At 29.9% G+C, this 88284-nt stretch carries 108 protein-coding genes, 1 tRNA gene and 1 pseudogene (1 of these 110 cut by a window edge); 43 read left to right on the top strand and 67 right to left on the bottom strand.

The features are described 5' to 3' along the window. The 10 genes from EU95_RS0108700 to hisA all read right to left on the bottom strand — a co-directional run. A partial coding sequence (locus tag EU95_RS0108700) for a UDP-3-O-(3-hydroxymyristoyl)glucosamine N-acyltransferase (RefSeq protein WP_032521537.1) occupies nucleotides 1–703 on the bottom strand: 703 nt, incomplete at its 3' end. Nucleotides 704–722: 19 nt separating this feature from the next. Beyond that, nucleotides 723–1805, bottom strand: a complete 1083-nt coding sequence (proB, locus tag EU95_RS07305; protein ID WP_032521536.1) for a glutamate 5-kinase — start codon at nucleotides 1803–1805, stop codon at nucleotides 723–725. Beyond that, the gene (locus EU95_RS07310) at nucleotides 1802–2296 is read right to left on the bottom strand and encodes a YqeG family HAD IIIA-type phosphatase (RefSeq protein WP_032521535.1); all 495 of its coding nucleotides are present in this window, start codon (nucleotides 2294–2296) and stop codon (nucleotides 1802–1804) included. The genes proB and EU95_RS07310 overlap by 4 nt, the downstream gene beginning before the upstream one ends. Before the next feature lie 5 nt (nucleotides 2297–2301). Beyond that, nucleotides 2302–2838 (bottom strand): DUF3727 domain-containing protein, encoded by a 537-nt coding sequence (locus EU95_RS07315; RefSeq protein ID WP_032521533.1) that lies wholly within the window; start codon nucleotides 2836–2838, stop codon nucleotides 2302–2304. Between the two features lie 26 nt (nucleotides 2839–2864). Continuing rightward, nucleotides 2865–3326: a Holliday junction resolvase RuvX gene (gene ruvX / locus EU95_RS07320; protein WP_032521532.1), complete on the bottom strand. Its 462-nt coding sequence runs from the start codon at nucleotides 3324–3326 to the stop codon at nucleotides 2865–2867. Beyond that, nucleotides 3323–4378, bottom strand: coding sequence for a hypothetical protein (locus tag EU95_RS07325; RefSeq protein ID WP_032521531.1), 1056 nt, complete (start codon nucleotides 4376–4378; stop codon nucleotides 3323–3325). Before EU95_RS07325 ends, ruvX begins: the two co-directional genes overlap by 4 nt. Beyond that, a complete protein-coding gene (locus EU95_RS07330) occupies nucleotides 4375–5544 on the bottom strand; it encodes a hypothetical protein (protein ID WP_032521530.1) in 1170 nt (389 codons plus the stop codon). The genes EU95_RS07325 and EU95_RS07330 overlap by 4 nt, the downstream gene beginning before the upstream one ends. A gap of 3 nt (nucleotides 5545–5547) precedes the next feature. Continuing rightward, a complete protein-coding gene (locus EU95_RS07335) occupies nucleotides 5548–6102 on the bottom strand; it encodes a thylakoid membrane photosystem I accumulation factor (protein ID WP_032521528.1) in 555 nt (184 codons plus the stop codon). A 14-nt stretch (nucleotides 6103–6116) separates the two neighbouring features. After that, nucleotides 6117–7733 (bottom strand): DUF3685 domain-containing protein, encoded by a 1617-nt coding sequence (locus tag EU95_RS07340; protein WP_032521526.1) that lies wholly within the window; start codon nucleotides 7731–7733, stop codon nucleotides 6117–6119. Nucleotides 7734–7811: 78 nt separating this feature from the next. Then, nucleotides 7812–8579, bottom strand: a complete 768-nt coding sequence (hisA, locus tag EU95_RS07345; protein WP_032521525.1) for a 1-(5-phosphoribosyl)-5-[(5-phosphoribosylamino)methylideneamino]imidazole-4-carboxamide isomerase — start codon at nucleotides 8577–8579, stop codon at nucleotides 7812–7814. Between the two features lie 92 nt (nucleotides 8580–8671). On the opposite strand from hisA, the gene EU95_RS07350 reads away from it, so the two are divergent. Next, nucleotides 8672–9592 (top strand): NAD-dependent epimerase/dehydratase family protein, encoded by a 921-nt coding sequence (locus EU95_RS07350; RefSeq protein WP_032521524.1) that lies wholly within the window; start codon nucleotides 8672–8674, stop codon nucleotides 9590–9592. Here the strand turns inward: EU95_RS07350 and pgsA are convergent. Further along, complete coding sequence (gene pgsA, locus EU95_RS07355) at nucleotides 9566–10105, bottom strand: CDP-diacylglycerol--glycerol-3-phosphate 3-phosphatidyltransferase (RefSeq protein WP_032521541.1); 540 nt, start codon at nucleotides 10103–10105, stop codon at nucleotides 9566–9568. The genes EU95_RS07350 and pgsA overlap by 27 nt on opposite strands. Nucleotides 10106–10288: 183 nt before the next feature. On the opposite strand from pgsA, the gene EU95_RS07360 reads away from it, so the two are divergent. Next, nucleotides 10289–10900, top strand: coding sequence for a PCC domain-containing protein (locus EU95_RS07360; protein WP_032521523.1), 612 nt, complete (start codon nucleotides 10289–10291; stop codon nucleotides 10898–10900). A gap of 10 nt (nucleotides 10901–10910) precedes the next feature. Here the strand turns inward: EU95_RS07360 and EU95_RS07365 are convergent, their stop codons facing one another. From EU95_RS07365 to nth, 3 genes are read right to left on the bottom strand one after another with little or no spacing between them, the layout of a single operon-like run. Beyond that, complete coding sequence (locus EU95_RS07365) at nucleotides 10911–11099, bottom strand: hypothetical protein (RefSeq protein ID WP_025923092.1); 189 nt, start codon at nucleotides 11097–11099, stop codon at nucleotides 10911–10913. 26 nt (nucleotides 11100–11125) lie between these two features. Further along, nucleotides 11126–11785, bottom strand: coding sequence for an SDR family oxidoreductase (locus EU95_RS07370; RefSeq protein ID WP_032521522.1), 660 nt, complete (start codon nucleotides 11783–11785; stop codon nucleotides 11126–11128). A 35-nt stretch (nucleotides 11786–11820) separates the two neighbouring features. Next, nucleotides 11821–12474 (bottom strand): endonuclease III, encoded by a 654-nt coding sequence (gene nth / locus EU95_RS07375; RefSeq protein WP_032521521.1) that lies wholly within the window; start codon nucleotides 12472–12474, stop codon nucleotides 11821–11823. A 95-nt stretch (nucleotides 12475–12569) separates the two neighbouring features. Between nth and EU95_RS07380 the strand changes: the two genes are divergently transcribed. Both EU95_RS07380 and EU95_RS07385 read left to right on the top strand, forming a co-directional pair. Continuing rightward, entirely contained in the window at nucleotides 12570–13628 is a 1059-nt protein-coding gene (locus tag EU95_RS07380; RefSeq protein ID WP_032521520.1) for an ABC transporter ATP-binding protein, read from the top strand. A 242-nt stretch (nucleotides 13629–13870) separates the two neighbouring features. Continuing rightward, entirely contained in the window at nucleotides 13871–14425 is a 555-nt protein-coding gene (locus EU95_RS07385) for a ferritin (protein ID WP_032521519.1), read from the top strand. Here EU95_RS07385 and EU95_RS0108695 read toward each other — a convergent pair. The 6 genes from EU95_RS0108695 to EU95_RS07410 all read right to left on the bottom strand — a co-directional run bounded on the left by EU95_RS0108695 (nucleotide 14411) and on the right by EU95_RS07410 (nucleotide 18197). Continuing rightward, a complete protein-coding gene (locus tag EU95_RS0108695; protein ID WP_032521518.1) occupies nucleotides 14411–14701 on the bottom strand; it encodes a hypothetical protein in 291 nt (96 codons plus the stop codon). The genes EU95_RS07385 and EU95_RS0108695 overlap by 15 nt on opposite strands. Before the next feature lie 4 nt (nucleotides 14702–14705). Continuing rightward, complete coding sequence (locus tag EU95_RS07390) at nucleotides 14706–15293, bottom strand: Crp/Fnr family transcriptional regulator (protein WP_032521517.1); 588 nt, start codon at nucleotides 15291–15293, stop codon at nucleotides 14706–14708. Nucleotides 15294–15444: 151 nt separating this feature from the next. Then, on the bottom strand, nucleotides 15445–15624 hold the full coding sequence (locus EU95_RS09720; protein ID WP_193742427.1) for a hypothetical protein: 180 nt from the start codon (nucleotides 15622–15624) through the stop codon (nucleotides 15445–15447). 5 nt (nucleotides 15625–15629) lie between these two features. Beyond that, a complete protein-coding gene (locus EU95_RS07400) occupies nucleotides 15630–16418 on the bottom strand; it encodes an ABC transporter ATP-binding protein (protein ID WP_032521514.1) in 789 nt (262 codons plus the stop codon). 104 nt (nucleotides 16419–16522) lie between these two features. After that, nucleotides 16523–17845: a Rieske 2Fe-2S domain-containing protein gene (locus EU95_RS07405; protein WP_032521513.1), complete on the bottom strand. Its 1323-nt coding sequence runs from the start codon at nucleotides 17843–17845 to the stop codon at nucleotides 16523–16525. A 157-nt stretch (nucleotides 17846–18002) separates the two neighbouring features. After that, nucleotides 18003–18197, bottom strand: coding sequence for a hypothetical protein (locus EU95_RS07410; RefSeq protein WP_025931807.1), 195 nt, complete (start codon nucleotides 18195–18197; stop codon nucleotides 18003–18005). A gap of 360 nt (nucleotides 18198–18557) precedes the next feature. On the opposite strand from EU95_RS07410, the gene EU95_RS07415 reads away from it, so the two are divergent. After that, a complete protein-coding gene (locus EU95_RS07415) occupies nucleotides 18558–18899 on the top strand; it encodes a hypothetical protein (RefSeq protein WP_032521512.1) in 342 nt (113 codons plus the stop codon). Between the two features lie 23 nt (nucleotides 18900–18922). Here the strand turns inward: EU95_RS07415 and EU95_RS07420 are convergent, their stop codons facing one another. The 3 genes from EU95_RS07420 to EU95_RS09715 form a co-directional block, all read right to left on the bottom strand. Next, complete coding sequence (locus EU95_RS07420; protein ID WP_032521511.1) at nucleotides 18923–19105, bottom strand: hypothetical protein; 183 nt, start codon at nucleotides 19103–19105, stop codon at nucleotides 18923–18925. Between the two features lie 333 nt (nucleotides 19106–19438). Further along, the gene (locus EU95_RS07425; RefSeq protein WP_012007619.1) at nucleotides 19439–19735 is read right to left on the bottom strand and encodes a hypothetical protein; all 297 of its coding nucleotides are present in this window, start codon (nucleotides 19733–19735) and stop codon (nucleotides 19439–19441) included. Nucleotides 19736–19829: 94 nt separating this feature from the next. Next, nucleotides 19830–19979 carry a hypothetical protein gene (locus EU95_RS09715; RefSeq protein ID WP_193742426.1) on the bottom strand — a complete coding sequence of 50 codons (150 nt, stop codon included), beginning with the start codon at nucleotides 19977–19979 and terminating at the stop codon, nucleotides 19830–19832. Between the two features lie 77 nt (nucleotides 19980–20056). Here EU95_RS09715 and EU95_RS07430 point away from each other — a divergent pair, with 77 nt between their 5' ends. The 4 genes from EU95_RS07430 to EU95_RS0108690 all read left to right on the top strand — a co-directional run bounded on the left by EU95_RS07430 (nucleotide 20057) and on the right by EU95_RS0108690 (nucleotide 21905). Then, nucleotides 20057–20458: a hypothetical protein gene (locus tag EU95_RS07430; protein ID WP_032521510.1), complete on the top strand. Its 402-nt coding sequence runs from the start codon at nucleotides 20057–20059 to the stop codon at nucleotides 20456–20458. A 122-nt stretch (nucleotides 20459–20580) separates the two neighbouring features. Then, a complete protein-coding gene (locus tag EU95_RS07435) occupies nucleotides 20581–20895 on the top strand; it encodes a hypothetical protein (RefSeq protein ID WP_025968001.1) in 315 nt (104 codons plus the stop codon). 400 nt (nucleotides 20896–21295) lie between these two features. Continuing rightward, a complete protein-coding gene (locus EU95_RS09710) occupies nucleotides 21296–21469 on the top strand; it encodes a hypothetical protein (RefSeq protein ID WP_193742425.1) in 174 nt (57 codons plus the stop codon). Nucleotides 21470–21725: 256 nt separating this feature from the next. Then, nucleotides 21726–21905: a hypothetical protein gene (locus tag EU95_RS0108690; RefSeq protein ID WP_032521509.1), complete on the top strand. Its 180-nt coding sequence runs from the start codon at nucleotides 21726–21728 to the stop codon at nucleotides 21903–21905. A gap of 32 nt (nucleotides 21906–21937) precedes the next feature. Here EU95_RS0108690 and urtE read toward each other — a convergent pair whose 3' ends face one another. The 8 genes from urtE to ureE form a co-directional block, all read right to left on the bottom strand. Further along, complete coding sequence (urtE, locus tag EU95_RS07440) at nucleotides 21938–22648, bottom strand: urea ABC transporter ATP-binding subunit UrtE (protein WP_025894429.1); 711 nt, start codon at nucleotides 22646–22648, stop codon at nucleotides 21938–21940. Between the two features lie 2 nt (nucleotides 22649–22650). Continuing rightward, nucleotides 22651–23400, bottom strand: a complete 750-nt coding sequence (urtD, locus tag EU95_RS07445) for an urea ABC transporter ATP-binding protein UrtD (RefSeq protein ID WP_032521508.1) — start codon at nucleotides 23398–23400, stop codon at nucleotides 22651–22653. After that, nucleotides 23393–24523, bottom strand: a complete 1131-nt coding sequence (gene urtC, locus EU95_RS07450; RefSeq protein ID WP_032521507.1) for an urea ABC transporter permease subunit UrtC — start codon at nucleotides 24521–24523, stop codon at nucleotides 23393–23395. The genes urtD and urtC overlap by 8 nt, the downstream gene beginning before the upstream one ends. Beyond that, nucleotides 24523–25677 (bottom strand): ABC transporter permease subunit, encoded by a 1155-nt coding sequence (locus tag EU95_RS07455; protein ID WP_032521506.1) that lies wholly within the window; start codon nucleotides 25675–25677, stop codon nucleotides 24523–24525. Before EU95_RS07455 ends, urtC begins: the two co-directional genes overlap by 1 nt. 83 nt (nucleotides 25678–25760) lie before the next feature. Further along, nucleotides 25761–27038: an urea ABC transporter substrate-binding protein gene (gene urtA / locus EU95_RS07460; protein WP_032521505.1), complete on the bottom strand. Its 1278-nt coding sequence runs from the start codon at nucleotides 27036–27038 to the stop codon at nucleotides 25761–25763. Between the two features lie 110 nt (nucleotides 27039–27148). After that, nucleotides 27149–27778, bottom strand: a complete 630-nt coding sequence (gene ureG, locus EU95_RS07465; RefSeq protein ID WP_032521504.1) for an urease accessory protein UreG — start codon at nucleotides 27776–27778, stop codon at nucleotides 27149–27151. 3 nt (nucleotides 27779–27781) lie between these two features. Continuing rightward, the gene (locus EU95_RS07470) at nucleotides 27782–28468 is read right to left on the bottom strand and encodes an urease accessory protein UreF (protein WP_032521503.1); all 687 of its coding nucleotides are present in this window, start codon (nucleotides 28466–28468) and stop codon (nucleotides 27782–27784) included. Then, on the bottom strand, nucleotides 28461–28910 hold the full coding sequence (gene ureE / locus EU95_RS07475; RefSeq protein ID WP_032521502.1) for an urease accessory protein UreE: 450 nt from the start codon (nucleotides 28908–28910) through the stop codon (nucleotides 28461–28463). Before ureE ends, EU95_RS07470 begins: the two co-directional genes overlap by 8 nt. 48 nt (nucleotides 28911–28958) lie before the next feature. Between ureE and EU95_RS07480 the strand changes: the two genes are divergently transcribed. Genes EU95_RS07480 through ureC form a run of 4 tightly spaced genes read left to right on the top strand, consistent with a single transcriptional unit; the run spans nucleotide 28959 to nucleotide 32251 of the window. Then, entirely contained in the window at nucleotides 28959–29861 is a 903-nt protein-coding gene (locus tag EU95_RS07480; RefSeq protein WP_032521501.1) for an urease accessory protein UreD, read from the top strand. 50 nt (nucleotides 29862–29911) lie between these two features. Next, nucleotides 29912–30214 (top strand): urease subunit gamma, encoded by a 303-nt coding sequence (locus EU95_RS07485; protein ID WP_032521500.1) that lies wholly within the window; start codon nucleotides 29912–29914, stop codon nucleotides 30212–30214. 2 nt (nucleotides 30215–30216) lie between these two features. Further along, nucleotides 30217–30537 (top strand): urease subunit beta, encoded by a 321-nt coding sequence (locus tag EU95_RS07490; protein WP_032521499.1) that lies wholly within the window; start codon nucleotides 30217–30219, stop codon nucleotides 30535–30537. Between the two features lie 4 nt (nucleotides 30538–30541). Further along, nucleotides 30542–32251, top strand: coding sequence for an urease subunit alpha (ureC, locus tag EU95_RS07495; protein WP_032521498.1), 1710 nt, complete (start codon nucleotides 30542–30544; stop codon nucleotides 32249–32251). Here the strand turns inward: ureC and EU95_RS07500 are convergent. Further along, the gene (locus EU95_RS07500) at nucleotides 32248–33474 is read right to left on the bottom strand and encodes a glycosyl transferase (RefSeq protein ID WP_032521497.1); all 1227 of its coding nucleotides are present in this window, start codon (nucleotides 33472–33474) and stop codon (nucleotides 32248–32250) included. The genes ureC and EU95_RS07500 overlap by 4 nt on opposite strands. A gap of 50 nt (nucleotides 33475–33524) precedes the next feature. Between EU95_RS07500 and EU95_RS07505 the strand changes: the two genes are divergently transcribed. The 5 genes from EU95_RS07505 to EU95_RS10195 all read left to right on the top strand — a co-directional run bounded on the left by EU95_RS07505 (nucleotide 33525) and on the right by EU95_RS10195 (nucleotide 37566). Further along, entirely contained in the window at nucleotides 33525–35285 is a 1761-nt protein-coding gene (locus EU95_RS07505) for a sugar phosphorylase (RefSeq protein ID WP_032521496.1), read from the top strand. A 2-nt stretch (nucleotides 35286–35287) separates the two neighbouring features. Continuing rightward, nucleotides 35288–36085, top strand: a complete 798-nt coding sequence (yedP, locus tag EU95_RS07510; RefSeq protein WP_032521495.1) for a mannosyl-3-phosphoglycerate phosphatase-related protein YedP — start codon at nucleotides 35288–35290, stop codon at nucleotides 36083–36085. Nucleotides 36086–36089: 4 nt separating this feature from the next. Next, on the top strand, nucleotides 36090–37043 hold the full coding sequence (locus tag EU95_RS07515; protein WP_032521494.1) for a kinase: 954 nt from the start codon (nucleotides 36090–36092) through the stop codon (nucleotides 37041–37043). Nucleotides 37044–37124: 81 nt separating this feature from the next. Then, entirely contained in the window at nucleotides 37125–37352 is a 228-nt protein-coding gene (locus EU95_RS07520) for a DUF1830 domain-containing protein (RefSeq protein WP_032521492.1), read from the top strand. Between the two features lie 85 nt (nucleotides 37353–37437). Beyond that, a complete protein-coding gene (locus EU95_RS10195; RefSeq protein WP_275040472.1) occupies nucleotides 37438–37566 on the top strand; it encodes a hypothetical protein in 129 nt (42 codons plus the stop codon). Between the two features lie 203 nt (nucleotides 37567–37769). Here EU95_RS10195 and EU95_RS10320 read toward each other — a convergent pair. Beyond that, nucleotides 37770–38040: pseudogene (locus EU95_RS10320) on the bottom strand (hypothetical protein). A 79-nt stretch (nucleotides 38041–38119) separates the two neighbouring features. Here EU95_RS10320 and EU95_RS07525 point away from each other — a divergent pair. Beyond that, nucleotides 38120–38917, top strand: coding sequence for an undecaprenyl-diphosphate phosphatase (locus tag EU95_RS07525; protein ID WP_032521491.1), 798 nt, complete (start codon nucleotides 38120–38122; stop codon nucleotides 38915–38917). 56 nt (nucleotides 38918–38973) lie between these two features. Beyond that, the gene (locus tag EU95_RS09705) at nucleotides 38974–39126 is read left to right on the top strand and encodes a hypothetical protein (protein ID WP_193742424.1); all 153 of its coding nucleotides are present in this window, start codon (nucleotides 38974–38976) and stop codon (nucleotides 39124–39126) included. Here EU95_RS09705 and EU95_RS07530 read toward each other — a convergent pair. The 3 genes from EU95_RS07530 to EU95_RS07540 all read right to left on the bottom strand — a co-directional run bounded on the left by EU95_RS07530 (nucleotide 39127) and on the right by EU95_RS07540 (nucleotide 41741). After that, nucleotides 39127–39200: transfer RNA gene (locus tag EU95_RS07530), tRNA-Pro, on the bottom strand. A 34-nt stretch (nucleotides 39201–39234) separates the two neighbouring features. After that, nucleotides 39235–39957, bottom strand: coding sequence for a peptide-methionine (S)-S-oxide reductase MsrA (gene msrA, locus EU95_RS07535; protein WP_032521490.1), 723 nt, complete (start codon nucleotides 39955–39957; stop codon nucleotides 39235–39237). Nucleotides 39958–39995: 38 nt separating this feature from the next. Then, nucleotides 39996–41741 (bottom strand): ABC transporter ATP-binding protein, encoded by a 1746-nt coding sequence (locus tag EU95_RS07540; protein WP_032521489.1) that lies wholly within the window; start codon nucleotides 41739–41741, stop codon nucleotides 39996–39998. A gap of 80 nt (nucleotides 41742–41821) precedes the next feature. Here EU95_RS07540 and EU95_RS07545 point away from each other — a divergent pair, with 80 nt between their 5' ends. The 9 genes from EU95_RS07545 (at nucleotide 41822) to EU95_RS07580 (ending at nucleotide 51585) form a co-directional block, all read left to right on the top strand. Beyond that, nucleotides 41822–42118, top strand: a complete 297-nt coding sequence (locus EU95_RS07545; RefSeq protein ID WP_032521488.1) for a DUF3288 family protein — start codon at nucleotides 41822–41824, stop codon at nucleotides 42116–42118. A gap of 33 nt (nucleotides 42119–42151) precedes the next feature. Further along, on the top strand, nucleotides 42152–43186 hold the full coding sequence (gene trpD, locus EU95_RS07550; protein ID WP_032521487.1) for an anthranilate phosphoribosyltransferase: 1035 nt from the start codon (nucleotides 42152–42154) through the stop codon (nucleotides 43184–43186). A gap of 13 nt (nucleotides 43187–43199) precedes the next feature. Further along, nucleotides 43200–44339 carry a glutamine-hydrolyzing carbamoyl-phosphate synthase small subunit gene (gene carA / locus EU95_RS07555; RefSeq protein ID WP_032521486.1) on the top strand — a complete coding sequence of 380 codons (1140 nt, stop codon included), beginning with the start codon at nucleotides 43200–43202 and terminating at the stop codon, nucleotides 44337–44339. 64 nt (nucleotides 44340–44403) lie between these two features. Further along, a complete protein-coding gene (locus tag EU95_RS09380; protein WP_072014826.1) occupies nucleotides 44404–44769 on the top strand; it encodes an STAS domain-containing protein in 366 nt (121 codons plus the stop codon). After that, nucleotides 44766–45164, top strand: coding sequence for a ribonuclease III domain-containing protein (locus tag EU95_RS07560; protein ID WP_032521485.1), 399 nt, complete (start codon nucleotides 44766–44768; stop codon nucleotides 45162–45164). The genes EU95_RS09380 and EU95_RS07560 overlap by 4 nt, the downstream gene beginning before the upstream one ends. A 4-nt stretch (nucleotides 45165–45168) precedes the next feature. After that, a complete protein-coding gene (rlmB, locus tag EU95_RS07565; protein ID WP_032521484.1) occupies nucleotides 45169–46173 on the top strand; it encodes a 23S rRNA (guanosine(2251)-2'-O)-methyltransferase RlmB in 1005 nt (334 codons plus the stop codon). 146 nt (nucleotides 46174–46319) lie between these two features. Continuing rightward, the gene (locus EU95_RS07570; protein WP_032521483.1) at nucleotides 46320–46535 is read left to right on the top strand and encodes a DUF1816 domain-containing protein; all 216 of its coding nucleotides are present in this window, start codon (nucleotides 46320–46322) and stop codon (nucleotides 46533–46535) included. A gap of 18 nt (nucleotides 46536–46553) precedes the next feature. Beyond that, nucleotides 46554–48002, top strand: coding sequence for an Asp-tRNA(Asn)/Glu-tRNA(Gln) amidotransferase subunit GatA (gene gatA, locus EU95_RS07575; protein ID WP_032521482.1), 1449 nt, complete (start codon nucleotides 46554–46556; stop codon nucleotides 48000–48002). A gap of 85 nt (nucleotides 48003–48087) precedes the next feature. Beyond that, nucleotides 48088–51585, top strand: coding sequence for a DNA polymerase III subunit alpha (locus EU95_RS07580; protein ID WP_032521480.1), 3498 nt, complete (start codon nucleotides 48088–48090; stop codon nucleotides 51583–51585). Between the two features lies 1 nt (nucleotide 51586). Here EU95_RS07580 and EU95_RS07585 read toward each other — a convergent pair whose 3' ends face one another. Genes EU95_RS07585 through EU95_RS07605 form a run of 5 tightly spaced genes read right to left on the bottom strand, consistent with a single transcriptional unit; the run spans nucleotide 51587 to nucleotide 54291 of the window. Then, nucleotides 51587–52036: a PAM68 family protein gene (locus EU95_RS07585; protein ID WP_032521479.1), complete on the bottom strand. Its 450-nt coding sequence runs from the start codon at nucleotides 52034–52036 to the stop codon at nucleotides 51587–51589. A 9-nt stretch (nucleotides 52037–52045) separates the two neighbouring features. After that, complete coding sequence (rpsO, locus tag EU95_RS07590) at nucleotides 52046–52315, bottom strand: 30S ribosomal protein S15 (protein WP_032521478.1); 270 nt, start codon at nucleotides 52313–52315, stop codon at nucleotides 52046–52048. 32 nt (nucleotides 52316–52347) lie between these two features. Continuing rightward, a complete protein-coding gene (gene ruvA / locus EU95_RS07595; protein WP_032521477.1) occupies nucleotides 52348–53025 on the bottom strand; it encodes a Holliday junction branch migration protein RuvA in 678 nt (225 codons plus the stop codon). Then, a complete protein-coding gene (locus EU95_RS07600) occupies nucleotides 53026–53376 on the bottom strand; it encodes a hypothetical protein (protein ID WP_032521476.1) in 351 nt (116 codons plus the stop codon). A 24-nt stretch (nucleotides 53377–53400) separates the two neighbouring features. Continuing rightward, nucleotides 53401–54291, bottom strand: coding sequence for a DMT family transporter (locus tag EU95_RS07605; RefSeq protein WP_032521475.1), 891 nt, complete (start codon nucleotides 54289–54291; stop codon nucleotides 53401–53403). Nucleotides 54292–54385: 94 nt separating this feature from the next. Between EU95_RS07605 and dnaG the strand changes: the two genes are divergently transcribed. Then, nucleotides 54386–56419 (top strand): DNA primase, encoded by a 2034-nt coding sequence (gene dnaG, locus EU95_RS07610; protein WP_032521474.1) that lies wholly within the window; start codon nucleotides 54386–54388, stop codon nucleotides 56417–56419. Nucleotides 56420–56435: 16 nt separating this feature from the next. Here the strand turns inward: dnaG and EU95_RS07615 are convergent, their stop codons facing one another. The 5 genes from EU95_RS07615 to EU95_RS07635 all read right to left on the bottom strand — a co-directional run bounded on the left by EU95_RS07615 (nucleotide 56436) and on the right by EU95_RS07635 (nucleotide 59443). Then, nucleotides 56436–56903, bottom strand: coding sequence for a hypothetical protein (locus EU95_RS07615; RefSeq protein WP_032521473.1), 468 nt, complete (start codon nucleotides 56901–56903; stop codon nucleotides 56436–56438). 10 nt (nucleotides 56904–56913) lie between these two features. Then, nucleotides 56914–58200, bottom strand: coding sequence for a Y-family DNA polymerase (locus tag EU95_RS07620; RefSeq protein WP_032521472.1), 1287 nt, complete (start codon nucleotides 58198–58200; stop codon nucleotides 56914–56916). Continuing rightward, nucleotides 58197–58613 (bottom strand): LexA family protein, encoded by a 417-nt coding sequence (locus EU95_RS07625; RefSeq protein WP_025945928.1) that lies wholly within the window; start codon nucleotides 58611–58613, stop codon nucleotides 58197–58199. The genes EU95_RS07620 and EU95_RS07625 overlap by 4 nt, the downstream gene beginning before the upstream one ends. A 100-nt stretch (nucleotides 58614–58713) precedes the next feature. Next, complete coding sequence (locus EU95_RS07630; protein ID WP_032521471.1) at nucleotides 58714–59130, bottom strand: 23S rRNA (pseudouridine(1915)-N(3))-methyltransferase RlmH; 417 nt, start codon at nucleotides 59128–59130, stop codon at nucleotides 58714–58716. Between the two features lie 19 nt (nucleotides 59131–59149). Next, nucleotides 59150–59443, bottom strand: a complete 294-nt coding sequence (locus EU95_RS07635; protein WP_032521470.1) for a hypothetical protein — start codon at nucleotides 59441–59443, stop codon at nucleotides 59150–59152. Nucleotides 59444–59499: 56 nt separating this feature from the next. Between EU95_RS07635 and rsmA the strand changes: the two genes are divergently transcribed. The 6 genes from rsmA (at nucleotide 59500) to secF (ending at nucleotide 65170) form a co-directional block, all read left to right on the top strand. Further along, nucleotides 59500–60324 (top strand): 16S rRNA (adenine(1518)-N(6)/adenine(1519)-N(6))-dimethyltransferase RsmA, encoded by an 825-nt coding sequence (rsmA, locus tag EU95_RS07640; RefSeq protein WP_032521469.1) that lies wholly within the window; start codon nucleotides 59500–59502, stop codon nucleotides 60322–60324. A 12-nt stretch (nucleotides 60325–60336) separates the two neighbouring features. Continuing rightward, a complete protein-coding gene (gene ispE, locus EU95_RS07645; protein ID WP_032521468.1) occupies nucleotides 60337–61272 on the top strand; it encodes a 4-(cytidine 5'-diphospho)-2-C-methyl-D-erythritol kinase in 936 nt (311 codons plus the stop codon). A gap of 22 nt (nucleotides 61273–61294) precedes the next feature. Beyond that, on the top strand, nucleotides 61295–61597 hold the full coding sequence (locus EU95_RS07650) for a DUF3082 domain-containing protein (RefSeq protein WP_032521467.1): 303 nt from the start codon (nucleotides 61295–61297) through the stop codon (nucleotides 61595–61597). 180 nt (nucleotides 61598–61777) lie between these two features. Then, nucleotides 61778–62761: a pyruvate dehydrogenase complex E1 component subunit beta gene (locus EU95_RS07655; protein WP_032521466.1), complete on the top strand. Its 984-nt coding sequence runs from the start codon at nucleotides 61778–61780 to the stop codon at nucleotides 62759–62761. A 3-nt stretch (nucleotides 62762–62764) separates the two neighbouring features. Further along, nucleotides 62765–64234, top strand: coding sequence for a protein translocase subunit SecD (secD, locus tag EU95_RS07660; RefSeq protein WP_032521465.1), 1470 nt, complete (start codon nucleotides 62765–62767; stop codon nucleotides 64232–64234). 21 nt (nucleotides 64235–64255) lie between these two features. Further along, nucleotides 64256–65170, top strand: a complete 915-nt coding sequence (secF, locus tag EU95_RS07665; RefSeq protein WP_032521464.1) for a protein translocase subunit SecF — start codon at nucleotides 64256–64258, stop codon at nucleotides 65168–65170. Between the two features lie 204 nt (nucleotides 65171–65374). Here the strand turns inward: secF and EU95_RS07675 are convergent, their stop codons facing one another. Genes EU95_RS07675 through mnmH form a run of 3 tightly spaced genes read right to left on the bottom strand, consistent with a single transcriptional unit; the run spans nucleotide 65375 to nucleotide 67886 of the window. Continuing rightward, nucleotides 65375–66418, bottom strand: coding sequence for an AI-2E family transporter (locus EU95_RS07675; RefSeq protein WP_032521462.1), 1044 nt, complete (start codon nucleotides 66416–66418; stop codon nucleotides 65375–65377). 13 nt (nucleotides 66419–66431) lie between these two features. Continuing rightward, nucleotides 66432–66785 carry a photosystem II reaction center protein Psb28 gene (gene psb28 / locus EU95_RS07680; RefSeq protein WP_032521461.1) on the bottom strand — a complete coding sequence of 118 codons (354 nt, stop codon included), beginning with the start codon at nucleotides 66783–66785 and terminating at the stop codon, nucleotides 66432–66434. Nucleotides 66786–66845: 60 nt separating this feature from the next. After that, nucleotides 66846–67886 carry a tRNA 2-selenouridine(34) synthase MnmH gene (mnmH, locus tag EU95_RS07685; protein WP_032521460.1) on the bottom strand — a complete coding sequence of 347 codons (1041 nt, stop codon included), beginning with the start codon at nucleotides 67884–67886 and terminating at the stop codon, nucleotides 66846–66848. A gap of 35 nt (nucleotides 67887–67921) precedes the next feature. Between mnmH and EU95_RS07690 the strand changes: the two genes are divergently transcribed. Next, nucleotides 67922–68641 (top strand): GUN4 domain-containing protein, encoded by a 720-nt coding sequence (locus EU95_RS07690; RefSeq protein WP_032521459.1) that lies wholly within the window; start codon nucleotides 67922–67924, stop codon nucleotides 68639–68641. Nucleotides 68642–68689: 48 nt separating this feature from the next. Next, nucleotides 68690–69124 carry an ATP-binding protein gene (locus EU95_RS07695; protein WP_032521458.1) on the top strand — a complete coding sequence of 145 codons (435 nt, stop codon included), beginning with the start codon at nucleotides 68690–68692 and terminating at the stop codon, nucleotides 69122–69124. Here EU95_RS07695 and EU95_RS07700 read toward each other — a convergent pair. The 3 genes from EU95_RS07700 to glnA all read right to left on the bottom strand — a co-directional run bounded on the left by EU95_RS07700 (nucleotide 69103) and on the right by glnA (nucleotide 71958). Further along, entirely contained in the window at nucleotides 69103–69366 is a 264-nt protein-coding gene (locus EU95_RS07700; RefSeq protein WP_032521457.1) for a DUF6439 family protein, read from the bottom strand. The genes EU95_RS07695 and EU95_RS07700 overlap by 22 nt on opposite strands. A 12-nt stretch (nucleotides 69367–69378) precedes the next feature. Further along, on the bottom strand, nucleotides 69379–70434 hold the full coding sequence (locus tag EU95_RS07705; protein WP_032521456.1) for a class I SAM-dependent methyltransferase: 1056 nt from the start codon (nucleotides 70432–70434) through the stop codon (nucleotides 69379–69381). A 102-nt stretch (nucleotides 70435–70536) separates the two neighbouring features. Beyond that, nucleotides 70537–71958 (bottom strand): type I glutamate--ammonia ligase, encoded by a 1422-nt coding sequence (gene glnA / locus EU95_RS07710; RefSeq protein ID WP_032521455.1) that lies wholly within the window; start codon nucleotides 71956–71958, stop codon nucleotides 70537–70539. A gap of 214 nt (nucleotides 71959–72172) precedes the next feature. Here glnA and EU95_RS07715 point away from each other — a divergent pair, with 214 nt between their 5' ends. Beyond that, nucleotides 72173–73357 (top strand): pyridoxal-phosphate-dependent aminotransferase family protein, encoded by a 1185-nt coding sequence (locus EU95_RS07715; RefSeq protein WP_032521454.1) that lies wholly within the window; start codon nucleotides 72173–72175, stop codon nucleotides 73355–73357. Here EU95_RS07715 and EU95_RS07720 read toward each other — a convergent pair. Next, nucleotides 73332–73847: a nucleoside deaminase gene (locus tag EU95_RS07720; protein WP_032521453.1), complete on the bottom strand. Its 516-nt coding sequence runs from the start codon at nucleotides 73845–73847 to the stop codon at nucleotides 73332–73334. The two genes, EU95_RS07715 and EU95_RS07720, sit on opposite strands and share 26 nt — an antisense overlap. Before the next feature lie 43 nt (nucleotides 73848–73890). Here EU95_RS07720 and EU95_RS07725 point away from each other — a divergent pair, with 43 nt between their 5' ends. Then, nucleotides 73891–75276 (top strand): pyridoxal phosphate-dependent decarboxylase family protein, encoded by a 1386-nt coding sequence (locus tag EU95_RS07725; protein WP_032521452.1) that lies wholly within the window; start codon nucleotides 73891–73893, stop codon nucleotides 75274–75276. Nucleotides 75277–75285: 9 nt separating this feature from the next. After that, nucleotides 75286–75417, top strand: coding sequence for a hypothetical protein (locus EU95_RS10190; protein ID WP_275040471.1), 132 nt, complete (start codon nucleotides 75286–75288; stop codon nucleotides 75415–75417). Here the strand turns inward: EU95_RS10190 and EU95_RS07730 are convergent. From EU95_RS07730 to pyk, 5 genes are read right to left on the bottom strand one after another with little or no spacing between them, the layout of a single operon-like run. Then, the gene (locus EU95_RS07730) at nucleotides 75410–76909 is read right to left on the bottom strand and encodes a GTP-binding protein (protein ID WP_032521451.1); all 1500 of its coding nucleotides are present in this window, start codon (nucleotides 76907–76909) and stop codon (nucleotides 75410–75412) included. The genes EU95_RS10190 and EU95_RS07730 overlap by 8 nt on opposite strands. A gap of 1 nt (nucleotide 76910) precedes the next feature. Next, nucleotides 76911–77369, bottom strand: a complete 459-nt coding sequence (gene lspA, locus EU95_RS07735) for a signal peptidase II (protein ID WP_032521450.1) — start codon at nucleotides 77367–77369, stop codon at nucleotides 76911–76913. Then, a complete protein-coding gene (locus EU95_RS07740; protein WP_032521449.1) occupies nucleotides 77369–77938 on the bottom strand; it encodes a biotin transporter BioY in 570 nt (189 codons plus the stop codon). The genes lspA and EU95_RS07740 overlap by 1 nt, the downstream gene beginning before the upstream one ends. A gap of 15 nt (nucleotides 77939–77953) precedes the next feature. Continuing rightward, entirely contained in the window at nucleotides 77954–79186 is a 1233-nt protein-coding gene (locus EU95_RS07745; RefSeq protein WP_032521448.1) for an ABC transporter permease, read from the bottom strand. Next, a complete protein-coding gene (pyk, locus tag EU95_RS07750; protein ID WP_032521447.1) occupies nucleotides 79179–80969 on the bottom strand; it encodes a pyruvate kinase in 1791 nt (596 codons plus the stop codon). The genes EU95_RS07745 and pyk overlap by 8 nt, the downstream gene beginning before the upstream one ends. A gap of 61 nt (nucleotides 80970–81030) precedes the next feature. Between pyk and EU95_RS07755 the strand changes: the two genes are divergently transcribed. Next, a complete protein-coding gene (locus EU95_RS07755) occupies nucleotides 81031–81360 on the top strand; it encodes a nucleoside triphosphate pyrophosphohydrolase family protein (RefSeq protein WP_032521446.1) in 330 nt (109 codons plus the stop codon). A 2-nt stretch (nucleotides 81361–81362) separates the two neighbouring features. On the opposite strand, the gene EU95_RS07760 is transcribed toward EU95_RS07755, so the two are convergent. The 3 genes from EU95_RS07760 to ilvA form a co-directional block, all read right to left on the bottom strand. Further along, entirely contained in the window at nucleotides 81363–81641 is a 279-nt protein-coding gene (locus EU95_RS07760; protein ID WP_032521445.1) for a YggT family protein, read from the bottom strand. Between the two features lie 38 nt (nucleotides 81642–81679). Then, nucleotides 81680–82177, bottom strand: coding sequence for an SMC-Scp complex subunit ScpB (gene scpB, locus EU95_RS07765; protein WP_032521444.1), 498 nt, complete (start codon nucleotides 82175–82177; stop codon nucleotides 81680–81682). Between the two features lie 76 nt (nucleotides 82178–82253). Beyond that, on the bottom strand, nucleotides 82254–83795 hold the full coding sequence (gene ilvA, locus EU95_RS07770) for a threonine ammonia-lyase, biosynthetic (RefSeq protein WP_032521443.1): 1542 nt from the start codon (nucleotides 83793–83795) through the stop codon (nucleotides 82254–82256). Between the two features lie 116 nt (nucleotides 83796–83911). Between ilvA and dxs the strand changes: the two genes are divergently transcribed. Further along, entirely contained in the window at nucleotides 83912–85801 is a 1890-nt protein-coding gene (dxs, locus tag EU95_RS07775) for a 1-deoxy-D-xylulose-5-phosphate synthase (protein ID WP_032521442.1), read from the top strand. Nucleotides 85802–85818: 17 nt separating this feature from the next. Here dxs and psaK read toward each other — a convergent pair whose 3' ends face one another. The 6 genes from psaK to htpG all read right to left on the bottom strand — a co-directional run. Beyond that, nucleotides 85819–86082, bottom strand: a complete 264-nt coding sequence (gene psaK / locus EU95_RS07780; protein WP_032521440.1) for a photosystem I reaction center subunit PsaK — start codon at nucleotides 86080–86082, stop codon at nucleotides 85819–85821. Nucleotides 86083–86147: 65 nt separating this feature from the next. After that, on the bottom strand, nucleotides 86148–86483 hold the full coding sequence (locus EU95_RS07785) for a DUF3593 domain-containing protein (RefSeq protein ID WP_032521439.1): 336 nt from the start codon (nucleotides 86481–86483) through the stop codon (nucleotides 86148–86150). After that, nucleotides 86476–86778: a DUF2499 domain-containing protein gene (locus EU95_RS0108685; RefSeq protein ID WP_032521438.1), complete on the bottom strand. Its 303-nt coding sequence runs from the start codon at nucleotides 86776–86778 to the stop codon at nucleotides 86476–86478. The genes EU95_RS07785 and EU95_RS0108685 overlap by 8 nt, the downstream gene beginning before the upstream one ends. A gap of 3 nt (nucleotides 86779–86781) precedes the next feature. Further along, the gene (locus EU95_RS07790) at nucleotides 86782–87315 is read right to left on the bottom strand and encodes a peroxiredoxin (protein WP_032521437.1); all 534 of its coding nucleotides are present in this window, start codon (nucleotides 87313–87315) and stop codon (nucleotides 86782–86784) included. A 5-nt stretch (nucleotides 87316–87320) separates the two neighbouring features. After that, nucleotides 87321–87557, bottom strand: coding sequence for a 50S ribosomal protein L28 (gene rpmB / locus EU95_RS07795; RefSeq protein WP_032521436.1), 237 nt, complete (start codon nucleotides 87555–87557; stop codon nucleotides 87321–87323). 40 nt (nucleotides 87558–87597) lie between these two features. Next, on the bottom strand, nucleotides 87598–88284 hold the end of the coding sequence (gene htpG / locus EU95_RS07800) for a molecular chaperone HtpG (RefSeq protein ID WP_032521435.1). The gene runs 1218 nt beyond the window's last position; 687 of the gene's 1905 nt are visible here — the last part of the coding sequence; its start codon lies off the right edge, out of view; its stop codon occupies nucleotides 87598–87600.

The raw sequence follows: 88284 nt of genomic DNA, 5'->3' as shown, positions 1-88284 counted from the left end.
CAATAAAAGTAAATCCAACTGCGGGTCTATCAATACAACAATTCGTTCCAATTTCTACAAAACTCATTATTTTTACACCACCTTTTTGAGGCATCTTTAACCATTTGCCATTTTTAGGAATAAAACCAAATCCCTCTGATCCGATAACAGAATTTGAATTAATTACACAATTATTTTTTAAAGTGGTATTTTCGTAAATAACACAATTTGGATGAATTATATTATTATTTCCTATTTGTACATTACCTAAAATTGATGATCCAGGAAGAATATGATTATTGTTACCTATTACAGTATTTTCTCCAATATAGACATTAGGTCCAATATGACAATCTGCTCCAATTATTGCCGTTTTATCTATAACCGCTGAAGCGTGAATTCCTGGTTTGAAATTGATAGTTTTATATAAACAATCCAATACTTCTGCAAATGCAATTCTTGGATTTTTAACGATTATGTTCGATATGTTGAGTTCCTTTAGGGAACAAACGATTTCATCGTTGTTAGTAGTTATTATTGCTGATGCTTTAGTTTGATCTAATTTTTCTTTAAGAATATTATTTTCTTCTAAAAAAGATATTTGATGTTTAACTGCATCAACTAATGACGCAGCCTCTTCTATATATATATCTTCAAAAATATTGGCACTAATAAAATTTGAATTTCCTTTTTTTATTAGATTAACTAAATCACTTAAAAGCATTTTTCATTTTTAATTTTTACTAAGAGAGAGCAAGAACATCTCTGTGCACGACAATTATCGAGGAGTAAGTATTTTCTTTATTATTTAAGATACTTCTTAATTTGTCGCTACTTATTGATACTAAACCTTTTGCAACTTCTTTATCATTTGTATTTACGATTTTAACTGCCTGATTAATCGTAAAGTTTCCTTCTACATTTTTAACACCAACCGCTAAAAGTGAGGCACCTTTTTTTTTAATTGCAAAAGAAGCTCCATCATCTAAAGTAATTTTCCCTACTGTTTGAATTGCATGAGAAAGCCAACTTTTTTTGTTTCCTATAGGTTTTTCTACTGGATAAAATAGAGTTCCAATTTTATTTTCATTAAAAATTTCACTTAAGTTTTTATTGTTAGTTCCATCAACCAGTTGGACTTCAACTCCTCCTTTTGTTGCTATTTCTGCAGAAATTAATTTTGTAGATATTCCCCCTGTTCCCCATTCATTTTTTGAGTTTTGGATGTTTTTATCTTTAATTTCTTTTAATTCACTATTATGAACTTCTTTAATAGGTAGCGCATCTTTATTATTACGTGGATCTTTTGAGTATAGATTTTCAATATCGGTTAATAAAATAAGTTTGTTAGCATTTATAGCTAAGGCAACTAAAGCAGATAGGGTATCATTATCTCCATATTTAAGCTCTTCATTTGCTACGGTATCATTTTCATTTACTATTGGAATAACATTCAAATCGATTAATTTTTTTAAAGTTTTAGAAGCGTTATTAAAGGATTCTCGTGAATTGAAATCAGCTTTAGTTATTAAAATTTGAGCAATATTATGACCTAATTTATTAAATACTTTATCGTATAAGGCCATTAAATTAACTTGACCTACCGCTGCAGTAGCTTGAAGGGTACTTAGATCATTTGGTCTCGTTTTAATATTTAATTTTTGGCAACCTAATCCAACGGCACCACTAGTTACTAAGATTAATTTGTTTCCTTTTGAGAGAAAACTTGTAAAGGATCTAGAAAGGGTTTCAATAACTTCTTCTGTAGATGTTTCCTCTGTTCCTCTTAAAATACTAGTACCAATTTTTATAACCCAAGTTTTCATTTTATAAAATGAGAAATTAATTTTTCTATTGTCAAAGTTAAATTAAATTTTATAGGCAAGCCATCTCTATTTAATCGCTTAACTAATATTGTTTTTATATTACATCTATTGCCAACAATAATATCTGTAAAAATTCTGTCGCCAATAATGGCTATATTTTTTGACTCTCTGCCAATTTCTTTGATAGCAGACAAAGTTACTTTTTTTCTTGGTTTCGATGCATTGTGTCTATATCTTAAATTTAATTCTTTCGCTATTTTTGCGATTCTTTTATTTGATGGATTATTACTTATTAAATATAAGGAGAAAAGTTTTTTAGATTCTATGATCCAATTCTTTACAGCTTTTGGGACTATATTTGATTTTCTATTTACTAGAGTCCCATCTACGTCAAGCAATAATGAATTAATTCCTTTTTTTTGCAACTCAGATTGAGAAATCATATATATTGGTAAATTTGAATCCCAATTGACTTTTAGGATAGATCTCATTTATTTTAAGAGCTACTTTTTTCAAGCTCAGTTTCAATCAAAGGTTGAATTTTATCGAACTCATCATCTTCAACTAATAAGGCACCTTTTTCTTTTAATTTACCCACAATAAAAAAAGGATCTAAAGGAATATATAAGCCATATTCTTGGTCAAAAAGATTAAAATTAACAAGCAATTCATAACTCTCACTATCATCATCAACGTAATCTTCTTCTAATTCATCGTAAATTGGTTCTTCAAGTTCTCCTGATACTGTTAATGTAACGGCTGATCTAATAAGTCTCAAATCATGTTCTTGTAGAACTGCTTCAGCATTTTTTAGTATTTGTTCATTTTTATCTATTTTCTCAATTAATTCAGGTTCATCTTTTTCATTTATCTTAAAAAGACTTACTGGGGTATCAACTGGAGTTAATAAAGCATATTCTTGGCCTTCAACACTTACTAATTGTTCAAGATAACAAAATAGCTCGTTTCCATTTGAGTCATTTAATAAAAGAGTCTGTGCATCATAATTATCATTTGAGTTTGCTTCTTTCATTTAAAAATTATCTATACTTTTTAATATTAATATTTTATCTGAAGTTTACCAGCTATTTCTTCTAATTCAGGACCCTCTTCGATCCATTGTTCAAGTATTATTTTTGCTGAAAAACTATCAATCAATCCAGATTTATCTTTTTTTATTCCAAATCTATCTGAAGATTCCCAAGTTGAACAATGTTCGTTGACGTAAGAGAATGGAAGCTTTAATTCATTTGAAAGTAATTGACCGTAATTTTTACAGTCAATAGCTTGAGTGGTCATCTGACCTTTATCATCAAGTGGAATCCCCACAATAAACCCAGTCAGATTAAATGTATTTATATAATTTCTAATGATTTTAATCTCTTGATTATTTTTAAATCGTTTTACTGCTGGAAGTATATTTGATGTTATGCAGAGGGGATCACAATAAGCTAATCCAATTCTTTTGGTACCTATATCCAAACTCAAAATTGCCTTTGGTTTGGGTTTACAAAATTTCACTTTGTTTTTAATGGAAAAGGAGATGGATATGGATTACCTTGTGGACTTAATTTTTCAAAGATTGATTCCAAAGATTTATTTATTATATTTACTTGTTTGGCTTCATTCTTAACTATTGTGTTCCTGATAAGAATTATCTCTTGATTTTTTTCTTTGAGATTACATTCTTCGAGAAAAAGATTTAATTGAGAATTTTCTTTATAGGTTTTTAAATATGAAAAAGGTGATTTTTTAAAAAATCTTTTTATAAATTCTTTTAAAATAGAGTTGAATCTCTTATCCCAATATCTACTAATAGTTAAAGTATAAATTTCTTCGTTTTGATAATTTATATCTTTTAAAATTGTACATAAAACTGAATTTTCATATATTAAGGCACCACTTTTAGAGTTATTTCTTTTAAGAATGTCATCTTGATCAAAATCTAAAATATTTCTTACTAAGGGAGATTGATTTGATCTTATGAAATTCACTATTTTTAATATATTTTGTTTATTAACGTTTTGGAATTCATTAATTAATTTATAGACATTGGTATTTTGCTTTATGGATTTATTTAGATCAGAGCCATCCCAGTGGATTATCTCACCTAAAGGTTGAAAACCTAATTCTCTTGAGGTTGATATGAGGTCAACATTATTTATATCAGCGTTAATTATCCAACTTGAAGTTTTGATGTCTTTAATTGAGATAGATTTTTTTATCAATCCTAAAGTTAATTGTTTATCTGTTAAGGAACTATTGTTGTTAATCAACTTGGGCTTAGATATTTTTAAGCAAGTCTCTTTTTTGTTTAAAGGGAAAATATTCAAATAACCAATAATTTCGTTTCCATATATAGCAATTATGCATTTATTTTTATTTTTCTTGAGATTATTTAAAAAAATTTTCAAGTCATCAAAGGTATTTATAATTGCCATCTTTAAAAACCAATTATTCAATTCCTTATTTTTAATATCTATTAAAAGGTTAATGTGCCTTATATGGAGTTCTTCAAAAGTTACTTCCATTCCTTTTTTAGATTTAAAAGAATAAGAGGTATCTTTTTTCATTTACTTTTTTCTCTTATTAACACTATAGGGGTTTTTTCATCTCCATTGCCAGCTGGATTAGAAATTAAGTTTTTTTTGAGTATTTTATTTACTGTTTTATTTGTACTAGCTAAGACTTTCACACCTCCAAGATCATTAACATCGACTACAGCAACATCTATATTTAGATGGTTCGAGACCTCTTTACAAAATAAATCCGCATTGAGAGGACCCATAACTATACTTTTGTCGTAAGGTGTAACTGTACCGCTTATATCATCAATGAGGGATGATTCTGAACCAGTTAGCCTATAAAACATACCCTTTAAACCAACTAATTTGAAGATAAATCCAATAAATAACGCAAAGGTTATTCTTGTGACTCCAATTTTATTTATTAATAATTGCATGCCGCATGCTGTTGCGAGACTGCTTGTAGGGTGAAAAAAATAACATAAAGCTTTCGAAAATAAACTACATTTTAAATTTTGAGGGGAAATATATCTATTTTGCATAATCGCTAGTGGACTCTCACCGATTGTTAAAATATCATTTTTTTCTACAATTCCTTTACAATATTCAATCACAGTATTTACTGGGTTATCAAAGCAACCAAGTAAATCAGTTTGAATAGATAAAGCTTTATATTGATTATTTAAAGGAATTTCAAAAACTTCTTTCGTTCTTTGTTTTTGACCATCTAAATTAATTAACAAACAATCCTTATTATTTAAAACACCAAAATGTCCATAGCTCTCCCAAAATACTTTTAACCATAGATATTTTATTTTTTTTCTAAAATTATTATTGCTAAACTTATATATGATTCTTACAGATAATTCCGAATTTGACTTGATAATTGTTGTTGGCCAATAATTATTTAAATTCTTATTTTTATTATTATCGATTATATAAATATCTTCTTGATAGTCTAAATTTTGGCAATATTCGTTACCTTTACTCTTGAAAAAATCTAATTCAAAATTTATATTTGATACCATCGTCTCTTTTGTTTTACTTGTATTAGATATTTTTAAATCAATAATTAGTTCGTTTAGACCATCTTTTTTTTTGATTGTGTAATTTACAGGTTTCAGATTTAACTTTGATTTGGGCGAGTTTTTAATATATAAATCTGAAAGAATTAAAAAAATTAAAAGTAACAATAGGATATTAATTAATATCATTTTTTATAATTTATTTTTGTTTATATCTTTTTTTTCAGAAATGATACTGTTGTATTCATTAAAACTTTCTAGAGAAAATTCCGTATCATTTATATCAATTCCTTTTAACTCTCCTATAACTTTGTTTAGTTCATCGATATTTATCATTCCATTTTGATCATATTTAACTTCACCATCACTATTTAAAATAATGGTTTGTGGAATTAATCCGTTCCAATAATAATTAGGTTCATTTCTAAGATCAGACTTTTCTTTATCTTGTAATTCATCTGTAGTTAGAGCAATGATATCTATATTATTTCTCCATATTAAATCTAAACCAGATATTATCGGCGCCATAGCTTTACTATCTGAGCTATCGTCAAGATAAAAAAATAAAACTGAGACTCTTTTATTTTTTAATGATTCCTGAAGTGTTGTCTGGGGAGGAACTATAGCCCCATTACCTGCATATATAGGAAAAATGTTGCCATCGTAACTATCTGAATCTCTAGAGGCATTTGCTTTATATGGACTTAAGAAAATTAATGCTATTAGGATCCATTGAATTATTTTCATTAAAGTTTAAAAACTTACTTAGAACTTGATCTTCCTAATCCTTGAAGGATTCCTTTCCCCACTAGACCGATAGCTTTGCCAACAACCTTTGTAAGGAAAGTTACGAAAAGATCACCGATATATTTTACAGCAATTTCTAACTGCGGTGCTACGGCATCTCTTATCTCAACTAAGAATGTAACTTGTTTTTGTAGCCATTCTAGATTCTCTAATTCTTTCTCCCTATTTTCATTTTTAAAGTAACGGGTAAACTTTTTATCGATAATATCGATATATTCTCGTTTACTCTCATACAAGTAGATAGGCATATAAATATAGTCATGCCATCGATTGTAATTATTAATATTATTTCTAAATCTTTCAAAGTTTCTTGTTGATTGTAATTCGGGATTTATAAGTACAGTTCTTAATTCAGGCCAAGAAGAACAAATATTAAAGATTTCAGAAGATAATAAATTACAGTTCCTTATTGTCCAATTTGAAATTATATTTTCAAGGATCAAAAACGATTCTGTTTCATATAGAGGGAGTAATTTTCCATCATAGTCAAGAGCTTCATTTTTAATAATTGGCTCAATAAACATTATTGATTCATGTGCTTCTCTATCTATCTCTTCACAACTTACCTCATTATAAATATAATCATTTATTGAAATAGATTCGCTTCCTTTTTTTAATCTAAAATAGCTGTCTGTGATATTTGAAATTGTATTAACTTTAAGCTCTTTTATAAGAGAATTTAAATCATCTTTAAAATCTTTCTCTTTATAATTTTCCTTAATATTTTTTACTAAATTATCTAATTCATCTAACATTTTGCAAATTAGTCGTGAAATAAATTCTTTTTTTATCCCAGAGAGAATTATGGATGAATTATTAAATTCAACCTGTAAGTTAGTTGAGCTATACCTTTCTTTTAATCTATCTAAAATTAAATTCCATATTTCTGAAGTGTTTTTATCTTTTATGAATACAGTGTTTTTATTTTCAAGATTAATTTTATTTTCAGTGTAAACTGCCTCTGTATAAAGTTCTAATGAATTTCCCCATAAGAAAATTAGAAAAGATTTGGCTGTAATAAGTTCTCTTAATCTTCCTTTTAAAATGAATTTATAAAAATCTGGTGTTGAATCAGAATTGACATATTTGAATATATAATTAATTTCAGAATCTATTTGTTTAAGACCTGAAGTTAGTATTTTTTGACTAAAAGAGAGAGGCTTATATTTGTTTAATTGAACTCGGGTATTATTTTCAATATCAAATACCCTTCCTCCATTTAAAATGGTATCAATAGATTCAAGAACTTTTTCTGCACTGGGATTTAAAAGAAAACCTTCCGCATTTAAAGCTGGAGGTGTATTTGCTTCATAAACAAGTTCTCCAGAAAGAATTATAAGAAACTTTGACTCATTATATCTTTCTCTTAATTTTAATAATTCTAACCTTATAAGATCTTCTGATTGGAAATTAAGAACATTCCATATAATTAAATCCGGAGTTTTATCACTTTGCCCATTATTAAAATTAATTTCTAAATTTTGGTCTAGTGATGTTAACTTAAGCGACAAAGATTCTGCTATTAAGCTTGGAGCAATAATCAATATCGATTTTTTTGTAATTAATTCCAAGACTAGATTTCTTATCTCTTATACAAAATTAACTAACAATTACTGCAAATACCAGCCTTAAATCAATTTTATACTCTTTTAAGCGTAGTAATTTCTTTTTAAATCAAAGTCATTTAATCTCTCTGATGACAATACATTATTTGCTTCGTTTATTGTGAATTTATTTTCATACAGAGCTTTACCTACAATTACTCCAAAGAGTCCAGAATTTTCAAATTTTACTAACGATAATAAATCAGAAATTGAACCAACACCTCCTGAGGCTATTACTGGAATATCTGTAATTTCAAGTATGTTATTTATGAATCCTTCATTTGTTCCCTCTAACGTCCCATCTGTATTTATATCTGTAACAATAAAACTAGCGATCTTAAATGAAGAAAACTCCTTTACTAAATCTGTGGCTAGAATATTAGAATGCTCAAGCCACCCCCTTGTACTAACTTTTCCATCTTTTGCATCTATCCCAACAATTATCCTTCCAGGAAATTTATTTGATAAGTCTTTAACTAATTCTTTATTTTCTATTGCAGAGGTCCCCATGATAACTTTCTCAATACCATAAGAAAATAATTGTTCTATTCTTTCTTGAGACCTTATTCCCCCACCTATTTGGATAGGAATATTAACTGTTTTTGCAATCTTTTTTATTGATTTATCGTTTATTGGGGATCCAGTTTTAGCAGCATCCAAATCAACTATATGTATATATTTTGCTCCTTCGCTTTCCCAAAATTTAGCCTGCTCGTGAGGCTCTTTTGTGAAGTCTTTTCTTTTATTAAAGTCTCCCTTAAAAAGCCTTACACACTTACCATTCATTAAATCAATTGCAGGTATTAGTTCCATAGAATCATCCTTTTCATTAATTACTTCTTAGTAGTACTATTCAGTATGTAATTCTATTTAAGATTACTACTTTAGTTAAATATTTTTTTAATATGAAAATTCTTGTAATGGGCGGCACTAGATTTGTTGGCAAGTCTTTAGTTGGAAAATTAATAAGTCAAAATCATAATATTGATATTTTTACGAGAGGGAACAAATCCAATCCTGAAAAAACAAATTTAATTAAAGGTGATAGGAATAAATTAGAAAGTATAGTTAAGCTAAGAAATGAAAAGTATGATGTTGTCTATGATATTTCTGGACGAGAGTTATCACAAACGAAACTTCTTATAGAAAATTTAAATAACTCTTTTAAGAGATATATATATGTCAGTTCTGCAGGAGTTTATAAAGACAATTGCGAACTGCCCCTATCTGAAAATGAACCTATAGATCCAGAAAGTCGGCATAAAGGAAAATTTGAGACAGAAAATTGGTTGATAAAAAACAAGATTCCCTTTACAAGTTTTAGACCTACTTATATTTATGGTCCAGGAAATTATAATAAGATTGAAAATTGGTTTTTTGAGAGATTATTTACCAATAAATCCATCCCAATCCCCGGTGACGGATCTCTAATTACTCAGCTAGGCCATGTTTCTGATCTAACTGATGTACTGATTAGGTGCATAAATTTTGAAAATTCTAAAAATAATATTTACAATTGTTCTGGTGAAAAAGGAGTTACGATTAAGGGGTTAATTTATTTCTGTGCAGAAGTTCTTGGATTAAACCAAAATGAGGTTTCTTTAAAAACATTTGATTATCAAAAATTAGATCCAAAATCTCGAAAGGGATTTCCAATTAGATTAAATCATTATCAGACTGATATTTCTAAGATTAAACGTGATTTAGAGTGGGCGCCATCTTTTGATTTACTTAATGGTTTAAAGGATAGTTTTATGAATGATTTTAATTATAAAAAAAGTGAGTGCTTTGATGAAAACTCAGATAAGATTCTTTTTAATTCTTAAATAGCCTAATAAAGTCACAAAAGTTAGGATGAAACCTAACCAATAAAAGATTAAAGCCAAATTATTCAATAAGCTTATTTTTAATGGTGAAAAGAAGGTCATAACTGAAATAAAAAAGAAGAATGTTTTAAATTTCCCTAATTTAGATGCTGGTAAACCGTCTTTTGCTGAATTCCTCAGGCTAGAGATGATTAATTCTCTAAATAAAATTAGTGCCAAAGACCAAAAAGGTATTAAATTATTTTTGCAAAGGAAGATCAAAGGAATTAAATAGAATACTTTATCGCTTAATGGATCAAGGACAGCTCCTAATCTGGTTTTAAGATTAAATTTCCTTGCAATTAGCCCGTCAAGATAATCAGTTAAACCTCCAATAATAATCAATATAAAAACATAAAAAGGCCAATTTATTTCTAAAAAAAGTATTAATGGAAATACAAGAAAAAGGCGAGATATCGATAATATGTTGGGAATATTCAATGCTAAATTTTTAAGATTTATTCTTAATAACAAATTATTTTTTGTATATAAAAAATATATTACACTCTCAGCAAGCTTAAATTTCAGAAAGATTTTCAAATGGTTTTTAATGCTTGATTCTAAAATTCAATTTAAATCTGAATCATAAAGATTATAAACTCAACTTCTCTTTATGATTGATGATGTTTTATATTACAAAATTATTAACTATATCTTATGCAGCCACATAGCCTAAAGCTATCTCCAGAATCTGATTTGATAAATTCAATTAAAGAATATTCTTTATCGAATAATTTATACGGGTATGTTTCTGGAGTGGTTGGTAATCTTAGAACAGTTTGTATTCAATGCCCAGGAAATCAAGAGATAAATAAATTTGAGGGAAATTTAGAGATAGTTTCTTTAAATGGTCATTTTAATAAAGGTGATGTTCATTTACATTTGAGTTTTGCAGATGAGGGCTGTAATGTCTTTGGCGGGCATCTTGAAGAGGGATGTATTGTAAAAAAAGGAACTGATATATTATTGTTTTCTTTTGAACAAAAAATTATTAATATCTCAAGTAATGATTTATCAAAAAATGAATCACGTGTAAAAGCGTATATTTTGAAAGATTGTCCTTGGTCTAAAAGAGCAATTAGGTTGCTTAATTCTCTATCTATCCCTCATGAAGTTAATTTAATAGATAATGATGAGAGCTTTCAAAAAATAATGGCTCAAAGTAGCCATAATACTTTTCCTCAAATATTTTTGGATAATAAATTTTTTGGAGGATATGATGAACTTTCAGAACAAGCAAAATTCGATAACTTAATTTCATTTAAGTAATCTAAATTTTTTAACTATCGCGATTAGTAAGTTTTTCAGCAACTAATTCTTCCTCTAACTGCTTTATTAACCTTGATACAAGACTTTGAAATTCTGGTTGACAGCCTTTAAATGCAGCTTTATGTCTTATTGGCTCATTTCTAGTTCTTAAGTCAGTAAGCATTAATTGTAATGCATCAATTTTTGGGTTTATTTTCATTGTTTTATTTTATATATTTACACCTTTTAAATCATTTGCATAGCTTTTTTAAAAGATATCTTTTTATTTTCTTTCGAACTTGTTACTTCGATTAATTTATTTATGGATTCTTTGTTTTTTAAAGAATCAATACAACATTGTGCTACTAATCTTCTTGGTATTGATCCATTAATTTGAGTATCTTCCTTTGAATAATTTATATTTTCTGATTTAATATCCTCATTTTCCTTTAATCCCCCAGGTCTAATAATAGTCCATTCGAAATTTGAATTTCGTAGAAAATTTTCGCCTATTTTCTTCCAAATAAGAATTAAACCAAACAAGTTTAATGGGTGAAATAACTTTCCACTACAAAGAGAACTGACTAGAATAATTCTCTTAATACCAACTCTTTTGCAACTCTCTAATTGTCTGTATACCCCTAATGCATCAACCTTTGCAGGACCTGTTAAATCTAATGATGCTCTCGCACCAGTAGCAATTACCAAAGCATCAATATCATTAAAAGCTTTATCAAGTTCTTTTTTATTATCTAATGAAACTCTAATTGTTTCTAAACTTTCTAGATCTTCTGAAACTTTTGAATTTTTTCTAATAATTTGCCTAACTTTATATCCTCTCTTAACTGCCTCTTCAGAAATTCTATAACCTGTTTTCCCCGATGCACCAGTAATTGCTATTTTCATGATTTAAAAACTAACTCTATCATTATATTAATTCTCTAAGGTTTTTTACATATAAATTTCTTTTTTCTTTTGGGGTAAAGAGTACGACATAAGTAACATTTTGTTCCATCACAGCCTCTTGCCGTGCAGTATTCTCTGCCATAAAAGATTATTTGCAAATGTAAGTTATTCCAATCATTAACAGGAAATATTCTTTTTAGGTCTTTTTCTGTTTGAACTACGCTATCTCCATTTGATAGACCCCATCTTTGAGACAACCTGTGTATGTGAGTATCAACTGGGAATGAGGGGATTTGAAAAACTTGTGACATTACAACGGATGCTGTTTTATGACCTACCCCTGGAAGGGATTCAAGCTTCTCAAAAGAATCTGGGACGATACCATTATGCTTCTCAATCAATAGTTTAGATAAGTTATAGATGTTCTTTGATTTTTGATTAGATAGGCCTAAAAATTTTATGTATTCGTAAATGCCTTTAATACCTAGCTTCATCATCTTTTCTGGATTATCTGCAACCTTAAATAAGCTTTTTGTTAATTCATTGACTTTCTTATCTGTTGATTGAGCACTTAAAACAACGGCAACTAGAAGTGTATATGCATTTGTATGATCAAGGGGTATCGGAGGCGATGGATATAGCTTTTTGAGTTCCCTACGTATTATTTCCGCTCTTTCAGACTTTCTCATTAAATTTAATAATAGATTGGTGTATAAAATTATACAGGAGGTATTTTAGGCTAATATTTTCTGCTAATTTAATAAACTTAAATAAGAAGAATCTAGTGAAAAATGATGCATTAATAATTGATGATCTGCATCATAAATATGATAAGCGAGATTATTCAAATTGGATATTAAACAAAATTAATCTGAAGATTGAAAATGGCGAATTGTTAGGGTTGCTTGGTCCTTCTGGTTGCGGAAAAACTACTCTTTTAAGATTAATCGCAGGGTTTGAATATCCCTCTAAAGGGACTATTTCTCTAAATGATAAGGAAATTTCAAGTAGAAAAAAAATTCTTAGCCCTGAGAAAAGAAATATTGGAATGGTTTTTCAAGACTATGCACTTTTCCCTCACTTAAATGTTTTGGAAAATGTAATGTTTGGTTTGAGAAACAAAAAAGATAGATCTAGAGTTGATTATTTACTAAATGTTGTTGGTCTTGATAGTTTTGTTAGAAGGTACCCACATGAATTGTCTGGAGGCCAGAAACAAAGACTAGCAATTGCGAGAGCACTTGCGCCAGGTACAAATTTTATGTTATTAGATGAACCTTTTTGTAGTCTTGATATGCATGTCAAACTAAAATTGAGAAGTGAACTCCCTAATATCTTAAAAAGCTTTAATGCAAGTGGATTGATGGTTACTCATGATCCGGAAGAAGCTATGTCAATTTGCGATAAAGTTGCCGTTATGAATGAAGGGAAAATTCATCAAATTGATACACCAATTAACATCCTAAATAATCCGAAGTCCATATTTGTTAGTAGTTTTATTTTGGGTAATAATATTATTAATCTCAAAAAAAATGGTAATTCATATATTTCTTGTTTAGGTGAAATAAATAGTTCAGGGCTTTTGAAAAATACAAACATCAAAAGTATGTCAATTTCGCCTAAATTTATTTCAATTCAAAGATCAGAATATGGTGCTGCAGTTGTTATGTCCAAAGAATTTCTTGGAGAATTTCTTATATATAAAGTAACTATTAATGGAAACATATTAAAAGTAAGAACTGATATTAATAATCTTCTAAATAATGGTGATAAATGTTCTCTTTCTATTAATAAAAATAGTTATTATTTCTTATTTCCTGGTGCATATAAGGTGTATATATAGATTTTTTTTATAGACAATTACACTTCCTTCCCTTCCAATTAGAGCATTTTTTCTTTTTACATTTCTTTTTTTTATTTTTATATATTTTATTAGTTAATAGCAGTTCATAAAAACTGTATTCTAGATTCATTTATAGTATTGCGATTGATTTTCATTATCATATTATTTAATTTAAATTAAAGTATTAATTAATTACTAATTTATACAAAATGTTGTATTATTTGTTTAGTTTCCTTTGAACTATGAATGAAAATAATCTAAATATTAAGAAATTAATTAATTATGGCCCATCTGGAAGAGCTGTTGCACAGCCAATGGACAATAGTTTATTGGATAATATTTTTGAACATTTAACAATGGAAAGATATGCCAATATTCAATATTTTTCTATATACCTCTGGTTTCAAGAGAGGGATTTAAACGGTTTTGCCTCTCATTTTCTAAGTGAATCAAAAGGTGAAATGGAACATGCTCAAAAATTTGCAGATTACTTAATAGCAAGAGGACAAAGCGTTAAGTTAGATGAACTTCCCGCACCTATTCAAACATGGGATTCAATTGAGGATTTAATTTCTTATTCTTTCAACATGGAGGCTGACTTAACTTCTTCCCTACAACAACTTTATTCTATTTCAGAAAGAATTTCAGATACAAGAACTAACGTTTTTTTAGACCCAATTGTAGAAGCTCAAACCAAATCAGAGGATGAATTTGCAAACATACTTGGCAAAGTTAAGTTTGCGTCTAATCAACCTTCAGCAATATTATTGATTGATAGTGAATTAAAGAAAAAATAAATTTCTTTCGAATTTATTTTCATTCAATGTCCTTTCGGTAATTTCAACAAGTAAATTAGAAAAGTTGATTTTCTCATTATTTTTTTTATTTAAGAGCTCAGCTATTTTGTAAATCTCATTAACTCTTTTAAAAATATTTTTATTTTCAGAAAATAATCTTTCTTTCAATGCTTTATTGTTAGTAGTTTTAAACGATTGCCTTATATTTCTGAGTCTATTAGACAAGAAATCAACTTCCATTAACAAGTTGTTAGTAAGTGATTGTGATTCCTTCATATCTTTATAGCGGAGATGTTTCAATAAATGAAGGCGCAACACTGACTGTTTGGGTACCAATAGGAGCTATTAGTAACTCAGATGATCTTAATTTAGAAATTAATCTTGTTGATGTTACACGAGTAGAACCAATTAACTCACCAATCCTCTCGTGAGTTAACCTAAAAGGTAATTCGCACCATTGACCACATCTTCTGCCTAAACGGTTTACTAGTATTGAAAACAACGCTTGCAATCTCTGCTCTGCATTTCCTAAGTGTCTAATCCTAAGAAGTTGCAATGTCCATTCGTTTACTGCATCGAAACCAATATTCTCATCAATATTTACATTGCTATGAAAAGATAAATCTGTTAAAGCTTCAACACAGACACCTTCACTACATAGAAGGTCCGTTCTTAATTGGTCACCTGATTGTAAAAATGCAAGTGTCATCCCTTCTGTTTCTTCACATGGGCAGTAAACTCTAGCAATTCCACTTTCAACTTCTAGGCATGTACCTTTTGGTCTTGACGAAGGGTCTATTAAAACGGATTGTCCAGTTATTATCCTTACTGTCTTTGTCGGAGATTCTCCATAAGTATGGAAATTCATTAATTTAAATTTGATAATGAGAATTATTATCAATTATGCAATATAGAAACTGTTATTGCAATAGATTCTCATTATCATCATAAAATTTGAAGTTTTTCTTTACATAGTTTTTTATGAATATAATTTAAATAGAAATGTTGAAATTTTTAATTTAGATGAGCGTAAATAGAGTTTGTATTAATTGTGGAAGTTCTTCATTCGTCTCAGATCGATCTTTAGGTGGCAAGATTGTATGCTCTAAATGTGGATCTTCTTCATTTAAAAATAAATCATATTCATTTTTAAAAAGTAAAAAATTAGTATTTCTTGCTATTGCGATAGCTATTTTCATAATTATTATTTAGATAATCTGTTTATATTCCAGATTCCATTATTGTTAGTTACCTCTACTTGAATACCATATAACTTATTAAGATTTTCACTATTTATCACTTTATTTTGATCTCCATCAGCAATTATTTTGCCATCTTTTAGCATTATGACTCTGTCATAAATTTTTGTAATCGTTGAAATATCATGGGTTACGCATAAAATTTTAATATTTAATTTTGATAATTCATTAACTTTATCAACTACAAAAAACTTTGATTTATAATCTAAATTTGCAATTGGTTCATCTAGGATTAAGATTTCCGGTTTTTTGATTAATGCCCTTGCAATGAGGCAAATTTGTTTTTCGCCATCTGATAAATAGGAAAAATTCTTTTTAGATAAATTAGATATATTCATTTTCTTCATGATTCTTTTCACCTTAAATGAATCTCTTTCAGATTTATTTTGTACGTAACAATATCTTCCATATAGTCCACTTAAAATTAAATCAAAAACTTGTAAATTTGGATTTATTCTGTTTTTTATGTCATTATTTACGGTACTTATTTTTTTTCTTAGTTCCCATAAATTTATAAGTTCTTTGTCAAATATCTTCAGGTTCGATTCATTTGCTACTACTGGGTATATGTTTCTATTAATTATTTCAATTAAGGATGATTTACCTGAACCATTTGGTCCAATTAATATTACATTTTCTGAATACGCTATCTTTAAATTTAAATCTTTAATTACTCTAAAGCCATTTTTAAAACAATTTATATTTTTTGCGTCAAACCAAAATTTATTAAACACTAAAACTTATTACTCCAAAATATAATTAACTGAATAGAGCTTAAGATAAATATAAAAAGATAAAGCCAATTCAACCATGAAGGTCTATTTACTTTCTTCATGAATTATATAATTAAGATAAAAAATATAAGAGGAGCAGCAAATCTTACAAATGTTTTTCTAATAATATCTATATTATTTGCAATTTCTAACTTCTTTATCTCAGGAGGATATTTCAAAATCACTTTGTCATAAACATCAAGATTTTGGATTTTGTTAATATTTTTCCATGGTTCATCTTTATCCTCAGACTTCTTATACCATTTCCAAAAATAATTTATTATCCTATCCTCTCCCAATAATTTTATTTCATCCTTATTTATAAATCCCATATCATGATTATATGTTTGTGTTTTTAAAATCATATAATCCTCATCGAATATCTTATAAAAAATCTTTCTTTGAGTCTCTTTAAATAATAAGAGATTATTAAGTAGTTTATTTTGTAGAAATTTCCTATAGTGTCTTACTATTACTCTTGCTTTGTTATTTCCTAGAGGAATATGATCTAAAACTTGTAAATATCTTGATGATGAAGGATCACCTTTGTAAATTAATATTCTTCCTGGAGGTATGAATTTTATTCGGATAAATTCTTTTGTAGGGTCATTCTTATAGTAATAAATACTTTCAACGTATTTTGGATCAATACTAATTTTCTGGTTAAAACTAACTAGTACGTTTTTATTCACATCTTTATCAGGTATTGTATCGCCATGAACCCAAAAGATATGAAGGATATCTAGGTGATTTTCAATAATCCTTGACCAATCACATTTGAAGTCAACTAATACCTCCTCAAAGACATAATCATTATGTGAAAACCCATTTTCATATAATTCGTAGTTACTTATAGGTGCATCTTCACTTATATTATTTAAATCAGTCTCAGATTTTTTAGAAAAATGTACAAAAATATATCCATTTTTTTCTGAGGTTTTGTATTGAGATAAATGAATTCTTTTAGCGTAGTTATCGTAGTTATTATCAACTATGTGGCTACAAGTTATTCTGTCGAGATTCTGGCAACTTCCCCCAGATGAAAACTTAGCTCCATGATATGGGCAGGTTATTACTCCATCTGATAATGTGCCTCCCAAAAAGGAGGCACCTCTATGTGGGCAAATATTTTTAATACACCTAACGTTTTTATTTTCATCTCGATAAAGAACCAGGGGTTCATCATAGAGAGAAAAATAATATAGCTTATTTTTTTTTAATTCTTTTGAGGGACAAATTGCGTACCAACCAAATAAACCTATATTTAATTCTTTTTGATTTTCTCTAATATCAAACGAGTCAATTTTTAATACCGTTCCTTTTTTAAATGGCTTAAGAACGGTATTAAAGTCTTTTGATTTAAAAAAATTAATTTGTCTGTTTTCCATAAATTAATTTCTTTTTTAATTGACTGTTTATCTTTCGGAACTATAACCCAAGTAAATAATCAATTTCTTATAAAAAGAAAATTCTCTATTATTTGTAGCAATAATTATATAGTTATTGAAAAATTTTGATTCTCTGTCGTATCTGTGTATCTTTATTTTATGTTTTTTGTATCTTTTGGGATTCTTTTAAATTTTTTATGTAATCAATAGCATCATCAATATTTTTGTGGAAATTGCATTGACCCAAATAACAACCTATAAATCTTAAGAATTTTCTCTTACCACCACTTATTTCATATCTATGAATTGTTCCGCCATCTATAGGAGCATAAATAAGTTCTGGAAGTGCCATATTAATTTTTTATTTAATACTTAATTAGACATTAATTCATGTTTAAATACATTTCCATAGCTCAAAACATATATTTAATAAAAAATTTACTTATTTTTGGATAATTATTTATTGAATACCAAAATATTATTTGTTATCTATTAATTATTGATAATGATTTTTTGCTATGCAAAAAGCATTTAGGCGTTTTTTAAAAAAACTACCAAAAAAAATTCAAACTATAAAATACTCATTTAGAGAGTTTTTATCTTCCAAAATATGAAATAGTTGTTTTGGTTTAAAAATTTTTATATTTTTAATAAAACATAGTCGGCAGAGTTAAATTCTAAACTATATTAAATTTGCAATTTATGAAATATTATGATCAAAAGAGTTTTTACGATATTTATTTTAACTTTGCTTCTTCTATTTACTAGTCCAGTTTACTCATTAGATACTTCTTCTAAAACTCTTGAAAAGTATACTAAAAAAATATCTAACAAGTTTACTAGAACTTATTGCAACACTACTAAATTTGGTATTTCTTATGAAGGAGCTTTGGCATTTGCTATTGGGGAAACTAATAAGGAATTTAAAAATAATAAACTCAATAAGTTAATAGATTATTCTCTTCTAAAAAATTCAATAGTTAATGATTTAGAAAATAATTGCCAGGTTTATGATTTTGCTATTAGCAATTTAGAGAATTTAAAATTTAACTAGAAAAAATGAAAATTGTTAAAGTCTTATTTTTTACCTATCCAATCATTGGGTTTCTCCATCATCCATTCGAAAACTCCCTTAGCATCAAGGTTTTTAGATGCATAAATAAATAAAATTGGAAATATTAAAATTACTGCGCCGATAATTGCTAACTCTATTTTACCGATCCCCATCTCAGTTACTGTTAAGGCAAAAGAATTAAACATTATTTTTATTGAATTAAAATTAGTATCTACATAATTTACAAAAAATTTTTGTTCTTTAACTTCTTTATAAAAAATCTTAATTGTTTATAGTGAATTATTTGTATAAAGTACCTATTTTATTGATCCAAACTTTTTAATAACTTAAATAATATACTTCTGTTATGTGGTTATGAATCATGAGATTATTATTTTCACACCTATTTTTACAGTATTAATTGGATTTATAGTTTTTACAATTTTAAAAAAAAGAAAGAGGTCAGCTAAAAGTATTTATAAATTAATAGATGATTTAGAAAAAAAATATATATATTAATCTTTTTTGTAGAAAAAAAATTAATCAAATTCTATACCAACTTCTTCTTTTAAGTCTCTTTCCAAATCTGGAAGATGAGGTTCAACCCAATGATCTTTGTTGTCAATACCAGCTGCATTTACATAATTCATGATGTGTTGATCAACTTGCTTATAAAGATCATGCAAATTTAAATCCATACGAATATCATGTGCAATCTCAGAGACTTGTTTTTCTGTTAGACAATGATCCGGATGAAGTAAATCACAACACGGAATTCTCTTCTCAATCAATTCATTTAGATTGATTTTTATTTCGTAATCTTGATGAACAGTCATTGATTTTTATATCTATATTCTAATTTTAATAATGTTTAAGGTTTTGTAAATCTTTAGTCAAGAAACAAAGTTCTTTAATATCTATTCAGTAATTTCAAATAAATAGATCTTCCAAATCTTTATACAAATCATCATTCTCTTTTTGGTTTTCTATAGAGTCATGGTGTTCTAGTGAAAGTTCTCTTTTTGAGGTATAGAAAAGATATCCAAGGGCTCCTAAGAGTAAGGTCGTTGGTAAAATCATTAGTATTATAATTGACTTATAATGAATATAGTGCAACACTTATTACAGTCAAGTGCTGAACCTTAATTAATTTTTATATGCCTACCAAGAAAAAAAGAGTTGGTTTTATTCCTCGAGAAGATGTTTTGATGTTAATTGATAAATTGAGCATAGAGAACAATTTAAGTAATTCAAAAATTATAAGTATTTTGGTGGAAGAAGCACTTTCTATAAGAGGTATTTTTAATAAAAAGAAAGGCAAAGCAACTCAATCATATCAGCTAAATAACAATAATTCACAAAACTTATCTGGTAATTCAGGTGACTCTATAGATAATCCCAAATTCTCAATTGATAATAAATTAGGGAATCATTTTATTACTAGTAAATCAACCCATTTAAATGAGGCAAATCAGGAGGTTTTTGACTTGCAAACATATAAAAAATTTTTATCATTCCTTAAATTTCAAGAAATGATGGATAAGTATAAAACTTATTAAAGTATTGCAAAGTGCTGTACTGTGCGTTAAATTTTATTTGTATTTATAGGGTATTTACTTATTAAAATTATTCACCATTTCATAAAAACAAATTTCAATTAATCTTTAAGGTATTCATTCGTATGAATTCATCTCTCCCAGTTTTATCAGTAAATCTCCTTCCTCCAGACAAGTTATATTGTAATTTTAGCTATTGGAGTTCTTTGTTCTCTCAGGACATGCAAATTTTATGGGATAGAGCGCATGGAGTGCCTTTAGAAAAACTGCCAAAAGGGGTTTCTGATATGATTTTTCCGTATTTATTGCTTGCACTCTCAGACTATAAGACTTCGCAAATAAATAAAATGAATGGAATAGGATTAGACAATCTACTAAGCCTTTGGTTTGATAAGTACTTATTAAATAAAAATGGTTACTTCGAGTTAATTAAAAAATAATATTTAAAATAAACATAAATAGCAAATTTGATTGCTATGAAAAATTTATCGCGTTTAAAAATCTTTTAAGTGATCCTTTTCGAATTAGCACATCAATAGTCTTTCTATAAATTAAATTGTTTGGTGATTAACTATAAAAAATTTTTTTTTTGTATATCTGTGCGTCGTGGTTTTGTTAACGCTAATCAGGAGAGATATAAAATTAAGAAAAGTAAGTTAAATGAAATTCAATTAAAAAAACCTAAGCTTGATATAAATCTTTTGTTTAGCTTGTTTAAATTTATTATTTAATTTTTTAGTCTTTATTCATTAATTTTCAAAAAAATTTAAAAATTAATATATAAATTTGGTTGACTTTTATTGTTAATGCGAAGATAATAGCAAAAATAAATTTTTAATTGTGAATCTTTTTTCAGATACTTTTGATGATTTTGTTGATGATTTACTCTCATCCGATGTTAATTTGTTGAAAGGGGAACTTGATTTTTTGCTCATACAACATTTATTTAATTCTATTGATTTGAAGAGCATTAATAAAACTGAAATTGATGATAACGAATCATTAGCTGCTTAATTTTATGAAATTTTTTTATGAAAAGTTTTGGGTTCCAGTTTTTGGTTATATTTTATCAAAATTTGTTTTTTTAATAGAAGGTAAAAAGCAAGATTCAAAAAATAGAAAAAAAATAGATTAATTACTTTTGTTTTAATAAAGTATTTTTAAATACATAATTTAAGTCAATATATTTTGATAACAACAAAAGTTGTGCTTTAAATTTATGGATATATGCATTGTTGAAATATATATAATTACCTTTTAGGAAATTAAAATGAGTAAAAATAATATGTTGAAACCATATACAGTGCATTACCGTGATTTTCAAAATATAAGATTAGAAAATTGTTTTTATGCTTTTGACGCTTACGAGGCTAGAACACTGGCAATGGAATTTAATAAGTATATTAATGAACATCCAAACAGCATAGACCTTATAAGATGCGAAAAATGAATAAAAGTTTTTAGTAATCTAAAATAATTTATTTAAACACTTAAGAACTTATCTATAACTGCTTGACTCAACTCACTAGTATTTCCGCTAGCAACAATACCGCCGCGTTGCATGGCATAATATCTATTGGCTTGTCTTACAAAATGTAAGTGTTGTTCAACTAATAAAACTCCAATTCCTGTATCTCTAATTATCTGATTAATTGCATTTTCAATATCTAAAACTATATTCGGTTGAATACCTTCCGTTGGTTCATCAAGTAATAGAAGTTGAGGTTTGCCTAGCAATGCTCTTGCAATAGCTAATTGCTGTTGTTGTCCTCCACTAAGATCTCCTCCTTTCCTTTGAAGAAAATCTTTGAGGATTGGGAAGAGATCGTAAATAAATGGATCTATTTTCTTGTTCTTAGATAATCCACCCGGTAGAGACTCCATTCCAAGCATAAGATTCTCTTCTACTGATAGATATGGAATAATTTCTCTCCCTTGAGGGACATAAGCCATGCCTTTTCTAGCCCTCTGATGAGGTGCTTTTCTATTGATATTTTCACCAATCAAATAAATATCGCCTTTTTTTTGTTTTAACAAGCCAATTAGTGATTTCAATAAAGTTGTTTTGCCAACTCCATTTCTACCAATCAAACAAACCATTTCTCCTGATTTAACATTTAAATCTACATCTCTAAGAATGTGACTCTCGCCATAATAAGTATTTAACGATTTTATTTCCAGTAAATTTTCCATAACTAGTCCTCAGGTCTTCCTAAATAAACATCAATAACTTTTTTGTCTTTTTGTATGGTTTCCATCGTTCCCTCACATAATACTGTTCCTTGATTTAATACTGAAACATTACTATCAAGTCTTCTTATAAATTCCATATCGTGATCTATTACCACTACGGTATTTTCACCTGATAAAGATTTTAATAAATCAGCTGTAAGATCAGTTTCTTCATCAGTTAAACCAGCAACAGGTTCATCTACTAACATTAAATCCGGCTTCTGTCCTACCAACATGGCTATCTCTAGCCATTGTTTTTGACCATGTGATAAAGATCCAGCTTTAGAATCAACTTTTTGACCTAAATTAACAATCTTCATAAGACGTTCAATCTCATTAAGCTGCTCATCCTTTATACTTTTATTTATAAGGTTTAGGGGACTTTTAGGAGTCGTCACCGATATTTCAAGATTTTCTTTAACTGTTAGATTTTCAAAGATTCTTGGACTTTGGAACTTTCTTCCAACTCCAAGTCTGGCTATTTTATGTTCCTTTCTACCTACTAAAGATTTACCTTTGAAAATCACTTCACCTTTTGTTGGCCTAACCTTTCCAGTTATTACATCAAGAAATGTTGTTTTACCTGCGCCGTTGGGTCCTATTACAGCTCTTAATTCTCCTTTCCTTAAATTTAAATTAAGTTTGTTGAGAGCTAAAAAACCCTCGAAACTAACAGTGATATCTATCAAATTTAGAAGATTTTTATTATTCATTATTCCCCTCCTTATTGTTAACTTCTAAGCTTGGATAGGTTTCAATCTTCCTTTTTAAACCAAATCTTTGAAGTAGATTTCTAGGGCCATCACCTTGAAGCCATCCTAAAACACCTTCAGGCAATGCTGTGACGACTAAGATAAATAACCCCCCTTGAATGAACATCCAGCTAGCAGGTAAAGCTTCACTAACTAGACTTTTTGCATAGTTTATGAAAACTGCTCCTAATATTGCTCCTAACAAAGTCCCTCTTCCTCCGACTGCAACCCAGATAACCATTTCTATAGAAAACGGAACAGTCATAAATTGAGGGGATACTATTCCAGATTGAACGGTGTATAAAGCTCCTGAAATTCCGGCGAGTCCACCAGCGATAGAAAATATTATTGTTTTAAATATCACTGGGTTATATCCTGTAAACCTAACTCTCGGTTCATCATCTCGTATTCCTATAAGAATATTTCCAAATCTTCCCTTAACAACCCACTTTGCAAAAAACCATGCGGCTATTACTAGTATGGCGGTTAGCCAAAAAAAGATTCTTTGCATGGACTCAGAACCTACCATCTGTCCAAAAAATTGGGTTACATCTGTTTTTAGTCCATTTGTTCCATTTATAAGTTTTTGTTGACCATTAAAAAAATTAAAGAAAACAAGGAGAGAGGCTTGAGTGAGTATAGAAAAATATACACCTTTGATTCTATTTCTGAAAACAAGAAATCCAATTAAACCTGCAACCAATGCAGGAATTATCCAAATAGCGAAGAATGTGAAAACTGGCGATCTAAATGGTTCCCAGAAAAAAGGTAACTTTTCAACACCATATAAAGCAAAAAATTCAGGAATATTATTTGGAAATTCAGAAGAACTGTTTATTTGTAAATACATAGCTGCGCAATATCCACCAAGTGCAAAAAATATACCTTGTCCAAGACTTAATAAACCTGTATAGCCCCAGATAAGATCAACTCCGAGTGCAACTATTGATAATGATAAGTATCTACCGAGAAGATTTAATCTAAATACAGGTAGTATAGTTGGTGCCGCGATAATAAGAGCTATTAATATTACCCAAAATGACAATACTATTTTTTTATTGAATTTTATTTTACTTAAGGACATTAGTTTTCAACCATCCTTCCTTTTTGAGGAAATAAACCTGTAGGTTTAAATTGTAAAAATATAACAATAAGTGCAAATATCATTACTCTTGCCATACTTGTTGTTGCAAAAAAGTTGATTGTGTTTGATAAAGGTAAAGGCATATCTGGCCATATTGATAAGAGCCTTCCAGCTCCAATTAAATCAGTCATTATTCCTATTCCAAATGAAGCAAGTACTGTTCCTAATAAATTTCCTACTCCTCCAAGCACTACAACCATAAAACAACCAACTATGTAGTTTCCTCCAACATTTGGTCCTACAGAACCTAAAAGAGATACTGCTACCCCAGCAACTCCTGCTAAACCAGATCCAATTCCAAAAGTAATTATATCCACTTTTTCAGTAGATATACCAAGGCAATCACTCATTTTTCGGTTTTGTGTTACGGCTCTTATGCGCATCCCCCAAGCACTTTGATTAAGAAATAATGTTATTGCTATTACAGAGATTAAAGTAATGATAATTATCATTAATCTTGTTTTAGGAAATGTAGTGCCAATGATTTCTACTTGACCTCTCATCCATGAGGGTGCTGTTACATCAACATTACGAGCACTTGCTCTACTAAGTTTGCTTACTGAAGAAGAAATCAGACTACCAGAAAGAACTCCAGTTAAAGCAGCAAATATCCAAGAACTAAATTTAAAATATTTAAAATTTATTGATTCTTTTATTTTGTAAGGGAATGTTGATGGCAAGAATAAACCAATTAATAGACTTATAACCAGACCTGTCCCATAAGCTAAAGGTACACTTCTGACAAATTGTTGAAGAATTAAGCTTACACCCCATGTTGCGAGAAGTGTTTCTAGTGGACTTCCATAAAGCTTCCTTATTATGGTTTTTTCCAGAAGAATTCCCACTACTCCACTTACAATAAAAGCAAGAAAAATTGAAACTATTATGTACGAATTGTAGAAAGGTTTTAATATAGGTAATTTAAAAATTAATTGTGTTACGTATGTTGTGTAAGCCCCAAGCATCATCAGTTCTCCATGAGCAAGATTTATTACACCCATAAGACCAAAAACAATTGCTAGGCCTAATGCAGCAACAAGCAGTACAGATCCGATTGCAACACCATTAAAAAGACTATCGAGAAGTAACTCCAATTTAGAAAAAGAAAATATTTGATTATATAAAATAAAAGGAGGCGTTAACCTCCTTTTATTTTGAAGTATAGGTTTTAATTAGATTAAAGCTTATACTTTTCTCCTTTGGAAGGATCTGTCCAATCGCATGCAAATCCTTTTGAACTTGGATGTTTTTGGTTCCATGCTTGAGGAAGAACTACCCCTGTTTCTTCAAGGATTGTAAATCCACCTTCTGCATTAATCTCTCCAATTCTTACTGTTTGAGATAAGTGGTGATTAGGCATAACTTCAACAGGACCTTGTGGAGCATCAAACTTTTGTCCAACAAGTGCTTCTCTTACTGCGTTGTCATCGAAAGTTCCAGCATCTTCAACTGCCTGTTTCCATAAATAAACCATGTTATATGCTGATTCTTGAGGATCAGCTACAACACGATCAGCTCCCCATCTTTTCTTGAAACTTTTGGCAAATTTCTTTGATGCAGGAGTATCAATTGACATCATATAGTTCCAGGCACCGTAGTGTCCTTCAAGGAACTCGGGACCAATTGTACTAATCTCTTCTTCAGCAATTGAATAGTTCATTACGTAGTAGCCACTTGAAGGTGTGATACCCGCGTCTTGAATCTGTTTGAAGAATGCAACGTTTTGGTCACCATTAAGTGTGTTAATGATTATTCCACCTTCAGGAAGGGCCTTTTTGATTTTTGAGATAATTGGAGCAACTTCAGTATTTCCCAATGGAAGGTAATCTTCTCCAACAACTTTACCGCCTAACTGTTTTACCTGAGCTTTTGTGATTGTGTTGGAAGTTCTGGGGAAAACATAATCAGAACCTACAAGGAAGAAATCTCCTCCAGCTGCTGGAGAACGCTTATACATGAAATCTGTAGCAGGTTCTGATTGTTGGTTTGGTGTAGCTCCTGTATAAAAAATGTTGTTAGAACATTCTTGAGCTTCATATTGAATAGGGTAGTAAAGGAAAGCATCCTTTGATTCGTAGACTGGTAACATTGCCTTTCTACTAGCAGATGTCCAACCACCAAATACGACAGGAACTCCGTCTTGGTCTATAAGTTTCTTTGATTTTTCAGCGAAAGTAGGCCAATCAGATGCACCATCTTCAACTATGTATTCTATTTTGTAGCTTTTACCGCCAACTTTTACACCACCAGAAGCATTTATCTCTTCAATAGCCATTTTTTCAGTATCAACAAGGGTTGATTCTGAAATTGCCATTGTTCCAGATAACGAATGCAAAATGCCAACGGTTACTGTGTCGTCGAAACTTCCGGAAGTTCCACCTCCACCACACGAAGTTGCTGTGACCGCAAGTGAGGCAGTAGCTAATCCTGCCAAAATACGCCTTGAAATTCTCATGAATTAGGATAAATTAGGTAATTGACCCTCATTAGGGGGATAAAGTAAAAGTTATTAACGAGTGAGAATTCGTTTTGTATCAGTCGTAACTTTTTGTTGAATCCAATATATTAGTACTGAACATTTTTCTGGTTTCGATTGTTGGGTATATGTGATTCTAAAAATCGAGTAATTTCTTCAACTCCTATGCCGCTACTAAGGTTGGTGAAAAACCAAGGTTTTCCTTTTCTCATAAATTCAGTATCACTTTTCATAATTTTTAAATCAGCACCTACCATATCCGCTAAGTCAATTTTGTTTATTAATAATAAATCTGACCTTGTTATCCCTGGTCCTCCTTTTCTAGGAATTTTGTCTCCGGCAGAAACATCTATTACATATATTGATAAATCTACAAGTTCTGGACTAAAACTAGATGCTAAATTATCACCTCCACTTTCTACAAAAACAAAATCTAAAGGATTATATTTATTCTCTAAATCTAAAACTGCATTTTTATTTAAGGAACAATCCTCTCTTATCGCTGTATGAGGACAACCTCCTGTTTCTACACCAATAATCCTCCCTTCTTCTAAAACTTTTTTATTTATTAGAAAGTTAGCATCTTCTTTAGTGTAAATATCATTGGTGACCACTGCTATCTCATAATTTTTTTTAAGGCTTAAGCATAGAGTCTCTACTAATGCAGTTTTTCCTGAACCAACAGGTCCAGCAACTCCTACTCTCAATTTGCTGCTCATAAATTAATTTCTAAAAAGTTTTGTATAAAGTTCATTATGATTTTGTTGTGCCATAGCTAAACCTACATTGCCAAAATAGATGTCATCAATTTCCTTGTCCATAATTTCTTTAGAAACTTTTGAAATTATTGCTAATAAATCTCTTTGAATTAATTGTGCTTTTGTTGAACCAATAGGAATAATCCTTAATGCTGCACTAAGTTGGTTTGCACTCCACGAAAAGAAAAAATTCTCAACCATTTCTAACTTCGTAATTTCAAAACAATAACAAGCCCAACTCCACGATAAAGGCCAGGAGTTTTTTTTATTTTTTTTATATAGATATTCAAATCCAAATTCTTTGGTTAGATCAAAGAGAGATTTTGCCATTTGAATTTGTTGTTCTCTCAATTCTAGAGAGTCTTTTGATGAGAGAATCCATTTATCCAAACTCAAAAGCTTTTGCAAATTACTTTTTAAATTTTTGCCATCATTTAACTCATTAAAAATATCAAAAAAATCACATAATAGTCTTGCATCTAGTCTAATCTGGCCAATTTTTAATTCACTTATGATTAATTCTTTTACCGAATTTGAATCTTTTAAATCTTTTGTATGAAGGTAACACTCCAGTCCCTCCGAATAACAAAATCCTCCAACTGGTAAGTTAGGGCTTATTAATAAATATTTTAATAAGTGACTTTTACTCATGACTATGGGCACCTCTTTCCGGAAAAAATTTTTTCTGTGCATCTACAATATCAACATTAAAATTTTTAAGCATATTTTCAATTACGTAATCACCTTTTGTTAAAAGAATGTCTTCTTTTATTTCCACCTCTACATGCCTATTCCCTAGATGATAAGCAGTTTTAATAAGTTCAATTTTAGAATTTGAAGTTATTTCAATTAAATCTTCTGTTTTTGCAATTATTTCTACATAAAAATTGGACTCATTTGTTGAAAGTATATCTCCATCATTTAATTTGCCGTCTCTAGGTAATTGTAAAATTATTTCTTGATCACAATCAGTTAATCTTTTACCTCGCAAGATTTTTCTTTCATCTGAACTTAAGGTAAGTTTTAAAAATGAACCTAACCGAGGTTTTTCCTTAATCCAATCAGTTACAACTATTTGTTTATTCATTCTCATAATCAAAATTTTTGGTTACTTTAATTTAGTAATTAAAGAAAACAATTTATGATTAAAACTTCTTGGGAAGGTAATTGTTTCTTAAATTTTTTCAATAATAAAACAAGTTTAGGAAATGTTAATAAAACAATCTTTAAATCTAAATCAACTTCTCCTTACAAGTTATTAAAGTCTACTAATGATCAGGAGGGCAGATGCATCTTACCTGTTCTTCATACTGCAGGGGGATTGGTTGGAGGCGATTTACTTGTGTTTGAGGTAAATCTTGAAAAAAACTCTAAGGTATTGTTGACTACTTCTTCAGCTCAGAAAGTATATGGATCAGTTGGGATATCTAAAATTAATCCAAAAGGAACTTTTTCACGGCAAAAAAGTCTCATAAAAATTCTTGATAATTCTCATTTGGAATATCTCCCCCAAGAAACAATTATCTTTGCTAATGGTTTATACGATCAAAAGTTTAAAGTATATATTTCAGAAACTTCAAGTTTTTTGTTTACTGATTTAATAAGGCTTGGAAGATCTTCTTCTGGAGAGTCTATCGAGAGTGGAGTTTTTAGATCTAAATTAGAAATCATAAGAAATAATGATTTATATGATGATTGGGAATATGTTGATCAAATTGAATTATCTAAGGCAAGTTATGTGGCAAAGTCAGGTATGGATTATATGCCTGTTTTTGGATCCTTAATTTGGATTTGCGAAAAAGATTTTTCTAAGTCAAAAAGAAATAATCTTGTTGCAAATATAAAAAAGATTTTTGAAGAAACTGATAATAATTTATCTATTGGAATTCTTGAAAATGGTTTCTCTGTACGTTTCCTAGGAAGTTCTTCTCAAGATGCTAGGAAATGTTTTTTTTGTATTTGGAAACAAATTAGGTCTGTTTGTGGATTTTGTGAGCCAAAATATCAAGGTGTATGGCCTTTACAAGATTCTATGAATTATTAATTATGTTCAGGAAGAACCTTTTTTAAGAATTTATAGATTAATTTTTTATTATGCATCTTTCACCTCAAGAAAAGGATAAATTATTGATTTTTTCTGCTGCACTTTTAGCTGAAAGAAGACTTTGTCGAGGTCTTAAACTTAATTATCCTGAAACAATTGCTTTTTTGAGTTTTCAAGTTCTTGAAGGAGCTCGAGATGGAAAAAGTGTAAGTCAATTAATGTCAGAGGGTACTACCTGGCTTTCAAAATCACAAGTTATGGAGGGCATTCCTGAAATGGTTGATGAAGTCCAAATAGAAGCAGTTTTCCCTGATGGGACAAAATTAGTTACTATTCACAATCCGATTAACTAGTTATGAGTAATTTAATTCCTGGCGAAATAATTTCTGAACAAGGTGAAATCGAATTAAATCTTGGTAAGGAAGTTAAAACAGTAAAAGTTTCTAATTCTGGAGATAGACCTGTACAAATTGGATCTCATTATCATTTTTTTGAAGCTAATAAGGCTTTAATTTTTAATCGAGAAATAACACTTGGTATGCGTCTTGACATCCCTGCAGGAACAGCAATTAGATTCGAACCTGGAGATACAACTGATGTCAAATTAGTTCCATATAAAGGTTTAAGAATTGCCTATGGTTTTAATTCATTGGTTAACGGTTCTTTAGATACTTAAAATTATGTCTTATAAAATTAACAGAAATACTTATGCGCAAACTTACGGACCCACTACGGGTGATAGAGTAAGGCTTGCAGATACCGAACTTTTTATAGAAGTAGAAAAGGATTTAACTACATACGGAGATGAAGTTAAATTTGGGGGAGGTAAAGTTATTCGAGATGGGATGGGACAGTCTCAAGTAAGAAGAGTTGATGGAGCTGTAGATACCGTAATAACTAATGCTTTGATCTTAGATTGGTGGGGAATAATTAAGGCTGATGTGGGTATAAAAGACGGAATGATTTTTGAAATTGGTAAGGCCGGTAATCCTGATATCCAGGATAATGTCGATATTATTATTGGTGCATCAACAGAAGTAATAGCTGGAGAAGGCCATATTCTTACTGCAGGTTCAATAGATACCCATATACATTTTATATGTCCCCAACAAGTTGAAACGGCACTAGCTTCTGGAATCACAACTATGTTGGGAGGAGGAACTGGACCTGCAACTGGCACAAATGCCACTACTTGTACTCCGGGTTCTTTTCATATTTCAAGAATGCTTCAATCTGCAGAAGCATTTCCTATGAATTTAGGTTTTTTTGGAAAAGGAAACTCAACAAACGAGAGCAATCTTATCGATCAGGTTGAAGCTGGTGCATGTGGGTTGAAGCTTCATGAGGATTGGGGTACGACCCCCTCCACAATAAATTCTTGTCTTAATGTCGCAGATAAGTTTGACGTACAAGTATGTATTCATACTGATACTTTGAATGAGGCGGGCTTTGTTGAAGATACCATCAATGCTATTGCAGGAAGAACTATTCATACTTTTCATACTGAAGGAGCAGGTGGAGGCCATGCACCAGATATTATTAAAATTTGTGGAGAAAAAAATGTTCTTCCAAGTAGTACTAATCCAACAAGACCCTACACGAGGAACACATTAGAGGAACATCTTGACATGTTAATGGTTTGTCATCATTTAGATTCTAAAATCCCAGAAGATATTGCATTTGCTGAATCAAGGATCAGAAGAGAGACTATTGCAGCTGAGGATATCTTGCATGATATAGGTGCCTTTTCAATTATTGCTAGTGATTCTCAAGCCATGGGAAGAGTTGGTGAAGTAATTACAAGAACTTTTCAAACAGCTCATAAAATGAAAGTCCAAAGGGGACCTCTTTCGCAGGATTCTGATAGAAACGATAATTACAGAGTAAAGAGATATATTTCTAAAGTCACAATTAATCCTGCAATAGCTCATGGTATCGATAAACATGTTGGGTCTATAGAGAAGGGTAAAATTGCGGATTTGGTGTTGTGGAAACCTTCCTTTTTTGCTGTGAAGCCTGAATTAGTTGTTAAAGGAGGATCTATAGTTTGGTCCCAAATGGGGGATTCAAATGCTTCAATTCCTACTCCAGGCCCTGTTCACGGTCGACCTATGTTTGCAAGTTTCGGCCAATCTCTAATTAAGAGCTCTTTTACCTTTTTAAGTAAAAATTCAATTGATCAAAATATTCCAAATAAATTAGGCTTACAAAAGAAATGTATTGCCATAGAAAATACCAGAAATATCAACAAATCAAAATTAAAACTTAATAGTAAACTACCAAATATTTCAGTTGATCCTCAAACTTATGAAGTTTTTTGTGATGGGGAACTTCTTACTTGTGAACCTCTTGATGAAATACCAATGGCTCAAAGGTACTTTTTACTTTAGAAGTTTTTAATTAATTCTTTTTCAGTAGTCTTTATATCTTGTGACCCAGCATTTGCTAAATCTTCTTGCAGTTTGTTTTCACAAGAAAGAACTCTTGACCAACTTGGCAACTGCTGTGTTGTAGGGCAAGCCAAGTAATCTTCTGTAGCTGGCCTCAATAGTTTTGCAAATTTTTGTACTGATAGCTCTTCTTCATGACGATCGTATGGAAGTTGATTAACTGCTGAATCTAATCCAAATTTTTTTACTCTATCTTCTCCAACTCTTTTGTAAAGAACTTCTAAGGTTGCTAGTTGAGTACTTGTTAAGGTCTCTGCTTGATGTTCCATGAGACCTCTTAAAACGCTTGAAAGTATTTCTGTACACATTTTTTGCAATCCTTCTTTAGAGGAATCACCAATATTCTTATGTTTATGATCAAATAAACCTAGGTCAACTTGGGCTATTTTGGAGGTTCTTACATTTCTATAAACCTCTGATAATAAACCTATCTCTAAACCCCAATCACAAGGAATTCGTAAATTCATCGCAAGGTCTTTAGTGAAAGCAAATTCTCCTGCTAGTGGATATCTAAATGATTGAAGATATTGTAAAAAGGGACCCTTACCTACTAACTGTTCAAGACTTGCCAGTAGTGGTCCCACAAATAATCTTGTTGCTCTACCTTGTAATTGATTGGTCTCTAAGGATAACCTGCTGTAAAAAGCCTTTACATATGAAATTCCATATGATTCATCCAGAAGTGGAAGTATCATTCTTGAGGGATATAAAGGACTAAAAGTTCTTATATCAGCATCAAAAAGAGCAACAACTTCTGATTTTCTCGTCGCAACTCCTATACCTTGCCAGACAGCCCATCCTTTACCTGGAGTTCCTAATAGTTCTAATCCATTTTTTTCTTGACTTTTTAATAGTTTTATTACGGAGGGGGAATTAGTCCATTGAACATGAACTGGAAATGGCATAGAGTCAAAAAATGATTTTGCTGCTTTAACTTGCTCAATAGTTTTTGCAGAGAGAGCAATAACTAATTCATTTAAGCCTGTAAGGTCTTTTAAAACTTCTCTTATGTCTTTTAATGCTGGACGCTCAAACTCTTCATATAAACAAGGAATTAAAATGCTTGTTGATCTTTTTTTAAGACTTTTGTTTAATTCTTTAAGTAAATTTCTAGTAACTCCATATTCATGTATTGTTGTGATTAACCCTTGTTGAAAGTCCATTTTCTAATTGATGTGCAGAATAGTATTAATACTTCGTTGATTTTTTCAAAGTGAAGCAAATTGATTCAGAGAAAAAATTAGATAGATTAAAGATTAATAAATTGTTAAAAACAATTTATTCAAATAATACTACAGAAGAAATTAATTGTATTTCAAACCAATTATTACAGATTTTATATGATTTCTCAGAGAAATCTGCTTATGAAGAAATAAGAGACAAGGAAAGGTGGAGTGAATCTCATTCGGTTTTGATAACTTATGCAGATAGTATTTACAAAAATGGCAAGGCAACATTGATAACTCTTAATGAGTTGTTAAGTAAACATTTTGGCAGTTTATCTAAAGTTGTACATATTCTTCCTTTTTTAAAATCTACAAGTGATGGAGGTTTTGCAGTCTCAAGTTATGATTCTTTAGAAGAAAAATTTGGTGGATGGGATGATCTCAAAAGTATTTCTAAAAATCATGATTTGATGGCAGATTTAGTCCTAAACCATGTCTCATCATCTCACCCATGGGTTCAACAATTTATAAAATCTCAAGAACCAGGAATATCAAATGTTTTTTCACCGAATCAGAATCTTGACTGGTCAAATGTAGTTAGACCAAGAAGTTCTTCTTTGTTTTCTCAAATAAATACAGAAGATGGCCCTAAACAAGTTTGGACAACTTTTGGTCCAGATCAAATTGATTTGAATTGGCATAATCCAAAAATGACTCTTGAGTTCTTGAATTTAATTATTACTTATTTATCTAATGGTATTAAATGGCTTAGGCTTGATGCTGTAGGTTTTATTTGGAAAGAATCAGGGACAACGTGCTTGCATTTACCAAAAGCACATTCAATTGTAAAACTCTTAAGAGTTCTTTTGAATAATCTTCTTGATGATGGAGTTTTGATAACTGAAACTAATGTTCCTCAGAAGGAAAATTTATCTTATCTGATTCCTGATGATGAAGCCCATATGGCATACAATTTCCCATTGCCTCCTCTTCTCCTTGAAGCAATTATTACTTCAAGAGCTGACATTCTAAACTCATGGATTTTTGATTGGCCAGAATTGCCTGATGATACAACTCTTTTTAATTTCACTGCATCACACGATGGTGTTGGGCTACGAGCTCTTGAGGGTTTAATGAACGAACATAGAATAAAAGATTTATTAATTAATTGTGAGAAAAGAGGCGGATTAGTAAGTCATAGACGTTTATCAAATGGTGATGATAAACCTTATGAATTGAATATTAGTTGGTGGAGTGCAATGGAAGACTCAAGTAGAGATTCTAAAAGATTTCAATATGAGAGATTTATTTTGAGTCAATTATTAGTAATGGCTTTGAAAGGAGTTCCTGCCTTTTATTTACCTGCATTATTAGCTTCAGAAAATGATATCAAAAGTTTTTCTATGACAGGTCAAAGAAGAGACCTAAATAGAGAAAAGTTTAAATCAGAAAATCTTCTAGCCGTTTTAAATAATCCTGAATCAAATGCTAATAAAAACTTAAAATATCTTCGTAATGCTATGGATGTCAGATCAGAATTAAAGCAATTTCACCCTTGTTCGGAAATGAAATGTTTGTCTAAAGGTAGAAGTGATATTGTTGTAATCAAAAGAAGTAAAGGTCCTGATGCTGTTTTTGCAATCCATAATATGACTGAAAATAAAATTAATTATCAATTGAATGATAATGATCTACCAAAAATAATTGATAATGATTTCAATACCAAAGATTTTTTAACATCCACTAAATATAATTACAAAAATATTAGTCTTGACCCTTTTCAAGTAATTTGGCTTAGTGCTTTATAAAAATGAAAGAAAAATCTTCTATTTGGATAGTAAGTGACGTAGATGGTACCTTAATGGATCACTCATATGACTTATCACCTGCAAGAGAAACTATAAAAAAACTACAGAAATTATCTATACCCGTAATTCTTTGTACAAGCAAAACCGCTTCTGAAGTAAAAGTTATTAGAAAGGAACTCAACTTGACAGATCCTTATATTGTTGAGAATGGTGCTGCAATATATGGTGAAACTCTTAATAGAGTAAATGGAGAAATTATTCTTGGAATTAAATATGAATCTCTTGAAGAAATTTTAAATTTTATTTCTAGTGAAATTGATTATAAACTGACTCCCCTTAATAATCTCACTGATCAAGAAGCAACTCAGCTCACAGGTTTAGAAGGCAACTCATTGAACTTAATGCGTGATAGGCATTGGAGCATGCCATTTTTAAATCCGCCAATTTATTTAGAAGAGAAAATTAATATCTGTTGTAAAAAGTTCAATGTTGATATTTTTAAGGGAAATAGAATGAGTCACTTATTATCTACAAAATCTAATAAAGGTAAAGCAATAAATGTTCTTAAAGAATATTCTAATATTCAAAATATTGAAATTATAGGATTAGGAGACTCTCCAAATGATTTACCTCTACTTTTAAACTCAGATATTAAAATTGTTATTCCTGGAATAGATGGACCTAACTTAGATTTACTAGATCAATTAAAAGATTTGGAATTTACTTTGGCTTCTGAACCAAATGGATATGGTTGGAAAAATGAACTCAATAAATTGATAAGTAAGCGAAGACTAAGTTAGAAGGATGAATGATTTAAATATTAATTTTTCTCTTGATAAGTTTGAAAATTTAATTATGGATATTGGTTGGGAATCCTTGGATGATTGGTTTAATTTTTGGAATAATCAAAGAAATATTTTTTCAATTGATCAATTCTGGACTAATAAAGTAAATGATGATTGGATTTGGGGCTTAGCTCTACCTCTTTTATCTCATGCTTATAAACTTCAAAATAATTTTTCTGATAGAAAAATTATTGGAATTTCAGCTCTACCTGGGACTGGAAAAACAACTTTAGGTAAATGGCTTGAGGCTATTTCATTAAAATTGAATTTCAAGATAGTTGTTATTTCAATTGACGATTTCTATCTTCCGTCTGAAGAAATGAAACTTGCAGTTGAGAATAATCCCTGGAATGTCTCAAGAGGCTTTCCCGGCAGTCACTCAGTTGAATTAATGCATGAAAAATTATTAGGTTGGAAAATAAATGGAGAGTTAAATGTTCCTGTTTTTGATAAATCTTTAAGAGGAGGATTAGGGGATAGATCTCATTGGAGATATGAAAATCCTGATTTATTAATTCTTGAGGGTTGGTTTTTGGGGATTGAACCTTTATCTCTGGATATAAATGAAATACCTACAGAATTATCGGATTTGAGTTCTCAAGAGTCTTTTTATAGAAAAAAAATTCAGAAAAATTTACAAAAATATTTAGATGTTTGGAGTTTAATTGATAATATTTGGCAAATAAAGCCCTTAAGGTTTAAGTACATGAATATGTGGAAATCTAATCAAGAACAAGAAATGTTTTTACAAAAAGGAAATGCACTTAAAGATGAAAAATTATCTAATTTCTTGAGAATGCTTGATGTTGCAGTTCCTCATATAAGTTTTGATGATATTAATTCTTATGCTTTATTGTTAATTGATCAAAAGAGAAACTTAGTTGATGCAGGGTTGAATTTGCGCTATCTATAAAAATATCTTTTTTCAGTGTGTTTTTATACATTTTAGTAGTAATAAGTAGTGTTTAATATTAGATATTTTGCTTTTTAAGGGATGGTTGAGTTTTCTTACAAAAACGAAGGTAACAGAATGGTAGTTTTGAGATGTATTGGTCCATCAAACTTTTTCTTAGAGAGAGTTTTATTCCCAACTGATATTTTGACTTTTAATGCTCCAAACGATTCTAGAGTTGAGATTTGGGGAAATGAATTATATGGACCTAAGTTGGAAGAGAGAATTCGAATCACATCAGAGAATGAAGATTCGACTTTAGTAGCCTAGGAAATTAATACCTCAATTGTCTTAGAGTCAAAATTTTTTACAAATACATATTTTTTATTGATATTATCAAACTAGTTTAGTTTTAGTGATGAATCTTTTTTCTTCTTTTGCAATAGGCGGCTTTGTTCCATCTGCAGCCATTGCGGGTGTTTTACTTTTAGTTGGTTTAGGAGCCTTTTTTTATCTTGGTATTAAAGGTCCAACAGATTATTAATGCTAAATTAATTGATTTATGGATATCTTAAATTTTTCATAAACTATTTAATAAGAAAATGAAATTATGGATTTGACAACAATTTTATTTATATTAAGTTTGCCATTCGTTTTATTAACTATTTACTTTGGCACGAAAAATGATTTTTACGAAAGCGAAAATTATAAAGGTGATGGTTGTGCTCACGATGTAAAGAGGTAGCTTTATTTATCATCTTCACTAAATACACAAGTCCATTTGCTATCAAATTGCCACACCGGCTTATAAATTTCTTTTGTAATTTTCTATCCTGCTTTTTTACAATTTTCTAAATTTTTCATTTGATATAGAATGTAATGTTGGGCTTGTTATTCCACTTACCTCTGGTCTTCCCCAAGGACCATGTCTATAAGTTACGATTACTAGCCAATAATTCGCCCTTACAGAATCAGAAAAAAAAGAAATAATAATGAAGGAAAAATTTTTTTCATTAATTAAAATTAGCGTTTACTTGTTAAATGTAAATTGTATTTTTTAAATTGCTATTAATAAATAAAATAAATAAAATAAATTTTTGGAATATTTAGCATTTATTTTTTATGGTTTGATTCAAGGTTTAACAGAATTTATTCCTGTTAGTAGTACCGCTCATTTGAAGATCATTTCTCTTCTTATAGGAATTGATGATCCAGGCTCCTCTTTATCTGCAATTTTACAATTTGGAAGTGTTTTGGCTCTGATTTGGTACTTTAGGAATGATTTTTTAAAATTAAGAATTCAAGCTTCAAAAAATATTTATTATTTATTACATAAAAGGTTGTTGCGGTCAATTTTGATTGGATCCATTCCAATTATATTTTTAGGTGGGATCATAAAATTATTAGTCCCTTACTTTTTTGAAGATATTCTCCGTTCAAACTTATCAATTGCATTAATATCTTTGCTCATGGCAATCTTTATGTACATAGCAGATATTTCGAAAACTGGTTCTAAAAATTTAAAAGATCATAATTATTCAGATAGTTTATTGATAGGTTTTTCTCAAGCATTTGCTATTGTTCCAGGTTTTTCTAGATCAGGAATTACTATTTCTACCGCCCTAATATCTGGATGGGATAGAGCTGATGCAGCTAAATTCTCTTTTCTTTTAGGAATTCCAGCTATCTTTCTTGCTGCAATTGTAGAGTTAATCTCTTCTTACAATGATTTTCTTTTATTAAATTTCCCCCCTTTAATGTTTGGTCTTTTTTCAACATTTTTATCATCTCTCTTAGCCATAAAATACTTATTAAAATATTTATCATCAAATGGGTTGAAATTATTTATTATTTACCGGGTTGTGTTCGGTATTGTAATCCTCCTAAATTTATGATTGCATTTCAATATGATTTAATAATTGTGTTAAGGTTTTAAAAAAAATAACCAATAATGAATATTTTTATATCTTTTCAGCTAGGTGAAGTTGAAGTTTCGAATCTTACAATTGTAATCTTGGCTTTTTTTTCTTCTTTTACATTCATTGCTGTCGGGATAAGCTCATATAAACTTTATAAATCTCTTATAAATGATGACGATAGATGATCGGAACGGCGGGATTTGAACCCACGACCCCCACTACCCCAAAGTGGTGCGCTACCAAACTGCGCTACGCCCCGTATTATCACTATAAAGATAAGATCGATCTAAATCTTAATTCTTTATAGGATTGTTATCAGATCTCAATACGCATTTATCAACTTCCCAATTAAAGTTTTCCCAGATATATTCCTTTAATTTGAAATTACTCCCAACGAAATTTCCTAACTTAACTTTCGTAGGAGAAGCAGAACAATACTGCCTGCTGCCTGGGGATGCAAGATATTGTTGATGGTACTGTTCTGCATAAAAATAGGTGTCTATCATCTTTATTTCTGTTTGAATTAAACCGAAATTATTTTTACTTAATTCTTTTTGATATTCTTCTTTACTGGCTATTATAGTTTCTAAATTTTTTTCATTTTTATAAAATATTGCTGACCTATATTGAGTACCAATATCATTTCCTTGTCTATTAATTTGTGTAGGGTCATGACATTCCCAAAACATTTTTAATAAATCACTTATATCTATTTTACTTTTATCCCAAATAACTCTTACTACTTCAGAGTGACCAGTTAATCCAGAACATACCTCATAATAAGTAGGATTGTTTTTTTTGCCACCAGCATAACCCACAGAAGTTGTAACAACTCCTGGTAGTTTCCAGAAGCATTTTTCAGCTCCCCAGAAACAACCACACCCAAAAATTATTTCATCTTCTTCAATATAAGGTTCTTTTTTTATATCTGTTTTTAGTATTCTATGAACTGAATTAATATTATTAGTTATAGTTGATTCTTTATTATTCATAAGGGCTTTTAGGAATTTAAACATAATTTAAGTTTATTTATTATAAGTAAAAATATTAAGTTTTAGCTTTTAACAATTTTGGTAGCTAGTTCTCTTTCCCAAAGTTGTTTATATAGCCCATTCTCTTTTACTAAATCGTTATGGCACCCTTCTTGTACTATTTCTCCTTTATCCATTACTAAAACCCTATCACAAGTAGCTGCAACAGAAAGTTGGTGACTAATCATTATGATTGTCTTATTACTTCTATTACTCATTTCATCTATTATTTTTGATGCTGTTTTATTATCAACGCTTGCTAAAGCATCATCAAGAACTACAATTGGCGAATTAACAAGTAGTGCTCTTCCTAGTGCAGTTCTTTGCCTTTGTCCACCGCTTAATGTAATACCTCTTTCACCAACAATAGTTTTAAACCTTTCAGGAAAACTATTGATATCGTCAATCAAACCAGCTTTTGTGGCGCTCTCTTTAATTAAAAATTTAGAAGCTTTGGGTTCCCCAAAACTTAGATTTTCCGAGATTGAAGAGGTAAATAAGAATGCTTCTTGAGGAACGATTGAAATATTTTTTCTAAGATCACTTAATTTTAAAGTTTTTACATCAATTTCATCCAAAAATAATTGATTGTCAGGAATTTCAATAGTTCTTCCAAGAGATTTCGCTAATGTTGTCTTGCCACAACCTACTGGACCAACTATTGCAATAAGTTCTCCAGGATAAATTTTAAAATTGAGTCCATTTAATGAATTAAATTTTGATCCTGGATACTTTATCGTTAGACTTTTTGCTTCTAACAAGCCTTTAATCTTACTTTTTAAAAATTTAGTGTCCGCTTTATCTACAATATTTGGATTGTTTTGAAATATTTCTTCCACGCGATCTAAACTTACTTGGCCGAGTTGAAAAGTATTTAAGGTAAAACCTAACAGAGCTGTTGGGAATACAAGTCTTTCTACGTAAAGAATTAATGCTACTAAACCACCTATCGAAATAAATCCACTCTCTAGTTGATAAGTTCCTAAAGATAATAAAATCAATAATGAAATAGACGAAATACCTTGCAACAATGGGAATAGGGTACTCGCTGTTCTAGCAAGTTTTATTGCTGAATTTCGGTAGTCATTATTGTACATGCTAAATTCTTTTTTCTCAGCATTCTCTTGTGCATAAATTTTGATGGCACTTATGCCAGAAAGATCTTCTTGTATAAGATCACTAAGTTTAGATAATGATTCTTGTTGAGCTTTTCTTTGATTAACCATTCTGCCACCGAATAGACTAACAATTCCAAGGATTAATGGAAATATCATTAACGCTGATATTGTTAATGTTTTATTAATCGAAAACATTGAAGGAATAGTGAATGAATAAGCTAAGACAATGTTGCATAAGCTTAAAACTGTAAATCCTAAAAGTCTTCTGATATTTTCAACATCGCTTGTAGCTCTACTTATAATGTCTCCACTTCCTTTTTTTTGGATCCATTCTGGGTCTTGAATTAGTAAATGGTCGAAAAGTTTTTGACGTAGGTTTACCTCAACTTTTCTACCAATGCCAAAGACAATCTGTCTTGAAATTAATCTTATTAAACCCATAATAGTCGCTAAAAAAATTAACCATAATGATTTAGAAATTACAAAATCAGAAGAAAACCCATTTTGTAGTTGGTCAATTATGTTTTTTACCTCTAAGGGAATTACTACACTTAATATATTTACTACTAATAGAGCTAATGCTCCATATAAGAATTCTTTTTTATATGGTCTTAGGTATTTAAATATAACTTTTAACTTTAAATTCTTCATTTTATTTTGCCGATATGATTAAGATAATGTTTCATTTTTGAATATGTGAGCTAATTTTATAAATGATTCAGTATTTATTTATGGGTAACGAGCAAACTCATCCATTACATGAAACCGACAAAAACATTATAGATTCCCTTATCACTAAAAAAATACCAGAGGATCTTGACTACATAAATTTGGCTAGGTTAATAAATCGTTATAACAATTTTCCTGGCGAAATTGAAATTAAAAATGATATTGAAAAAATTCTAAAATTTTGGAAAATCACTAAAAAAGAACTTTTTTCAAAAACAAAAAATATTTGGTCAAAAAGCTTCAGGCCTTCTAATACAAATAAAGATTTAGTTGGCTCGGGTTTTGATACCTCAAATTAAATTTTATTTGCATAATTTTTCTTTAATAAATAAATGTTTTCTAATTTATCAAACGCTGAAATCCTAAATAATTTGTTAGAGGGAAGGAACCTTGATGATTTAACTTCTAGATCTTTAATGAAAAGATGGCTTAATGATGAAATCTCGGAAGTTGAAACAGGAGCTTTTTTGAGTGCTTTTAGAGCCAAGAGCTGTACAGGTGTAGAACTAAGTTCTATGGCTGAGGAACTATTAAATGTTTGCAAATTGCCAGTAGCAAGACCAAATATATATTTGGTAGATACTTGTGGAACAGGAGGTGATGGAGCTAATACTTTTAATATCTCAACTGCAGTAGCTTTTGTAGCTGCATCTTGTGGAGTTAAAATTGCAAAACATGGCAATAAAAGCGCTAGTGGGAAAGTTGGCTCAGCTGATGTTTTGTTGAATCTTGATTTGAATCTAAATTGTTCATTAGAAAAAGTAATCAAAGCTGTAAGTGAGATTGGAATAACTTTTCTGTTCGCACCTGTTTGGCATAAATCATTAATAAAACTTGCTCCATTAAGAAAGACCCTTGGAATAAGAACAGTATTTAATCAGCTTGGGCCGTTGGTAAATCCTTTACGCCCCAATGCGCAAGTTTTGGGTGTTGCTTCTGAGGATCTTTTAAAACCAATGGGAAAAGCTCTTTTAAAAATGGGTATGAATAGAGCAATAGTAGTCCATGGTTCTGGTGGCCTTGATGAAGCTTCGCTTCAAGGAGAAAATAAATTAGTTTTTGTTCAAAATGGTGAATTGATATTTTCAGGATTAAATATTTCAGATTTTAACCATGAAAATATCGCTAACGAAGAGCTTGTAGTTTCTGATCATGAGTCTAATGAGGAAATATTAATGTCTGTTTTAAATGGTTCTGGAAAAAAATCTCATATAAATGTCGTTGCCTTGAATGCTGCTTTAGTTCTTTGGGCAGCAGGAATTGAGGATGATTTAAATGAAGGATTTAATAAAGCTTTATTTTCAATTAATCAAGGAGATCCTTGGAAAAAGTTTTTACTCTTAAAAAATTATTTATCCGACAATTAATTTATTTAAATTGATGATTAATCAATATAAGAAAAACGCGAAATTAGTTTTAAGTAATGGAATTGTATTCCCAGGATTCTTTTTTGGTGCTACTGGTACAGCCGTTGGTGAAATAGTTTTTAATACGGGAATGACTGGATATCAAGAGGTAATTACTGATCCAAGTTATTACGGACAAATATTAACATTCACTTATCCAGAGATTGGGAATACTGGTGTTAACTTGGAGGATTCAGAATCTAACATTAATGTTAAAGGAATAATTGTTAGAAATTTTTCATCTAATAACAGCAATTGGAGATCTAAAAAGAGTTTTAATCAATGGTTATGGGAAAAAAATATCATAGGACTTTATGGTATTGATACAAGAGCCCTTGTTAAAATTTTAAGATCAAGTGGTGCGATGAATGGAGTTATTACCTCTCTAGATAAAACTGATGAAAGTTGTTTAAAGATAATTCATGACACGCCAAAGATGGAGGGATTAAACTTATCAAAAGTAGTTTCAACAAAGCAACAATATTTATGGAAAAGTCATACACAAACAATTTTTGATTTAAGGAAAAGATATTCTGAATCTTCTAAAAAATTAAAAATAGTAGCAATTGATTTTGGAATTAAAAACTCAATTCTAAATAGACTTGTATCCCATGGTTGTGAAGTCTTGGTTTTCCCTTCGCGATCTTCTCTTAAAGAAGTTCTATCTAAAAATCCGGATGGTATATTTTTTTCAAATGGTCCAGGCGATCCTTCTTCTGTTTCAGAAGGTATAGACTTAGCAAGATCACTTATTGAATATGGTGAAATACCTATGTTTGGTATTTGCCTTGGACACCAAATATTTGGATTGGCATTAGGAGGTTCAACCTTTAAATTACCTTTTGGGCATCGTGGTTTAAATCACCCTTGTGGCGAAAATAATAACATTGAGATAACTAGTCAGAACCATGGTTTTGCTATTGATCCTAATTCTCTATCAAAAGACATAGTAAGAATAACCCACTATAACCTTAACGATAATACCGTGGCTGGTTTGGAAGTTAATGATAAGCCAATTTTTAGTGTGCAATATCATCCAGAAGCAGGACCAGGTCCTCATGATTCAGATTATTTATTTAAAAAATTTGTTTCTCTAATGTTAGAAAGATGTTGACATATTGCTTTCTTTTGATTTGATAATTACATTTGATATATTAATTTTTTTTGGGGGGTACTAGATCATAGAAGATTTCCAGAAGTTAACGGTTTCTTTAAGAGGAAACCTTGAGGTTAAAACAAACATTATTGTTTTTACTTTTAAAGGCCAACTTGATGCTTTTTCAGAAAAACAATTTAAGACGTTTGTTACAAATAATTTAAAAAATCAGCTTTCATTCGTTATTGATCTCACAAAAATAGATTTTTTAGATTCATCGGGCCTTGGAGCACTTGTTCAGACAGCTAAAGAATGTAAAAAGTCGAAACTTGGGTTTTCCGTCGTTGGCAATTCTAGAGTTGCCCAAACAATCAAACTTGTTCGTTTAGGGGATTTTCTTAACTTGAAGTCAAGCCTTGAAGATGCATTAAATTTTTTAAAAAATTGAATTATTGGATTCAAAACTTGGTTCCATATGGATCACCCGAGGATATAGGTGTTATTCAACTTGCTTGGCTTGGAGATTCTGTATGGGAGCTTCACCAAAGACTAAGACATGTTCATTTACCTTTAAAATCTAAAGATCTCCATTTATCTGTAGTAAACGAAGTAAAGGCAAAATCTCAATCAAAATCTTTAGGTCAAATTGAACATTTATTAAATTCAAATGAAATTGATCTAATAAGGCGTGCTAGAAATAAAACAAAGAGATATCCAAAGTCTTCAGACCCTTCCATATACTCCAGAGCTACTGGTTTTGAAACTCTCGTTGGCTGGTTATTTTTAAAAGATCCTCAAAGATTATCAATACTTTTTGAATATTTAGAATTAAAAATGAATTAAACTAATGAAAAACTCCTCTAAAAGAAAATTCCCAGGGAAAAATAACAAAGATTATAAAAAAAAATCTGACTTTGGTTTTAACTCAAAAAATACAAATCGTTCAGAGAAAAATGAAAAATTTTTGAACAATTCGGTAAAACATAACAATTATGAGAATTTTAAAAAAAATGATAATAATACTTCTACATTTTTAAAAAGAAGAAAGCCTATATCTAAATCTAATACAGAATTTTCAAATAAAAATCATGATAATCCTCAAGAGTTTATAACTAAGAGAAATTTTGATGATTGGATATGGGGTAAACATTCAGTTTTTGAGGCTCTTCGTAGCGAAAGAGCGATTAATAGGATTTGGTGTACTTCTGAAATCTTTTCCTCAGATAAATTTTATACTTTGCTTAAGGACTTTAAATCAAAAGGAGTCCTAATTGAAGAAGTTTCTTGGAATAGGCTTTCGCAATTGACTTATGGCGCTACACATCAAGGTGTGGCATTGCAGTTAGCATGTTCTAAAACAATATCCCTAGAAAAATTAATCGATTTTTCTAAACACAACTGTGCAAATCCCATATTACTTGCATTAGACGGTATAACTGATCCACATAATGTTGGTGCAATTATAAGATCAGCAGAAGCATTTTATTGCAAGGGCATAATCATTCCTCAGAGAAGATCTGCTGGATTGACTGGAACAGTCGCCAAGGTAGCTGCAGGAGCCTTAGAACACTTAAAAGTAAGTAGAGTTGTTAACCTAAATAGAGCACTTGAGGCGCTTAAGAAAAATGGTTTTCTTATTGTTGGTTTGTCTGGAGATGGTCGATTATCTATCTCAAATTTTCTAGAGAAAGGACCCTTGGTACTCATAGTGGGCTCTGAAGATAAAGGGATATCTTTGCTTACTCAAAAAAAATGCGATTTTTTATTAAACATTCCTCTTAAAGGTAAGACATCAAGTTTAAATGCCTCTGTGGCAGCCGCTATATCACTATTTCACTTAACAAGTAAATAATTTATTTTTTAAAAATCACTACTATTAAATACTTCTAAAATGTTGTTGTTTCCATATATTTATGTGATTAATAAAAATTTATTGAATTTTCACTACAAAATTGTATAGAATTTAACAAGAATTGATGGTCTTATAGGCCAATAAACTTGATTAGAAATTTTGGAAACAAACTCGGATTAGCTTGGTGGGCTAAGATTGAGACAGAACAGCCTAAGGGCACATACTGGTTTGGACCTTTCATTACTAAACGTAGTCTAAAAGAAAATATGTCTTCTTTTATTAAAGATCTTTCTGATGAAGGTTCCAAAAATATTAAACATAGTTTGATTCGCTGCAAAAAAGAAGAACCCCTAACTGTTTGATAACTTTAATTTTAAGAAATGAATTTTAATTCTTTAAGAAAGGATATTATTGGAAATAATATTTCTGTTAAGGAATTAGTTAATGATATTTTTGCCAAAATCGATCATAAAGATCCTGAAATTAACTCATATATTTGCACTACAAAAGAAAATGCAATAGCCCAAGCTGAAAACATAGATAAATTAATTCAAAATAAAGAAAAACTTCCTCCTCTTGCGGGGATGCCAATAGCGATAAAGGATAATATATGCACTAAAGGTGTTGTAACAACTTGTGCAAGTAAAATGCTCAAAAGCTTTGTTGCTCCTTATGAATCTACGGCCTCGAGTAAATTATGGTCTTCAGGTGGAATTTGTTTAGGAAAAACAAATTTAGATGAATTTGCAATGGGTAGTTCAACAGAAACTTCTGTATTTGGTGTCACCTCAAATCCTTGGGATATCAATAGAGTTCCAGGAGGAAGTTCAGGTGGTAGTGCTGCTTCAGTTGCCGCTGGATTTTGTGCCGCAGCTATAGGTTCTGATACAGGAGGTTCAATAAGACAACCAGCTTCCTTTTGCGGTGTCGTAGGTCTTAAACCAACTTATGGCAGAGTTAGCAGATGGGGACTGGTAGCATTTGCTAGTTCTCTCGATCAAATTGGCCCAATTACAAATACTGTCTCAGATGCTGCTGAAATTCTTTATTCAATTTCTGGTAAAGACCCCCTAGATTCAACATGTCTTGATAAGCCAGTGCCAAATTATTTGACTGATTTAAATAAATCTATAAAGGGTTTAAAAATAGGAATCATTAAAGAATGTTTTGAACACCCAGGCCTTAATCCAGAAGTTAAGGAATCTGTTCTCTCAGGAGTTGATAGATTCAAAACTTTAGGAGCTGAAATTTATGAAGTTGAATGTCCTAGATTTAACGATGGAATTGCTACTTACTACGTAATTGCGCCATCTGAAGCATCAGCAAATTTAGCCAGATACGATGGAGTTAAATATGGTTACAGGTCGAACGAATGTTCTAATCTTCTAGAGATGACTTCTAAAAGCAGAGCTGAAGGATTTGGAGATGAAGTTCAAAGAAGAATCTTGATAGGTACATATGCTTTGTCAGCTGGATACAGCGATGCATACTATAAGAAAGCACAAAAGGTTAGAACTCTAATAAGAAAAGATTTTGATAATGCTTTTCAAAAAGTAGATATTTTATTAACACCAACTTGTCCTACTACAGCTTTTTTGAAGGGTGACTTTGTAAATGATCCTCTTTCTATGTATCTTTCTGATCTATTAACTGTTCCAGCTAATTTGGCCGGACTACCAGCCATCAGTATTCCTTGTGGTTTTGATACAAAAGGATTACCTATAGGACTTCAATTAATAGGAGATGTACTAGAAGAAAATAAGATATTGAATGCAGCTAATATTTTTGAAATCGATGCTCAAGTAGTTAAAAATAGACCTTTATTCTAAAAGTTGTATTAATAATTAATTTGTTATCAGAAAGTATAGATTTTTTTTTAAATTTCTCTATTTTATATATATAAATTAATTGAAAATGGGTTTCGTTCCGCTTCATAATCATAGTGACTACAGTTTGCTTGATGGCGCAAGTCAAATATCCAAAATTGTTGATAGAGCCTTTGATCTTGGAATGGATTCCATCGCTCTCACCGATCATGGAGTTATGTATGGAGTACTTGATTTAGTCAAAAAGTGTAAGGAAAAAGGTATAAAGCCGATCATTGGTAACGAAATGTATGTGATTAATGGTTCTATTGATGACCCTCAACCTAAAAAAGAAAAAAGATATCATTTAGTGGTATTAGCAAAAAATCATATTGGCTATAAGAACCTCGTAAAGTTAACAACAATTAGTCATTTAAATGGAATGAGAGGTCGTGGTATTTTTTCCAGGCCATGTATTGATAAATTTCTTTTAAATAAATACAATGAAGGTCTTATCGTTTCTACAGCTTGTCTTGGCGGAGAAATACCTCAGGCAATCCTAAAAGGAAGATTAGATGTTGCAGAGGATATAGCTCTTTGGTATAAAAAATTATTTGCAGATGATTTTTATCTAGAAATACAAGATCACGGCTCTATTGAGGATAGAATTGTTAACGTTGAACTAATAAAAATTGGGAAGAAACATCAAATAAAAGTCATTGCTACTAATGATGCTCACTATGTATCAAATATGGATGTTGAATCACATGATGCTTTACTTTGTGTATTAACGGGGAAATTAATAAGCGATGAAAAAAGATTGAGATATACCGGTACAGAATACATTAAAAGTGAAAGCGAAATGCTTGAACTTTTTAAAGATCACATAGATGATGAATCAATTATAGAGGCAGTGAACAATACAGTCGAAATTTCAAAAAAAATCGAAGTTTTTGATTTGTTTGGTAAATATAGAATGCCAAAATTCCCTCTTAGCCGAGACAAAGACTCATTTTCTCTGCTTACTCAATTATCTAATGAGGGTCTGTTGAAAAGACTCAAAAAAAACGAACTTACAGAAATTGATGAAATTTATAAAAAAAGACTATCTTCGGAATTGAAAATCATAAAAGATATGGGGTTTCCTGATTATTTTTTGGTTGTTTGGGACTATATCAAATTTGCTAGAGATAACTGTATCCCTGTTGGACCAGGAAGAGGTTCTGCAGCAGGTTCACTAGTGGCCTATGCTCTTCAAATCACAAATATAGATCCTGTTGAGCATGGACTGCTGTTTGAAAGATTTTTAAACCCTGCAAGAAAGTCTATGCCAGATATTGATACAGACTTTTGTATTGAAAGAAGAAATGAAGTTATTGATTATGTAACTAATCGATATGGAGAGGATAAAGTAGCGCAAATAATTACTTTCAATAAAATGACTTCTAAAGCGGTTTTAAAAGATGTTGCAAGAGTTTTAGATATTCCTTATGGAGAGGCAGATAAACTAGCCAAGTTAATACCAGTTGTCAGGGGAAAACCTTTTAAATTAAAGGAAATGATCGATAAGAATTCTCCAAGTCAAGAGTTTAGGGGTAAATACATTAATGACGATAAAGTTAAAAGATGGATCGATTTGGCTCTAAGAATTGAGGGAACTAATAAAACATATGGGGTTCATGCTGCAGGAGTCGTTATTGCATCTGATCCTCTTGATGAACTTGTCCCTTTACAAAGGAATAATGAAGGACAAATAATAACTCAATATTCTATGGATGATATTGAATCACTTGGGTTATTGAAAATGGATTTCTTGGGTCTTAAGAATCTTACTATGATTGAAAAAACAGTTTCTCTTATTAATGAATCTACTGGAAAGATAATAAATGTTGATGAGTTACCTCAAAATGACTGTAAAACCTTTGAACTTATTGGGAGAGGAGATCTTGAAGGTATATTTCAACTTGAATCTTCTGGGATGAAGCAGGTTGTAAAGGACTTTAAACCTAATTCTCTTGAGGATATTTCATCTATTCTCGCTCTATATAGACCAGGTCCACTTGATGCTGGCCTTATACCTAAATTCATAAATCGAAAAAATGGCAATGAAAAGGTTGATTTCCCTCACCCTTTTATAAAGTCAATTCTTACTGAAACCTATGGAATAATGGTTTACCAAGAACAAATCATGAAAATTGCTCAAGACTTAGCGGGTTATTCCCTCGGAGATGCTGATTTACTTCGACGAGCAATGGGAAAAAAGAAAGTATCAGAGATGGTTAAACACAGGAATATTTTTGTAGAAGGTTCTATGAAAAAGGGCGTTAATGATAAATTAGCTAATGATCTTTTTGATCAAATGGTTTTATTTGCAGAATATTGTTTCAATAAAAGCCACTCAACCGCTTATGGTGCAGTAACTTACCAAACAGCTTTTTTAAAAGCTCATTATCCTGTCGCATATATGGCAGCCCTCTTAAGTGTTAATTCTGGTTCAACAGACAAGATGCAAAGATATATTTCTAATTGTTATTCGATGGGAATAGAGGTTATTTCACCTAGTATTAATTTTTCTGGTATTGATTTCACTATAAAAAATAATCAGATTCTATTTGGTCTTTCTGCAATTAAGAATCTAGGAGATTCTGCAATAAAAAATATAATTAAAAATCGTAATGAATATGGTAGTTTTACTTCTTTATCAGATTTGTGTGATCGTTTACCTTCTAATCTTCTTAATAAAAGAAACCTTGAATCTCTAATTCACTGTGGTGCCCTTGATGAGTTTTCAAATGATAAAAATAGAGCTCAATTGTTGTCAGATCTTGAACATGTCATTGAGTGGGCTTCTTCACGAAACCGTGATAGGTTATCTGGTCAAGGAAATCTATTTGATTCTAAAGAGGAATTTTCAAGCGTTACATTTACTGATAAACAACTAGTTAAGGTAGAGGATTATTCACTCATTGAGAAGTTGAGATTAGAAAAGCAACTTTTGGGATTCTATTTATCTGATCATCCTCTAAAGCATTTGGCAAAACCAGCAAAACTTGTATCTCCGATCAGTATTTCGCAGTTAGAAGAAACTAAGGATAAAACAAAGGTTTCTCTAGTTGGGATGATCCCTGAATTGAAACAAATCACAACGAGAAAAGGGGATAGAATGGCTATAGTACAGCTTGAAGATCTTTCAGGAAGTTGTGAAGCTATTGTTTTCCCTAAAACCTATTTAAGATTATCAGAATTTCTTTTGACTGATACTAGGTTATTGTTTTGGGGAACTATAGATAAAAAAAGTGATAAAACCCAATTAATAATTGATGATTGTAGGGAAATAGATAATCTTAAGTTGCTTATAATCAATCTTGAAAGCAATCAAGCATCAGATGTAAGAGTACAAAATACGCTAAGAGAATGTTTAACTAAATTTAAGCCAGAAAAAGACAAATGTGGAGTCAAGATTCCAGTATTAGCTGCGGTAAGAAATAAAAACAGCATTACTTACGTTAAATTTGGGGAACAATTCTGTATTGGAGATATTCAAGGAGTATGCAAATTATTAGAAGATAAATCATTCCAAGTTAATTTGAAATCATTAGTTTCTTAGATTAACTATTCTCATCAAAATTCTGGGTCGCAGGTTTGAATGCTGCTTTTGCTCTTTGTATGTTCATTGGAATATTTTCAATCCCGAAAAAAGATCCAGGCTCCTTATCCCAACTAGCTGATAATATTCCAAAGCTCAATCCTGCAAGACCTAGCAAAAAAAACAATGCAGAAATTGCAATTGTTGAAGATGGAGGTATTTCAGCAATATTTCTAGTAACGATAATGTAGCTCACAATAAATACTGACATACCTAAGATAGTAGGTATTCCTGCGGTGAAGAAAATTCTTCTTGCCATCCTATCAGCTACATATTTTGGGATTCCACTTGAAGATTTCTTTGGAGTAATTATTGTTTCTGATTTTGTTTCTAAATTTGCAAAAGCTGTTGTCTGAGATATGTTTTTTTTCTTTTTTTTACTTATATTTTTTTTGGATTGTTTTTTTTTCATAGATGGAAATCATCCTCTGATTCCAATTTTCTTTACAAGATCTTGATATTTTTGTATATTTTTTTCTTTTATGTAAGATAGTAATCTTTTTCTTTTACCAATCATTTTTAATAATCCTTGCCTTGACGCAAAATCATGAATGTTGCCTTGTAAATGGTCACTTAATTTTGAAATTCTTTTTGAAAGGATTGCAACTTGAACTTCTACTGAACCCGTATCAGTTGCATGTACTTGATGGGTTTCAATAAGCTTTTGTTTCTCAGCTGTATCTAATGACATAAAATTAATTATCTTAAATTTATTCTACTACGTTATCTACCTATATTACTACTATCATTATCAAGGTGATTCATAGCGAGTTTTAATAGATTTTCAAATGATATGTTTTTTTCTTTTTTCTTAAAGTCATCTGTTTCTTTAATGATAAGAGGCAAAATACTTTTTATTTGATTTTTAGTGTAATTTAATGAGCTTAGAGTTAAATTAAGATCCTCCACTATTTTTTTGATTTCATTATCTTTAATTTGAAATATATCTTTGCTTTTTTCATTATTGATTTGAAATTCTTTTTTAAATTTACTTTTTAATTCTAAAATCAAACGCTCGCTCATTTTTTGTCCTATACCAGGAACTGTACAAATTAATTTTTTATTTTGTGTATTAATGGCATCGTTTAATTCACTGATAGAAAATTTATTTAATATCCCCATACCAATTTGGGAACCAATACCTCGAATATTTATAATTTCAATAAAAAATTTTTTTTGATCCTTTGATGTAAAACCAAATAGTAAATCTGAATCTTCTTTCTTAATATGTTTTATCCAAAGAATAATATTTTTATTGGATATCTGATTTTTTTTTAATTTGAGAAAAAATGGTTCTAGTATTTGTATTTCATACCCCAGGCCATGACAATTTATTAAAACAAAAAATTTTTGATTATTTTGCCAATATTCAACTAATTCTCCATTTATCCAACTAATCAATTAACCACCATCCACCTGACATCCAATTAGTGCTCCTGCAGTTCCGGCAGCAGGTACTGCCCAAAATCTATCTTTACCTCTAGTGGAGGAAAGAGCTATTCCGGCACCAAGGAGACCTCCAATGACAGAACCTTCACTGCAATCATTATTGTCAACATTTTGTGCTTGATCACCTCCACAAGGAATTTCTACATCAACTACATAATTTTTAACGTAGCCTGGGCTTGATTGTGATCCAGGAATATATTCTTCTCTATATTCTTTTCTTGTACATGTCGCAGCTTTCGGTGTTGATGCATTAACTTTGAGTAAAGGAGAAAAGAAAAACAATGCAAATAAGAGGAATTTCATCATTAGGCAAGATTTTTTTATATTTTATATCTTTTTACGTATTTTGGTTGTAGAAATAATAGTTCCTAATAAAACTAAAGAGGCCCCTAATAAAAAATTTATGTTTATTATTTCACTAAAAAACAAAACACCCCAAATTGATCCAAATAAAACTTGTAAATAGTTAATTATTGAAGCTTTAGAAGCAGGTAAATTTTTTAAACCTATAGTTAAAAAAGTTTGACCTAATTGAGTAAATAAACCAATGCCAATAATCCAAACTAATTCATTCCAATTTGGTGTAACCCAGTTGATTAATACAATTGGCAATAAAGTTATAAAAGAAACAAGTGGAAAATATTCAATAATTACATAAACATCCTCAGTAAATGAAAGTTTCTTAACTGCAACGTAAGCCAATGCAGTACAGATTGCCCCAAGAAATGCTATAAAAATCGAAAAATTTTCAATTTCAACTTTTATACTTGATAACTGACTTGGATTTAATATCACTAATATTCCAATCCAGCCAATCATTAAAGCAAAAAATATATTCCGCGTTATTTTTTCATTTATAAATATGCCAGCAAATATTGAAATAAAGATAGGATATGTGTACTGAATGACGGTAGATATACTAAGAGGCATATTTCTTATCGCATAAAAAATACAAACTAAAGCTAAAGTTCCTAAAACACCTCTTAGGATAAGTAATGGTCTATTTTTGCCCCATGGATTTATATTTTTTAAATTAATAATTGATAATGTAATTATTAAACTTATTAATGATCTGAATAAAACTAATTCATATATAGGTATCCTTTTATCAATATTTTTTACACATAAAGTCATTAAACTAAAAAAGAATGAGGCAAAGACCAAATTAAACTTATTCAATGAATTAATTTTTTTTTCTAATTTTGCGATGTCTATCATTTAAAAAATAGTTTTATTGTGAAATTAAGTAGATTCTTATTTGATTTTGAACTATAACAAATAAATCATTATTTATTTTTTGATAAAAATCTCAATGGTTCACTCTATACACCCAAGAACTATTCAAGAGGTAAAGGAAAAGGCAGATATTGTTGACGTTATATCTGAACATATTGTTCTTAAGAAAAAAGGCAAGGAATTTGTTGGGATTTGTCCTTTTCATGATGATACTAAGCCATCTATGACAGTATCACCAAGTAAACAATTTTATTATTGTTTTTCTTGTGGTGCTGGTGGTAATTCTATTAAATTTTTAATGGAATTTACTCGTGCAAATTTTTCAGATGTTGTACTTTCTCTCGCTAAAAAAAATAATGTAAATGTTGAAAATCTTGAGGGTCCCCAAGTCGATGCTTATAAAAAACAATTATCTAGAAAAGAAGAACTTTATAAAATATTAAGAGTCACTAAAAATTGGTTTAAGTCTCAACTAAATAATTCTGTTGGTGTTGATGCTATGGAATATTTAAGATCCAAGAGAAAATTGAGTAATAAAGTTATTGATGAATTTGAATTGGGTTTCGCCCCGAATTCATGGAATGATTTATTTAATTATTTATCCAAGGTAGAAAAATTCCCAACTAATTTAATATTGGCCTCAGGTCTTGCAATTTCAAAAGATAATTCTGACAAGATATATGATCGTTTTAGAAATAGATTAATAGTTCCAATTCATGATATGCAAGGACGAGTAGTTGCCTTCGGTGGAAGATCTCTTGATGGACAGGAACCCAAATATCTTAATTCACCTGAATCAGAGATATTTGAAAAAGGGAAAATGTTATTTGCATTTGAAAAAGCATCTAGCAATATAAGGAAAACAGATAAAGCTATTATTGTTGAAGGATACTTTGATGTAATTTCTCTTCATGCAAAAGGTATTTCTAATTCTGTAGCCTCCCTAGGAACTGCATTAAATAAGTATCAAATTTCTCAATTATGTAGATGTACAGATAATAAAAATATAATCTTAAATTTTGATTCTGATAATGCAGGAATATTAGCTACCAAAAGAGTAATAAAAGAAGTTGAAAGCTTATCTCTCCATGATCAAATTAATCTAAAGATACTTCAACTTAATGATTTTAAAGATCCTGATGAATTTTTGAATAATCATACTCCAGAAGATTACAATAACTTAATTGATAATTCATCCTTTTGGATTGATTGGGAGATTGATCAGATTTTTAAAGATAAAGATTTAACTAAGTCTGAAAATTTCCAAAGTGTAATTTCTTTATTGGTAAAATTATTGAGCAAATTACCTCAATCATCAATAAGAACTCATTACTTGCAAAAAGTTTCCGAACGATTAAGTAAAGGACAAGCAAGGTTAGCGATACAGTTTGAACAAGATTTAAGAAATCAAGTTAGGGGATTTCGTTGGCATGGTAGATCAAAAAAATTTGAACAACCAAATGAAATTTCTCGGCGTGAAAAAAATGAATCTGAAATAATATTTTATTATTTACATTGTCCTGATCTTCGACTTTTTATTCGTGATGAATTTCTTAAAAGAGAAATTAATGTTTTTAATACTAGTTATATTCAAAGTCTATGGGAAGCTATTTCAAAAATTGAACAAAATAATTTAGGTCTAAATTACTTAAATGATTTAAAACAATCAAATAGACAAAATCTTCAAAAAGATTTTTCTTCTATTAACTTAATTTCACTTCTGCCTGATTACTTAGCTCTCAATAATCCTGAATCATCAAATAAAATTAATATTTTTATTAATCCAAATGAGTTGTTTTTAACATTGTTGAGTAATCCTAAGGACAATTTACTAGGAACATTATCACTTCTTGAGAAATACAATTCTCTAAAAAGATGTAGACATTTAATAGAATCTTGGGGATCTCAAAGATTAAAAACTTTAGAAAATTGTATATCCATTTTAATAGATAATCCTTCTTCTGGTTCTTCAAATACAAGTAAAGAGATTGATGATCTTTTTAAGGATTTAAACTCAGATGCCATTAAGTTTCAGGAATTATATTACGTAGAAAGACAACATATAAATTTCTTAGACAAACAACGTTGTGGCAATTTCCTCGCTAGTTAATATAAAAATTTTTAATTTATAGGCAGTATTTTTTAATCAAGTTTTTAACTTTTTTGGGCTTATCTTCAAGAACATAAGCTTCTACTTCTTTCGCATAAGTCCCAGAAAAATTTGAACTAGAGAACTCTAATGCTTTTCTTTTACTTTGATGCAATTTGCTTTCTAATTTTTTTATATCCCCTATTGTTTTATTGTCATTACATTTTTGTATCGCATGAATTGCTTCGTGTCTTAATGCTTTTCTTATCGCCCTTTCTGTTTTGAAGTTATCTATATTTGGGTTTTGATTCTTATTTCTAAAATTTGTTTTCTTTTTTGCATTTTCAGTACATATTATTATTTTATTTTCTTTAAAATTATGTAGCCCTTTTATTTCTTTGTTTAATAGACATTCAATTTTATTTTCTTCAACTATGTAGTTTGCTTTCATTAATAAGTTAAGAATCTCTTTATCTAATTTGCTCAAAAATAATATAAATTCCATTCTATTTTGTTTACTTCACTATAGTTGGGATTTGTTCTATATCAGTTGTAGATGAGCGACTTAAGAAATTCTTATTCATCTTCCAACTTTGTGGATTTTTTGTGATGGCCCATGTAATTGCATTGTTATTAAATCTTTTATTTAATAAATCAATCGTTTTCATTAGATTTGTTGATTTTTTTAAGACTTTCTGAGATTTGTAATTGATAACTGATTGCTGTAAATATTCGCTATTTGTTAAATCCTGCATTAAAACACCAGCTTTTGAGAATTTATATTCGGGATTATAAATTTCTTTAGATAATTCAACTACTATCTTTAAAATATTGTTTGTGTCATCTGTTGCATTTGTAAGTTTTCTATGAGCACTTCTTTGATAATTTTGACTTGAATATTTACTGGTTCTAGCAAATACTCTGATATTAGATGATTGCAAATTCTGACTTCTCATTTTTTCAGAGGCTTTTATTGCGTGAGTTGCCAGTGCTTGAGTTAAGTCTTCTAATTTTGTGATAGGCGTGCCGAAACTCCTACTCACCTGAATTTCTTTTTTTGATTTCTTGTTTTTTTCTATGGGCAGGCATCTATGACCTTTCAATTCTAATTGTAGTCTTTTCCCTACGATGCCTAATTTCTTAATGATTTCATTTTCTTCCATATCTCTTAGTTCTCTCGCATTTTTAATACCTTTACTTTGCAACCAATTAGAGGTTTGTTTCCCGACTCCCCATATCTTATCTATGCTAATTCTTTTCAAATAATTATTCTCATTTTCGGTTCTAGCTAAATCAAATATTCCAGCTGAATAATCAATATTTTTGGCTAGTTTATTAGCAATTTTTGCTCTCACTTTATTTTCTCCTATTCCTACTGTTATGGTAATCCCTAGATTCTGATATATTAATGATCTTATGCTTCTTGCCCAAGGATATAGATTTTCATCATTAGGTCTAGAAATCGAGACGAATGCTTCGTCAATGGAATAAATTTCTATCTGTTCACAGTAGTTTTTCAGTAAATTCATTAGTCTTCTGCTCATATCCCCATAAAGCGAGTAGTTTGAGCTTAAGACTGCTACATCTAATTTATTTAGTCTTTCTTTGACCTTAAAATACGGAGTTCCCATTTTAATTTTTAAAGCTCGCGCTTCAGGGCTTCTTGCAATGATACATCCGTCATTATTAGATAAAATTACTACTGGTTTATTTCTCAAATGAGGATTAATATTTTGTTCACATGACGCGTAAAAATTATTAGCATCTATAAGAGCTATTGCATCAATATTTGAAATTCTCATAAATAGCTATGTATTGAATAAATAACAACTCCCCATATCTGTACATCAATATGGTTTTTAAATCTAAAATCAGGATAATTATGATTTTCTGATTTTAAATATAATTCATTATTTTTTATAGATAATCTTTTTATTGTAAATTCTCCGTCTATCATTGCAATGATTATATTCCCTGGCCTGGCTGTTAAGCTCTTGTCTACTATTATTAAATCTTTATCTTTAATTCCTGCATTTATCATTGAGTCACCTTTAACTCTAAGAAAAAAAGTGCTAAAAGGATTAGATATTAAATGTTCGTTTAAATCAATATTTTCTTCTGTATAGTCATCTGCAGGAGAAGGAAACCCTGCCGATACCGAATCAGTTAATAAGGGGATTTTAAATGTTTTAGTAGTCGAATCAAAAGAATCCAAGATTAAATTAATAGTATATATGTACTATATAGCAAAAAAAATCAAAAAATAGTTAGTTATTAAACTTTTATAGATTAATTTTAGATTCAATCTAATCTTTTTAGGAACGATGGTAAGGGGAGTTGTTTGATATAGAGATAGCTCTATAGATTTGCTCGATTAAGATTAATCTAGCTAATTCATGAGGAAAAGTTAAAGGAGACAGGCTTAGTACAAGATCTGATTTTTCTTTTATATCTGAACTGACTCCATCAGTATCACCGATTAAGAAATTAATTTTTTTATTTTTAAAATTCAAGAGTAAGGAACATAGTTCAACTGAATTAAACTGTTTTCCTTCTTCACTTAGACAGATAATAATATTGTTATTGGATCTAAGATTATTTAAATTAAAAGTCTTTAACTCATTAATGATAAGTTCAGGCATTCTTTTTTTGTATTGATTAATTCCATCTCTAATCCAAAGTTTCTTTATTTTGCCGATAGCATAAATTGCTAATCTATTACTATGAATCATAAGTAAATATCAAAACTAATTATTCATCAAGAAGATAATTAAATTCATCATATAGTTCCTCCTCGGTTGTTAATTTCTTGGAAAAATTATCTTTTTTAGAATTCATATTAATTTGATTAATCTCACTTTTTCTTAGTGAATTATTAACGTTAGAAGTCTCTTCTAAAGATTCTGAATTATCAATTAACGAATAAAAAATTTTATTGGGATCTTCTGAATTAAATGGATTGGTGATTAAATTATCATTATTATTTAAATTTTTCTTATTTTTAAATTTATTGAGTTTATCTAAATTTTTTTTTGATAAGCTCATGATATAAAGGATTAAATAAATTCATATTTAATTTAAACATATTATTTATCTTTTAGATGAATTCTAAAAACTATTATCAAAAAAAAAGATTTGGACAACACTGGTTGGTAAATAAAAAAATATTAGAAAAAATTAAAGAAATTGCTGTTCTTAATAAAAATGACTTTATTTTAGAAATTGGTCCTGGTAAAGGAGCTTTAACGTCTAAGTTGTTAGATTCAGAAATTAAAAAATTACATGCAATTGAATTAGATAAAGATTTAATAAATTTATTAAATGATAAATTCAATAATAATGATAAGTTTTCACTGCAGCAGGGAGATATTCTTTCTGTGAATTTAGATTCGATTAATAAGAAGATTACAAAAGTGATTGCAAATATTCCTTACAATATAACTGGCCCAATATTGGATATTTTCATAGGTCGATTGGGCATTATAAGAAACTATAATTACGAAAAAATAATATTTTTGATGCAGAAAGACGTTGTAGATAGGATTTTGTCAAAAGAGGGAAGTCCCAATGCTGGTGCGCTTAGTATAAGAATGCAACTTTTATCAAAAATAAAAAGAATATGTGATGTGCCGCCTTCATCATTTAGTCCACCTCCAAAAGTTTTTTCTTCTTTAGTAGTTTTCGAACCAATTAAAAATGATTTAAGACTAGATATTAGTCTAGAAAAATATATAGATAAACTTCTTCGAATTTCGTTTAATTCAAGAAGAAAAATGCTTAGAAATACTCTTAATTCAATACTATCAAATGAAGAGATAAATGAATTATCTGAATCTTCAAAAGTTTGTTTTAATTTAAGACCACAAGATATTTCAATTGAACAATGGATTAAGCTTGCAGAAAATTGTATTAAAATTAAAAAATAAAAATTAAAGTATATGCAAGATTTAGCTAAAAAGAAAATTAATATAAAATCTCCTGCCAAAATAAATTTGCATCTTGAAGTTATTGGTAAAAGAGAGGATGGATTTCATGAGTTAGCAATGATTATGCAAAATATCGATCTTGCTGATTATTTAGAATTTGAAATTAATTATGAAGGTTTAATTAAACTTAAGTCTGATTGTAATGATTTAAGCATATCTGATGATAACTTAATTGTTAAATCGGCAAACCTATTAAAGAAAAAATCAAATATAGACTGCGGTGCGAATATATTTTTAAGAAAAAATATACCAATTGGCGCAGGATTAGCTGGTGGATCCAGTAATGCAGCAGCAACATTAATTGGTCTTAATAATTTATGGGATTTGAAATTAGATCAAGAAACTTTATGTTCATTAGCATCAACTTTAGGATCTGATATTCCTTTTTTTATAAATGGTGGTATTCAATTATGTTTTGGAAGAGGCGAAATTTTGGAGAAATTAGATTCAACCCTTCAATATGGAGCAATTCTTTTAAAAAATCCGAATGTATCAGTATCAACTGCCGAAACTTATAAAAAATATAGTAATAGATTTTGCGATAAATATCTTACTAATAGAGAAATGATTGAGAACATAAGAAAAAATTTAAGAAATAATGGTTTAAATAACTTAAATTTTGAAAATCAACATTTTTCTATTAAAAATGATTTGCAGCTAGTTGTTGAAAATGAAAATGATTCTGTAAAGCAGGCATTATATTTACTTTCTAAATTAGAAAATTGTCTCACATTTTCAATGAGTGGATCAGGCCCTACATGCTTTGCACTCTTTAAAGATATAGAGACTGCTAAAAAAGAATTAACTGCAAATTATAAAATGTTTAGAAAGAAAGGTTACGATTCATGGGTTTGCACTTTCCTTGAAAAGGGAATAACATTCATTTAAATTTTTTTTTTCAAATTTTATTTTGGCTGATAATAGTAATGAGAATATTGAAAAAAATATTCCTGAAAAAGGACCATTAAATTTTATTGTTGGATCATTAACCAGTTTTTTATTATTTATTTTTTTTTATTTTTTAAGTAATAAAATTGCAATTTATTTTTCAATACATAAACCATCTAATTCTTCTGAAATAGTTCAAAATATTTCTTCGAGTATTAATACATTAATAATTGGATTATCTTTTTTGCTAACTTTTTCTTTTGCTTTTATTGGCATTGGACTTTTTATTGTATTTATTCGCAGTTTTTTTCTGAAGAAAAGTTGAATTGCCAATATTATTAAAAAAAACACTTTCTTTAAATGTCTTTACCTGACCTAGGACTTTTAATACTTTTGCTTTCACCAGGAATGATTTTGTCAATATTACTACTTATAACCTTTGCTGAAGGAGGATAAATTAATCAAAGTGGTAGGATTATATATGTGATTAATTAGGTAATTAATTGTGGCTGGAACATTATTATTTAATGCTTTGAAAGAGGCAATTGATGAAGAAATGGCAAATGATGTCAATGTTTGCGTTATGGGGGAAGATGTTGGTCAATATGGTGGATCTTATAAGGTAACTAAGGATTTATATGAAAAATATGGAGAGTTAAGAGTCTTAGATACTCCAATTGCAGAGAATAGTTTTACGGGTATGGCTGTGGGAGCAGCAATGACTGGGTTAAGACCAATAGTTGAAGGAATGAATATGGGATTTTTGCTTTTAGCTTTTAATCAGATATCAAATAATATGGGTATGCTTAGATATACAAGTGGAGGTAATTATAAGATACCAGCAGTTGTTAGAGGACCAGGGGGGGTTGGTCGTCAACTTGGTGCCGAACACAGTCAAAGACTTGAAGCATATTTTCATGCGGTCCCTGGTATAAAGATTGTTGCATGCAGTACACCTACAAATGCCAAAGGTTTAATGAAAGCAGCTATAAGAGATGATAATCCGGTTCTATTTTTCGAACACGTTCTTCTATACAACTTGTCTGAAGAATTACCTGATGGGGACTATATTTGCGCTTTAGATCAAGCTGACGTCGTAAAAGAAGGTAAAGATATTACTTTATTGACTTATTCAAGAATGAGACATCACTGCCTGAAAGCTGTTGAAGAATTAGATAAAAAAGGAGTAGATGTTGAGTTAATTGATTTAATAAGTTTAAAACCATTTGATATGGAAACCATTTCAAAATCAATAAGAAAAACAAATAAAGTAATTATTGTTGAAGAATGTATGAAGACTGGAGGTATTGGTGCAGAATTAATTGCCTTGATAACAGAAGAATGTTTCGATGACCTTGATGCCCGACCAATTAGATTATCTAGTCAGGATATTCCAACTCCGTATAATGGAAATCTTGAGAATTTGACAATAATACAACCACATCAAATAGTTGAAAAAGTTGAAGATTTAATTAGTGGGAGTATATAGGCAATGAAAAGAAGGCAAGGTTGGCTTTTTTTTATTATATTTCTACTTACTTTATCTGTTTATTTATTAATAAATTATCCATTACAGTTGGGATTGGATTTACGAGGGGGTTCTCAACTTACACTACAAATAATTAAAGAAGAAGGTAAGGTAACAAAAGATGAACTTGAAGCAGTAAATTCGGTTATAGATAGACGAGTTAATAATTTAGGGGTTTCTGAATCAAACTTGCAAACCCTAGGAGGAGATCAATTGATTTTAGAATTACCTGGAGAACAAAATCCATTAGTTGCTTCAAGAGTTTTAGGAAAAACTGCTTTATTAGAATTTAGGACCCAGAAAGAAGGAACATCTACAGATTTAAAAACTTTGCAACTTCAGAGATTCAATATTAAAGAATTAATTGAACAATATTCCTTATTAGAAAGGAGTAAATATGATGATAATCTTCTAAAAACTTTTCAGGATGACCTTAAAGAGACAGAGCAAGAGTTAAATTATTCATCTACTAGTAGTGATTTAAATGAGAAGTTAATTGAAATTAAAAAATATATTGATAAAGAAATTGCAAATTTATTTATTAAAACAGATTTATCTGGTAAGGATCTTATCAACGCAGGAAGGAGACAAGAACAAACAAATAGTAATTGGGAAGTTTTATTAACTTTTAATAATTCTGGAGGTGAAAAGTTTGCAGAAATTACAAAGAAAATTGCTGGAACTGATCAACTATTATCTATCATTCTTGATGGTGAATCAATAAGTGAAGCTTCTGTTGGTAGTCAATTTGCTACTACTGGGATTACAGGTGGATCAGCAACAATAAGCGGTAATTTTAGTGCTGAAAATGCGAGAGAATTAGAAGTTCAACTTAAAGGAGGTTCACTACCATTGCCAATAGAAATAGTTGAAACTAACACTATTGGAGCTCTGTTGGGATCCAATAATATTTTAAAAAGTCTTTATGCAGCTATTAGTGGATTAATTTTTGTTGGTGTATTTATGATTTTTAATTATAGAATTTTAGGGTTTGTTTCAGTTCTTTCTCTTGTACTTTATGGATGCTTTAATTTAGCTCTATATTCTTTAATTCCTGTAACTTTGACTTTACCCGGCATATCTGGTCTTATACTAAGCATTGGTATGGCTGTTGATGCAAATATTCTAATATTTGAGAGAATTAGAGAAGAATTATATGATGGAAATACTCTTACAAGATCTATTGATAGCGGTTTTCAAAGAGCTAATTCATCCATAGTTGATGGTCACATTACTACTCTCTTAAGTTGTTTTGTATTGTTTCTATTAGGAACAAATTTTGTTAAAGGTTTTGCTGCGACATTAGGTATTGGAGTCTTAATAAGCTTGTTTACATCATTAAATTGTTCCAAAACTATTTTGCGATTCCTTACAACATATCAATCTTTAAGACAAAAAAATCTCTATCTACCCAAGAATAATTTTTTAAATTAAATTTTTATTTCTTATTTTCTCATGAAATACAACCTTGAACTAATAAAAAGTAAAAGAAAGATAATTGGTTTTTCAACTTTTCTTGTATTGTTGAGTCTTCTAGGTATCTTATATTCTACTTTTAATACTTCTTATAAGAAACCTATAAATTTAGGGATGGATTTTGTTGGAGGAAATGAACTACGAATAGAGAGAGCTTGTGAAGAAGAATGTTCTAATTTTTCCCCTGATTCAGTGATAGAAAAGTTAAGAGAGATCACTAAAAATAAAAACGTTTTAAATAATATTAAATTACAATTCCAAAATGAGAATAAATTAATTTCAATAAGAACCCCATATTTGAGTATCGAAGAATCAAATGATCTTATCAATAATCTTGATAATATTGTTGGGCCTCTAAATTATGAAAGTAAGGATTCAAGATTAATAGGTCCAAAGCTTGGGAAAAGATTACTTACTAATTGCATTACTTCATTGTTAGTTTCTTTATTTGCAATATCTATATATATAACAATTAGATTTGATAAAAAATATGCATTATTTGCACTATTAGCTTTATTCCATGATTTAGTAATTGTTTTCGGTATATTTTCCTGGTTGGGAATTATATTATCTGTTGAGGTAAATAGTTTATTTGCTGTGTCATTGTTAACTATTGCCGGTTATTCTGTAAATGATACTGTTGTTATATTTGATAGAATTCGCGAGAATTTAAAATCAAAGAAAGAGGGCTATAACGAAACTATTCAGTTATCAGTTAACGAATCATTTAGAAGAACAACGTTTACCAGTATTACAACCCTTTTCCCTTTATTAAGCATAATATTGTTTGGATCTTACTCACTATTTTGGTTTTCTTTGGCTTTATCATTAGGAATTATAGTTGGAAGTTATTCAAGTATTTTATTGGCTCCATCTTTGTTGCTGAAAGATTGAGCTTAAACTTCTGATTTTATGAAACTAAATTACTATTTGATAATTTTATTTTCTTTAGTTTTAATAGATCTTTCTACTGAGTTAAGAATATTATTTGATCATTTCACTTTTAGTTCATTATATTTTGCTATTGGTAAACATCCCTTAGCTTTCTTTATCCTTTTTTCATATCCATATTTATATAAAAAATTAATTAAGTAGTATTTAAATATCTTTAATTGATTCTTTAATTATAACCTGTATTACTACAGCTAATGGAAGAGATAGAATTAAGCCTAATGGACCAAAAATGAAGGTGAATCCAAATTGTGAAATTAATGTTAGGCCAGGAAGTAAGTTTGCTTTTTTCTTCATTATAGAAGGCATAATTATGTAGCTTTCAATATTTTGAATGATTACATATGCTCCTAATACGGCCAGTGGCTTCCAAAAATTATCTAGTAGTGCAATTGAGATAGGAAATATACCACTAATAACTGGGCCTATATTTGGAATTACATTAAGAACCATTGCTATTAAAGCATTTGAGACAATATATTTGACATCTAATATAGATAAAACTATTAGTGATAATAAACCTACTGATAATGAGCTTATGACCATAGAAAAGGTCCAATTTGCTAATGCAATATTGCATTTTTCCAGAATATTTCTAAATTTATTACGGTAATTTTTTGGGATTAACAGAAGTATATTTTCTTTATATTGTTTTGGTTCAATAGAAATCATCAAACTAACAGCTAATACGAATATTAATTTCAAAAGACCTGAACCTAAATTTCCCGCAATATTTATTAAATTCTTAAAACTTTCTTGAATAGCTTTTGCAATTGTTGAGACATCTGGAATGGTAACTACATTATTTATAAGATTGAATATGTCTACAACGTTTTCTGATTTTTCGCCATAGAAAATATTATTAAGTTTGTTCAGATTTGTATTAATCAAAATATTTATTTTTGATAGACCATTTGGAATATCAACAAGTAATTCATTAAATTCTTTTATGAAAGGAGGCAATACAAGAATAAAAATAGTAAATACAATTACTGATATAACAGTTAATACAAGAAATAAAGAAAGTACTCGAGGAATTTTCAATCCCTTTTGCATTTGATTACATAAATTACATACAATATTTGAAATTACTAAAGAACAAATTATTAGTAGGAGAAAATCTCTTAAAGTCCATATTAATAATGAAGTGATTAATATTACTACTAACTTAAAATATGATGAACTACTCAATTTTGAAAATTTTCTACTTCTTTTCAGAATATCCTAATCCATTTGATTTGGCATAACTATTTGCAAATCTCATAAATCTATCAAAGTCTGATGTGTTCTTCCAAATATAAACTGCCTCTAAAAAAATGGGTTCACCATCAATAAACTTTACTTTAACTTCTCTAGTTTGTATTTCACCTTCAGAATCAATCAAACGCATTCCTGTGATTTCACCGTCTGTAATCGAAGATAATGCCTGAGGTTTTTCGAACAAAAATAATGCTTGGCCGGTGGTTCCATCTTTACTCCTAGTCAGTCTTATTTCAGGAACTACTGGTTCATCAGTCCCATCATAAAATTGTATTTTTGCAGTTTTATTTGCTGTCATAATATTTAAATAACAATGATCTATCTTAGGAAATATTTTTCACATTCGTTTGTAATTATTTTATAAAACATTATTTATTAACTCTAAAATATTTTCATCATATTTTTTGTCAGTTAAATCTAAAAACGTTATATTTTCCCTGCCAATCTTTTCATATTCATAACACCTATCGTAATAATCTAAAACTGATTTACATACTAAATCCCATTCCTCGTTATCAATTGATTCAAGGGCTATTTTTGTTCTTTGAGGACCTAACCTTTTTTTTATCCTTTGTAAAGAGTCTTTGAGTTCTCCTTTTTTAAATACACTATAAGTTTCTATCAACTCATCTAACCTGTTAGATTCGCTTCTTATAATTTCAATTCTCCTAGAATATTTCATCTGATTAAAGAATTCATGAGGAATTTTGCATTTACCTATATTTGCACTTTCAGCTTCTACAAAAATATTATTAGAAAATTTAAAAGAATTTAATTTTTCTGCAATTATATTTTCAAATTGTTCATTTGAAGGTTGTTCATTCATTCCTAAACCTCCAAAAGTACTTCCTCTATGACAAGCAAATCCTTCAAGATCAATAGTTTGATATTTATATTTCTCTAGTAGTGATAATAACCTTGTCTTCCCTGTTCCTGTTTTTCCGCCAATAACTACTATATTGTACTTTTTTAAGAAACTATCTAATACCCATCTTCTATATATTTTGTATCCTCCTTTAAGTGTTATTAGATTAAATTTATATTTTTCTAATAGCCAAGCAATGCTTTGTGAACGCATTCCTCCTCTAGAGCAATATATTCTTATAAATAATTCGTTATTTTTATTAGGAAATGTTTTATATGACTCAATACTCATGATTAAATTATCAAGAAGTAATTCCATTTTTTTTTCAAAAAATTTTAATCCTTCCATGACTGCTTTTTTTCTTCCTTCTTTTTTATAAATCGTGCCAATTATAGATCTCTCATTATTATCAAATAGTGGAATGTTAATAGAATTAGGCATGTGTCCTTTATAATATTCACTCGGGCTTCTAACATCTATAAGTGGTCCTTTAAAACTTCTAAATTTCTCTAGTTCTTTTCTTTTGAAATACATGGGTAGTTTTAATTATTTTAGATTGATTTTTAAAAATGAATAACAAAGAACAAGATAACTATAATAATGCTACATTAGATCTGATAAAACAATTTGTAGATTACAATCAAAGAAAAAGAATAAATTCATTAACTCTAATAGAATCTGAAGTCGAAAATATTTTTAATCTGGGCCCTTCTCTTTTTGATATTTTTGATAGTGATGGAGATGACTGGGCTGTTGGTTGGATATTGCAAGTTTTAAAAAAATTTAAGCCTGAATTCTTTGAAAACTCTAAATTTAATAATTGGTTTAATACATATTCAAATATTGATATTAATTATGAAGATTTGCAATTGATGTTAGTTGAGCAAAAATTTGAAGAGGCAGATAGATTAACAAGTTCCTATTTACGAAAATTAGCTGGAAAATTAGCTGAAAAACGTGGTTATGTTTTCTATAGTGAAGTTAAGAATATGTCTGGTAAAGATCTAGAAACGATAGATAGATTATGGACTATTTATTCTAATGGTAGATTTGGATTCTCAATTCAGGCAAAGATATTAAAATCAGTAGGGAAAAAATATGAATTAATGTGGCCGAAAATAGGTTGGAAAAAAGAGGGCTTATGGACTAGATATCCTGGATCTTTTTGCTGGTCATTGGATGCTCCAGATGGACATATGCCTTTAATAAATCAACTAAGAGGAGTAAGACTTATGGACTCCATCCTACGGCATCCTGCTATTGCAGAGAGACATAATAATATTCTTTAAATTGAGGTAGTTAATAAGTTAAAATTAAGACAGTATCAAAATATTATTATGTCCTTATTTCGGGGCAAAAATATTTTAAAGAAATTTTTTAAAAGACCAAAGATTAACTGGTCTAACTACGAATTCGAATCATCATTACAGTTAAATGAATTTGTCGATCAATTATTAGAACCTATTGAATATTCTCAATCAAACTATCTTATAAAACTTGGTTTACATGAAGCTCTAGTTAACGCAGTAAAACATGGAAATAAATTAGATCCAAAAAAAAATATTAGAGTTAGAAGAATAATTACTCCTAATTGGTGTGTTTGGCAAATTCAAGATCAAGGTAATGGTTTAGAAATAAAAAAAAGAGACTACAAATTACCAAAAAAAATAAGTAGTGTAAATGGCCGTGGCCTTTACATTATCAATGAATGTTTTGATGATATTAGATGGAGTAGCAAAGGTAATAGGCTTCAGTTGGCCTTAAAAAGGTGATTTTTACTAGGACAAGGTTGATCTACGTTAATTTCTTTTAACCATTTAATACTTTCTTCTATATATTCAACAGTTTCCTTCTCATTACAAGAAATAATTAGATGGCATAATCCCGCCGAAATTAGTTCTGCAGATCGTTTATATTTATTTCCTTTATCTTTATGCCATTTAGAATGATCAATCTTTAATTTGTCATTAAGAATTTGAACAAGCTTAATAGTATCTTTATCCCAATAGGTCATAGAAGTTTTTATTTACTTTACAGCAGACCATACTTTGGTCATAAAAAAGGAATTTGATTTTACATCTTTAAACCCTACTTCCTCTATTTTAGAATCTATATCCTCCTTTATGTAATCACAATAAAATGGCTCATGAAAAGATTTATAGAAGCTTTCCATTATGGATGTAAAATCAGGTGAATCACTTATTTGAATTGAATCAGCTATTACTAATCTACCACCAGGTTCAAGAACTCTAAAAAATTCATTTAATACTTTAGCTCTTATTGTTCGAGGTAATTCATGAAATAAGTAAACGCAAGAAATACATTGAAAACTATCATTATCAAAAGGTAATTCTTCAGCATTAGCTTTAATTAACTGAATTAAATCTCCATCTAAGTCTGAAATATATCTACTTGCCTCTTTTAAGTATGAATCAGATAAATCAATTCCTGTAATTTTTTCTTTAGGAAATGCAGCTCTCAATTGTTTTAATGTTCTTCCAGATCCTGTAGCCACATCAAGTATTTTTATAGAACTTTTTTTTCTACCGCTAAAAAATTCAAGTCCTTCTTTTATTGGCTTAATTATTCTTCTCCTCATTGAGTCAGCACTTCCATTGAAAAGTATTTCTACTTGAAGGTCATAAATGCTTGCTGAAAAATCTGATAAATAACCATCTGTTTGATGGTGAAAATTTCTCAAGTAATATTGAGGATAATTATCTTTATCAATTGATTTTGGAAGATCGTCAAAGTTTTGTTTTCTGCGTCTATCCCATGTAATGGGCATATCGAGCCAAATTTTAGGATATTGAGTTAGATATCTAAGCCATGGCTCGTCAAACAATAATTTTTTTGGATAAATATTTTTTTCTGCATCATTCCAATCTTCTTCTCTTAAAATATCCATTGATTTTTGGATTTGTATAAGAAGATTCTTATCTATATTAAAATTTTCAAGCTTCGAATCGGGAAGAATTAAATTCATTAATCTTGAACTGATCTGCTTGTGAGCGAAACCTGCAATGCTTTTACTTTGTTGTAGCGTTTTATATGCGATTTTTGAAATAGATTCCCTAGCCATTTTTCAATTTATATATCTATATTCCAACAAAAAAAAAATCAATTTGAGAATATATTGTGATATTTCTCAAATTGATTAATTTTAAATAATGAGTTCTTTTAATTAAGCATCGTAATACATGAAAAATTCATGTGGATGAGGCCTTTGTCTTAGTTGTTGTACCTCTTCGTATTTTATATCGATAAAATTATCAATAAAATCTTCAGTAAAAACTCCACCAGCTAATAGATAATCCTTGTCTGCCTTTAGAGCATTAAGTGAGTCATTTAAAGAGGAAGGAACTGTATCAATTTTTGCAAGTTCATCAGCTGGAAGTTCAAATAAATCTACATCTACTCCATCACCAGGATCAATTTGATTTTTAATTCCATCTATACCAGCAAGCATCATTACAGAAAATACTAAGTAAGGATTTGCAAGTGCGTCACCTGATCTGAATTCTAATCTTTTAGCTTTAGGGCTAGGACCTGTTAAAGGTATTCTTACAGCAGCTGATCTATTACCCTCTGAATAAACTAGATTTACAGGTGCTTCAAATCCTGGGACCAATCGTTTATAACTATTTGTAGTTGGATTAGTAAATGCTAAGAAGGATGGAGCATGTTTAAGTATGCCTCCGATGTACCATCTTGCTGTTTGAGATAAATTTGCATAAGCTCCTTCTCCAAAAAATAGTGGCTGTCCACTCTTCCATAAACTTTGATGAACATGCATTCCAGTTCCGTTATCATTAAATACAGGCTTGGGCATAAAAGTTGCAGTTTTCCCATATTTTTTTGCAACATTCCTAACAACGTATTTATAGGTCATTACGTTATCAGCAGAATTTATTAACGAATCGAATTTCATTCCAAGTTCGTGTTGACCGGCGCCAGCCACTTCATGGTGATGCTTCTCTGTAGGTATTCCTAATTCACCCATTAGAAGTAGCATTTCAGATCTGATGTCTTGCGCAGTATCATTTGGAGAAACTGGGAAGTAACCTTCTTTGTATTGGATCTTGTATCCTAAATTTCCACCTTCTTCGAGTCTTCCAGTGTTCCATGGAGCTTCAATTGTATCTACACTGTAAAAGCAAGAACCTTCTTTTGAGTCGTATCTCACGTCATCAAATAAGAAGAATTCTGGTTCCGGGCCAAAAAATGCTGTATCAGCAATACCAGTAGATTCTAAGTAGTTTAAAGCCTTTTGAGCTAATGATCTTGGGCATCTATCATATGGCTCACCACTTCTAGGCTCTTGGATAGAGCAAATCATGCTTAGAGTTTTATGTTTATAAAAAGGATCTATCCATGCTGTACTTGCATCAGGAACCATTGACATATCAGAGGCATTAATTGCTTTCCAACCTCTTATTGATGAACCATCAAATGCTAGACCTTCTGTAAATGAATCCTTCTCTATCATGTCTGATGTAAGAGTTAAATGTTGCCATTTACCATGGATGTCAGTAAATTTTAAATCGATGAGTTCAATTCCTTCATCTTTAATTTGACTTAAAACATCTTGTGGAGATTTAGACATAACTTTTGAGATACCTTCTATGAAATTAATTACTTGATGATTCTTATTATGTATCAACCGTAACTTTTTTCAACACTTGATGACTTCTTTCAGTATTTCAAGTCATAACTTTAATAATTATTTACTCAATTATTTAAATTGAATTAATTTCTTTAAATAAATATCGCTTAAGAGACGATATTAGTCTAATTTAAAGGTAATTGAATGTAATGCTTTGACAGAAGCAAAACTTATTCCGGCTTTAAATAAAGAGAATTTATCTCATTTCTCAAAAACTTATGTTCCCTCAAGACTTTTATTAGGTCCTGGTCCGTCAAATGCTCATCCAGAAGTCTTAAGCGCTCTTTCTTTGAATCCCATTGGTCATTTAGATGAAGCATATATCTCATTGATGTCTGATGTACAACAACTTTTAAGGTATGCATGGCAATGCAATAATCGTCTTACACTTCCAATGAGTGGTACTGGTAGTGCTGCCATGGAAGCTTCAATAGCTAATTTTATTGAAGAAGGAGAAAAAATTTTGATTGCTAAAAAAGGATATTTTGGAGATAGATTAGTTGATATGTCGAATAGATATAAAGCTCAAGTATCAGTTATGGAAAAACCGTGGGGTGAGGCTTTTACATATGAGGAAATTAAGTATGAAATAGAAACTAAAAAACCAGCAATTTTTGCTATTGTCCATGCTGAAACATCTAGTGGTGTTTTACAACCACTAGAGGGGATTGGCGATATTTGTAGAAAAAATAACTGCTTGTTTTTGGTTGATGCAGTAACTTCACTTGGAGCTTTAGAATTATTGATAGACGAATGGAAAATTGATCTAGCATACAGTTGTAGTCAAAAAGGATTAAGTTGTCCCCCAGGATTAAGTCCTTTTACAATGAATAAAAGAGCTGAAGAAAAACTTAGTTCAAGAAAAACAAAAGTACCTAACTGGTATTTAGATTTATCTCTATTAAATAAATATTGGGGTTCTGATCGTGTTTACCATCATACTGCGCCGGTAAATATGAATTTTGCTATTCGCGAAGGTTTACTGTTAATTGCGAATGAGGGTTTAGAAAATGTTTGGAATAGACATAATACTAATGCAAAGAAACTGTGGAATGGCTTAGAAAGTCTCGGAATGGAATTACATGTAACAGAGGATTATAGATTACCAACTTTAACTACAGTTAAAATACCTCCAGCAGTTGATGGGGATGGTTTTAGAAATCATCTCTTAAGAAACTTTGGAATTGAAATAGGAAATGGACTTGGAGAATTATCCGGTAAGGTGTGGCGCGTAGGACTGATGGGTTTTAATTCATGTGAGGAGAATGTTGACAGATTATTAAACCTATTTGATACTGAGCTAAAGAAATTTTCTATTTTTGAGTCCTCAACTTTTTGAACCAAATCTGTAAAATTTGACTGCATTCATCTTCTAGGATACCTCCAATTATTTCCATTTTGTGATGAGCGCTTTCATGTTTTGATAGGTCAATTGAACCACCCAATCCACCTCTTTTCTTATCATATGCCCCGAAAATAACTTTACCCATCCGCGCTTGAATAAGAGCAGAGGAACACATAGTACAAGGTTCTAAATTTGTGATAATAGTACATTCATTAAATCTCCAATCGTTTTTTATTAGAGATGCCTGCCTAAGTGCCATTATCTCAGCATGACCTAATGGGTCCTTATTTATATTCCTCCTGTTAACCCCTCTTCCGATACATCTTCCTCTCTCATCTAAAATTATTGAACCGATTGGTAGCTCAACTTTTCCCATTTCCTTGGATCTTCTTAATATCGATTTCATCCACAATGTGTATTTTGAAATATTTGTGTTTTTTTGTTGATCTTCATTACTATTTCCATTTTCAAAAATATTTCTCATTTACCAATATTGAGAATAGAATTATTAATAGATATCTTATCTGATGGCTGAAGATTTAATTAATAATAAAGATATATATTTCCCCTCCTATTTAGGGACTAATGACAAATTGATCATTCTTCTTAATAGAGCAATTCAAGTACTTTGTGACTGGTTCTCTAAAGCAGATCAAAATGGTCCTTTACCTTTTGATGAGAGTTTTAAGTGTATTATGCCTTCGGAAGATGGTAACTCCGAAGAAGATTTGTTTTTTGAGATTGTATCTCTTTTGAATAATTCATTTAATCCTGTTCATCCTGGCTCATTAGCTCACCTTGATCCCCCACCTTTAATTTTCTCTATTTTGGGAGATTTAATTGCTGCTGGTTTAAATAATAATCTTCTCGCTTACGAGTTATCACCAAGTGTAACTTTGCTAGAGGAATCATTATGTAAATGGTTTGCCATGAAAATAGGTTTTAATGATTTCTCTGGTGGTATTGCTGCTAGCGGAGGTACATTAAGTAATCTGAATGCACTCATAGCAGCTAGAAATAATGCTGGATTAGGCACAAATCCTAATTCTGTATTACTTGTTAGTGAAGATGCTCATTCATCTTTTGTTAAATGTATAAAAGTAATGGGTCTTGATACTACGAATCTTGTCAGGATTAAAACTGATAATCAAGGTCGAATGGATATATACGAACTCAGAAAGTCTTTAGATAAATGTGCAAAAGAAAATAAAAAAATATTTGCTATTGTCGCTACCCTCGGAACAACTATAAGAGGAGCCATTGATCCTATTAAAGAAATTAGTGAAATCTGTAAACAAAGAAATATATGGTTACATATTGACGGTTCAATTGGAGGGATTTTTGCTATTACTTCTATCCCAATAAAAGGTTTAAATAATATTAATCAGGCTAATTCGATAACGATAAATCCACAAAAAATCATTGGCATTACAAAGACTTCATCATTGTTATTGGTTTCAAATATGAGTACTTTAGAAAATACTTTTAATACTGGACTACCATATATATCTTCCAAAGAAAATATTATAAATAGAGGAGAAATAGGCATACAAGGTTCTAGACCTGCAGAGGTTATCAAACTATGGCTTGGGTTACGTTTTTTAGGTCTAAAGGGAATTGAAAATATATTAAATTCTTCAATTAAAAGAAAAGACTTTTTTATAAAAAATATTAGTAAAAATAAATTTGATATATATTCAGGTCCTCTTCATATTGTTTCATTCTTACCAAAGAAACTTGAGCCAAAAGAATCTGATGCATGGTCTCAAACTAAAGTAAATGAACTAATTAACAATAATTTTATGCTATCTAGACCAAAATTTAAAGGTAAATATTTTTTACGGGTTGTAATGGGAAATTACAATACAAAAAAATCTCATATTAAAGAACTTTTGAGACTTTTAGATATTTAACTAATGAATATGGCTAGATCAAAAATTATTGCAATAGTAACTGGATTTATATCTATAGCTATTTGTATTGCTTATTTACTCTTAATAACTATCTTTGATTTCAGAACTTATCTAAATGATCAATTATCCAACATTACATAGTAAATGGAGGCAAACTTTTATTTGATTTAAAGTACTTTTTCATTTCGATTTTTGATATAGCTTCTTTTACGAAGTTGTTTAAAATGTCCTCTCTCTTACTTATTCTATAGATCTTATCTACCACTTCTTGAATTCCTCCATCTCCCCAATCTTGTCCGTTTTTAAAATATTCAATCAAACTTAATCCAACTATTCTTATTAACCAGCCTGCTGTAACTGATTGTATAGATTTAGATAATATTATTTTAGTCAAGCTTGTAGCTAATATAGGTGAAAGAATGGCCAGACCTCCTTTTAATATTCCTTGTTTAGCCAATGCGCTTAGCAATGCTTTTGATAAATCTTTTGCATCTTTTTTTGTTAGCTTAATTTCATATATTTTTGATAATTCCATTATCATTTGAAGGTTTACAGATGTAGTAGTAAGGAAATCAACAGCTGGTAGTGGATTAACAAGTATTACTCCTCCTGTTATCCACATATATTTATTAATCACTTTATTTGACATTAAATATCTTTGTTCTTGAACGAAATTTTTACTTTTAATACCTAATTTATTTGAGCGAAAAAGAATATTATCCGCCAATAACTCTTCTCCATTATTATCGAGAGTTTCTATTATTTCTCTAAATAAACTTTCTACCTCTGGAACTAAATTTAAAGCCTCTGATTTTACATAGGGGGATTGTTGAGGTACTGCAATTGTTTGAACAACTGAAATTTTATTTTTTTTAGCAGAAGTTATAGAAATTATATTTTTTACGATGATGTTATTATCATCTCTTGACCTCAAATCACATTTATTTAGAACTATTATTATTTTTTTTCTTAATTTTAATAATTCTGTAATTAAATATTTTTCGTATTTATTTATGTCTTGATCTAATACAAAAAGAACTAAGTCAGAATTTGATGCTTGTATAATTGTTGCTTTTTCTCTTTCTTCTCCTAATTTAGATGGTTCGAATAAACCAGGAGTATCGACTATATTAATGTTTCTTTTTAAGATTGGAATACGAATTTTATAGCTATTAATTTGCTTTGTAGTACCTATTTTTGCTGAGGTTTGTCCTACTATATTTTTCAGTAATGATCTCGCTATAGATGTTTTCCCTGATGAACCAGCTCCAAATAGAGTAACTTTATAATCTCCTGTTTTCAATTGAGACTCTAGTTTGTTTTTTTGGTAATTTAATAATTCAACTTTTACCTTATCATTAATTTTTTTATTAATTTTCTCGACCCCTTCCAAACTTATCTTTGCAGCACCATATGAATTTTTGAATGAAAGTGTATTTTTTTTATTTTTATATATAACTTTATAAACTATTTTTTTAAATAATTTTTTATCAATATTATAAAAGATATAAATAATTACAATTAAAAATAAAAGGGTATAAATATTCACTATTCTTATTAATATCGAAAATAAAATATATAGCAATAAAATAAGGATAAAGTATTTTATATACTTCAATTTAAAGTAAATCATATTACCGTTTGTTTTTAAAAATACTGTAAATTAAAGCAATAAAGCCAATATTAATTGATATATCTGCAACATTAAATACTGGAAAATCTATTATATTTAAATTTATAAAGTCGATTACAAAACCTCTTATTATCCTATCAATACCATTACCAAAAGTTCCTCCAAGAATTAGGCTATAAGAGTATAGATCAATTTTATTAAGGCTATTTCTTCTTAAAATTAAATAAGATAGTAATATTGAAAAAATAATACTTATGCATGATAGAAATATTCTATTGCCACTAAATATGTTAAATGCAGCTCCGTAATTTTTTACGAAGTCTATTTTAAATAAAATTAAATCTTTATTTATAACATTTTTATAATTATGAAATATTAAATATTTAGTAATTTGATCTATTAGAAAAATAAAAATACTTAATGATAAAAAATATAATTTTGTATGTATCTTATTAATCATTATTTTCTGTTTTTTAAATAATTAATAGGTTTTATAAGCAATAATAATGGCAAAAGCATTAAAAAATGATATCCAATTTTACCTGCAGAGTATTTCCCTAAATTATATAAAAACGTATTAAATTGACTGTAAAATATAATTTGTATAAAGTTATAAAGTATTCCGGTTAAATGCATAGCACTTATTGCTAAAAATCCATTTATTAAAAAGTTTCCAACATTAATTTTTTTTCTTGCATTTAAATTATCAATTATTCTAACTAAAGGATATATGCCTAATAAATAACCAAAATTTGGAGTAAGCAAATATCCTAATGAACCTCCTTGATGAAAGACTGGGCCAAAAAATAACCCTAAAATTATATATATGAAAAATGCTCTGAAAACTACTTCTTTATGAAAAATAAGGGTTAGTAAAATTATAGTTGGAATTTGCCATGTGATAGGTATCTCGAAATTTTTACTAGTTTTATCGATAAATTCTAGTGGAATATAAACAGGTAACATTGTTGTTATTAAAATTGATTGAAGACTCACAAGTACCTCAATTAATCTATAAAAATTGAGCATTATTATAAATTCTATTTATAAACTTCTCAATGCAACGATTGGATCTAATTTAGAAGCTCTTTTTGCAGGTAAAACACCAAAGATTAAACCTATTGATCCTGAAATGATCATAGTAGAAAAAGTTGTAGTAATTCCTACAGATGCAGGAAGTGGTGTAATCAGAGATAAAAGAAAAACTCCTGATAATCCAGTTGTTGTTCCAATTAATCCTCCAATTGTTGATAAAATCAATGCTTCAATTAAAAATTGAATCAATATATCTGACTGCTTAGCTCCTATTGCTTTCCTAAGACCAATTTCTTCAGTCCTTTCACTAACAGAAACAAGCATAATATTCATAATTCCTATTCCTCCAACCACTAAAGATACTGCTCCAATACCTGCCAATAAAAAAGTTAGCCCACTTGTTATGTTAGTTACTATATTTAATGCATCTTCTTGTGATCTAACAGCAAAATCATCATCTCTTATTATTTTATGCCTTTGCCTTAATAAATTTGTAATTTGAAATTTAGCGGCGCTGGTTGCATTTTTACTTATCGCTTCCACACTAATGAAGCTTAAACTTACACCATATGTAGGATCCTTCCCAGTAATCCTATTAACCATTGTGGTTAATGGAATATAAGCATTTTTGTCTTGATTACTTCCAAATACAGCACCTTTTGGTTTTAATATTCCGATAATTTCATAAGTATGATCTTTAATTCTAATTTTTTTGCCAAGTGAAGAAGAGTTATCTTTGAAAAATTCTTCTTTAAGATCAGGACCTATTACTACAAAACTTCTTGCACTATTAACATCACTTTTTGATAAAAATCTACCTTTATCTACTTCAAAGCTCCTTACATCAAGAAATTCAGGAGTAACTCCTGCAATTGATATATTTAGGCTTTTAGAATTTGATTGCACAATTTCATTAGCAGAGATTTGGGGAGCAACTTTTTTAACTGTTGGGACTTGATTACTTATGGCTAATGCATCCTCTAAAACAAGGTTTTTAGGAAATGAAATACCTCTCCTTCTTGTGTCATTATTGCCAGGAACAATGAATAAAACATTTGCACCTAAATTACTTAATTGATTTTTTGCTAATGTTTGAGCACCTCTTCCAAGACCAACAAGTGTAATAACTGATGCATTTCCTATAATTATTCCCAGCATAGTTAACGAACTTCTCAATTTGTTTGATACTAAAGTTTTTGTAGCCATTCCTAAGGCTTCGCTTATTGATATATTCCTAGACATATTTATATTTATCTATTACATCATTATCTTCAATTTGCCCCATGTATATAACACCTTCATTAAGCTGTAATGTAATAACGTCACCATTACTAATTTGATGATTATCTATATTTTCTAAATTTGAAATTGTAGAAATCTTTTTATTATTTTTGTTATACAGAGCGTAAACATCATCAACATTTTGGTTAGTAACAATACCTCCAATATTTTTACTAAATGGAACATTTTCCATTAATTCCTCAGGAACAAATATTATTTCTCCTGGACAAATTAAGGACATATCAAGATTATTTTTAATTATTCTTGCTTTACCCGTAACACCTATTTCCCCTATTGAAACACCTCTTGATACAATCTTCCTTACTAAACCGACTTTTATTAAATCTGTAGATCCGCTTATACCAGTTAATGTACCTGCAGTTTGAACTACTAGGTCTCCTTGGTTTAGGATACCCATTTCTTGTGCAATTTGCATAGCTAAACTGAACGTTTTTGCTGTTCTTTCGTCATTTTTAACAACTATGGGGGTAACTCCCCAAACAAGTTGCAATCTTCTCGCAACACTCTTCTCAGTAGTTGTTGCCAAGATAGGTGTAGGTGGTCTGAATTTACTTACATTTCGAGCAGTAGAGCCTGATTTTGTTAGGGGAATTATGGCACCTGCATCAAGTTGTCTAGCAATATTACTTACTGCTGCACTAATAGCATTTGGGATCGTACTAGGTAAGTTGCTTTCAATAGCCTTAAGTGGATAATCCCTTTCAATTCTTCTTGCAATGGTTGCCATTGTTTCTACTGCCTCTACAGGATAATCACCAACTGCAGTTTCGTTTGAAAGCATCACAGCATCTGTTCCATCTAGAATTGCATTGGCAACATCACTAACTTCGGCCCTAGTAGGTCTTGGGTTAGAAGCCATAGAATCTAGCATTTGAGTCGCCGTAATTATTGGGATACCTAATGAATTAGCTTTTCTTATTAATTCCTTCTGTAAAAGAGGAACTTCCTCAGCAGGCATTTCTACACCCAAATCACCTCTTGCAACCATAACCCCATCACATAGCGGCAATACAGTATCGATTTGATCAATAGCTTCAAATTTTTCTATTTTTGCTACTACAGGAGTTGAATGTCCGTTTTTGTTTATTAAATCCTTTATCTCGTTTATATCTGATGGATTTCTTACGAAACTTAGTGCTATCCAATCAACTCCTACAGATAAACCGAATTGTAAATCCTCTTTATCTTTTTCTGTTAATGCTTTTACTGATAATTGAACATCTGGGAAGTTTACACCTTTATTATTTGAAAGAACACCCCCTACAGTTACTAAGCACTCTAAAAGATTTGCTTTTATATCTACTTTTTCTACAATCATTTCTATTTTGCCATCATCTAAAAGTATTCTTTTTCCTTCGCTGACTTCTTGAGAAAGTTTGTCGTAGGTTACATTAGCAATAGTATTTGTACATTCAACTTCATTCGATGTGAGTGTAAATTTATCACCTTTTTTAATTTTTACTGGACCATCTTTAAAGCGTCCTAATCTTATTTTAGGTCCTTGAAGATCTTGTAATATGCCGATATCTATCTCTAGTTTTTTTGATACTTCTCTTATAGTTTTTATTCTCGCAGCATGGTCTTTATGATCACCATGTGAGAAATTTAATCTGAATGTTGTTACTCCAGCTTTTATTAAATCTGTAATTATCTCTTCAGATTGAGTTGCAGGACCAATGGTTGCTACTATTTTTGTTCTTCTTTTTAAATCGATATTCGACATATATAGATATTATTGCTAGATATAAATAAATTTACCATACCCAAAGTTAGTTATTTAAGTCATGGATTTTAAAACTTATCAGAAAAAAGCGAGGGAAACAGCACAATATCCAAATTTAGGTTCAAATAATATTTATCCAACTCTTGGTTTGGTTGGTGAGGCCGGTGAGGTCGCAGAAAAAGTAAAAAAAGTTATAAGAGATAAAAATGGAATATTTGATAAAGAATCAAAATTAGCTATTAAAAAAGAATTAGGAGATGTTTTATGGTACATATCAAATCTTTGCACAGAATTAAATTTCAATTTAGAGGATGTCGCATTACAAAACCTTGAAAAATTAAAATTGAGAGCTGCTAAAGGAATGATAAGCGGTTCTGGTGACGATAGATAAATTCAGCTATATCCTAAGCTTGCATACTGGAGATTAGTAATTAAGTTTTGAATAACATTTAAAAGTAAAAAAGCTAATAATGATGAAATATCAAATCCACCTATTGGAGGAATAATACCTCTAAAAATGTTTAAATATGGATCTGTGATTGAACATAATGCAGATAAAATACCGTTACTCCAATCTATACCCGGAAACCATGTCAGTAATATTCTTATTATTAAAATGAAAGAATAAATTGATAAAGTTTGGCCCAGAACTGCGAAAATCTCAGATAACATCATCTTGTCTTAATTTAATTCATTCTAACATTTACTTATTATTGTTGCTTATCATTATCATTTCCGATTTTGGAGAGATATTCATTACTCAGAGCAAAAGTTTGAAAAAACTTTTCTGATAATGATAACCAATATGATCTACCATCTTTTTGCTTTCTTTTGACAATAAACTTCTTTTCTAATAATTCTTTAATATGATCATAAGCGCCTGAACCTCGCAGAAGTATAAGATCAGATTGCAGGATCTTTTTTTTGATTGCAATGGTTGCAAGTGTCCTTAATTCTGCTGTTTTTAAATCAGAAGGAAGTAAGTCCTCCACAAATTCATTAAGACTAGATTTTAGTTCGAGAGAAAAACTATTATTAATATCATTTAATTCAATAGCTGAGCTTGGATTAGAGTATTTATTTTTTAAATCTTTAATTGCTTCATTAATTGAGTTGATATCAGAATTAGTTATTTCTGAAAGTTCCCTTTTTGTTATGGGCCTACCTTTCAAATATAGAACAGCCTCAACTTTAGTAACTAGATCTATATCAGATAGTGGGTTAGTATTCAGATTAGACTGATTGATTTTTGATTACCGAAATCTTTCCTAATTTACCTTATATTTAATCTGATGCACCAAGGAATAATTTATATGTATCGTTTTGAGTTTCATCCCAGAATTTATAGCCTAAAATTCTTACAAATTCGTCCCATTCTAAAATTTCATTTCTATCGATTAAAACTCCAATAACAATTTTCCCAACATCAGCGCCATAATTCCTATAGTGAAAAACACTTATCGACCAATTAGATTTCATATTATTTAAGAAATTTATTAATGCTCCAGGTCTTTCAGGAAACTCAAATCTGTATAAAAGCTCGACAAAGTTTCTATAATTCATTTCTTTAAAATTCTTTGGTAATCTTCCACCTACCATATGCCTGAGATGATTTTTAGATAATTCATCATCACTTATGTCAATAAATGAGTACTCAGAATTTCTAAATTCATCTAAAAGATTTTTTTTGTCAATTAATCCATAGACCTGAACTCCTACGAAGATCTGCGCATTCTTAGAATTCGACATTCTATAGCTAAATTCAGTTAAATTTCTATTATTAAGTAACTTACAAAAATCAATTAAACTTCCGGCCCGTTCTGGAATTTCAACAGCCATCATAACTTCTTTGCATTCTCCAAGTTCTGCTCTTTCTGCTACAAATCTAAGCCTCTCAAAATTCATATTTGCACCACATGCAATAGCAACCATTTTTCTATTTGTATGATTCGAATTTAAAATATCTTTTTTCATCCCTGCAACAGATAATGCTCCTGCTGGTTCTAGTATTGATCTAGTATCCTCAAAAACATCTTTTATAGCAGCACATATTTCATCAGTATTAACTCTAATCATCTTATCTATATATTTTCTTCCAATATCAAACGTATTTTTACCAATTTTTTTAACTGCCACTCCATCTGCAAATTGACCAACAGAGGATAATTCCACAATTTTTGAATTTTCTAAGGATTTTGTCATAGCGTCTGCGTCTTCAGGCTCTACACCAATGATTTTAACTTCAGGCCATATTTTTTTAATGTATAAAGATATTCCTGATATTAATCCACCTCCACCAACAGCAATATAAATTGCATAAGGTTTTTCATTGAGCTGCTCTTCAAGTTCAATACCAATAGTTCCTTGTCCTGCTATTACATCTGGATCATCAAAAGGGTGAATAAAACATAAATTTCTATCCTGGCTAATCCTTATTGCCTCTTTGTAAGTTTCATCATAGTTATCACCAAATAATATAACTTTTGCTTTTAAATTTTTTACTGCATTAACTTTTACTAGAGGCGTTGTAATGGGCATCAATATGGTTGCTTTACAATTTAGCTTGAGAGCACTAAGTGCAACCCCTTGAGCATGATTGCCAGCACTTGAAGTAATCACGCCCTGAGCAAGTTGTGAATTTGTAAGCTTACTCATTTTATTAAATGCACCTCTTATTTTGAATGAAAAAACATCTTGAAGATCTTCTCTTTTTAGAAAAACTTCGTTATTAAGTGTATTACTTAAATTATGTGCTTTCTCTAAAGGTGTTTTTTTTGCTACTTCATAGACATCAGCTTGAAGTATTTTTTCAAAATAATCATCCATATATATATTTTTAGCATTAATTATTAATCTAATAAAACATTACATGATCTATTTCTAAAAAAATACTCATTTTGCACCTCGGCGTTTTATATTATATAGATACCAATTTTTGTTAAATGCTTTTAAGTGAGTTAAGCCATCCAAATGAACTACATGGCTTAACAGTTTCACAATTAGAAGAAATTGCATGTCAGATTAGAGAAAGACATCTTCAAGTGGTTTCTACTAGTGGAGGACATCTTGGTCCTGGATTAGGTGTAGTTGAGCTAACATTAGCTTTATATCAAACGCTTGATCTTGATTTTGACAAAGTTGTTTGGGATGTAGGACATCAAGGTTATCCTCATAAATTAATAACAGGACGTTTCAGTCAATTCGATTCCCTTAGACAACAAAATGGAGTAGCTGGATATCTAAAAAGAAGTGAAAGTAAATTTGATCATTTTGGTGCTGGGCATGCAAGTACTTCTATTTCAGCTGCCTTAGGAATGGCAATTGCAAGAGATAGAAAAGGTGAAAATTATAAATGTGTCGCTGTTATTGGTGATGGAGCATTGACTGGTGGAATGGCTCTTGAAGCCATTAACCATGCAGGAACTCTTCCAAATACTCCATTAGTTGTTGTTTTAAACGATAATGATATGTCTATATCCCCTCCTGTTGGAGCACTTTCAACTTATTTAAATAAAGTAAGGCTTAGTCCACCACTACAATTTTTGTCAGATAGTGTCCAAGAAAGTGTAAAAAATATTCCTTTAATTGGTAAGGATATTCCAGAAGAACTTAAAAATATTAAAGGAAGCGTTAGGAGACTAGCTGTGCCTAAAGTCGGTGCTGTTTTTGAAGAACTCGGTTTTACATATATGGGACCAATTGACGGGCATGATATCGGTAATTTAATTAATACATTTAATGCTGCTCATAGACTTAAAAAACCAGTTCTAGTCCATGTTTTAACAACAAAAGGTAAGGGATATCCATATGCAGAAACTGATCAAGTTGGATATCATGCACAATCTTCATTTGACTTAACTACTGGTAAATCTATTCCATCAAAAAAACCAAAGCCTATTAGTTATAGTAAAATTTTTGGTCAAACCTTATTAAAAATATGTGAACAAGATAGCAAAGTTATTGGAATCACTGCAGCAATGGCTACTGGTACTGGATTAGATATATTGCAAAAAAATATCCCAGATCAATATATCGATGTTGGAATAGCAGAACAGCATGCAGTCACTCTTGCAGCAGGTATGTCATGTGATGGTCTTAAACCTGTTGTAGCTATCTACAGCACTTTCCTTCAACGTGCTTTCGATCAATTAATACATGATGTAGGTATTCAAAATTTACCGGTATCATTTGTTCTTGATAGAGCTGGAATAGTTGGAGCTGACGGACCTACACATCAAGGTCAGTACGATATCAGTTATATGAGATCTATACCAAATTTTGTCTTAATGGCTCCTAAAGATGAGGCTGAACTACAGAGAATGTTAATAACATCTATAAATCATAATGGTCCAACTGCCCTGAGAATACCAAGAGGTTCTGGCTTAGGCGTAGCGGTTATGGATGAGGGTTGGGAACCTTTGACTATAGGAGAAGCCGAAATAATAGAAGAAGGAAGTGATATTTTAATTATTGCTTATGGATCAATGGTCGCTTCAGCTATTGAAACATCTAAGATATTAAAAGGGATGAACATTAATGCATGTATTGTTAATGCAAGATTTGTAAAACCTTTGGATGAAAATCTTATAATGCCTTTAGCAAACAGTATTAAAAAAGTGGTAACTATGGAGGAAGGAACATTAATTGGTGGATTTGGTTCGGCTATCGTTGAATTATTTAATGATAAAGAAGTGAATATTCCTGTATACAGGATTGGCATACCAGATGTTTTAGTAGATCATGCTACACCCGATCAGAGCAAAGAAAAACTAGGACTTATGCCTGATCAGATGGTACATAAAATTATGGAGAAATTTAATTTAAATAACTAAAAATTTTTTAATTATTTTTATAAAACACCGCGTGAGGCTAACCCAAGAATGGAGCCAATACCTAACAAATGTCCAAGGCAATTAGCCCCAACAAATGCACCATGACTTAGACCACCAAAAAATCTTCCATTTGGCATCATAAAACCCTCTTCAGGTTTTCTTATAGTTGCCTTAGCAATTGCGTAAGCAAGTATATTACAAGCTATCATCACAACTGCACACTTTGGTGACCATTCAAATGTTGCTGGAGCAGAAGCAGCTGCAAATAGTGTATTAAGCATAATAATCGTTATTTTTAACTATTCTCTAATATTTTTATCAAAAAAACACAAAATTGTTAAAGGTCTTAAGAGTTGTTAACTTCTAAGTTATTTAACATTTTTATAAAACCCAACAATATAATAAAATCGCTTAGTGTTAAGAAAAATTCTGCTGAACCATGCAGGAAGTCAACCTCAACAAGGCTTTTATCATAGTAATTTAGTGCAAATATTGACACAATAATTGTTATTAATACAAATAAAACTGTTAATGAAAAGCCTGTTTTTACATATTTATTTATTGATTTGATTTTATATAAGTAAAACAAAAATATTGAATATGGGAAAATAGATGCTGCAAACAACGATGTATTGTCAATTAAACCTAATTTTTCTATAAATTTTATAAATATATTATTCATAAGTCACTTCCTTTTTAAAAATAGTGAATGATGACAGAGCTAATGTTGAATTTCCAATAAATGTAAATATCCCTTGAAGCGTTACTAGTCCATATAAAGCATTTTGATTATCATAGATGTGCCATGTAATAGCGCACATAGCTCCTATTAAGTTTGGGACCATAGCTAAGCTTAACCAAAAAAATATATTATATTTTTTATATGAAGAAATTTTGTTTATGACAAAGATGGTAAATATCCATTCAATAACTGAAGAGATATGAATTAACCAGGTTCCAAATGAAAGTTCGTGCAAAATTTATATTTTTTTCTTAAGTACACTAAGTACTTCCTTAGCATGATTTATAGGTAAAACACTTATCCATCTATAAGATATTATCCCCTCTGGAGAAATCAAAAAAGTATTTCTATCTGAAAATGGAGGAATCCATGAACCATATTTATCGCTAATAATTCCTTCAGGATCAGATAATAAAGTGTAGTTTATTGATTTCTCGCTGCAAAAACTTTCATGAGAATCTTTATTATCAGCACTAATGCCAACAATTTCGGCATTATATTTTGAAAAGTCTTTTTTTAAATCCGAAAAACCTTTAGCTTCAAGAGTGCAACCTGCTGTAAAATCCTTTGGATAAAAATACATAACAAGCCACTTGCCTTGAAAATCATTTAATTCCCAAATTCTTTTTAAATTTTTGTTTTTATTAAAACCTTCTAATTGAAAGTCTGGAGCAGGATCACCAACTTCAGGAGCAAAGTCAAAAGCTATTGAAGAATTACAATTAAATAAAATAATAAATGATATTAATATACTTAAAACTAAATTTCTCATCAAATTTAGAATTTTTTTAAATCAACCTCATTGGATTTAGCAAATTTATCTAAACCTACTTTTTGTATAGATTTTAGAGCTTTAGTACTAATTTTTAAGTTTACCCATTTTTTACCTTCTTCCCACCAAAGTCTCCTTTTTTGGAGATTAACTTGTTGCAATTTTTTTGTACGAATATGTGAGTGACTCACAGCCATTCCATTATTAGCTTTTGCACCAGTCAGTTCGCAAACTCTAGACATATTTTTTTGATTTATATCTTTAAAAATTTTAACATACGACTTAATTGTTTGAATTAAGCAATTCGGAAATTAATTCGGCATTATTATTTTGCAAATTAATAATCTGTTCTTGATCTAAACCACCAACAGATAGTTTGGCCATATCGTAAACATGATTTGCAATTTTAGTTGCCAATGGATTCTCTATAGGATCTTTTTTATCAATAATTATTTTATTACCTGTAATTTTATTAAGACCAACAATAAGTGGATGTTCTTTGTTAATTAAAAGTACATGATAATCGGGTAATCCAGGCATCTTTTGTTCCATATAAGCCCCCATATCATTGATTCTTCTCATTTGTTCTGGAAGCAAGATCATCGCGGGTGGAGCCCCTTTACTTGATAGTGACTGCACCTTAACTGTTACTTTCTCATTGTTAAGTGCCTTTACTATCGTTTCTCTAAGATTTTCTGTATTTGATTTGCCATCTTTATCTACAATTTCTTTAGATTCTTTATCTTCTAGTTCATTTATTTCTGAATCAACCCTTTGAAATTGATAATCTTCATTTTTACTTTCTAACCAAGGAAGAAATTGTGCATCAATTAATGGATCTGATTTAATAACTTCTTTGTTATCAGATAAGCATATATTTAATGCGCTTGACTGAGCAATCGAATCTGAACAGTAAATTATTTTTTTAGAATCAGCTATTTTATTTCGTTCTTTGTAATTTGCGAGAGT

This window comes from Prochlorococcus marinus str. MIT 9201 (assembly GCF_000759955.1).
In the GTDB taxonomy this organism is placed as follows: Bacteria; Cyanobacteriota; Cyanobacteriia; order PCC-6307; family Cyanobiaceae; genus Prochlorococcus_A; species Prochlorococcus_A marinus_G.
The sequence above is the reverse complement of the archived record's forward strand: the minus strand, read 5'-3'. Positions and strand labels throughout refer to the sequence as shown.

Excerpts from the sequence above, each read along its gene's own strand:
- EU95_RS07690 (WP_032521459.1), top strand. The coding sequence starts at position 67,922 with ATGAATAACAAAGAACAAGATAACTATAATAATGCTACATTAGATCTG.
- dnaG (WP_032521474.1), top strand. The coding sequence starts at position 54,386 with ATGGTTCACTCTATACACCCAAGAACTATTCAAGAGGTAAAGGAAAAG.
- EU95_RS07580 (WP_032521480.1), top strand. The coding sequence starts at position 48,088 with ATGGGTTTCGTTCCGCTTCATAATCATAGTGACTACAGTTTGCTTGAT.
- nth (WP_032521521.1), bottom strand. The coding sequence starts at position 12,474 with ATGAGAAAGTCTGAAAGAGCGGAAATAATACGTAGGGAACTCAAAAAG.
- EU95_RS10190 (WP_275040471.1), top strand. The coding sequence starts at position 75,286 with ATGGCTAGATCAAAAATTATTGCAATAGTAACTGGATTTATATCTATA.
- rpsO (WP_032521478.1), bottom strand. The coding sequence starts at position 52,315 with ATGTCATTAGATACAGCTGAGAAACAAAAGCTTATTGAAACCCATCAA.
- EU95_RS07585 (WP_032521479.1), bottom strand. The coding sequence starts at position 52,036 with ATGAAAAAAAAACAATCCAAAAAAAATATAAGTAAAAAAAAGAAAAAA.
- EU95_RS07740 (WP_032521449.1), bottom strand. The coding sequence starts at position 77,938 with ATGCTCAATTTTTATAGATTAATTGAGGTACTTGTGAGTCTTCAATCA.
- EU95_RS07385 (WP_032521519.1), top strand. The coding sequence starts at position 13,871 with ATGAATGAAAATAATCTAAATATTAAGAAATTAATTAATTATGGCCCA.
- dxs (WP_032521442.1), top strand. The coding sequence starts at position 83,912 with ATGCTTTTAAGTGAGTTAAGCCATCCAAATGAACTACATGGCTTAACA.
- EU95_RS07630 (WP_032521471.1), bottom strand. The coding sequence starts at position 59,130 with ATGATTCATAGTAATAGATTAGCAATTTATGCTATCGGCAAAATAAAG.
- EU95_RS0108695 (WP_032521518.1), bottom strand. The coding sequence starts at position 14,701 with ATGAAGGAATCACAATCACTTACTAACAACTTGTTAATGGAAGTTGAT.
- EU95_RS07410 (WP_025931807.1), bottom strand. The coding sequence starts at position 18,197 with ATGGCACTTCCAGAACTTATTTATGCTCCTATAGATGGCGGAACAATT.
- psb28 (WP_032521461.1), bottom strand. The coding sequence starts at position 66,785 with ATGACAGCAAATAAAACTGCAAAAATACAATTTTATGATGGGACTGAT.
- urtE (WP_025894429.1), bottom strand. The coding sequence starts at position 22,648 with ATGGAAAATTTACTGGAAATAAAATCGTTAAATACTTATTATGGCGAG.
- EU95_RS07325 (WP_032521531.1), bottom strand. The coding sequence starts at position 4,378 with ATGAAAAAAGATACCTCTTATTCTTTTAAATCTAAAAAAGGAATGGAA.
- hisA (WP_032521525.1), bottom strand. The coding sequence starts at position 8,579 with ATGGAACTAATACCTGCAATTGATTTAATGAATGGTAAGTGTGTAAGG.
- EU95_RS07785 (WP_032521439.1), bottom strand. The coding sequence starts at position 86,483 with ATGAATAATATATTTATAAAATTTATAGAAAAATTAGGTTTAATTGAC.
- EU95_RS07790 (WP_032521437.1), bottom strand. The coding sequence starts at position 87,315 with ATGAGAAATTTAGTTTTAAGTATATTAATATCATTTATTATTTTATTT.
- pyk (WP_032521447.1), bottom strand. The coding sequence starts at position 80,969 with ATGTCGAATATCGATTTAAAAAGAAGAACAAAAATAGTAGCAACCATT.
- EU95_RS09715 (WP_193742426.1), bottom strand. The coding sequence starts at position 19,979 with ATGATTTTACCAACGACCTTACTCTTAGGAGCCCTTGGATATCTTTTC.
- EU95_RS07760 (WP_032521445.1), bottom strand. The coding sequence starts at position 81,641 with ATGTTATCTGAGATTTTCGCAGTTCTGGGCCAAACTTTATCAATTTAT.
- carA (WP_032521486.1), top strand. The coding sequence starts at position 43,200 with ATGATTAATCAATATAAGAAAAACGCGAAATTAGTTTTAAGTAATGGA.
- mnmH (WP_032521460.1), bottom strand. The coding sequence starts at position 67,886 with ATGTATTTCAAAAGAAAAGAACTAGAGAAATTTAGAAGTTTTAAAGGA.
- EU95_RS07370 (WP_032521522.1), bottom strand. The coding sequence starts at position 11,785 with ATGAAAATAGCAATTACTGGTGCATCGGGGAAAACAGGTTATAGAATT.
- EU95_RS07470 (WP_032521503.1), bottom strand. The coding sequence starts at position 28,468 with ATGAGTAAAAGTCACTTATTAAAATATTTATTAATAAGCCCTAACTTA.
- EU95_RS07365 (WP_025923092.1), bottom strand. The coding sequence starts at position 11,099 with ATGAAAATAAACCCAAAAATTGATGCATTACAATTAATGCTTACTGAC.
- lspA (WP_032521450.1), bottom strand. The coding sequence starts at position 77,369 with ATGATTAATAAGATACATACAAAATTATATTTTTTATCATTAAGTATT.
- EU95_RS07425 (WP_012007619.1), bottom strand. The coding sequence starts at position 19,735 with ATGACTGTTCATCAAGATTACGAAATAAAAATCAATCTAAATGAATTG.
- EU95_RS07310 (WP_032521535.1), bottom strand. The coding sequence starts at position 2,296 with ATGAGATCTATCCTAAAAGTCAATTGGGATTCAAATTTACCAATATAT.
- psaK (WP_032521440.1), bottom strand. The coding sequence starts at position 86,082 with ATGCTTAATACACTATTTGCAGCTGCTTCTGCTCCAGCAACATTTGAA.
- gatA (WP_032521482.1), top strand. The coding sequence starts at position 46,554 with ATGAATTTTAATTCTTTAAGAAAGGATATTATTGGAAATAATATTTCT.
- glnA (WP_032521455.1), bottom strand. The coding sequence starts at position 71,958 with ATGTCTAAATCTCCACAAGATGTTTTAAGTCAAATTAAAGATGAAGGA.
- ureC (WP_032521498.1), top strand. The coding sequence starts at position 30,542 with ATGTCTTATAAAATTAACAGAAATACTTATGCGCAAACTTACGGACCC.
- EU95_RS07415 (WP_032521512.1), top strand. The coding sequence starts at position 18,558 with ATGATCAAAAGAGTTTTTACGATATTTATTTTAACTTTGCTTCTTCTA.
- yedP (WP_032521495.1), top strand. The coding sequence starts at position 35,288 with ATGAAAGAAAAATCTTCTATTTGGATAGTAAGTGACGTAGATGGTACC.
- urtA (WP_032521505.1), bottom strand. The coding sequence starts at position 27,038 with ATGAGAATTTCAAGGCGTATTTTGGCAGGATTAGCTACTGCCTCACTT.
- rpmB (WP_032521436.1), bottom strand. The coding sequence starts at position 87,557 with ATGTCTAGAGTTTGCGAACTGACTGGTGCAAAAGCTAATAATGGAATG.
- EU95_RS07730 (WP_032521451.1), bottom strand. The coding sequence starts at position 76,909 with ATGATTTACTTTAAATTGAAGTATATAAAATACTTTATCCTTATTTTA.
- EU95_RS07330 (WP_032521530.1), bottom strand. The coding sequence starts at position 5,544 with ATGATATTAATTAATATCCTATTGTTACTTTTAATTTTTTTAATTCTT.
- EU95_RS07480 (WP_032521501.1), top strand. The coding sequence starts at position 28,959 with ATGATTAAAACTTCTTGGGAAGGTAATTGTTTCTTAAATTTTTTCAAT.
- ureG (WP_032521504.1), bottom strand. The coding sequence starts at position 27,778 with ATGAGCAGCAAATTGAGAGTAGGAGTTGCTGGACCTGTTGGTTCAGGA.
- EU95_RS07500 (WP_032521497.1), bottom strand. The coding sequence starts at position 33,474 with ATGGACTTTCAACAAGGGTTAATCACAACAATACATGAATATGGAGTT.
- EU95_RS07520 (WP_032521492.1), top strand. The coding sequence starts at position 37,125 with ATGGTTGAGTTTTCTTACAAAAACGAAGGTAACAGAATGGTAGTTTTG.
- EU95_RS07700 (WP_032521457.1), bottom strand. The coding sequence starts at position 69,366 with ATGACCTATTGGGATAAAGATACTATTAAGCTTGTTCAAATTCTTAAT.
- EU95_RS07515 (WP_032521494.1), top strand. The coding sequence starts at position 36,090 with ATGAATGATTTAAATATTAATTTTTCTCTTGATAAGTTTGAAAATTTA.
- EU95_RS07720 (WP_032521453.1), bottom strand. The coding sequence starts at position 73,847 with ATGAGAAATATTTTTGAAAATGGAAATAGTAATGAAGATCAACAAAAA.
- proB (WP_032521536.1), bottom strand. The coding sequence starts at position 1,805 with ATGAAAACTTGGGTTATAAAAATTGGTACTAGTATTTTAAGAGGAACA.
- EU95_RS07435 (WP_025968001.1), top strand. The coding sequence starts at position 20,581 with ATGAATTCATCTCTCCCAGTTTTATCAGTAAATCTCCTTCCTCCAGAC.
- EU95_RS07490 (WP_032521499.1), top strand. The coding sequence starts at position 30,217 with ATGAGTAATTTAATTCCTGGCGAAATAATTTCTGAACAAGGTGAAATC.
- EU95_RS07635 (WP_032521470.1), bottom strand. The coding sequence starts at position 59,443 with ATGAGCTTATCAAAAAAAAATTTAGATAAACTCAATAAATTTAAAAAT.
- EU95_RS07600 (WP_032521476.1), bottom strand. The coding sequence starts at position 53,376 with ATGAAATTCCTCTTATTTGCATTGTTTTTCTTTTCTCCTTTACTCAAA.
- EU95_RS09720 (WP_193742427.1), bottom strand. The coding sequence starts at position 15,624 with ATGAAAATAGCTATCGCAATAGCAAGAAATACTAATTTTTTACTTTTT.
- msrA (WP_032521490.1), bottom strand. The coding sequence starts at position 39,957 with ATGTTTAAATTCCTAAAAGCCCTTATGAATAATAAAGAATCAACTATA.
- secD (WP_032521465.1), top strand. The coding sequence starts at position 62,765 with ATGAAAAGAAGGCAAGGTTGGCTTTTTTTTATTATATTTCTACTTACT.
- EU95_RS07540 (WP_032521489.1), bottom strand. The coding sequence starts at position 41,741 with ATGAAGAATTTAAAGTTAAAAGTTATATTTAAATACCTAAGACCATAT.
- EU95_RS07430 (WP_032521510.1), top strand. The coding sequence starts at position 20,057 with ATGCCTACCAAGAAAAAAAGAGTTGGTTTTATTCCTCGAGAAGATGTT.
- EU95_RS0108690 (WP_032521509.1), top strand. The coding sequence starts at position 21,726 with ATGAGTAAAAATAATATGTTGAAACCATATACAGTGCATTACCGTGAT.
- ilvA (WP_032521443.1), bottom strand. The coding sequence starts at position 83,795 with ATGGATGATTATTTTGAAAAAATACTTCAAGCTGATGTCTATGAAGTA.
- EU95_RS07545 (WP_032521488.1), top strand. The coding sequence starts at position 41,822 with ATGGGTAACGAGCAAACTCATCCATTACATGAAACCGACAAAAACATT.
- EU95_RS07335 (WP_032521528.1), bottom strand. The coding sequence starts at position 6,102 with ATGAAAATAATTCAATGGATCCTAATAGCATTAATTTTCTTAAGTCCA.
- EU95_RS07485 (WP_032521500.1), top strand. The coding sequence starts at position 29,912 with ATGCATCTTTCACCTCAAGAAAAGGATAAATTATTGATTTTTTCTGCT.
- EU95_RS07695 (WP_032521458.1), top strand. The coding sequence starts at position 68,690 with ATGTCCTTATTTCGGGGCAAAAATATTTTAAAGAAATTTTTTAAAAGA.
- ureE (WP_032521502.1), bottom strand. The coding sequence starts at position 28,910 with ATGAGAATGAATAAACAAATAGTTGTAACTGATTGGATTAAGGAAAAA.
- EU95_RS09705 (WP_193742424.1), top strand. The coding sequence starts at position 38,974 with ATGAATATTTTTATATCTTTTCAGCTAGGTGAAGTTGAAGTTTCGAAT.
- trpD (WP_032521487.1), top strand. The coding sequence starts at position 42,152 with ATGTTTTCTAATTTATCAAACGCTGAAATCCTAAATAATTTGTTAGAG.
- EU95_RS07390 (WP_032521517.1), bottom strand. The coding sequence starts at position 15,293 with ATGAATTTCCATACTTATGGAGAATCTCCGACAAAGACAGTAAGGATA.
- EU95_RS07615 (WP_032521473.1), bottom strand. The coding sequence starts at position 56,903 with ATGGAATTTATATTATTTTTGAGCAAATTAGATAAAGAGATTCTTAAC.
- EU95_RS07315 (WP_032521533.1), bottom strand. The coding sequence starts at position 2,838 with ATGAAAGAAGCAAACTCAAATGATAATTATGATGCACAGACTCTTTTA.
- EU95_RS07350 (WP_032521524.1), top strand. The coding sequence starts at position 8,672 with ATGAAAATTCTTGTAATGGGCGGCACTAGATTTGTTGGCAAGTCTTTA.
- EU95_RS07620 (WP_032521472.1), bottom strand. The coding sequence starts at position 58,200 with ATGAGAATTTCAAATATTGATGCAATAGCTCTTATAGATGCTAATAAT.
- secF (WP_032521464.1), top strand. The coding sequence starts at position 64,256 with ATGAAATACAACCTTGAACTAATAAAAAGTAAAAGAAAGATAATTGGT.
- rlmB (WP_032521484.1), top strand. The coding sequence starts at position 45,169 with ATGAAAAACTCCTCTAAAAGAAAATTCCCAGGGAAAAATAACAAAGAT.
- EU95_RS07745 (WP_032521448.1), bottom strand. The coding sequence starts at position 79,186 with ATGTCTAGGAATATATCAATAAGCGAAGCCTTAGGAATGGCTACAAAA.
- rsmA (WP_032521469.1), top strand. The coding sequence starts at position 59,500 with ATGAATTCTAAAAACTATTATCAAAAAAAAAGATTTGGACAACACTGG.
- EU95_RS07755 (WP_032521446.1), top strand. The coding sequence starts at position 81,031 with ATGGATTTTAAAACTTATCAGAAAAAAGCGAGGGAAACAGCACAATAT.
- EU95_RS07420 (WP_032521511.1), bottom strand. The coding sequence starts at position 19,105 with ATGTTTAATTCTTTTGCCTTAACAGTAACTGAGATGGGGATCGGTAAA.
- EU95_RS07725 (WP_032521452.1), top strand. The coding sequence starts at position 73,891 with ATGGCTGAAGATTTAATTAATAATAAAGATATATATTTCCCCTCCTAT.
- EU95_RS07405 (WP_032521513.1), bottom strand. The coding sequence starts at position 17,845 with ATGGAAAACAGACAAATTAATTTTTTTAAATCAAAAGACTTTAATACC.
- EU95_RS07360 (WP_032521523.1), top strand. The coding sequence starts at position 10,289 with ATGCAGCCACATAGCCTAAAGCTATCTCCAGAATCTGATTTGATAAAT.
- EU95_RS07605 (WP_032521475.1), bottom strand. The coding sequence starts at position 54,291 with ATGATAGACATCGCAAAATTAGAAAAAAAAATTAATTCATTGAATAAG.
- EU95_RS07705 (WP_032521456.1), bottom strand. The coding sequence starts at position 70,434 with ATGGCTAGGGAATCTATTTCAAAAATCGCATATAAAACGCTACAACAA.
- urtC (WP_032521507.1), bottom strand. The coding sequence starts at position 24,523 with ATGTCCTTAAGTAAAATAAAATTCAATAAAAAAATAGTATTGTCATTT.
- urtD (WP_032521508.1), bottom strand. The coding sequence starts at position 23,400 with ATGAATAATAAAAATCTTCTAAATTTGATAGATATCACTGTTAGTTTC.
- ispE (WP_032521468.1), top strand. The coding sequence starts at position 60,337 with ATGCAAGATTTAGCTAAAAAGAAAATTAATATAAAATCTCCTGCCAAA.